Origin of the sequence: Cardinium endosymbiont cBtQ1 of Bemisia tabaci (assembly GCF_000689375.1) — a bacterium.
Classification (GTDB): domain Bacteria; phylum Bacteroidota; class Bacteroidia; order Cytophagales; family Amoebophilaceae; genus Cardinium.
The window spans coordinates 461,371-576,713 of sequence record NZ_CBQZ010000001.1 but is presented as its reverse complement, the minus strand read 5'-3'; the positions used below and the strand labels follow the sequence as shown (position 1 = coordinate 576,713).

At 37.5% G+C, this 115,343-nt stretch carries 101 protein-coding genes, 4 tRNA genes, 1 other RNA gene and 9 pseudogenes (2 of these 115 only partly in view); 62 read left to right on the top strand and 53 right to left on the bottom strand.

The window, feature by feature from the left end:
- Window positions 1-49 (top strand): annotated as a pseudogene (locus CHV_RS05265) (IS5-like element ISCca5 family transposase) (its annotated part extends 952 nt beyond the left edge of the window); the annotation flags it as partial.
- Between the two features lie 117 nt (window positions 50-166).
- Window positions 167-1,579 (top strand): annotated as a pseudogene (locus CHV_RS05260) (IS5 family transposase).
- 30 nt (window positions 1,580-1,609) lie between these two features.
- Here the strand turns inward: CHV_RS05260 and CHV_RS02620 are convergent.
- The 11 genes from CHV_RS02620 to rpmB all read right to left on the bottom strand — a co-directional run bounded on the left by CHV_RS02620 (window position 1,610) and on the right by rpmB (window position 10,352).
- A complete protein-coding gene (locus tag CHV_RS02620; protein ID WP_223245670.1) occupies window positions 1,610-2,950 on the bottom strand; it encodes a sodium:solute symporter family protein in 1,341 nt (446 codons plus the stop codon).
- Window positions 2,951-3,091: 141 nt separating this feature from the next.
- Window positions 3,092-4,219, bottom strand: a complete 1,128-nt coding sequence (locus tag CHV_RS02615) for a hypothetical protein (protein ID WP_191321623.1) — start codon at window positions 4,217-4,219, stop codon at window positions 3,092-3,094.
- Window positions 4,220-4,345: 126 nt separating this feature from the next.
- Complete coding sequence (gene accC, locus CHV_RS02610; protein WP_034576947.1) at window positions 4,346-5,701, bottom strand: acetyl-CoA carboxylase biotin carboxylase subunit; 1,356 nt, start codon at window positions 5,699-5,701, stop codon at window positions 4,346-4,348.
- Window positions 5,702-5,740: 39 nt separating this feature from the next.
- The gene (gene accB, locus CHV_RS02605) at window positions 5,741-6,190 is read right to left on the bottom strand and encodes an acetyl-CoA carboxylase biotin carboxyl carrier protein (protein ID WP_034576945.1); all 450 of its coding nucleotides are present in this window, start codon (window positions 6,188-6,190) and stop codon (window positions 5,741-5,743) included.
- Window positions 6,191-6,192: 2 nt separating this feature from the next.
- Window positions 6,193-6,768 (bottom strand): elongation factor P, encoded by a 576-nt coding sequence (efp, locus tag CHV_RS02600; protein ID WP_034576943.1) that lies wholly within the window; start codon window positions 6,766-6,768, stop codon window positions 6,193-6,195.
- Between the two features lie 84 nt (window positions 6,769-6,852).
- On the bottom strand, window positions 6,853-7,860 hold the full coding sequence (locus tag CHV_RS02595; RefSeq protein WP_034576942.1) for a beta-ketoacyl-ACP synthase III: 1,008 nt from the start codon (window positions 7,858-7,860) through the stop codon (window positions 6,853-6,855).
- Window positions 7,861-7,955: 95 nt separating this feature from the next.
- The gene (rpmF, locus tag CHV_RS02590; protein WP_034576940.1) at window positions 7,956-8,144 is read right to left on the bottom strand and encodes a 50S ribosomal protein L32; all 189 of its coding nucleotides are present in this window, start codon (window positions 8,142-8,144) and stop codon (window positions 7,956-7,958) included.
- A 344-nt stretch (window positions 8,145-8,488) separates the two neighbouring features.
- Entirely contained in the window at window positions 8,489-9,451 is a 963-nt protein-coding gene (gene ftsY, locus CHV_RS02585) for a signal recognition particle-docking protein FtsY (protein WP_034576939.1), read from the bottom strand.
- A 243-nt stretch (window positions 9,452-9,694) separates the two neighbouring features.
- Window positions 9,695-9,853, bottom strand: coding sequence for a DUF4295 family protein (locus CHV_RS05255; protein WP_084303090.1), 159 nt, complete (start codon window positions 9,851-9,853; stop codon window positions 9,695-9,697).
- 13 nt (window positions 9,854-9,866) lie between these two features.
- Window positions 9,867-10,052 (bottom strand): 50S ribosomal protein L33, encoded by a 186-nt coding sequence (gene rpmG, locus CHV_RS02580; RefSeq protein WP_034576938.1) that lies wholly within the window; start codon window positions 10,050-10,052, stop codon window positions 9,867-9,869.
- A 42-nt stretch (window positions 10,053-10,094) separates the two neighbouring features.
- A complete protein-coding gene (gene rpmB, locus CHV_RS02575) occupies window positions 10,095-10,352 on the bottom strand; it encodes a 50S ribosomal protein L28 (RefSeq protein ID WP_034576936.1) in 258 nt (85 codons plus the stop codon).
- A 293-nt stretch (window positions 10,353-10,645) separates the two neighbouring features.
- On the opposite strand from rpmB, the gene CHV_RS02570 reads away from it, so the two are divergent.
- From CHV_RS02570 to CHV_RS02550, 5 genes are all read left to right on the top strand, one after another.
- Window positions 10,646-11,134 (top strand): deoxycytidylate deaminase, encoded by a 489-nt coding sequence (locus tag CHV_RS02570; protein WP_034576933.1) that lies wholly within the window; start codon window positions 10,646-10,648, stop codon window positions 11,132-11,134.
- A 5-nt stretch (window positions 11,135-11,139) separates the two neighbouring features.
- A complete protein-coding gene (locus CHV_RS02565; protein WP_034576932.1) occupies window positions 11,140-11,595 on the top strand; it encodes a nucleoside deaminase in 456 nt (151 codons plus the stop codon).
- Between the two features lie 33 nt (window positions 11,596-11,628).
- The gene (locus CHV_RS02560) at window positions 11,629-12,267 is read left to right on the top strand and encodes a superoxide dismutase (protein WP_034577138.1); all 639 of its coding nucleotides are present in this window, start codon (window positions 11,629-11,631) and stop codon (window positions 12,265-12,267) included.
- Window positions 12,268-12,432: 165 nt separating this feature from the next.
- Window positions 12,433-14,436 carry an ATP-dependent zinc metalloprotease FtsH gene (gene ftsH, locus CHV_RS02555; protein WP_034576930.1) on the top strand — a complete coding sequence of 668 codons (2,004 nt, stop codon included), beginning with the start codon at window positions 12,433-12,435 and terminating at the stop codon, window positions 14,434-14,436.
- Between the two features lie 131 nt (window positions 14,437-14,567).
- Window positions 14,568-15,275, top strand: a complete 708-nt coding sequence (locus CHV_RS02550) for an IS6-like element ISCca2 family transposase (RefSeq protein ID WP_034576929.1) — start codon at window positions 14,568-14,570, stop codon at window positions 15,273-15,275.
- A gap of 65 nt (window positions 15,276-15,340) precedes the next feature.
- Here the strand turns inward: CHV_RS02550 and CHV_RS05580 are convergent.
- Window positions 15,341-15,475 (bottom strand): annotated as a pseudogene (locus CHV_RS05580) (transposase); the annotation flags it as partial.
- A 260-nt stretch (window positions 15,476-15,735) separates the two neighbouring features.
- Between CHV_RS05580 and CHV_RS02545 the strand changes: the two are divergent.
- Both CHV_RS02545 and CHV_RS05245 read left to right on the top strand, forming a co-directional pair.
- Window positions 15,736-16,554 (top strand): hypothetical protein, encoded by an 819-nt coding sequence (locus tag CHV_RS02545; RefSeq protein WP_034576928.1) that lies wholly within the window; start codon window positions 15,736-15,738, stop codon window positions 16,552-16,554.
- A gap of 29 nt (window positions 16,555-16,583) precedes the next feature.
- A pseudogene (locus CHV_RS05245) lies at window positions 16,584-17,164 on the top strand (transposase family protein); the annotation flags it as partial.
- A 60-nt stretch (window positions 17,165-17,224) separates the two neighbouring features.
- Here the strand turns inward: CHV_RS05245 and CHV_RS05240 are convergent.
- A protein-coding gene (locus CHV_RS05240; RefSeq protein WP_420888356.1) for an IS6-like element ISCca2 family transposase occupies window positions 17,225-17,936 on the bottom strand; the annotation gives its coding sequence in 2 pieces (ribosomal slippage) (window positions 17,225-17,557 and window positions 17,559-17,936; 711 coding nt in all).
- Between the two features lie 65 nt (window positions 17,937-18,001).
- Here CHV_RS05240 and CHV_RS05575 point away from each other — a divergent pair.
- From CHV_RS05575 to CHV_RS02480, 11 genes and pseudogenes are all read left to right on the top strand, one after another.
- Window positions 18,002-18,487, top strand: a pseudogene (locus CHV_RS05575) (IS5 family transposase); the annotation flags it as partial.
- Window positions 18,488-19,084: 597 nt separating this feature from the next.
- On the top strand, window positions 19,085-20,875 hold the full coding sequence (gene vgrG / locus CHV_RS02525; RefSeq protein WP_034576924.1) for a type VI secretion system tip protein VgrG: 1,791 nt from the start codon (window positions 19,085-19,087) through the stop codon (window positions 20,873-20,875).
- A gap of 47 nt (window positions 20,876-20,922) precedes the next feature.
- On the top strand, window positions 20,923-21,231 hold the full coding sequence (locus CHV_RS02520) for a PAAR domain-containing protein (protein WP_034576922.1): 309 nt from the start codon (window positions 20,923-20,925) through the stop codon (window positions 21,229-21,231).
- 28 nt (window positions 21,232-21,259) lie between these two features.
- Window positions 21,260-21,664: a GPW/gp25 family protein gene (locus CHV_RS02515; protein WP_130721325.1), complete on the top strand. Its 405-nt coding sequence runs from the start codon at window positions 21,260-21,262 to the stop codon at window positions 21,662-21,664.
- A gap of 93 nt (window positions 21,665-21,757) precedes the next feature.
- Entirely contained in the window at window positions 21,758-24,235 is a 2,478-nt protein-coding gene (locus CHV_RS02510; RefSeq protein ID WP_034576920.1) for a hypothetical protein, read from the top strand.
- Window positions 24,236-24,355: 120 nt separating this feature from the next.
- Entirely contained in the window at window positions 24,356-24,715 is a 360-nt protein-coding gene (gene mscL / locus CHV_RS02505) for a large conductance mechanosensitive channel protein MscL (protein ID WP_034576918.1), read from the top strand.
- A 104-nt stretch (window positions 24,716-24,819) separates the two neighbouring features.
- Window positions 24,820-27,630, top strand: coding sequence for an excinuclease ABC subunit UvrA (uvrA, locus tag CHV_RS02500; protein WP_034576915.1), 2,811 nt, complete (start codon window positions 24,820-24,822; stop codon window positions 27,628-27,630).
- A 231-nt stretch (window positions 27,631-27,861) separates the two neighbouring features.
- On the top strand, window positions 27,862-29,874 hold the full coding sequence (locus CHV_RS02495) for a hypothetical protein (RefSeq protein WP_034576914.1): 2,013 nt from the start codon (window positions 27,862-27,864) through the stop codon (window positions 29,872-29,874).
- 544 nt (window positions 29,875-30,418) lie between these two features.
- On the top strand, window positions 30,419-33,049 hold the full coding sequence (alaS, locus tag CHV_RS02490) for an alanine--tRNA ligase (RefSeq protein WP_034576912.1): 2,631 nt from the start codon (window positions 30,419-30,421) through the stop codon (window positions 33,047-33,049).
- A gap of 60 nt (window positions 33,050-33,109) precedes the next feature.
- Entirely contained in the window at window positions 33,110-33,436 is a 327-nt protein-coding gene (gene trxA / locus CHV_RS02485; protein WP_034576911.1) for a thioredoxin, read from the top strand.
- Between the two features lie 285 nt (window positions 33,437-33,721).
- Window positions 33,722-35,407: an ABC transporter ATP-binding protein gene (locus CHV_RS02480; RefSeq protein ID WP_165393819.1), complete on the top strand. Its 1,686-nt coding sequence runs from the start codon at window positions 33,722-33,724 to the stop codon at window positions 35,405-35,407.
- Window positions 35,408-35,446: 39 nt separating this feature from the next.
- On the opposite strand, the gene murC is transcribed toward CHV_RS02480, so the two are convergent.
- The 6 genes from murC to CHV_RS02450 form a co-directional block, all read right to left on the bottom strand.
- A complete protein-coding gene (gene murC, locus CHV_RS02475) occupies window positions 35,447-36,868 on the bottom strand; it encodes a UDP-N-acetylmuramate--L-alanine ligase (protein WP_034576909.1) in 1,422 nt (473 codons plus the stop codon).
- A 134-nt stretch (window positions 36,869-37,002) separates the two neighbouring features.
- Window positions 37,003-38,040 (bottom strand): glycosyltransferase family 2 protein, encoded by a 1,038-nt coding sequence (locus tag CHV_RS02470; RefSeq protein ID WP_051602167.1) that lies wholly within the window; start codon window positions 38,038-38,040, stop codon window positions 37,003-37,005.
- Window positions 38,024-38,314: a YbaB/EbfC family nucleoid-associated protein gene (locus tag CHV_RS02465; RefSeq protein ID WP_034576907.1), complete on the bottom strand. Its 291-nt coding sequence runs from the start codon at window positions 38,312-38,314 to the stop codon at window positions 38,024-38,026. The genes CHV_RS02470 and CHV_RS02465 overlap by 17 nt, the downstream gene beginning before the upstream one ends.
- Before the next feature lie 39 nt (window positions 38,315-38,353).
- The gene (locus CHV_RS02460; protein ID WP_084303088.1) at window positions 38,354-39,523 is read right to left on the bottom strand and encodes an anaerobic C4-dicarboxylate transporter family protein; all 1,170 of its coding nucleotides are present in this window, start codon (window positions 39,521-39,523) and stop codon (window positions 38,354-38,356) included.
- Window positions 39,524-39,545: 22 nt separating this feature from the next.
- Window positions 39,546-40,856 carry an anaerobic C4-dicarboxylate transporter family protein gene (locus CHV_RS02455; protein ID WP_034577124.1) on the bottom strand — a complete coding sequence of 437 codons (1,311 nt, stop codon included), beginning with the start codon at window positions 40,854-40,856 and terminating at the stop codon, window positions 39,546-39,548.
- Between the two features lie 361 nt (window positions 40,857-41,217).
- Complete coding sequence (locus CHV_RS02450; RefSeq protein ID WP_223245669.1) at window positions 41,218-42,126, bottom strand: deoxyribonuclease IV; 909 nt, start codon at window positions 42,124-42,126, stop codon at window positions 41,218-41,220.
- Window positions 42,127-42,319: 193 nt separating this feature from the next.
- On the opposite strand from CHV_RS02450, the gene CHV_RS02445 reads away from it, so the two are divergent.
- The 7 genes from CHV_RS02445 to tsaD all read left to right on the top strand — a co-directional run bounded on the left by CHV_RS02445 (window position 42,320) and on the right by tsaD (window position 49,418).
- Window positions 42,320-42,401, top strand: a tRNA-Leu gene (locus tag CHV_RS02445).
- A gap of 68 nt (window positions 42,402-42,469) precedes the next feature.
- Window positions 42,470-43,807 (top strand): trigger factor, encoded by a 1,338-nt coding sequence (locus CHV_RS02440; protein ID WP_034576903.1) that lies wholly within the window; start codon window positions 42,470-42,472, stop codon window positions 43,805-43,807.
- 72 nt (window positions 43,808-43,879) lie between these two features.
- Window positions 43,880-44,986: a signal peptidase I gene (lepB, locus tag CHV_RS02435; RefSeq protein WP_034576901.1), complete on the top strand. Its 1,107-nt coding sequence runs from the start codon at window positions 43,880-43,882 to the stop codon at window positions 44,984-44,986.
- A gap of 10 nt (window positions 44,987-44,996) precedes the next feature.
- Window positions 44,997-45,391, top strand: an RNA gene (rnpB, locus tag CHV_RS04835) — RNase P RNA component class A.
- 72 nt (window positions 45,392-45,463) lie between these two features.
- Entirely contained in the window at window positions 45,464-46,936 is a 1,473-nt protein-coding gene (proS, locus tag CHV_RS02430) for a proline--tRNA ligase (protein ID WP_034576899.1), read from the top strand.
- An 8-nt stretch (window positions 46,937-46,944) separates the two neighbouring features.
- On the top strand, window positions 46,945-48,174 hold the full coding sequence (locus tag CHV_RS02425; RefSeq protein WP_034576898.1) for an ABC transporter permease: 1,230 nt from the start codon (window positions 46,945-46,947) through the stop codon (window positions 48,172-48,174).
- A 242-nt stretch (window positions 48,175-48,416) separates the two neighbouring features.
- Entirely contained in the window at window positions 48,417-49,418 is a 1,002-nt protein-coding gene (gene tsaD / locus CHV_RS02420; RefSeq protein WP_034576897.1) for a tRNA (adenosine(37)-N6)-threonylcarbamoyltransferase complex transferase subunit TsaD, read from the top strand.
- Window positions 49,419-49,593: 175 nt separating this feature from the next.
- Here the strand turns inward: tsaD and rplI are convergent, their stop codons facing one another.
- The 3 genes from rplI to rpsF are packed head-to-tail and all read right to left on the bottom strand — an operon-like array spanning window position 49,594 to window position 50,651.
- The gene (rplI, locus tag CHV_RS02415) at window positions 49,594-50,037 is read right to left on the bottom strand and encodes a 50S ribosomal protein L9 (RefSeq protein ID WP_034576895.1); all 444 of its coding nucleotides are present in this window, start codon (window positions 50,035-50,037) and stop codon (window positions 49,594-49,596) included.
- Between the two features lie 7 nt (window positions 50,038-50,044).
- Entirely contained in the window at window positions 50,045-50,296 is a 252-nt protein-coding gene (gene rpsR / locus CHV_RS02410) for a 30S ribosomal protein S18 (RefSeq protein WP_014934802.1), read from the bottom strand.
- Between the two features lie 4 nt (window positions 50,297-50,300).
- Complete coding sequence (gene rpsF / locus CHV_RS02405; protein WP_034576893.1) at window positions 50,301-50,651, bottom strand: 30S ribosomal protein S6; 351 nt, start codon at window positions 50,649-50,651, stop codon at window positions 50,301-50,303.
- 167 nt (window positions 50,652-50,818) lie between these two features.
- Here rpsF and CHV_RS02400 point away from each other — a divergent pair, with 167 nt between their 5' ends.
- Window positions 50,819-51,481 carry a uracil-DNA glycosylase gene (locus CHV_RS02400; RefSeq protein WP_034576891.1) on the top strand — a complete coding sequence of 221 codons (663 nt, stop codon included), beginning with the start codon at window positions 50,819-50,821 and terminating at the stop codon, window positions 51,479-51,481.
- 25 nt (window positions 51,482-51,506) lie between these two features.
- On the opposite strand, the gene dnaA is transcribed toward CHV_RS02400, so the two are convergent.
- A complete protein-coding gene (dnaA, locus tag CHV_RS02395; RefSeq protein WP_034576890.1) occupies window positions 51,507-52,898 on the bottom strand; it encodes a chromosomal replication initiator protein DnaA in 1,392 nt (463 codons plus the stop codon).
- A gap of 370 nt (window positions 52,899-53,268) precedes the next feature.
- A complete protein-coding gene (locus CHV_RS02390) occupies window positions 53,269-54,015 on the bottom strand; it encodes a Bax inhibitor-1/YccA family protein (RefSeq protein WP_034576888.1) in 747 nt (248 codons plus the stop codon).
- A gap of 282 nt (window positions 54,016-54,297) precedes the next feature.
- Between CHV_RS02390 and CHV_RS02385 the strand changes: the two genes are divergently transcribed.
- Both CHV_RS02385 and CHV_RS04760 read left to right on the top strand, forming a co-directional pair.
- Window positions 54,298-55,680: an RP439 family protein gene (locus CHV_RS02385; RefSeq protein ID WP_223245668.1), complete on the top strand. Its 1,383-nt coding sequence runs from the start codon at window positions 54,298-54,300 to the stop codon at window positions 55,678-55,680.
- Window positions 55,677-56,018, top strand: a complete 342-nt coding sequence (locus tag CHV_RS04760; RefSeq protein ID WP_051602164.1) for a DUF167 domain-containing protein — start codon at window positions 55,677-55,679, stop codon at window positions 56,016-56,018. Before CHV_RS02385 ends, CHV_RS04760 begins: the two co-directional genes overlap by 4 nt.
- 61 nt (window positions 56,019-56,079) lie before the next feature.
- Here the strand turns inward: CHV_RS04760 and CHV_RS02375 are convergent, their stop codons facing one another.
- Window positions 56,080-56,829 carry a cell division protein FtsQ/DivIB gene (locus CHV_RS02375; RefSeq protein ID WP_034576885.1) on the bottom strand — a complete coding sequence of 250 codons (750 nt, stop codon included), beginning with the start codon at window positions 56,827-56,829 and terminating at the stop codon, window positions 56,080-56,082.
- A 42-nt stretch (window positions 56,830-56,871) separates the two neighbouring features.
- Window positions 56,872-58,275 (bottom strand): sodium:proton antiporter, encoded by a 1,404-nt coding sequence (locus tag CHV_RS02370; protein ID WP_034576884.1) that lies wholly within the window; start codon window positions 58,273-58,275, stop codon window positions 56,872-56,874.
- Window positions 58,276-58,427: 152 nt separating this feature from the next.
- Here CHV_RS02370 and CHV_RS02365 point away from each other — a divergent pair, with 152 nt between their 5' ends.
- The 7 genes from CHV_RS02365 to CHV_RS02330 all read left to right on the top strand — a co-directional run bounded on the left by CHV_RS02365 (window position 58,428) and on the right by CHV_RS02330 (window position 65,256).
- A complete protein-coding gene (locus CHV_RS02365) occupies window positions 58,428-58,901 on the top strand; it encodes a YcxB family protein (RefSeq protein ID WP_034576881.1) in 474 nt (157 codons plus the stop codon).
- Between the two features lie 127 nt (window positions 58,902-59,028).
- Window positions 59,029-60,810, top strand: a complete 1,782-nt coding sequence (locus CHV_RS02355) for a SurA N-terminal domain-containing protein (RefSeq protein ID WP_051602163.1) — start codon at window positions 59,029-59,031, stop codon at window positions 60,808-60,810.
- A 186-nt stretch (window positions 60,811-60,996) separates the two neighbouring features.
- Complete coding sequence (locus CHV_RS02350; protein ID WP_034576877.1) at window positions 60,997-61,995, top strand: DHH family phosphoesterase; 999 nt, start codon at window positions 60,997-60,999, stop codon at window positions 61,993-61,995.
- Window positions 61,996-62,011: 16 nt separating this feature from the next.
- A complete protein-coding gene (locus CHV_RS04755) occupies window positions 62,012-62,962 on the top strand; it encodes an FKBP-type peptidyl-prolyl cis-trans isomerase (protein ID WP_051602162.1) in 951 nt (316 codons plus the stop codon).
- Between the two features lie 125 nt (window positions 62,963-63,087).
- Complete coding sequence (locus tag CHV_RS02340) at window positions 63,088-63,729, top strand: ankyrin repeat domain-containing protein (RefSeq protein WP_165393817.1); 642 nt, start codon at window positions 63,088-63,090, stop codon at window positions 63,727-63,729.
- A 147-nt stretch (window positions 63,730-63,876) separates the two neighbouring features.
- Window positions 63,877-64,203 carry an Asp-tRNA(Asn)/Glu-tRNA(Gln) amidotransferase subunit GatC gene (gatC, locus tag CHV_RS02335; protein WP_051602161.1) on the top strand — a complete coding sequence of 109 codons (327 nt, stop codon included), beginning with the start codon at window positions 63,877-63,879 and terminating at the stop codon, window positions 64,201-64,203.
- Window positions 64,204-65,256 carry a lysylphosphatidylglycerol synthase transmembrane domain-containing protein gene (locus CHV_RS02330; RefSeq protein WP_034576873.1) on the top strand — a complete coding sequence of 351 codons (1,053 nt, stop codon included), beginning with the start codon at window positions 64,204-64,206 and terminating at the stop codon, window positions 65,254-65,256. It abuts the gene before it with no gap.
- A 339-nt stretch (window positions 65,257-65,595) separates the two neighbouring features.
- Here CHV_RS02330 and priA read toward each other — a convergent pair whose 3' ends face one another.
- Together priA and CHV_RS05570 are read right to left on the bottom strand one after the other, a co-directional pair.
- A complete protein-coding gene (gene priA, locus CHV_RS02325) occupies window positions 65,596-68,010 on the bottom strand; it encodes a replication restart helicase PriA (RefSeq protein ID WP_051602160.1) in 2,415 nt (804 codons plus the stop codon).
- Window positions 68,011-68,237: 227 nt separating this feature from the next.
- Window positions 68,238-68,378: pseudogene (locus CHV_RS05570) on the bottom strand (IS982 family transposase); the annotation flags it as partial.
- A gap of 85 nt (window positions 68,379-68,463) precedes the next feature.
- On the opposite strand from CHV_RS05570, the gene CHV_RS02320 reads away from it, so the two are divergent.
- The 5 genes and pseudogenes from CHV_RS02320 to CHV_RS02290 all read left to right on the top strand — a co-directional run bounded on the left by CHV_RS02320 (window position 68,464) and on the right by CHV_RS02290 (window position 72,027).
- Entirely contained in the window at window positions 68,464-68,901 is a 438-nt protein-coding gene (locus CHV_RS02320) for an SLC5/6 family protein (protein ID WP_130721324.1), read from the top strand.
- 165 nt (window positions 68,902-69,066) lie between these two features.
- Window positions 69,067-69,947: pseudogene (locus CHV_RS05230) on the top strand (IS982-like element ISCca1 family transposase).
- Between the two features lie 45 nt (window positions 69,948-69,992).
- Window positions 69,993-70,755 (top strand): annotated as a pseudogene (locus CHV_RS05225) (IS5 family transposase).
- Window positions 70,752-71,318 (top strand): sodium:solute symporter family transporter, encoded by a 567-nt coding sequence (locus CHV_RS02295; protein WP_034576868.1) that lies wholly within the window; start codon window positions 70,752-70,754, stop codon window positions 71,316-71,318. The pseudogene CHV_RS05225 and the gene CHV_RS02295 overlap by 4 nt, the downstream one beginning before the upstream one ends.
- Window positions 71,299-72,027 carry a sodium:solute symporter family transporter gene (locus tag CHV_RS02290; protein ID WP_084303086.1) on the top strand — a complete coding sequence of 243 codons (729 nt, stop codon included), beginning with the start codon at window positions 71,299-71,301 and terminating at the stop codon, window positions 72,025-72,027. Before CHV_RS02295 ends, CHV_RS02290 begins: the two co-directional genes overlap by 20 nt.
- Window positions 72,028-72,225: 198 nt before the next feature.
- Here CHV_RS02290 and CHV_RS05220 read toward each other — a convergent pair.
- Window positions 72,226-73,632 (bottom strand): annotated as a pseudogene (locus CHV_RS05220) (IS5 family transposase).
- Between the two features lie 118 nt (window positions 73,633-73,750).
- Complete coding sequence (locus CHV_RS02280; protein WP_034577106.1) at window positions 73,751-74,551, bottom strand: 3'-5' exonuclease; 801 nt, start codon at window positions 74,549-74,551, stop codon at window positions 73,751-73,753.
- 196 nt (window positions 74,552-74,747) lie between these two features.
- Between CHV_RS02280 and mutY the strand changes: the two genes are divergently transcribed.
- From mutY to CHV_RS02250, 6 genes are all read left to right on the top strand, one after another.
- On the top strand, window positions 74,748-75,851 hold the full coding sequence (gene mutY / locus CHV_RS02275) for an A/G-specific adenine glycosylase (protein ID WP_223245667.1): 1,104 nt from the start codon (window positions 74,748-74,750) through the stop codon (window positions 75,849-75,851).
- A 237-nt stretch (window positions 75,852-76,088) separates the two neighbouring features.
- Window positions 76,089-76,298 (top strand): cold-shock protein, encoded by a 210-nt coding sequence (locus tag CHV_RS02270; protein WP_014934820.1) that lies wholly within the window; start codon window positions 76,089-76,091, stop codon window positions 76,296-76,298.
- Window positions 76,299-76,390: 92 nt separating this feature from the next.
- Window positions 76,391-77,500 carry a DEAD/DEAH box helicase gene (locus tag CHV_RS02265; RefSeq protein WP_223245666.1) on the top strand — a complete coding sequence of 370 codons (1,110 nt, stop codon included), beginning with the start codon at window positions 76,391-76,393 and terminating at the stop codon, window positions 77,498-77,500.
- A 337-nt stretch (window positions 77,501-77,837) separates the two neighbouring features.
- Window positions 77,838-78,290 carry a hypothetical protein gene (locus tag CHV_RS02260; protein WP_034576857.1) on the top strand — a complete coding sequence of 151 codons (453 nt, stop codon included), beginning with the start codon at window positions 77,838-77,840 and terminating at the stop codon, window positions 78,288-78,290.
- A gap of 405 nt (window positions 78,291-78,695) precedes the next feature.
- Complete coding sequence (locus tag CHV_RS02255; protein ID WP_034576856.1) at window positions 78,696-79,310, top strand: hypothetical protein; 615 nt, start codon at window positions 78,696-78,698, stop codon at window positions 79,308-79,310.
- Window positions 79,311-79,371: 61 nt separating this feature from the next.
- Window positions 79,372-82,359 (top strand): ankyrin repeat domain-containing protein, encoded by a 2,988-nt coding sequence (locus CHV_RS02250; RefSeq protein ID WP_034576855.1) that lies wholly within the window; start codon window positions 79,372-79,374, stop codon window positions 82,357-82,359.
- Window positions 82,360-82,487: 128 nt separating this feature from the next.
- Here the strand turns inward: CHV_RS02250 and CHV_RS02245 are convergent.
- The 5 genes from CHV_RS02245 to CHV_RS02225 all read right to left on the bottom strand — a co-directional run bounded on the left by CHV_RS02245 (window position 82,488) and on the right by CHV_RS02225 (window position 85,589).
- Window positions 82,488-82,560, bottom strand: a tRNA-Arg gene (locus CHV_RS02245).
- 110 nt (window positions 82,561-82,670) lie between these two features.
- A tRNA-Pro gene (locus tag CHV_RS02240) sits at window positions 82,671-82,745 on the bottom strand.
- Between the two features lie 22 nt (window positions 82,746-82,767).
- Window positions 82,768-82,856 (bottom strand) — tRNA-Ser (locus CHV_RS02235).
- A 110-nt stretch (window positions 82,857-82,966) separates the two neighbouring features.
- Window positions 82,967-84,277: a UDP-N-acetylmuramoyl-tripeptide--D-alanyl-D-alanine ligase gene (locus tag CHV_RS02230; protein ID WP_034576854.1), complete on the bottom strand. Its 1,311-nt coding sequence runs from the start codon at window positions 84,275-84,277 to the stop codon at window positions 82,967-82,969.
- Window positions 84,278-84,365: 88 nt separating this feature from the next.
- The gene (locus CHV_RS02225; protein ID WP_034576851.1) at window positions 84,366-85,589 is read right to left on the bottom strand and encodes an ABC transporter permease; all 1,224 of its coding nucleotides are present in this window, start codon (window positions 85,587-85,589) and stop codon (window positions 84,366-84,368) included.
- 204 nt (window positions 85,590-85,793) lie between these two features.
- Between CHV_RS02225 and CHV_RS02220 the strand changes: the two genes are divergently transcribed.
- Window positions 85,794-86,015 carry a DUF2795 domain-containing protein gene (locus CHV_RS02220; protein WP_034576849.1) on the top strand — a complete coding sequence of 74 codons (222 nt, stop codon included), beginning with the start codon at window positions 85,794-85,796 and terminating at the stop codon, window positions 86,013-86,015.
- 254 nt (window positions 86,016-86,269) lie between these two features.
- Entirely contained in the window at window positions 86,270-87,802 is a 1,533-nt protein-coding gene (locus CHV_RS02215) for a hypothetical protein (RefSeq protein ID WP_034576846.1), read from the top strand.
- Here CHV_RS02215 and CHV_RS02210 read toward each other — a convergent pair.
- The 3 genes from CHV_RS02210 to CHV_RS02200 all read right to left on the bottom strand — a co-directional run bounded on the left by CHV_RS02210 (window position 87,799) and on the right by CHV_RS02200 (window position 90,015).
- Window positions 87,799-88,329, bottom strand: coding sequence for a hypothetical protein (locus tag CHV_RS02210; RefSeq protein ID WP_034576844.1), 531 nt, complete (start codon window positions 88,327-88,329; stop codon window positions 87,799-87,801). The genes CHV_RS02215 and CHV_RS02210 overlap by 4 nt on opposite strands.
- Before the next feature lie 167 nt (window positions 88,330-88,496).
- Window positions 88,497-88,892 carry a hypothetical protein gene (locus CHV_RS02205; RefSeq protein WP_130721322.1) on the bottom strand — a complete coding sequence of 132 codons (396 nt, stop codon included), beginning with the start codon at window positions 88,890-88,892 and terminating at the stop codon, window positions 88,497-88,499.
- 736 nt (window positions 88,893-89,628) lie between these two features.
- The gene (locus tag CHV_RS02200; RefSeq protein WP_034576839.1) at window positions 89,629-90,015 is read right to left on the bottom strand and encodes a hypothetical protein; all 387 of its coding nucleotides are present in this window, start codon (window positions 90,013-90,015) and stop codon (window positions 89,629-89,631) included.
- 4 nt (window positions 90,016-90,019) lie between these two features.
- On the opposite strand from CHV_RS02200, the gene CHV_RS05565 reads away from it, so the two are divergent.
- Window positions 90,020-90,463 carry a hypothetical protein gene (locus CHV_RS05565; protein ID WP_034576837.1) on the top strand — a complete coding sequence of 148 codons (444 nt, stop codon included), beginning with the start codon at window positions 90,020-90,022 and terminating at the stop codon, window positions 90,461-90,463.
- A 208-nt stretch (window positions 90,464-90,671) separates the two neighbouring features.
- On the opposite strand, the gene CHV_RS05740 is transcribed toward CHV_RS05565, so the two are convergent.
- The 9 genes from CHV_RS05740 to lpxK all read right to left on the bottom strand — a co-directional run bounded on the left by CHV_RS05740 (window position 90,672) and on the right by lpxK (window position 99,340).
- The gene (locus tag CHV_RS05740) at window positions 90,672-90,851 is read right to left on the bottom strand and encodes a hypothetical protein (protein WP_156933591.1); all 180 of its coding nucleotides are present in this window, start codon (window positions 90,849-90,851) and stop codon (window positions 90,672-90,674) included.
- A gap of 51 nt (window positions 90,852-90,902) precedes the next feature.
- Window positions 90,903-91,793 carry an ATP synthase F1 subunit gamma gene (atpG, locus tag CHV_RS02185; RefSeq protein WP_034576833.1) on the bottom strand — a complete coding sequence of 297 codons (891 nt, stop codon included), beginning with the start codon at window positions 91,791-91,793 and terminating at the stop codon, window positions 90,903-90,905.
- A gap of 68 nt (window positions 91,794-91,861) precedes the next feature.
- Entirely contained in the window at window positions 91,862-93,442 is a 1,581-nt protein-coding gene (atpA, locus tag CHV_RS02180) for a F0F1 ATP synthase subunit alpha (RefSeq protein WP_034576831.1), read from the bottom strand.
- A gap of 75 nt (window positions 93,443-93,517) precedes the next feature.
- A complete protein-coding gene (atpH, locus tag CHV_RS02175; protein ID WP_034576828.1) occupies window positions 93,518-94,057 on the bottom strand; it encodes an ATP synthase F1 subunit delta in 540 nt (179 codons plus the stop codon).
- A gap of 3 nt (window positions 94,058-94,060) precedes the next feature.
- Complete coding sequence (atpF, locus tag CHV_RS02170; RefSeq protein WP_034576827.1) at window positions 94,061-94,567, bottom strand: F0F1 ATP synthase subunit B; 507 nt, start codon at window positions 94,565-94,567, stop codon at window positions 94,061-94,063.
- A 50-nt stretch (window positions 94,568-94,617) separates the two neighbouring features.
- Window positions 94,618-94,842: an ATP synthase F0 subunit C gene (atpE, locus tag CHV_RS02165; RefSeq protein ID WP_034576826.1), complete on the bottom strand. Its 225-nt coding sequence runs from the start codon at window positions 94,840-94,842 to the stop codon at window positions 94,618-94,620.
- Between the two features lie 66 nt (window positions 94,843-94,908).
- The gene (gene atpB / locus CHV_RS02160; protein ID WP_034577101.1) at window positions 94,909-95,967 is read right to left on the bottom strand and encodes a F0F1 ATP synthase subunit A; all 1,059 of its coding nucleotides are present in this window, start codon (window positions 95,965-95,967) and stop codon (window positions 94,909-94,911) included.
- Between the two features lie 131 nt (window positions 95,968-96,098).
- Window positions 96,099-98,051, bottom strand: a complete 1,953-nt coding sequence (locus tag CHV_RS02155; RefSeq protein WP_191321621.1) for a putative porin — start codon at window positions 98,049-98,051, stop codon at window positions 96,099-96,101.
- Window positions 98,052-98,272: 221 nt separating this feature from the next.
- A complete protein-coding gene (gene lpxK / locus CHV_RS02150; RefSeq protein WP_034576822.1) occupies window positions 98,273-99,340 on the bottom strand; it encodes a tetraacyldisaccharide 4'-kinase in 1,068 nt (355 codons plus the stop codon).
- A 144-nt stretch (window positions 99,341-99,484) separates the two neighbouring features.
- Here lpxK and CHV_RS02145 point away from each other — a divergent pair, with 144 nt between their 5' ends.
- The 6 genes from CHV_RS02145 (at window position 99,485) to hflX (ending at window position 105,666) form a co-directional block, all read left to right on the top strand.
- Window positions 99,485-100,612 carry a Nif3-like dinuclear metal center hexameric protein gene (locus CHV_RS02145; protein WP_034576821.1) on the top strand — a complete coding sequence of 376 codons (1,128 nt, stop codon included), beginning with the start codon at window positions 99,485-99,487 and terminating at the stop codon, window positions 100,610-100,612.
- Between the two features lie 3 nt (window positions 100,613-100,615).
- Window positions 100,616-101,365, top strand: coding sequence for a zinc ribbon domain-containing protein (locus CHV_RS02140; protein ID WP_034576819.1), 750 nt, complete (start codon window positions 100,616-100,618; stop codon window positions 101,363-101,365).
- A 98-nt stretch (window positions 101,366-101,463) separates the two neighbouring features.
- On the top strand, window positions 101,464-101,829 hold the full coding sequence (locus tag CHV_RS02135) for a TraR/DksA family transcriptional regulator (protein ID WP_034576815.1): 366 nt from the start codon (window positions 101,464-101,466) through the stop codon (window positions 101,827-101,829).
- 60 nt (window positions 101,830-101,889) lie between these two features.
- Window positions 101,890-102,603, top strand: coding sequence for a pseudouridine synthase (locus CHV_RS02130; RefSeq protein ID WP_034576813.1), 714 nt, complete (start codon window positions 101,890-101,892; stop codon window positions 102,601-102,603).
- A 229-nt stretch (window positions 102,604-102,832) separates the two neighbouring features.
- Complete coding sequence (gene gpmI, locus CHV_RS02125) at window positions 102,833-104,386, top strand: 2,3-bisphosphoglycerate-independent phosphoglycerate mutase (protein WP_034576811.1); 1,554 nt, start codon at window positions 102,833-102,835, stop codon at window positions 104,384-104,386.
- Entirely contained in the window at window positions 104,383-105,666 is a 1,284-nt protein-coding gene (hflX, locus tag CHV_RS02120) for a GTPase HflX (protein ID WP_420888355.1), read from the top strand. Before gpmI ends, hflX begins: the two co-directional genes overlap by 4 nt.
- A gap of 109 nt (window positions 105,667-105,775) precedes the next feature.
- Here hflX and prfA read toward each other — a convergent pair whose 3' ends face one another.
- The 6 genes from prfA to CHV_RS02090 all read right to left on the bottom strand — a co-directional run bounded on the left by prfA (window position 105,776) and on the right by CHV_RS02090 (window position 111,490).
- Complete coding sequence (prfA, locus tag CHV_RS02115; RefSeq protein ID WP_034576810.1) at window positions 105,776-106,867, bottom strand: peptide chain release factor 1; 1,092 nt, start codon at window positions 106,865-106,867, stop codon at window positions 105,776-105,778.
- A 256-nt stretch (window positions 106,868-107,123) separates the two neighbouring features.
- Complete coding sequence (rplT, locus tag CHV_RS02110) at window positions 107,124-107,468, bottom strand: 50S ribosomal protein L20 (RefSeq protein ID WP_034576808.1); 345 nt, start codon at window positions 107,466-107,468, stop codon at window positions 107,124-107,126.
- Between the two features lie 86 nt (window positions 107,469-107,554).
- Window positions 107,555-107,755 (bottom strand): 50S ribosomal protein L35, encoded by a 201-nt coding sequence (rpmI, locus tag CHV_RS02105; protein ID WP_034576807.1) that lies wholly within the window; start codon window positions 107,753-107,755, stop codon window positions 107,555-107,557.
- Between the two features lie 217 nt (window positions 107,756-107,972).
- The gene (infC, locus tag CHV_RS02100; protein WP_034576805.1) at window positions 107,973-108,500 is read right to left on the bottom strand and encodes a translation initiation factor IF-3; all 528 of its coding nucleotides are present in this window, start codon (window positions 108,498-108,500) and stop codon (window positions 107,973-107,975) included.
- Between the two features lie 162 nt (window positions 108,501-108,662).
- A complete protein-coding gene (locus CHV_RS02095) occupies window positions 108,663-109,841 on the bottom strand; it encodes a prolipoprotein diacylglyceryl transferase (protein ID WP_034576804.1) in 1,179 nt (392 codons plus the stop codon).
- 155 nt (window positions 109,842-109,996) lie between these two features.
- Window positions 109,997-111,490, bottom strand: a complete 1,494-nt coding sequence (locus CHV_RS02090; protein WP_084303096.1) for a leucyl aminopeptidase — start codon at window positions 111,488-111,490, stop codon at window positions 109,997-109,999.
- Between the two features lie 705 nt (window positions 111,491-112,195).
- Between CHV_RS02090 and greA the strand changes: the two genes are divergently transcribed.
- The 5 genes from greA to CHV_RS02065 all read left to right on the top strand — a co-directional run.
- Window positions 112,196-112,666: a transcription elongation factor GreA gene (gene greA, locus CHV_RS02085; RefSeq protein WP_034576803.1), complete on the top strand. Its 471-nt coding sequence runs from the start codon at window positions 112,196-112,198 to the stop codon at window positions 112,664-112,666.
- 87 nt (window positions 112,667-112,753) lie between these two features.
- The gene (locus CHV_RS02080; protein ID WP_034576801.1) at window positions 112,754-113,098 is read left to right on the top strand and encodes a 4Fe-4S binding protein; all 345 of its coding nucleotides are present in this window, start codon (window positions 112,754-112,756) and stop codon (window positions 113,096-113,098) included.
- A gap of 49 nt (window positions 113,099-113,147) precedes the next feature.
- A complete protein-coding gene (locus CHV_RS02075) occupies window positions 113,148-113,453 on the top strand; it encodes a DUF3276 family protein (RefSeq protein ID WP_034576799.1) in 306 nt (101 codons plus the stop codon).
- A gap of 78 nt (window positions 113,454-113,531) precedes the next feature.
- Window positions 113,532-114,629 (top strand): redox-regulated ATPase YchF, encoded by a 1,098-nt coding sequence (gene ychF / locus CHV_RS02070; protein ID WP_034576798.1) that lies wholly within the window; start codon window positions 113,532-113,534, stop codon window positions 114,627-114,629.
- A gap of 245 nt (window positions 114,630-114,874) precedes the next feature.
- A protein-coding gene (locus CHV_RS02065) for a CPBP family intramembrane glutamic endopeptidase (protein WP_223245665.1) crosses the window boundary here: on the top strand, window positions 114,875-115,343 show its 5' portion. The gene runs 173 nt beyond the window's last position; 469 of the gene's 642 nt are visible here — the first part of the coding sequence; its start codon is at window positions 114,875-114,877; its stop codon lies beyond the right edge, outside the window.

The window sequence follows — 115,343 nt, the reverse complement described above, 5'->3', positions numbered from 1 at the left end:
GCAGAAGAGTTTATTACAAGCCGAGCAATTATCTGGTACCAAAGTAAAGTAGTCGGCCCTGAAATACCATATAATTATTTGTTAATCAGCAAATAAATGGTTAAATTTATATATGGTTAATAACCAGTTTTTAGGTTGTTTTGTATAAAAAGCTTGCAAAATAAGGATGAAATCTAAGAAAATAAATAATAGCCTTGAGCGTTTGTTTGAGCAACGCTTATCTAGTTTTCTCAACCCGAAACATCCATTATTCCAGTTATCTGATTCGATTCCTTTTCACTCCTTATCATCAGATTTAGACCGCGGTTTTAGCTATGGACCTGGTCAACCTCCTTTGCCTATTCGTTTAATTATAGGTCTTCTCATTATCAGTCATATGTATAATATTTCTGATGAACAAGTAGTGGTTAGATGGGTAGAAAACCCTTATTGGCAATACTTTTGTGGATATGATTATTTTCAGTTTAAGATGCCTTGTAACCCCAGTTCATTGACCCGTTGGCGCCATAGATTAGGTCAAGAAGGTCTCAATAAGATTTTATCTATGACTATAGACTTAGCGCTAAAAAAAAAGTACTGACCCGAAAAGAACTTGAAAAAGTTATAGCTGATACTACTGTAATGGAGAAAAATATCCGTTACCCAACTGACTCTTCTTTGCTTAATAAATCCAGAGAAAAATTGGTCAGTATAGCCAAGAAAACAGGTATTAAACTGCGTCAAACTTATCAGCGTTTAGGTCTATCTATCAAACGTAAAGTTGATTGCTATGCTCATGCTAAACAGTATAAACGTTTATCTAAAGGCATTAAAACATTAAAAACCTATCTTGGTAGAGTAGTCAGAGATGTAGAACGTTCTATACAATCCTCTGATGATCTAATACGGAATCAATTTACCAATCTACTATCTATAAGTAAAAAACTTATAAACCAATACAAAAAAAGTAAAGATAAAATTTATAGCATCCATGAACCATCCGTCTACTGTGTAAGTAAAGGTAAGTCTAAACATCCTTATGAGTTTGGTTGCAAGGTACAATTTACAGTAACGCATAAAAAAGGTTTAATTGTTTCAACAGAAGCAATACATCCTAATGCTTACGATGGCCATACTTTGCAGAAGTAGTTTATTACAAGCCGAGCAATTATCTGGTAACCAAAGTAAAGTATGTCTTTTGTAGATAAAGCCGTACCGGGGTAATAATATACCTGTTAGTGAATGTAATATATTTATAAGTGGTTACGTAAAAGGGGAATAACGCCTGCTACTAAAAAAAGCTAATAAAAAGAAGATCTTCTATTGAACCGCATATTGGTCATATGAAATCCGATGGTAAATTATCTGTTAACTATTTGAAAGGTATTCTAGGAGATAAACTTAACGTTATTTTATGTGCTATTGCTCATAACCTACGACTGATTACAAGAAAGTTATTCTTAACACACTCACAATCACATAAATTAAAACCTATATAATTAAAATTCTTAATCCAAAACCAGTTATACCTATATCTTGGGTAGGAAAAATAGAGCGCCTGCTAAACCATAAATATTGTAAAAAAAGATCCATTCAATAAATTTATTCAAAAATAATATTTCAGGGCCGACTATTTATTTGTTTTGTGCTGGGTAGTAACATAGTGTGCAATCGCCATAGCTAAGCCATTCATCAACATACAAGGAACGTGACCAGTACTTGTACCTACTATAGAGACCATCCATTTCTGCCAAGCCAGCATAGCTAACAGACCGGTAACTATGCCTACTAAACCAGTAAAGGACGAAGTACGCAATCCTAAAACAGCTAAAATAAATGGAGCCATTATTACTGGAACATAGAAACGCAGATACCACATAAGGATTCGGCGTAACGTGGATATAGGAAAATTAAAAGCCAATACCATAGTAAGTAGCGCCACAGCCAATAGTGCTACACGGGCCACTTTAAGTTGGTGCAAGTAGATAAATTTTCTGAAACAACCTATACTTTTCGGTATATCATAAGCCAGCATGGTACTAGCGACATGTAATCTAGAGTCAACTGTAGACATACCGAAAGATAAAATAATCATACAAACTATTCCTTTTAAAGAAGACGAAGCATTGGCAAGAAAATCATCCCAAATAACTGTAGAAGGTATATACGGGAAGCAGACAAAAACCAATAGACCAACTACCGTGGTAGATGTGATAACAACAGTAGAAAAAATACCTGCGTATAAGCATGCCTTTCTTGCTTGAGCAGGACTCTTACCCATATATATATGTTGCACGAGATAGGGCCCTATAGGAGCAACCGAATTAGCAAGATAGTCAAGTATACTTCGTACTTTTCTATCAGAGGGTATAAGATTAGATAGCTCGAATTGTTTTTGCGCTTTAACAAAATCAATGATTTCAACCATTGTTTTACCAGAATTTTTAAAGACGCACCAAGCTAGTACAAGTATAAGCGTGGAAAAAACAATACATTGCCATACATCTGTAAAGGCAATAGCACGTGCACCACCAAACATAGCATAAACTACCATAAAGACAGTAATGAGTATGGTAATCATTAATGAATTAGCTGAAGGTATCAATAGGCCAACAGTGTCACATATAATACGAATTTGTAAAGAAACTATAATAACGGCACTCCATAATTCAAACAAAGCAGTAATGAATCTTGCATAAGGACCATATACACTAGCCATAGACTCTGCCATCGATAGGTGAGACACAAACTTCTGCATACGACCTGCTAACCAGCTTAAGAGTAATAAGGGAAAAAGTCCAATCGTCATTCTATAAACTATATAGGAGATGCCTTTATAAGCATGGGTGATACCCTGACTTAGTAAGCCCGCTGGACAATAACAGGCTACGATAGTAGCTACTATCGTAGCTGTAGAAAATTGTCTATGACCAAGGGTATGCTCCCGAAAGTTGGTAGCCTTTTTAGTCAAGGAACAAAGATATATTACCAAAGTAGATGGTAAAAAGATTACCAGTAGCAGTAATGAGAGATCAAGTGGCATAATGGGAACAACCTAGTTAGATTGGCTTAACTTAATTTTATGCGTTTTGTATTACCGTTCTGGTATGTACTATGCAGGGCCCGAACCTGAAGAAGAATGCGAACCTGAAGGAGCATCAGAAGCACTAAATTGTATATAGGATTCTGGTTTTAACGATTTTTTGTATGTAATATGCAGACCCGAATTTGAAGAAGGATGTGCACTTAAAGGAGCATCAGAACCAGTACCTAAACCACTATCTAAAGGAGCATCAAAAGCACTACCTGAAGGAGCATCAGAACCAGTACCTAAACCACTATCTAAAGGAGCATCAGAACCACTATCAAGCAAAGCAAGATGATAAGAAAGAGAATCAACCAATGACTCGCGGTCTAGGAACCATGAGGAGTTATTATCGTGGTTACCTTTTGCAGGTGGAGGATTATTTATAAGTGTCATGAGTAATAGGGTATGTTTATCTATTAATGACTGATTTTCATTATTGTCTTCATTGTCTTCGCGGTTCGTGAGGCCTTGCTCATCTCTCTGGGCATTACGATGCATTTCTATGAACTTGTTTGTACAAATTAGCAATGTGTTCATCACCTCTGAAGAACCCTTTTTTATGGCTACGCATATAGGCGTCTCGTCTTTGTGATTTTTGCGTATCAACTCACTATCACTATTACAACGTTGCAGGGCTATATTTTTTAGGGTATTATCAATTTCTAGTATTTTAGATAATATTTTATTGTTATCGTTATTAGAGGTTGACGGGCTTTCTAGACACCATAACTTCATTGGACCAATTCTATCAAAAGCTTGTTTTAAAACTTTCTTAGTTGCCAGCAAAGGGAGCATTTTACCTAATAAAAGCTTTATAATCTCCTCTGCTTCTCTACTTTTAGACGAGTCGTTTTGACCTGCTGCTACATGTAAACAGGTATTTCCGTGTTTATTTGTTTCACATAAATCCATAAACGCCTCACCGTTAAAATGATTGTTTAACAATGATCCTACTTCTGCTAGATTACTATCTCTTATTGCTTTAAAAAGTTTTTTTACCGAATCACTTAGCGGTGCGTCCGGGTTTTCTATATTTTCGTTCAGGTTTTCTATATTATTCCTATGCTCCTGATCGATATTTTCGATTATACCATATCTACTACCTAGCTTACTACAAGCCCCAAGCAAGGAACAAGCGATATATATTGACAATGTGAAACTAAAAGGCTTATGCATAAAATTTTGTTTTAATAAAAATGGGTAAAAAAGAATAGAAGAATGTATTATACAATTTATTATAAAAATAAGCAAATACCTCCATCCAAGATTAGGTACGATTTATTCCAATTGTTGCAACCGTGAAAAGTCAAAAGTATCTAAATATTGCGTCGTAAAGTGGCCTTGCTGAAAGGCTTCATCTTCTACCAAAGCACGGTGAAAAGGTATATTGGTCTGAATGCCCTCTATAACCAACTCTTCCAAGCCACGCTTCATTTTGGCGATGGCATCCACTCTAGTATCGGCATGGACAATAAGCTTTGCAATCATGGAATCATAGTAAGGGGGCACTACATAACCGGCATAAATATGGCTTGCAATGGTTATGCCCAGCCCGCCAGGAAAATGCATATGGGTAATTTTTCCAGGAGATGGACGAAAGCCATTAAAGGGATCTTCTGCATTAATACGGAGCTCTATGGCATGACCTTTCGGATAAAGGTTGGATCTATCCAGTGGTTGACCAGCAGCTACTTCGATTTGTGTTTTGAGTAGATTGAAACCGGTAACCGCTTCTGTAACGAGGTATTCTACCTGAATACGGGTATTCATCTCCATAAAGTAAAAATTTTCGTACTTGTCTACTAAAAACTCCATGGTACCAACACCTTCATACCCTATAGCGGATACGCCTTTTATAGCTGCATCGGTTATTTTTGCCCGTAATGGTTCGGTCACAAAGGGAGAGGGAGATTCTTCAACCAGTTTTTGATGTCTACGCTGAATGGAACAATCCCGTTCAGATAGATGGATAACTTTACCATATTGATCCGCAACAATTTGTATTTCAATATGGCGTGGTTCTTCTATATATTTTTCCAAATAAAGTCCCTCTTTACCAAAAGAGGCGATGGCCTCTTGCCTGGCCTCTACCCATTTTTGTTGAAATTGTTCTGGCGCATCAACCAACTTAATACCTTTCCCTCCCCCTCCTGCAGTTGCTTTTAGCAATACAGGAAAGCCTATTTCATGGGCCAGACGAATGCCTTCTTCAACTGATGTGAGCAACCCATTGGAACCAGGAATAGTAGGCACACCAGCAGCCTGCATGGTTGCTTTTGCAGTAGATTTATCACCCATTTTACCAATTGCACTATCGGAAGGACCTATAAATTTAATACCATATTCTGCACAAATAGCTGCAAAAGTAGCATGTTCAGATAAAAAACCATAGCCTGGATGAATGGCATGGGCATTGGTTACTTCGGCAGCAGCAATAATGGATGGAATAGAGAGATAAGATAGGTGGCTTGCAGGTGGCCCAATACAGACTGATTCATCTGCAAAACGGACATGCAAACTATCTTTATCTGCAGTAGAATGTACCGCAACGGTTTTAATGCCCATTTCTTTACAAACCCGAATGATGCTTAAGGCAATTTCGCCACGATTGGCAATCAATATTTTTTGAAACATGGCATATCAAACTGGTTAAGTAAAAAAGGAATTAGCTATTTATCCGGTTACCGGTTCTACTAAAAAAAGAGGTTGATCGTATTCTACAGGAGAGATATCATCAACTAAGATTTGAATGATTTTGCCAGTAACTTCTGACTCTATTTCATTATAAAGCTTCATAGCTTCTATAATGCAGAGCTTGGTCCCCTTTGCAACCGCATCTCCTTCTTTTACAAAGGGAGTTTCTTCGGGACTGGGTGATCGATAAAAAGTACCAATCATCGGGGATTTAATGGTTATATAATTGGTCGCAAGCCTATTTTCTTGTAGGATTGGGGCCACTTGCGTAGGGGAAGAAAGGCCATTAGGAGAAAGGGATGCAACCTGTTGGGGCATAGCATTACTCCTTTTAACATGGATTTTAATGGCTTCTGTTTCAATATGGACCTCTTCCAACCCTGATTGGGTAATAAAGTCAATCAGTTCTTGAATTTCTTTAGTTTTCATACTTACTTTTTCTGCTCGTTTACACGCTCCATATAAAGGCCTGTACGGGTATCTATTTTTACAAGGTCTTCATTGCTAATAAATAGAGGCACCCTAATCTCTGCACCTGTTTCTAGGGTAGCTGGCTTTAATGTTTTCGTAGCCGTATCCCCCCTAAGACCCGGCTCTGTATAGGTAATCCGTAATACCACAGATGGAGGCAATGCACACTTTAATACCTGATGTGCATCATCATGGTAAACAATTTCCACATGCTGCCCTTCTTTTAAGAATTGGGGGGTCTGAATGAATGATGGAGCAATGGTGAGTTGCTCAAAAGTATCGGTATGCATAAAGGTATAACCGGAACCATCCTTATAAAGAAACTGGTAGGGTCTACGCTCAATCCGTGCTATATGAATTTTTACACCTGCATTAAACGTATGATCAATTTGCCTTTCTTTTGTTAAGCTTTTTAGTTTGGTTCTAACAAAAGCAGCACCTTTCCCTGGCTTGACGTGTTGAAATTCCACAACGCTATAAATATCATTGTTTAATACAATACAAAGACCATTTTTAATATCACTTGTGTTTGCCATAATGTTTTGTTTTAAACCTATTGCTTATCCTTACAGGATATAAAGTTTTACTTTACTATATACCAACAAACTTGCTTCAATAGGTTACAAACCGTCGTACCCCCAAACTATATACATAGCGCCCCAAGTAAAGCCCCCTCCAAAAACGGTTAGAATCAACTTATCACCTTTTTTGAGTTTTTGTTCGTAATCCCATAAACAAAGGGGAATGGTTGCAGCGGTTGTATTGCCATACTTGTGTATATTCAACATAACTTTTTCCATAGGAATGGCTACGCGATCCGCTACAAGTCTCAAGATACGCTGATTGGCTTGATGTGGAACGAGATAAGCAATATCTGCTGGGGTAAGCTTATGACGGGCCATCATTTCTGTAACTACTTCTGACATAGCCGTAACAGCGGCCTTAAATACCTTTTGGCCATCTTGGTAAATATAATGTGCGTTGGCTGCTACGGTTTCATGTGAAGCAGGTAATTTACTACCGCCTGCTTTTTGATAAAGAAAATCTTGACCGATGCCATCTGTTTTACAGATCGTATCTATAATCCCACAACCACTCTCTGGCCCATGGGCAGTTACGAGTACAGCACCCGCACCATCTCCAAAAAGAATACAAGTAGCTCTATCTCTATAATTGGTAATCGAAGACATTTTATCTGCTCCTACGACAATCACTTTTTTAGCTCTACCTGAAGCAATAAACTGAGCGGCTGTATCTAGTCCATAAAGAAAACCAGAACAAGCGGCTTGTAGGTCATAACTAAAAGCGCGGGTAGCGCCCACTGCATGGGCAATAATATTAGCCGTAGCAGGCGTGATCATATCTGGGGTAATGGTAGCACATATAAGGAGGTCTACTGTTTTAGGATCGGTCGCTGTTTTTTCTAGTAAATCTTTTACGGCTTGTATGGCCATTACTGAGGTACCCAGCCCTTCTCCCTTTAAGATCCTCCTTTCTTGAATACCCGTTCTAGTGGTGATCCACTGGTCATTCGTATTTACCATCTGCTGTAACGCACTATTGGTCAATACATCATCTGGGACATAGCCAGATACGCCTGCAATGGCAGCACGATTTATTGTTTTCATTTATTGAACAGATTGGGGTAATTGTTTTATAGACTTTGCCCAAATCAGTAATTGTATAGGGGACAATTGAACCATCTATTAAAGCAAAGAGATTGTTAAGGCGCTGCACGATGCATTACCACCCTTCCCTTATAATACATTTTATCTTCATGCCAAAAGGCACGATGGGGTGTGTGTACTATACCAGTAACGGGACAAACCACTAGGGCAGGCATAGCAAGTTTAACATGTGTCCTTCTTTTATCTCTTCTGGAAGCCGATGATCTTTTTTTTGGATGTGCCATGTTTTTGAAATTTTTTATTTAAAAGTTTGTACAAGGACATAAAGCTACTTATGCAGGTTATCCTTGCTGGGACGTAACAGAATGGTAAATTTACGAATAATTTTATCAGTTATAAAATTATTATGGGAATGGCATACGGCACAATTGTATGCAGCTGATGTTTTTTAAATAAACATACAGCAAGCATAGCGGCTATACTATAAAAAAAGAATCGGCAACGCTAGGATGATAAAGCAAAAAATCACAGCAAAATTAATAAAAGCTTGTCTGTATACCTACCTATACACTTTAGTGTAGCCACTAAATGGTTGTTTCCTAGAAAGGTGACTGTTGGTTGGTTTTAGTTACCATTTTTGAAATAAAGAAACAACAAATGCATGGGGATCAAAAATCCTTAAGTCGTCCACTTTTTCCCCTACACCAATATATTTAATTGGAATGGAAAACTGATCTGCTATACCCAGCACCATTCCTCCTTTAGATGTGCCATCTAATTTGGTAACCACGATACCGGTCACTGATACAGCCGCTGTAAAAGCTTCTGCTTGTAGAAAGGCATTTTGTCCATTTGTACCATCTAACACCAACCACACCTCTTGTGGAGCACCCGGAAGACATTTTTGAATGGTTCGCTTAATTTTAGCTAGCTCATTGATAAGATGTACTTTAGTATGTAACCGGCCAGCCGTATCTATAATGACTACATCTATATCACTACGTATACCCTGCTGTACCGTCTCATGTGCCACTGAGGAAGGGTCTGATTGCATGGGACGTGCTACTACTGCTGCACCTACACGATTGCCCCAAATCATCAGTTGTTCCATAGCGGCTGCACGAAAAGTATCTGCAGCACCTAGTATAACTTTTTTGCCTTGGCCAATAAACTGTGCAGCTAGTTTGCCAATAGTAGTAGTTTTGCCTACACCATTTACCCCGACTACTAGTATGACATGGGGACGAATAGGTCGCGTAATGACCAAAGCATCTTTCTTCGAGCTAGGCAAGCGATGTAAAAGTTGCTCTGTCTCAGATTGTAAAATCTGGTCTAGTTCACTTGTAGTAAGATACTTATCCCGTGCTACACGCTGCTCTATAGCATTTATAATTTTAACGGTAGTGGCTACGCCAACATCTGAACCAATCAACAATTCTTCCAATCTATCCAATACATCACTGTCAATTGTAGACCTTCCAGCGACAATTTTAGACAATTTCCCCCAAAAAGAATGGCGTGTTTTAGTCAGTTTTTCTGCTAAGTGTGTTTTAGGGATGGTTGGCTTGGAAAAAAAATTGAAAATACCCATAGCAAGTAACTTACTTTTTTATCCATATAAAACTATTTATATGGATCTACTATTGAATTCTAAAATATACAGATAAAGGGGATTTAATCTTAACAACTGCTTTAACTTTTATGCTATGGCTTTTTTATTGACAAAATTAGGTTAAAAATTTAAAAATGGCTTTAGGCAATCTACGTTGATCGCTGTTGTATTGCGGCACTAGAAACAGACCACTACTCAAACCATAAAGACAATAGGCAATGGCTACATTTTGCTAGATACCATCTCTTTTACTAATTCAGAAGGCACAATCCTGCTGCGAAAAGTATAAGCACCTGTTTTTGTTGATTTTTTTACTTGAATCAATTTAGTTAACTTAAGCGCATCTCCTTTAGAGAGGGTGGCCACTACTTTCTTTGCCATAATATTGTAATACTTATTTGATTTCTTTATGAAGTGTATGACGCTTCAATATAGGATTATATTTTTTTAACTCCATTCGTGCAGTAGTCGTCGTTCTGTTTTTTTCCGTACAGTAGCGGGATATGCCAGGAACACCACTGCTTTTGTGCGCTGTACACTCTAAAATTACCTGGACCCTACCGCCTTTTTTCTTTGCCATTTTTCTTTGCTACTTTTTTATCAAGTTTCACGTGGTTTCTATTTATACCAGCCAATGGTATTGCTTGGATAAAGTTCCTTTCTGTTTGGCTTCTTTTAATACTGCATGAATGCCTTTCTTATTGATGGTACGGATCACAGAAGTGCAAACCTTCAATGGAATCCAAATATTTTCTTCTGGAATATAAAAACGCTTATTTTGCAAATTTGGATAAAACCACCTCTTGGTTTTGTTATTTGCATGGGATACGTTATTCCCTACAATCGGTTTTTTACCTGTTATATCACAAATTCTTGCCATTTTCTATATGATTTAATATAGCTACAAATATAGTATAACTTGGCACATTATTCAAACCCTTTAGCAATTAAAGCTAGATTAGGAATAAAAAGTCTATTGCATAAACGTAGATCTACAAGATTAAATGTCTTGCTTATAATAAATTTACCACTTTTTGTACTATTCCACGCCTAAACGGCTACATAAAATCGGACTATACAACATAATATGTTTATTATTTCATAAATTAGTGAAGGTATATCATCTTTGATAATTTGGTTTATTAACTTAAAGGGTAAATAAAATCACTATAAATGACGGAAGCCCCCACATTTGATCATCTTTTTATGTCATTGGCCATTCAATTGGCAAAACGTTCACACTGTGTTAAAAAAAAAGTAGGCGTTGTCTTAACAAAAGAGACCCGTATTATTTCTACAGGATACAATGGCCCTCCATCGGGTACTTATAATTGCGATGAAATATGGCCCAAAACGGGTTGCACTAGAAGTATAAAAGGAGGATGTGCCTTATCTATCCATGCAGAACAAAATGCTATTCTTTATGCATTAACCAATCATATAAATATAAAAAATGGTGTGCTGTATACGACGCTTTCGCCTTGTCTACCTTGTGCCCGTATAATATTTAGTGTAGGTATTAAAAGGGTGGTATACAAAGATGCTTATGCAGCCTATAAAAACTTAGATTATGAAGAGGGATTACATTTTTTAACTGAGTTCGGTATCATAGTAGAACCATATCACCCATATAAAGCAATAGATCCTTTACCCATTACATAAGTCCAATGCCTTTAATTCAGGAAGATGCTTTCTATATGCAAACAGCTCTAAAAGAGGCTACACATGCGGCTACAATTGGAGAAGTGCCCATTGGTGCGGTAATCGTAGCCGAACACCGAATTATTGCACGTGCCCATAACCAAGTAGAACAACTTAAAGACCCAACTGCCCATGCAGAACTATTAGCGATTACAGCTGCTGCCCATTACTTCAATAGCAAATATCTTCCGAATTGTACACTATATGTTACGCTAGAACCCTGTATTATGTGTGGTGGCGCACTGTATTGGTCTCAAATAAAGCGACTTGTTTTTGGCGCCAGTGACCCTAAAAGAGGCTACCAAAGCTGCTCTAACACTACCCTACACCCCAGAACCGAAATAGACCAAAATATTTTAGCGCAAGAAAGCAATGAATTACTGATTTGTTTTTTTAAAAAGCTAAGAAACACTATATTGTAGCGGATAGAACTAATTGTTATAATTTAGATGCTTATGATTTTTACACTTCCTTCTTTGCCTTACGCCTACAATGGATTAGAACCTTATATAGATGTCCAAACCATGACGATCCACCATACCAAACATCATGGAGCTTATGTGGATACACTCAATCAAGCAGTAGCTGGTACCGCAATAGCTACCGCAGAAGGAACTGAAATATCAGTATTAACCCATCTCTTAAAAGATATAAGCGCCTACCATACTGCTGTACGAAATAACGCTGGTGGCCATTTTAACCATTTGCTTTTCTGGAATAGCCTCACACCGCATGCTTCCCCAAAACCTGGAACAAACTTACTAGACAGGTTAAAAAAATCATTTGGCAGCTTCGAAAAATTCCAAGAAACCTTTTCAACAGTATCTGCTACCCACTTTGGTGCTGGATGGACCTGGTTAACGGTAGCCAAGAAAGATGGCAGTTTATTTATTTCTACAACTGATAAGCAAGATAATCCACTTATGAATACCCTTCCTATTCAAGAACAAGGTGTCCCTATTTTAGGACTAGATCTATGGGAACATGCCTACTACCTAAGTTATCAAAACAGACGTTCAACCTATATAAAGGCTTTTTGGAAAATGGTTCACTGGAAAGTGGTTGAGGATAGGTATATAGAAGCCACAAAATAAAAAGTTGTATCATTTTCGTTGTAGATCGACTTATTGTTTTAAGCTCGTGCGCAATTTATTCCTTTTAACTATAACGATTATTACAAACTGTTTTGCTGTATTTCAATGCTTTTTTAAATTTTTATTTTCATTCAGAAAAAATAGTGGTTCAATTTAAATCAGATTATGAAACAAAGAGAAAAAAAATTTGTACAACACAACGTCCCACAGTCCATTTTTATATTGGCCATATTGGCAATACTGGCGTTGCTTTTCTATTATAATAAAGAAAAAAGTGTAATGTCCATTTCTGAGAAACGTTTTGAAGAAATGATGCTGAATCAAGAAGTTAAATCTGTTACTTTAATCACCAATCAGTATCTAGTGGAAGTGGTACTCAAAGAAGACGCATTGCGTAAGCCGCGTTATCAACAAGAATTAGCAGGGCGTCCTGCTTGGAAAAACAGCAAGCGATTGATCTACACTTTTCGAATACCAAATTTTGATATTTTTGATAAAAAATTTGGAGCGATAGAAGCAAAAATAGATCCTGAAGCTAGAATAGGTTACAGTTGCCAAGAACGTTCAGAGCCTACTAGTTTTATCAACTGGTCCTTTTTATTGACCCTATTTGTTATTTACTGGTTTTTTATTCGTAAGCCAGGCAGTGGTATGACAGGTCCTGGTACACAGCTTTTTAATATGAATACATTAAAAGCTACAATCTTTGATAAAAACAATCAGTTAAAAGTTACTTTCCAAGATGTAGCTGGCATGAAAGAGGCGAAAGAAGAGGTAAAAGAAGTAGTAGACTTTTTAAAAACGCCTGATAAATTTACGCTGCTTGGTGGAAAAATCCCCAAAGGTGTATTGCTGGTAGGTCCTCCAGGAACGGGTAAAACCTTACTGGCCAAAGCGGTAGCTGGTGAAGCTGGTGTGCCTGTTATTTGTCTTTCTGGATCAGATTTTGTCGAAATGTTTGTGGGTATAGGTGCAGCACGTGTCCGTGATCTATTTAAAAAAGCAAAAGAAAAAGCACCATGTATTATTTTTATCGATGAAATTGATGCAGTAGGTAGGACACGGGGCAAAGCAAATATGCCAGGAGTGAATGATGAACGTGAAAATACTTTGAACTCGCTCTTAGTAGAAATGGATGGGGTATCAACCAATTCTGGGGTAATTGTAATAGCTGCTACGAATAGACCAGAAGTATTAGATCCTGCACTGCTGCGCCCAGGAAGATTTGATCGGCAGGTCAGTATAGAAAACCCAGATATACTAGATAGGGAGGCGATTATACGATGCCATAGCAAAAGACTAAAGCTGGAAAGGCATATACGGATTAAACAGCTTGCCGAACAAACGCCTGGATTCTCCGGAGCGGATCTCTCTAACATGTGTAATGAGGCAGCTTTAATAGCGGCTAGAAAAAGTAGGAAATTTGTAACAATAACCGACTTTCATGCAGCTATAGATCGAATTATTGGTGGGTTAGAGAAAAAAAACAAGCTCATTTCTCCAGAAGAAAAAAAAATAGTAGCCTACCACGAAGCCGGTCATGCCATTGCTGGATGGTTTTTAGAACATGCACATCCACTGGTCAAAGTAAGTATTGTACCACGTGGTATAGCGGCATTGGGCTATGCGCAGTATTTGCCGAAAGAGCAATTTATCTATCAAGAGGATCAATTATTAGATGAATTGGCTATGGCGCTGGGAGGAAGAGCAGCTGAGGAGCTTATTTTTGGAAAAATTTCAACAGGTGCGGTAAATGATTTGGAACGTACTAGTAAATTGGCCTATAGCATGGTTACAGTTTATGGAATGAACCCTAAAGTAGGTCACCTCTCTTTTCAAAACTCCAAGCAATTAGATTATACTTTTACAAAGCCTTACTCAGAAAAAACAGCTTATACCATAGATGAGGAGGTAAAAGTGATTGTAGATAGTGCATATGAACGGGTGAAAACGTTGCTCAAAGAAAAGATGGATCAATTGACGCTTTTGGCTGAGGCTTTATTGGTAAGAGAAACTATATTTAAGTCAGATTTAGAGCGTTTAATAGGCAAACGCTTTGTCAAGGAAGTAAAAAATATACCTACCGAAGATACGCCAACACCTCAAGTATCACGCCCAGAATCAGATGATGACCAAGCAATGTTCCCTAATGAGCTAGAGCAGGTATAAGTTAGGCTTTGTTTTGTAGCCTCTTATCAAACTATAAACCTGAACTCTGGATTGGACAGTAAAAACGGTTCTGTCGCATGTGTGTAAAGAAAGCCTTAAATTTAGATTTTTAGTTTAAAACTTTAGTTTAGATGTTTAGTATTACGCCTCGATTATTGCCATATTTTAAAGGATTTTGTTCATCCCCGGAGTTAATTCTTTTATTTGTGTACATGAAATGTCGTTTTTCGTTAAGCTATAGAGATCTGGAAGAGATGATGCATATCAGAGGCGCAAAGATTGATCATTCCACTTTACAAAGATGGGTTATTAAGTTTGTTCCCCTCATAGATCAAGAAGTAAGAAGACGAAAACGCCCAGTTAGTAGTAGTTGGAGAATGGATGAAACTTACGTAAAGATGAATGGTAAGTGGATCTATTTATATAGAGCAGTAGATCGTTATGGAGATACAGTTGACTTTTTTCTAAGTGAAAGTAGAGACAAGTCTGCAGCTCTTTATTTTTTTCGTAAGGCTATCAGCTGTAATAATATTCCTTCTAAAGTGGTAGTTGATAAAAGCGGTAGTAATAAGGCTGCGCTTGATGCTTTAAATACAGAACTAGATCAAGATCATAAAATTCCAATATTTCAAAACAAATACCTGAATAATAGAGTCGAGCAAGACCACAGGTTTATCAAAAAACGGATAAAGACTATGCTAGGGTTTAAGAATTTCCATGCTGCTGCCATTACTATAAAAGGGATAGAAAATATTAGAATCATTCAAAAAGGACAATTAATCGGAACTAAAAAACAGAATTCTACTTTTGAAAACTTTTCCAAGATTATGGCCGCATAATATCCAATTTTTAAGACAAACCGGAGAACTAGGAAAAATTCAATGTAGATGCGACAGATCCCAACATGACTCGATAACTGATTATTAATTATTGTTAATAACCTATCTAAAGCCTTCTTTTCCGTAAGAGCAGTCCTAAATCTGCTTAATACACTATGATCTGGAACTGAATTATCCATCGATATACCACAAAACCTGGTTCTGTCGCGTTTGTAAAATATGTCAAAAGATTTTCAAAATATATTTTTTATATTAATTTTTAATGGAAATCTATATAATTGATTTTCAGTATAAAAAGTAATATTTTTCAGAAAATAATTTAGGGTGAAAAATAAAGTTTTTAACCTAAATCTTAACAGATGCGACAAATGCGACAGAACCGTTTTTTGCAGCACCTACGAAACTAAAATACGAGCTGAGTAAAGATAAAAATTCTATAATAGATCAAATTTTTTATTGGTTGGAAATTTATATTCCCTATTTAATTTGTAAAGAGGATAAATATAAAAACATTCCCATAGAGTTTTCGTTACATTCACCACGTAAATTTAAATTATTATTAGATAACCGTCATAAATTTGAACGTACATCTGAAACACAATTTCTAAAGGATAATTTGAATCATAAAAATGGATTAGGTAATACAATTACACATCATATGGCTTATGATTTTCAACGTTTTAATGTAAAGTATCTTCAGAATAGAAAAGCTATAGTAGAATCATTAATACCATATTTTGATATAATCAAAAATAATTTTGAGGAACAAAACATATATGGAAAACGTCCTATTGATATTATTGAATCACGTATTCGTATGAAGTTTGGAACGTTTATACATCATATAGTTAGTATTGACTTATTACAACAATCTGGATCTAAAATGAAAGTATATTCTAATTATAAATCATCTTCTTCATATGTTCCAAATACTAAAAGTGAGATATCATTTGAAGTAAAATATGCAAACAAAAAAGAATATATGTATTCGTATGATAATAGAAAGATATTTTTTTCTCCTGAAGTATTAAAAGAAGTTAATAATATTGAAAGATTAGGAGGATATACAAAAAATATAATACACGGACTATTACCTGAAATTATATATTGTGATCTAGATGATTATGGGAAGGTTCTGTCGCATTTGTCGCATCTGTTAAGATTTAGGTTAAAAACTTTATTTTTCACCCTAAATTATTTTCTGAAAAATATTACTTTTTATACTGAAAATCAATTATATAGATTTCCATTAAAAATTAATATAAAAAATATATTTTGAAAATCTTTTGACATATTTTACAAACGCGACAGATGCCTTGTAACCCCAGTTCATTGACCCGTTGGCGCCATAGATTAGGTCAAGAAGGTCTCAATAAGATTTTATCTATGACTATAGACTTAGCGCTAAAAAAAAAGTAGTGACCCGAAAAGAACTTGAAAAAGTTATAGCTGATACTACTGTAATGGAGAAAAATATCCGTTACCCAACTGACTCTTCTTTGCTTAATAAATCCAGAGAAAAATTGGTCAGTATAGCCAAGAAAACAGGTATTAAACTGCGTCAAACTTATCAGCGTTTAGGTCTATCTATCAAACGTAAAGTTGATTGCTATGCTCATGCTAAACAGTATAAACGTTTATCTAAAGGCATTAAAACATTAAAAACCTATCTTGGTAGAGTAGTCAGAGATGTAGAATGTTCTATACAATCCTCTGATGATCTAATACGGAATCAATTTACCAATCTACTATCTATAAGTAAAAAACCTATAAACCAATCAAAAAAAAGTAAAGATAAAATTTATAGCATCCATGAACCATCCGTCTACTGTGTAAGTAAAGGTAAGTCTAAACATCCTTATGAGTTTGGTTGCAAGGTACAATTTACGGATCTGTCGCATCTACATTGAATTTTTCCTAGTTCTCCGGTTTGTCTTAAAAATTGGATATTATGCGGCCATAATCTTGGAAAAGTTTTCAAAAGTAGAATTCTGTTTTTTAGTTCCGATTAATTGTCCTTTTTGAATGATTCTAATATTTTCTATCCCTTTTATAGTAATGGCAGCAGCATGGAAATTCTTAAACCCTAGCATAGTCTTTATCCGTTTTTTGATAAACCTGTGGTCTTGCTCGACTCTATTATTCAGGTATTTGTTTTGTAATATTGGAATTTTATGATCTTGATCTAGTTCTGTATTTAAAGTACATCTAAGCGCAGCCTTATTACTACCGCTTTTATCAACTACCACTTTAGAAGGAATATTATTACAGCTGATAGCCTTAACGAAAAAAATAAAGAGCTGCAGACTTGTCTCTACTTTCACTTAGAAAAAAGTCAACTGTATCTCCATAACGATCTACTGCTCTATATAAATAGATCCACTTACCATTCATCTTTACGTAAGTTTCATCCATTCTCCAACTACTACTAACTGGGCGTTTTCGTCTTCTTACTTCTTGATCTATGAGGGGAACAAACTTAATAACCCATCTTTGTAAAGTGGAATGATCAATCTTTGCGCCTCTGATATGCATCATCTCTTCCAGATCTCTATAGCTTAACGAAAAACGACATTTCATGTACACAAATAAAAGAATTAACTCCGGGGATGAACAAAATCCTTTAAAATATGGCAATAATCGAGGCGTAATACTAAACATCTAAACTAAAGTTTTAAACTAAAAATCTAAATTTAAGGCTTTCTTTACACACATGCGACAGAACCGATCAAGAAGCTAGTTGGACCAAAAAAGGTCATGATCTTTACTATGGCTATAAACGCCATGTCCTTGTAGAAAGTAAAGAAGGTTTAGTGCTGGCAGTCAGTACCACAAAGGCATCTAATCATGATGGTGCCCATTTACCCATATTATTGGATAAAGTATCCTTAAAAGCAGGCAGCAGGCTCTATGGAGATAAAGGCTATATCGGGTTACCTAACGAAACTTTATTAAAGAAAAAAAGCTTAAAATCAGCTATTCAAAAGAAAGCTACTAAAAACCATCCCTTATCACCTACTGCTAAACGTTTCAATAAATTGGTATCCAAGACGCGCTATAAAGTAGAGCGGGTATTTGGTAGTATTAAGCGTTGGTTCCGTAGTGCAGGAGCTCGTTATATAGGCCTTGATAAAACCCATAAGCAACATGTTATGGAATCTATAGCCTATAATTTATATAGAGCTCCAAATATCATTTTAAAGGGTTTTTAGGGGGATGGTATATCTAAAATATACAAATATTAACTTGAAAATCAATAAATAATGATTTTTATGCATCCTTAACCATAAAAACCACAAAAAATAACACTAGAAACTTATCAAAAATTACAATAACTATCTATTGCAACGGTCTCATTATACAAATAATTGATTCCTTTATCGATTGTTTTCTTTATCTCAACAAACGCTGTTTTTTCAGACAAGTAGACGCATCTAGTTTCAAAATATGGAAACTTATTCAGCCCTAGATAATAAATCCGTGGCTTAAGTCGAAACCGTAATTTTCTGTTCATTCGCTCCTGCTGGTCCTTAATGTCAAAATCATCTTTATAGTCTATTTTTTTGGAAATGCTCCCGTTATTTACTTTATTACTTATGCATGATTAAAAGGTTCATATTAAATGGATGCATCCAATAGCGGCTATTTGTTCTACTATTTGAGCTTACTCCTCTGATTGGTAAGCAAATTAACCTATAAAAGGTTAGGGGAGTAGTTGGTACCTAATAACTTACTGTGCTAAGCATATATTTTTACCTACATAGGCCGCTTGCACAACCATCTTTTTTTTGCTTTATTTTTTTATCTCTATGGCTTCTATATCAGGTGATTTTATTAAGTACGCTATAAAAATAGGCAGTAAAACCCTAGATACAAGCTACCCTATACAATCCATAATAGTGGATAAAAGGATCAATAAAATTCCTTATGCAAAAATAGTTTTGCATGATGGTAGCATTCAATCGCAAACTTTTTCTATAGCCAATGATAAAACTTTTACCATTGGTGCCACTGTTGTTATACAAGCTGGTTATGACGATGGGTTAGCCCAACTATTTGAAGGTGTAGTAGCTAAATTGGCCATCCAATCTAGGTCAACCGGATTATCTACATTGACCGTAACCTGTAGAGATGTTGCCTATAAGGCTACCCTTGCACCCAAGACAATGCATTTTGTAAAAATAAAAGATAGCGACCTTTTTAAAAAGATCTTGAATGGATATAGCGGCTTAAGCCATAAGATCGAAGCCACTCCTATTGTACATGAAAATATTTCACAACACGAAATATCCGATTGGGACTTTTTAAATATTCGCGCCGAAGCCAATGGACAAGTTGTTGTGGTAAATGATGGCGTAGTTTCCATCAAAAAACCAAAAGCAACTGGTAAAGGTGCCTTTACCTATACCTATGGCGTTGATTTTATTGATTTTGATGCAGAAATAGACGCAAAAGATCCATGGTCAGCTGCTACGGCCCACGCTTGGGACAGTACCAAGCACAGTAAAGTTTCTGAAAAAGCAACTGATCCAGGCGAACAGTCTATGGGTAGTATCTCCTATAAAAAATTAACCGCTGCTACCCAAACAGGTAGCGTTGCGATATCCCATAGTGGTATATTAGATCCTTTAGAGATCAAAACGTTGGCAACGGGTTTGCTCAGCCGAAGTAGAATAGCTAAAATAAAAGGCAACCTTACCGTTTCAGGTAATGGTGCATTGCGTCATGATCGAATGATCACCATTGAAAAAGGGGCAACCCACTTTGCAGGAGATGGCTATATATCCGGTATCCAGCATATTATATCCAATGGAAATTGGCAAACCACATTGACCTTAGGGCTAGATGCACAGCGCTACATGCACAAATACCATGACATTGGTCCACTGCCAGCAGCGGGCATGATGCCCCCTATGCATGGTCTACAATTGGGTGTAGTCAAACAAATTACACAAGATCCTCAAAAACATGATCGGATTTTAGTACATCTACCGTTGGTACAAGACAAACCCAAAGAGGGCATTTGGTGTCGTTTGGCCTCGTTTTATGCCACCCAAGCATCAGGTGCTTTTTTTATTCCAGAATTGGAGGATGAGGTAGTAGTAGGTTTCGTAAATGACGATATTCGATTCCCTATTATTTTAGGTTCCCTTCATAGCAACAAACACCCATCACCTAAAACCGTTGATCCTAAAAATACTTTTAAATCTTTTGTTTCTAGAGAAAAATTAGAATTTACTTTTCATGATGATAAAGAAGGTCCTGAAATCATCATTAAAACAGCTAAAAAAGGGCTTATTCAGCTATCAGATAAGCAAAAAAGTATTGAAATAGTAGACCAAAATGGCAATAAAGTTGTTTTAAGCAATACGGGGATCAACCTAACCAGCAGTAAAGATATTCATTTAAATGGAAGGGGCAGTATCACCATACAAGCCGGAAAAGACATCGTTCTAAGCGGCATGCAAAATGTAAACCTGAAGAGCATGAACATCAATGCACAAGCTTCCATGAAAGCTACCCTAAGTGGCAATGCCAGTACCGAAGTAAAATCTGGTATGGCCACCATTATAAAAGGTACAACTGTACTGATCAATTGATAAAATTATTTTGTAGATTTTTTACATATTACACTAATTAGCACACTATGCCACCTGCAGCTGTATTATTAAATAAGCATATATGTCCTATGGTCACACCAGGCGTTCCCCCTGTTCCCCATGTCACTGGAGGAATGGTTGTATTGGGTTGTCCAACGGTTTTAATAGGCAAACTCCCTGCAGCAAGAATGGGAGATACCCTGCTTTGTAATGGTCCACCGCCCCATCCCGATACCATTGTGAGGGGCTCTTTAACGGTTTTAATAGGTAGTAAACCTGCTGCACGCTTAGGCGATACAACAGGTATGGGTGGAACCATATTAAAAGGATGCCCTACTGTAATAATTGGTGGATAAAATATACCAATCGATAAAAAAGGAATGTATGGAAAATGAGCATAATTTTTTGGGGATAGGGTGGAAGTTCCCACCTTGTTTTAACCATCATAGCAGTACCGTAGAAATGGTAAACGGGCTACATGATATCAAAGAGAGTTTAATCATCTTAATGCGGACTAGGGTAGGTGAGCGCATAGTGGAACATAAATATGGTTGTGACCTGACCCCACTTGCTTTTCAACAATTGAACCTCAACTTGGAAACCTTTATGGTAAACAATATCAAGCAAACCATTACAGAACATGAACCCAGGGTAGAGGTCCTTGATATTAAATTGACCAGCTCCAATGAAGAGGAAGGAACAATTGATATTCAGGTAAACTATAAAGTTAAGCACTTAAATATAGAAGCAACCATCCAATATGGCTATCATCCTGTATTTAATAGATAATATCTTGCCCAACAAGCAGCCTTTATATAGTTGTTCTGCTAGCGCTACTTTATTCACTACAATTTTAAAATCAGCATTATTTATAGACGTACTATGGAAAATAGTCCAGAAGACATTGATTATCCTTTTTTAAAGGAGCAAGGCATTGCCTATATACAACAGTTAGCAGGGAAGAAATGGACAGACTATGGAGACCATGACCCTGGGATCACCATTTTAGAAGTATTGTCCTTTGCCATTATGGATCTACAATATAGGACCAACTTCTATATAGAAGACATATGGGCCAAAGATCCTGATACAGTAGCCCATACCCATGAACAACCATTTTACAAAGCTGAAGAAATACTTCCTTGTAATCCACTTACCCAGTGGGACTTTTTAAAAATTGTGCTAGATGTGCCAGGCGTAAAAAATGCAGACATCTTTTTAAGTGATGGACCAAAAGAAATCAAAGGGGGGTATAAGATTTTTGTAAATGTTGAAGAACGCATTCGTCACACCCCACAAGAACAAGAAGTGTTGCAGGTCATTCAGCAAAGATTATATCCCCAAAGAAATCTATGTGAAGATTTCTTTCTTATTCAGGCGATGGAAACACTGCCTATTAGCGTTAAAGCAACCTTTGAAGTAGCCCATTGCTTGGGGTATGAAGAGGGCGAAACAATGATTGCCCAAATATTATTTGCTTTTCAAGAATTTTTGTCCCCCTGTGTTCCTTTTTACAGCATCAGCCAATTGCTAGATAAAGGCAGAACCATAGATCAAATCTTTACAGGGCCATTGCTCAACCAAGGTTTTATAGATCAAGAAGAGTTAATTTACCTGAAAAGTAGGTCTATAATTTATGCAGTTGAACTCTTAGAACAAGCCACTAAAATAGTTAATATTAAAAACGTATTAAACTTTGAGCTTTTTATTCATGAAAAAGATGGAAGAACAGGCAGCATTACCATACCCATCTTACTAGATCGATCTTTAGTACTTGACCTTCCACACAGTGAAATTATCCTCCATTATAATGGCCTACCCTTGACAACGAATTGGGGAAAAGTCATTGATATACTTGAGAATATGAAAGGAAGAGGTACTTTAACGAAAGTCTATGTACAAGAAGAGGACGTTTTTGTGCTAGAAGGAAACTATAGGTATTTAGAAGACCATGTTTCCATACAGCAAGATTTTCCCTTACTCTATAATGTAGGCCACGAAGGGTGTAGTCCATCTGAAACAATTGAAAACCAAGCTAAAGCAAAACAATTAAAAGGTTTTTTGATGTTTTTTGACCAACTTTTTGCCAATTATTTGGTTCAGTTGTCCAATGTCAAGCACACTATGGCCATCTATAGCGAGCATTATAATAAGCCCAATAGCAGATTACCCTTGGAGGTGCCTCGTATGCACACCATTATCAAACAGCCTACTAAAGCAACTGATCCAGGTAATGACCTTGATTTTGTAGTACAAAGAAAGTATCTAGATATAAAAGATACAGTAGCATCTCCCTCTGTTGAAGATCAAATAGAAGCTGATGAAAGAGCCTATTGTGCCTACATAAATAGTACATTAGAAAGCGATATTCGAAGCGTAGACAAGCGATCAAGGATGTTAGACCATTTATTGGCTTATTTTGCAGAACGCTTTACCCTCTACTCACTTTCCCACTATCCTAAAAATGAAGCAAAACAATTGGATGCGTTGAATGCCCATAAAGCACTTTTTCTAAAAGATTACATTGCCATCAGTAGAGACAGAAACCGAGCTGCCCATATAACAGCCAATGCCGTCAACAGCTGGGTTGATTATATACCATCTGGTTTTAAGCGACGCATCTACCGCAATTTAGGCATTAAAAGTTTAGAAAAACGTCTTTTTCATCAAGTGGTTAAGCAGCATATGTACTTAGAAAAAAGGGCTATGCAGCATACTTTAGATCTTTTCTTGGGCAACCATTCGCAGAAAGAAAACGATGAGATGTTGATGTTTAGAGGGAAATATGAAAACATACAATCCTTAGTCATGTCCTATGCCATTGATGAAAAATATTACAACATGGTTAGAAAAGCCAATGGGGTCTATACCATTCTACTTTATGTAGACAAAGCAAAAACGCAAACCATTGAGCTCATCACCGGTGCCAAGCCCATTATGGAGGTTGAGCAAGCAGAAGCGATGGTACAACAAAGCTTAGCATTGTTTAGATCCTTGAATGAAGCATGTGAAGGATTTCACTTAATAGAACATATTTTGCTTAGGAATGCAGATACATTAACTACGGAAGAAGACCCTTATTCATTTACCATGACCATGGTTTTTCCTGCCTGGCCAGCTAGGTTTCAGCAATCTGTATTTAGACATGCCATAGAAGAAATGGTTATCATAGAAGGACCTGCCCATATACTTACCAATATTTTGTGGTTGGATTTTGAGGATATGGAAAAGTTCGAGCAGGCCTATAAGCCATGGATAGAATTAAAAATTGATCCCACTGCTGATAAAATAGCAGTAGATGAAGCAGCCAACGTACTCATGGAGCTTATAACGTTTTATAACAATAAAGCAACGCCATAGCCATAAAACAGAATAGCCCCTATCCATTGACTAGCAAGACCATACTATTGTATCTATCCGGCCATACCATTATATTTAAAGTAGCTTTTGGTATCATCCAATGATCTATCCAATCTAATTATGTCTTTTATAGAAGAATTTAAAAAATTTGCCTTCAAAGGCAATGTAATAGACCTCTCGGTAGGAGTTATTATGGGCGGTGCATTTGGTAAGATGGTTACTGCAGTAGTAGAAGATCTTTTTATGCCTATGGTCCACCCACTATTGGCCAAATCCGATCAACATTGGTCCTCCATAGTCATTGGTCCCGGTATTAAGATTGGCCATTTTGCCGCAGCGGTGCTTAACTTTTTCGTCATTAGTTTGGTCGTTTTTATCTTAGCAAAACTGCTTTATGGCCTTAAAGAGTCGGAGGAAACTGCTAATGTAGACACTACCGAAAAGCTTTTGAGGGAAATAAGAGATGCGCTAAAAAAGTAGCTTTACAGCTATTTCCCCAATAAAGATATAATGGGACCTATCCATAGCCATCACCCCATCGTTTCCCTCTATGATTAGAGGCTATTCCATACCATATACCATTTATGCACTGCCATTCATTAGACTTAGATCAGCTTAGTCCCAAAGATTTTATTATTATAAAGGGCGCTAGCATACATAACCTCAAAAAAGTAAATGTAGCCATTCCACGCAACCAGCTCGTAGTCGTTACAGGATTATCTGGTTCTGGTAAATCCTCTTTGGTCTTAGATACCCTTTTTGTAGAAGCCCAGCGTATGTACATAGAGAGCGTCAGCGCCTATGCCCGCCAGTTTCTAGGTAAAATGGAAAAGCCTCCAGTGGATGCCATTCAAGGCCTTTCTCCAGCTATTGCCATTCGTCAAAATGTGGCCAATAAAAATCCCCGTTCTACCGTAGGTACCCTTACAGAGCTTTGTGATTACCTTAGCTTACTCTATGGCCGTATCGGCACAACCTATTCTCCCATCAGTGGAGAACCAGTCAAAAAAGATAACGTTTCCAATGTAGTAGACTACATTCAACAACAGCCAGATGGTACCAAAGTATGGATCCTCTATCCCATAGTAGTAGCCGACCAAGTTACCTTAGTCCAAAAGTTAAAAGTCGAACAAGGGAAAGGATTTACCAGAGTCGTGCAAGGGAATGCCCTTTTTTGGATAGAAGAGCTATTGGCAGGCAATACTTTTCTCTCCTTAGACCAACCCATTTATGGCCTGGTAGACCGTCTGATCGTCACCAAAACCGATCAGACCTATTCCTATAGAATAGCAGATTCTGTTCAAACCGCCTTTTTTGAAGGCATGGGCCATCTGGTAGTAGCGCTCATGGGAGGGGCGCAAAAATCTTTTTCAGATCGATTTGAATTAGACGGCATCACTTTTACCCTACCTACCCTTTCCTTTTTTAGTTTTAACACCCCCCATGGCGCTTGTAAAAGCTGTTCAGGCCTCGGGCAGTTGATCGGCATAGACCCCTCTAAAGTGGTACCCAACCCAGCTCTTTCCGTAGTAGAAGGAGCCATTTCCCCCTGGAGTGGCCCCATTATGCGTAAGTGGTTGGCCCCCCTTTTGGCCACCCATGAAGCCCTTCATTTTCCCATTGACCTCCCTTATAGCCGCTTGACCCCAGACCAACAAAAACTGCTATGGCAAGGACAGGGCGATTTTATAGGTATTGATCGATTTTTTGACTTTTGCGCGACCCAAACCGATAAAATACAATACCGCGTTTTGCTATCCCGTTACCGCGGCAAAACCACCTGTTTAGCCTGCCGAGGCAGCCGTCTACGCCCAGATGCCCATTATGTTAAAATCGATAACCATTCCATGGTCGATCTATTATTGATGCCCATTCACGACTTAATCCCTTTTTTTGATCGATTATCCCTTACCCCACACCAAGCAGCCATTGCCGAAAGAATCGTAGTAGAAATCAAAAACAGGCTCCATTATATGGCCCAAGTTGGCTTAACCTATTTAACCCTCAGTAGACCCATTGCCACCCTATCTGGCGGAGAACATCAACGCATTAAATTGGCCACTGCATTAGGCAGTCCCCTTTTTGGCACCATTTACATTCTAGATGAACCCACCATTGGCCTCCATCCCCGCGATACCGATCAGTTGGTCGCATTGCTCTTAAATTTAAAAAATCAAGGCAACACCGTTGTAGTCGTAGAGCATGAAGAATTGGTCATGCGTGCCGCTGATACCCTTATTGAGATAGGCCCTCAAGCAGGTTCCGCTGGAGGCAGATTGGTTTTTCAAGGTTCCTTTCCAGCCTTGCAGCAAGCCACCACCCATACCGCACAATACCTCAATGGCACCGCTGCCATTCCATTGCCCAGTCGCAGACGCACCTGGCACCATGCGCTACATATCCAAAACGCCACCTTACATAACCTACAGCAGGTAAGTGTCACCATTCCCCTAGCAGTATTAACCGTCGTCACAGGCGTCAGTGGGTCAGGTAAATCCACCCTAATCAAAGAAGTCCTTTATCCTGCTTTGGTGCAACACCTCACCAAGCCCCCAGCCTTTTTGGTGCAGTCCGCCCTTCCATCCACCCTATTAGCAGGCGATCTAGCCGCCATTCACGGCGTAGAGTTGGTCCACCAAAATCCATTGGGCAAATCCTCCCGTTCCAACCCCGCCACCTATTTAGGCCTCTATGACCCCATTCGAGACCTTTTTGCCCAAACCACCACCGCCCGTTCCCGCCACTATCAATCCGGCCATTTTTCTTTTAACTCCGAAAAAGGGCAATGTCCCGACTGTCGAGGGGAAGGCCAGGAAAAGATAGACATGCAATTTATGGCAGACATTTACCTACCCTGTGGCCGTTGCAAAGGCAGTCGATTTAAAGCTGAAATAGCTGAAGTGACCTATTCTGGCCAAACCATTGTCCAAGTACTCACCATGACCGTAGACGAAGCATTGCTTTTTTTTGCCGATCAACCCCTAATTGCACATAAATTAAAAGCTTTACAAAAAGTAGGGTTGGGGTATATCCAATTGGGGCAATCTTCTAGTTCCCTAAGTGGAGGAGAAGCGCAGCGGCTTAAATTGGCCTATTATCTAGAAAAAGAATTAACCGATCAGCCCCTATTGTTTATATTTGACGAGCCCACCACTGGCCTCCATATGCACGACGTAGCCCAATTATTGGAAGCGATTCAAGCCTTAATCGCCCAAGGCCATACTGCAGTTGTCATTGAACACCATATCGATGTCATCAAAAGCGCCGATTGGCTTATTGACCTAGGCCCCGATGGAGGCCAGCAAGGCGGTAAAGTGGTATTTACCGGTAGCCCCGAAGCATTGATCCAGCAAAACGACAACCATACCGCCCATTATTTAAAACAAAAAATGTAACAAATAGTTGCATGGTATTATTTTTTATATTATAATTGCTATAGCAAATATTTTTTTGAACGGTTTTGGTGTAATGCTATATATGCTACAGATCAGCCTTAGTTCATCTACCCTGTTTGGATAATATATGATTATATATTATAATTGTACAGAGGCCTGTTGCAGTAACGTACTATTACGTGTTTAACATATTTAGTTAAATTAAATAATTAACAATCAAATTAAGTTAAAATGGTTTATAAAAAAATTGGAAATAAAATTCCGTCTTTGTCTAGTTTGTTATTAGCTGGTGTATTATTGGGCAGCAATTGTAACAAAGATAAAAATGAAAAAGCTGGAGAAGATACAACAAAGAATACGGAGCAAGGTGCTGAGGGAGAGGGCGCTAAAGGTAGTGGTATGAAAACAACGAGTAATCCGGGTTTCATAGCAGCAAATAAAGAAATTATAAAAATATTTTTTCGTGCTTTAGGCTTAGATTATTTGCCTCTTGCTAAGCAAAGTCAATCCCCTAATCAGCCACATGTTTTATCCTTATCTGATAATGACTATAGCAAAACAAATATTTTAGAGTTGGTTAAGAGATTAACTGGTAGTTTTGTTAAAAACGCTAGTGCCTATCCAATAGATTTGAGAGAAAATATAGCTGCTTTGGCCTCTGTTCCTGACAATTATATTAGGGAGCGACCTCGTGCCTTTGCATTGGCTATAAATGAGATTCCTCTTGTTCGTAACAACCTTGCCAATATTGCTAGCCAGATGTGGGAAAAAATTGATCAAGGTGAGGGGGATGCTGGACTTAAAGAATTAAAAGAAAAGGCTCTTGATCCTTTATCGCTAACTTTGCAACAAGGGTTAACTAAATTTAAGGCTAGCACTAAATTTAGTGACGCATCTAGTGCGAAATTATTAGATGGAAGTCAGTTAGCTAGATTTTTGACTGATCTTGATAAAAAAGGAAAACTAAGAGGAAGTAGTGCCGCAATTGGAAAATCTTATGGAATCCCAACGATTTTAAGTAAACAGTTTTCTGTCTGCATTAAAAATAAGAAACAGGACGAGGCTTGTAAGGTAAATACGTCATCCGATCCAAGCTCTATAGGTTCCCGGGGATCTGGCCTAGGTGAAGACCCAAACAGTTTATTGGTACTACAAGGCAATGAGGGTAAGCTTCCTTATGTTCCGCCACTTCTTAATGGTACTTTGGAGAATAGATACCAGCAGGATCATTTTGTAAAATATGTCAACGATGAAGAAGATTCTTCTATAGGCAAGGTGTTCGATAAGGGTGCTGGTCAATTTGGTCACAACGGTGTAAAAGACAGTGACATATCATTTGGTACCCTTTTATTTACTTTGTTTAGAGGAAATACTGCATACGACTTCTTGCAATTAACATGCGATAAAAACAATACTATAGTTTTGAAAGGTATTGATGTTAATTTCAAAAAGTGGGTAGATAAATCTGAGGCTGAGCTTGCAGATATGTTGTATCAACATATAGACGCTCAAGGTGATCTAAAAGATCTTTTTGTCATCCCTAACTTAAAAGACCTTTACTCTAAAGTCTTACCAGCTTCTAATGTGTTAGATGAGGCTCCTGCATTAAAAGATGTTTGCATTAATATTTTGAAGATGCTTGGCGTAAGTGCTGATCAATCTGATGACCTGTCCACCGTTCTTATCCCAAAAATTGAAAAAATTTCAGTTTTGGCTGATAAGAAGAACGAATTAGAATCTTCAGATGCAGATTTTAATCAACGATTTTGTATATCTTTTTCTAAAAAAATCATAGACAGATGCAATACCTATACCGACAAATTCCTAGATGTCACTAAAAGTACCCTTCAGGGTATGATTAAATCACATGCAGACAGTTTAGCAGATAAAGCAGTTGTTAAACTTGCAGAAGATGGTAAAGCTTGTCCTACGATGGTAACTGGGGTTATTAAATCGAGTCTGGACTATGTTCATGACAAATTAAAGAATAAGCATAGTAATGCAAATAGAACGTATGCTGATATTGCCAGCAAGGTTAAAAGTGGTACATTTGATATTGAAAATGTTCGTAAGGTCTATGAAATACAATCCAATAAACTTGGGTCAATTCTTCTAACAAGCATTGCTCCTCTTTTAGACAAAAAAGAAAATATAACTGAGGATGATTTAAAGCAAATAGATGGATTAAAAGCTGAAGAGATTGATCAAATCAATAAAATCAAGCAATCATATCAAATGAAATAGACTAAAAAATAATAAGTTAATATTATATAATCTTCCCAATCAGGGAACTAGCAAAAGCTAGTTCCCTGATTTTTTTATATTTAGCTTAAAAAAGTTAACTCACCCTGCATTGCAAATACAGGGCTTAAGATTACGGCATGAATGCCTTAGCCACAGCTAGTTTTCGACTTGAAAGTCTCCAAGTTGATCTTCTATTTATTCATGTCTATCAACATAATCCTTGATCAGTTGATCTGTAAAAGTACTAGAATTTTTTACAAACAGATTACTTTTTTATAAAATTGAACCTTTAATTGCCAAATATGTTGAAACGACGCACTGCAAGTGCGGGGTTTTTCTCCCAAAGTGAGACAATAAAATCTTATATTTGTTATATAACCCGTTCCCCCTATCTCCTTCCTCTTCACCCAAGTACATAAAAATAATTCATATATTCTCTTTATATTTGTTTTATCCAGCAGTTTTTTTACCCATTGTAGATCAAAAAAAGTCTTAAGCCCATACCAGTGACCCGTATGGCGCAGAAAGTGAAACCATTTAACCCATGCAATCTAAATCCATTAGAGAAAAATTCCTCCAATTTTTTATACAAAAAAGCCACCAACATCAATCTGGAGTTCCTATTGTCAACAAAGATGACCCCTCTTTGTTTTTTGTCAATGCCGGAATGAATCCCTTTAAGGATATCCTTTTGGGCAACCAACCTATTGATACCCCTCGTGTGGTTACGGTACAGCCCTGTTTACGCGTTTCCGGTAAACACAATGACCTTGAAGAAGTAGGCGTCGATACCTACCACCATACCCTCTTTGAAATGTTGGGCAATTGGTCCTTTGGAGATTATTTCAAAGAAGAGGCCATCGCCTGGGCATGGGAACTCCTAACAGCCGTCTATCACCTCCCTAAGGAACGCATCTATGCCACCATATTTGGAGGAGACTCCCAAGATGGCCTGCCCAAAGACCATGAAGCCGATTCCCTTTGGGGCCAATACCTTCCTGCTGACCATATTCTTTCCTTTGACAAAGCAGATAATTTTTGGGAAATGGGGGCACAAGGCCCCTGTGGACCCTGTTCTGAAATCCATTTGGATATCCGTTCTGATGGCGAACGTAAGGCGCTACCCGCTGCCGAATTGGTCAATACAGGCCATCCTCAAGTCATAGAGATTTGGAATTTGGTATTTATGCAATACAACCGGCAAGCTTCCGGAAAATTGGTTGACTTGCCCCATAAACACATTGATACCGGTATGGGGTTAGAGCGATTGGCTATGGTCTTACAAGGCAAAACATCCAACTACGATACCGATATTTTTACCCCATTGATCCAAAGAATAGCACAGATTGCTGGTAAAAGCTACCACCAAAGTACCACCATTGCAGTAGCCATGCGGGTCATTGCAGACCACCTCCGTGCAGTAGCCTTTGCCATTGCCGATGGCCAACCCCCTGCACATGCCAAAGCTGGTTATGTGATCCGCCGTATTTTGCGTAGGGCCATTCGCTATGGCTATAGCCACTTGGCTATAAAAGAACCTTTTATCCATCAATTGGTGGCTGTTTTAGCTGCACAAATGGAAGGCGTTTATCCCAACCTAACCCACCAACAAGGCTATATCGCACAACTTATTCAAGCAGAAGAAGCAGCCTTCTTAAAAACATTAGGAACGGGGTTGCACCGCTTCAACCACCTAGATCCAAGCAAGATCCACCAAGGGGTCATAGAGGGCCGCGTAGCTTTTGAACTCTACGATACCTATGGCTTCCCTTTAGATCTAACTTTACTGATGGCCAAAGAGAAAGGACTGATGGTAGATGAAGCCGGCTTCCAGCAAGCACTCCAAGCCCAAAAAGCACGTGCACAAAAAGATGCCGCGCTCTCCCAAGGCGATTGGCAAGTGGTCCATCCATCTGATGACCCCTCTTTTGTTGGCTATGATCAATTGGCAGTTACCACCGCTATTGTACAATGGCGTACCTTTACCAATAAAGCAGGTACCGCCTATCAATTGGTATTGGCCGTTACCCCTTTTTATCCAGCAGGGGGGGGGCAAGTAGCCGATACAGGGGTGATCCGATGTGGTTCAGAGTCTATTCCAGTGGTAGATGTACAAAAAGAACATGGCTTAATCCTCCATACCGTTGACCAGTTGCCTGCTCAGTTGGAGCTACCTGTAGTAGCAGAGGTAGATCCCATCCAACGTACCCTAGCCGCCAACAACCATACCGCCACCCATCTTTTACAGGCTGCCTTACAACAAATAGTAGGGGACCATGTTGTCCAAAAAGGCTCCTTGGTGACACCTAACCTATTGCGCTTTGATTTTGCCCATCCTACCAAGTTGTCTACCACACAAATAGAAGCCGTTGAAGCCATGGTAAACCAAAAAATCAGAGCCAATATACCCTGTATAGAACAACGTGGCCTTCCACTCGCTGCAGCCAAAGCCATGGGCGCACAAGCCCTATTTCGTGAAAAATATGGTCCAACCGTACGCGTCATTACCTTTGATCCCACTTTCTCCATAGAGCTCTGTGGCGGGACTCATGTAGCCCATACCGGACAAATTGGCTTTTTTAAGATCATCCATGAAACCGCTATAGGTACAGGCATACGCAGAATAGAAGCCCTAACCGCCCATAATGCCTACCATTTCGTAACCCAGCAATCCGCTACTTTAAACGGAATAGCAAATCTGCTCCACCACCCCAAAGACCTCCTACAAGCAGTAGCTAAGTTGCTCCATGAAAAAAAACAGCTCCAGAAGCAGTTGATGGGCCATCAAGCCCAAGCTGTTCAACAAATCATCCAACAACTCTCCCACCAGTTGGAACAAGTCGGTGACCGCTACCTACTCATTCAAACCATCCAACCACCCCATCCCCATGCTTTGCAACAGATTGCCTTGCACTATAAAGCCCAATATGGACAAATATTTGTCCTATTGGCCGCTAGATTTGAACAACAAGCCCATCTGGTCCTATCGGTATCCGATCCATTGCTGCCATACAACCATGCCCATCAGATGATGCAATCCATAGCCCCCCTTATTGACGGTAAAGGAGGAGGAACTCCCTTCTTTGCAACCGCTAAGGGCAATAATCCCGCAGGTATACCAGCTGCATTGCAAGCAGCAAGGAAAGCGTTTGTGTATGATAAGAGATTTTTTTAAATTTCCTTTAATGGCGTATAACTTCTGGGTAATGCCCTTTCATTAAGACTATTTTAATTTATGGACCATCATACAATAGATATTATAGATGAGCAATTTGATAAAGTAATCAGTCAGCATAAACTTGTTTTAGTTGACTTTTGGGCACCTTGGTGCGCACCTTGCCTACAACTTGCCCCTGTCATAGAAGAGATTGCTGCCATCTATAAAGGTAAAGCATTGGTTGCTAAGCTTAATATCAGTGAAAATAGTCAAATGCCTGCCAGGTATTTTATCAGTACCATACCTACTCTGTTGTTGTTTCATCAAGGCAAACAGGTAGATCGTCTGGTAGGGAATCTCCCTATTACCCAAATTCAGTCCTCTTTGGATAAATATCTGCCTTAGAAGGGAGTTTTTTATACAGCTGGTTTGAAAAAGTGCTTCTATAAGCACTTTTTTATCTATTCTCCAGCTAATTTATCTTTATAAAAGGTTGTATTGGTCCTTTTCTTTGCCCTTAGTCTTGTACATGCAGTGTTACAATAGTTTGCTATTCCGGCACATGGTTGCCCATCTCATTATACCCAATGCCATCCTCCATACCCTTTTTCATCCATGCATCCCATTACTAAAAATCTAAAAATCTTTATCCTACATTTTGTAGCGCCATTCAAATGGCATTTCATAGCCATGGCTTGTTTTCGAATCTGTTTTGTACTCGATAATTTGGTCGTTCCCTATGCCTTTAAAATACTTGTCACACGACTTACCGCATTAGACAAAAATAGAACAGATAGCTGGATAAAGTTGGCTGGTCCATTGATCCTTTTGTTAGGGATCATTGGACTAATAGAGCTTTTATTTCGTCTATTTGACTATATGAAAGTCAAAACTATTCCTGATTTTGAGGTAAAAATACGTACATGGATTGTACGCCATTTGCAAGGCCATTCCTACCAGTTTTTTACAGCCCATTTTTCTGGTGATTTGATAAAACGGATCAATGACTTAACCGATGGCATCAGTCAAGTCATGATGATTGTTATTTCTTCATTTTTGCCTACATTTTGCACTACCTTGGCGGGTGTCATCTCTTTTACCTATATACATCCGACCTTTGGTAGCGTATTAATGGTTTGGCTCATCCTCCATACCGCCACTTACTTATTTTTTTCAAAAAAGTGCAGCCATGGTGTAGCGTTACATGCAGAAAAGGTAAGCCGCTTGTCTGGTAGTATAGTAGATGGCTTTACCAATATATTAAGCATAAAACTTTTTGCACCTAAAAATCAAGAAACAATTCATTTATTGGCCCCACAGGCAGCAGAAAAGCAAGCACATGAAAACGCCTTAAGGCTGATCATGCGCCTACATTTTATCATTAGTGGCCTTTCTATAGGCTTTATGGGCATAGGAATGATCGCTTATGTGATCCATTATTGGCAACTCGGTAAGCTTTCTATTGCTGAAGTCACCTACATTTTTTATGCTGGTAATAATATTTGTAATTTGGTTTGGGTATCTGTAGCAGAATTCCCTGATTTTCTTGAAGAAATTGGCTATTGTCAACAAGCTTTAAAATTATTACAAAAAGAACATGCTGTACTAGATGCACCCAACGCCTCTGTACTTAAATGTCAGTCAGCTGCTATTGCATTTCAAAACGTTTCTTTTTCTTATGGGCCAGATAACCCTATGTTCCAGAATCAAACCATTGCTATAGCGTCTGGTGAAAAAGTAGGATTAGTAGGTTTATCCGGTAGTGGAAAAACTACTTTTATCCATTTATTACTCAGGTTTTTTGACCTTGATAAAGGTGTAATTACCATTGATGGGCAAGACATCTCCACCGTTACCCAAGCATCACTGCGTGCTGCTATTTCTGTTATACCCCAAGATACTACCCTTTTTCATCAAAGTATTTTAGAAAATATTCGTTATGGACGTAGCGAAGCAACAGATGATGAAGTGGTGGATGCCGCTAAAAAAGCAAAGTGTCATGCGTTTATTATCCATCTAGCAAAAGGGTACCATACTTTAGTTGGAGAAAGAGGATCAACCCTTTCAGGTGGGCAGCGTCAACGCATTGCTATTGCCCGTGCTATATTAAAAAATGCGCCTATTCTAGTCTTAGATGAGGCGACTTCCGCATTGGATGCCATTACTGAAAATGAAATACAACAAAACCTTTCTACCATTATGGTCGATAAAACCATTATTGCGATTGCCCATAGACTATCGGTTTTGGCGGCAATGGATCGACTATTGGTATTTAATAGCGGTAAAATAATTGCCAATGGCCCCCATAAGATGCTTTTAAAGACCAGTTCCTTCTATGCAAATATGTGTAGATTACAGTTTCATGGCGCATTATAGCAGCTATGAACAAGCATGGGTAAGCTTGACTTATACTATTTAACCGTTTTGTAAAGCAAAGCAGAGCGCACCTTCTAAGGCAGCAGCTATGGCTGAAACCGATGCGCCTATATCTCCAGCACCAATGGTAAGGATGATTTGATGTTCCCTAATAGGGGAAGCAGCTAGTTGAGTAAGTAAGCCATCCATCGTTACTAAAGCTTTTCTTGTACAGGTTAGTTCGTCAAATATAAGTTGTGCGGTTATCCCTGGCATAGGCGCCTCTCTGGCCGGGTAGATGGGTAATATAAAAACTTGATCTGCCAAACTTAAACTCGTAGCAAATGCTTTATAAAAAGCCTTGGTACGTGAGAATAGATGGGGTTGAAAAATAGCTGTTATGGTACTGTTGGGATAAATCTTTTTTACTGAATCAAGCAAAGCACTAATTTCTACAGGATGGTGGGCATAGTCATCTATAAGTAGATAGGATGGATGGTTGCAAACAACCGAAAATCGCCTTTTTATGCCAGGAAAAGAGCCAATAGCGCTATGGATTTGGGCGGCTGTTATACCAAGTTCTAAACAGATTGTAATGGCTGCTAATGCATTTTCAATGTTATACCATCCGGACATAGGCAAAACTACATTGGAAATATGGATACCATATCCTAAGTAATCGAAAACAGTTTGATGGGATCTCATAGTTACCTTACTAGCCACAATACCTCCGCTATTTAATCCATAGGTTAGAAAAGGTTTTGTATAATGTTCCCATATTTTTAACTGATCTGCAACTCTATTTTGTATAAGCAGCCTTTTCTGGTTGTGTTGAATAAATTTTATAAAATTAGCTTCCATAGCTGCCGGTGTAGCATAGGTTTCTGGGTGATCTGCGTCTGCGGCAGTAACAATAGTAAAAGTGGGTTTGAGATGGAGAAAAGATTGGTTAAACTCATCCGCTTCTATTACCATTAGCTTGACGCCATCTAATGAACTGTTATGTAATAAATTGGTATCATATTGCTCCATGATGCCTCCCACAAAGCCAATCATTGGTATACTGCTTTGGTAAAGTATATGGGCAATCATAGCTGAAGTAGTCGTTTTACCATGTGTACCAGCCACTGCTATCGTGGTAAATGGCCTAGAAATAAGTCCAAGGACTTCTGCACGTGATTGCAGTTTATAACCAGTGGCTTTAAAATAGTTTAAAATAGGACTATCCATCGGTATAGCCGGTGTATAAATAACTAAGGTTTGGTTGGGGTGGTGGCAAATAACTTCAGGAATAGCAGCCGGCCTATCCTCACAGTGAATCGTTATACCTTCCTTTCTAAGTTGTAATACCATTGCAGATGGCTGGCGATCATATCCAAAAACTTGATACCCTTGCTTGGCCAATAACCGTGCCAAGCCACTCATGCCTATGCCACCTATCCCTATAAAGTATATAAAAGTGTAGTCGTTCAATGGTATCATAATGGTAAGTTAGAAAGATAAATGGAAGTTAAAAATAGCTAAAAATGCCTTACAATCTTCTATATTTGATTAAAAACAGTCAATCGTATGGCACAGTTGGCAGGGTATATTGGCTAAAGGTTTGTCCAACCACTTTATGTAAACTGATCAGGGGTAATTTCAGAAAACCGTTTCTTTTTTTTGGTAAAAAAATCAATAACCATACTTCTTTTATATATGTTAGCCAAGTAGGGTGAAGAAAATTTTGGGTTGCTTTTCTTTTTAAGTTTGAAAAAATCCATTTGTGCTTGCACGATGGCCCAGCTATGTGTGAACTTTCCCAGATACCACATCCTAAAAATCGCCAATAGATTCAAAGCTATATTTCTTATGGTATCCATCAAACGACCTGGATGATACTTGTCCAAGATCAATAACCTATTTCTAAAATTGAAGTAGGTTTTGCGTGGACTCTGATAAGCTAATGTAGCCCCCCCTAAATGATAAACGGTACTGCTACCACAGCAATAGACCTTCCAACCAGCAATATGTGCACGCCAGCAAAGATCAATTTCCTCAAAGTGGGCAAAAAATAGCTCATCAAAGCCCCCTAATGTATGGAAAGCTTTGGCCCGTACCAATAGACATGCACCACTGGCCCAAAAAATGGCTCTGGTATCATCGTATTGTCCACTATCTTTTTCAATATGATTGAAAATCCTTCCTCGACAAAAAGGATAACCATACACATCTATAAAGCCACCTGCTCCACCGGCATAATCAAATTGATCTGGTCTTTGAAGCGACAATATTTTAGGTTGACAAAACCCAATGGCAGGGTCATGCTCCATAAGGGTCAACATCTCTGTTAACCAGTTTGCTGTAACCAAGAGGTCATTATTCAATAGTACATAGTAGGTGGCTTTAATCTGCTTTAGGGCCAGATTATACCCTTTTGCTACGCCATAATTTCCACCATGGACCATACATGTTACCGTTGGAAAATGGTTGCGTAGGTAATCTACTGAGCCATCTGTAGAGCCATTGTCTACTACTATGATCTTATGGCCATGGTTATACAGCAACAGCGTAGGCAAATATGCTTTTAGCAATGATAACCCATTGTAATTCAAAACTACAATCGCAACAGTTGGCAAATGGGGTATTTCGTTGCGCCTATAGCATGGCTGCATGTTCTTGTATGACTGCTTGGATTTTATGGTCTACTTCTTCCAACGCTAAGTTGACCGCACCTATTATAAGGTCTTGGACCATTTGCCGATCTGTTTTATTAAGTAGCTTTTCATCTATTGAAATAGCGCATACCTTTTTACTCCCATTCACCGTTACCTGAACCAGTCCAGCACCTGTTTCTTTGGTTACGGTAAGCTGGTCCAACTGTTTTTTAACCCCTTCCATTTTTGCCTGAACTTCGTTCATTGCACCAAATAAATTTTTTATATCCATAAGTTAAAGCCTAACGATAAGATGCTATCGGTTATTTGTTTACCTTTCTATCTGCTTATTTTTATACCCTTTTATCATATGGCTCATCCAAAACCTGATAGGCGCTAAGCTATGGACTGCCACAAGCCATAGGGCAAGTATTGCAATCGGATCATCCCGTTCTATCAATGGTGTACTAAAAAGCCAAATGATAATAGAAACATCTATCAAAAGCATATACAAGACTGCTGCTAGATAAAAACCATAGTGGATCCTACCATCCCACCACATTTTTATCCAATACATTTTGTCATGGCTTAGTAAGCTGTCTACCAACCAAGTTAATCCTAAAAAGATAAATAGTTGTTGAATGCCTAGTTTGAATCGATTGCTTTGTAAAATTTTAGCAGGCTTTATCTTAAACCCTAACATAGCTACAGCTGCCGTTGAAAGCATTACTAAAGCAAAAAATATAGGGAATTTAACTGGAAAAATCTTTTGAATGCTACTGAACTGGGTGGATCCATTGGGGTTAGGCGCTATACCTAAAAATAGTAGTTCAGCCACTACTAAAAGGAAAAGGAGCAGTTCTATTTTATTTTTTGATTGTGCTGCAACCTCGTCCTTAGCAAGGCCATTCAACCATCCATATAGCTTGCTAAGCCATTTATTGGGTATAAGGTAAGCAACCCAACTACTGGTTGCTGTTATGCCAATGCCTAGGGTGGCAATCATTCCTACTAAATTTAGTATGGGTAATCCATTGTTGCCTGCCACTATTATAAGGAGTATGCCTGATATCGATAAAGGACTAGCCAATAAGGCCATATGTCCAGCAACTACAATGGGAAAAAGTAGCTGGGCCTTGCCTTTATGTAGGGGATTTGGATCGCCTACCCATCTATATAACCATGCTTTATCGCCTGTTAAAAAAACCAATCCATAGCAAAATAGCGCTATTAAAGTCCCATAATGGTTGTTCATCTTCCCTACAAAAATCTTCCATTTGTTTGTCATTAGGTAAAAAAACCCAGTTGCTTCCAATGTAGCCATCAGAAGCAACCAAGTAGCCTGTAAGAGCATCAGGTTATTAGGAGGGGAAACAGGTTGTATCCAACAAGTTAAAAAACCCAAGACCAATCCACTCAGTAAGCCAAGGGAAACCCCACCTAAGTACAGACTTGCGATCAGCACCATAAGCAGCATACCCCATCCAATTGTAGACATCATACATCCAATAAATATCGTTAGATTACAAGCCAGCTACCCCAATATAGACCATTAAGAATCCAATGCCAATTGCACCAGCAAGCGAGACCAAACCTGGTAACATAAAACTGTGGTTAAAAAGGAATTTGCCCACCCGGGTGCTGCCTGTAGTATCTAAATGTATAGCGGCCAGCATTGTTGGGTAAATGGGAATGATAAAGACACCATTTACCGCTGCAGCAGAGGCCAATAATATCTTAGGAGGAATCCCTAATGCGATACCTAGTGGAAATACAGCCTTAATCGTGGCAGCAGAGCTACCCATGATAGCAGCCATAAAGACTAGAATAATAAAAAACTGCCAGGGTTTACCAAAATAACTCGAGATAAGATGAAGTAATATAGGTTTATTATTTTCTACAAATGTACTGCTTAACCAAGCAACCCCTAGAAGGGCTAACATCCCTTGTATGCCAGCAGAAAATGCTTTACCCTCCGTAATAGATTTAGGTGAAATCCCGCACAATAACATAATAAATGCAGCAGTAGATAACATCACCAAGGGCATAATATAAGCAGATGGCAACAGCACCTTTACACCATTTACCTCCCAAGAAGGGCGTAAGGATTGTATAGCATCTAGCAACACAATTGTTAAGCTGCCCAGTAAGAAACAGCCAATTGAAAGCTTTGCACGGTTGGCGCTTCGCGCCACAACAGTAGGAGGGAGGGAAGGAGCTGTTGCCTTTGTGCCAACCATTGAGGAAGCTGGCATTGCTTTACTGAGTAGACTGGTAACCCATGTGGCCATCAGTACCCCACCCATTGTGGAAGGTATGATAACCTTTAAGATGGTGACTAGGTTGATGGCAGACGCACTTAAAAATCCGCTTAAAATAACCATTATAGCAGAAATAGGGCTCGCCAGTGCACCATGCAGAGCCGCAATAACGGAAAGAGATAAAGGACGCTCCGGACGAATACCTATTTCTTTAGAAACTTCTGCAATAACAGGAAGAATAGAATAAGCGATGTGGTTGGTCCCTCCAAAAAAAGTAATCACATAAGTGACTATAGGGCTAATATATAGGATGCTACGTGGATGTTTTCTGATACAGGATTCAGCCAGTTGCACCAAGTAGCTCAACCCACCTGCAGCTTCTATCGTACCTACTGCAGCCACTACTGAAGCAATACAGAGTGTGATTTGAAAAGGAGGATCTGCTGGTGTCGCATTTGAAACCACCATAAACAACCCTACACCCAATCCGCCCAGCATACTCAAACTTAAACCTTGTAACCGAGCCCCTAGAAAAGAAGCGATCAGCAGTATACTTAAACCTATCAAAAGCATTTGCGCAAGTTTATTTAGATTATAGCGCCAACAGAAAAAACCTCGTACCAGGGCCTTCCTATTGTACTTCATCGTATAATAAAAAACCTGTTAATCAAATCTACATAAAAGTAGTCAAATCTACATAAAAAATTACAAACAGTAAAATATTTAATTGGATGTTATATATATACACTTGTTTTTTGTAAGTATTTCGTATTATTATTTCAGTAGAGGTTTAGCAAGAAAAAGTTTTATATTTAGAGTACTACAGGCATTCAATGCCAACAACCAAATAAATAAGAAATTATTGTTTTTCATGACTTTTAATTAATGTATCTGAATTATTGTTTGCGTTTAACTGAACATTGTAAAGAACAAATTATAAATAAAAAGCTACATAGCTACGGAGCAATTCTATTTCTTTTGTCCACATGGTTGCACCATTAGGGGTTTCCAAATATTTGGGAATGGTGTGAAGTTTTGGATGGCGCATCATGGCTTTGAAACCATCCATACCTATTGCCCCATTTCCTAAGTTAGCGTGGCGATCCTTTCTTGAACCAAGTGGCGCCATGGAGTCATTCACATGTAGCGCATAGAGGTGGTTTAGGCCAACGACTGATTCAAATTTGGCCAATGTATTTGCCCATCCATCTACTGTACGGATGTCATAGCCTGCTGCAAAAATATGGCAAGTATCTATGCAAACCCCAATCGGCACTACTGTTTTGACTCGATCGACTATATAGGCCAATGTTTCAAAAGAATCGCCCACTATGGAGCCTTGACCTGCAGTAGTTTCTATAAGCAAACGTAAAGTAGTTTCTGGTTGAAAAAGTGGCTCAAGGGTTAGTAAACTTTGCACAATTCGGTCTAAACATGCTAGTGTACTGTCTCCCGTTGCAGCACCTGGATGAAAATTTAAATAGCTGATTTTTAAAGCTAAGCAACGTTCTATTTCTTCCAAAAAAGCTGCACGACTTTTAGCCAATAAGTCTGTTTTGTTGGAGCCCAGGTTCATCAAATAACTAGCATGACTCATCACTTGTTTGATACCAGTAACCTCCAACGTATGGTGCCATTTATCCAGTTCTGCTGGGTCCAGTGTGGTACCTTTCCATTGACGTTGGTTACTGGTAAAAAGTTGTATGGTAGTGGCACCTATTGCTGCGCCATGCAATAATGCATTATGGAGTCCTCCTTGGGTAGAGGTATGGGCACCAATCAGTGGGAAAGCGGCTTCTATTTTTGGTGGTGTTTGTATCTGTACCATATCATACGCATCCATTACTAAAATTTAAAATCCAATCCGTAATTCTACAAAATTATATCCAATTATTTGTTGGTTTATATAATATGCCACAATGCGCTGGGACCAAACAGCTACCATAAAGCCATTGACCTAGTCTTTCCTATTTGCTTGGGAAGCCTGTTTTTTCTAATTTTGTGAGGGAGCTTTTTGGTACCTTCTTTTTACTCCTGCGGATGTGGCGGAATTGGTAGACGCGCTAGACTTAGGATCTAGTACTGAAAAGTGTGGGGGTTCGAGTCCCTCCATCCGCACTAGTACGGTATATGTTTTATGCATAACAAAAGTCTGTTTTTATCTTATCTTTTAAATCTGTTTTACTTTGGATATTCAGTTTAATAAGCTTAATCCCAACCATGGGGTTATCTCCATTACGTTACATGAATTGGACTATAAGTCAGCTGTTGCAAAGCAACTTAAGCATTATGCCCAAACCGTTCGTTTAAAGGGGTTTAGATTGGGATCTGTTCCTGAAGATCTTATTAAAAAGATGCATGGTTCTTCTATTCTTGCTGAAGAACTACATAAAATAGCGGTAGCCTCTTTAAAAAATTATATTCTAGAAGAGCGTATTCCTGTTTTTATGGATCCAATTTTGGTTACCCCCTTACAAGAGATAGATCTTAAAAATCAAGATACTTTTACCTTCTCTTATGAAGTTGGCTTAATCGAAGAACGGCCTGTTGCATTTGACCCAAATATTTCTATTACTGAATTTGAAATAGATCATGTTGAATCTAAATTAGTAGATGAATTTTTGCAAGGGCTCCAAATGGTCCATGGTCAAGTTTCAGATCTTCAAGAAAGTGCAATGGACAGTATCCTATATGGTACATTGGTAGATAGTACGGGTGCAGTTGGTCTAGACATTCGTATTTCTATCATGCACATTCCTGAACATTTAAGACAAGCATTGATAGGCTGTCGTGTTGGTCAAAAAGTAATCCTCACAGAAGAGAGTTTCAAAGACCATTTTCCTGCCCTTTTAGGGGTCAGTTTTAGTGCCTTTGTTGCTTTTAAAAAGTATGAATCTGCTTGGCCTGCTACTTTTACCATTGATAAAATTGTTCGAGTTGTACCGATGGCTATTGAACCTCCCCTTTTCGATCTTGTCTTAGGAAAAGGAGTAGCCCATTCTGAAAATGAATTCCGAGAGGCTATTGCCAAAATTATTTTATTTGACAAGCGTGCAGAAGCACGTCATGCATTTTATCAAGATTTGCAAGAAGCCCTTTTTAAACATAATACAGTTGATTTACCAGAAGCTTTTCTTAAACGATGGCTTATGGTTAATAATCCAGAGGCAACATTAGCGGCAGTAGAAGACTACTATGATGCATATAAAGAAAGTTTAAAATGGGAGATGTTATTGAGTAATATAGTCCGTCAAAATAACTTAGCAGTTACTGCTTCAGATGTAGTCGATGAAACCAAGCGTGCCTATATTGATTATGCTGGTCACAATGGTTTGCAGCTAGAAGAAAATGATGCCGCTATTCATACAGGTGCACTTTCTTTTCTACAGGGTAGTGAAGGAAGTAACTATTATACCAAATTGCATAATCAGTTAAGTAGGGATAGGGCAATAAATTTTATAAAAGAAAAAATAAGTGTAGTAACTGAAACAGTTTCAGCTGGAACCTTTGATGCAAGAAGGTAGTTGATTATTCTAAAATTTACTACCCTATTGCAACGGTCTCCTATTGTAGGTATTTTATAACGAAGCGCACGTATGAAGACTTCTTTTGCATCTCAAAAACAGGGAGCGCTTAGTTCCGCTCTAGGTGCTATTCGGGATTGGATAAGTTCTATTTTTTTTGCTGCTATGGCAGCTTCTTTTATCCGTTGGATGGTTATTGGCCTTTATGTTATACCTTCCGCTTCTATGGAGCCCACACTTTTAACCGGCGATTTTGTTTTGGTTAGTAAGCTCCACTATGGAGCCCGTACACCTGCTACTCCCTTGCAGATTCCTATTACCCATCAAACCATTCCATTTACAAAAATTCCTTCCTATCTTGACTGGCTTCAATTGCCACAATATCGATTGCCTGGACTGAGTAAAATAAAGCGCAATGATATTATTGTTTTTAATACGCCAATAGGCCATGCTCCGCCAGATTTAACAGACTATTGGATAAAGCGTTGCATCGCACTCCCTGGTGATTTGTTGCACATAAGACACAAGCAACTTTATGTAAATGGTGCATTAGCGGATCCAGCAGATAGAGCTCAGTATCGTTATTTTATGAAAACCAAGCGCCACTTAACAGCTGCTTTTTTTGAAAAAAATGGTATTAAAAACCCTCTTCCATCTACTCTGCCCGGTTGTGAAGGCTATATTATTTATACGACCCCAGCAAAAGTACAGCAGTTGAATACCATGCTACCTGCCTATATACAGTCAGTAGCTCCACTAGAAGATGACGTAGACAACCTTTCCTCTAGTATCTACCCTTGTCATCCTGCTTTGACGTGGACCAAAGATAATTTTGGTCCCCTTCAGGTGCCTAAAAAGGGAATGGTTATTCCAATCAACCCAGAAAATATTCTATTGTATCGTCCTGTCATCGAAAAATTTGAAGGAAAAAAAAATATTCGATTTACCCAAACTGAATGTTGGATAGATGGCCAGCAAGTAGCCGCTTATACTTTTTGTAAGGATTATTATTTTGCGATGGGAGACAATCGAGATCAATCTCATGACTCTAGATTCATTGGTTTTATTCCAGAAGACTATATTCTGGGTAAAGCGGTTATGGTCTTGTTGTCTTCAAATAGGAGCCACTCTTTTTTTAGTGGCATCCGTTGGAATAGGTTATGCCACTTTGTAAATTAGTAGTACTAGGAAAACAAGCTGGCTTGTCGCTTTGGTAATTAAATACCAAAGAGGAAAGTCCGGGCAATATAGAGCACCCTACTTCCTAACAGGAAGGCATATAGAAGCAAATCTATGTGACAGAAAGTGCCACAGAAAATAGACCGCTGGCTTTAATAGAGCCAGTAAGGGTGAAAAGGTGAGGTAAGGGCTCACCGCTCTATTGGTGACAATAGGGGCAGGGTAAACCTTAGGGATTGCAAGGCCAAATAAACATGTACACGCTATAAGCGTGGCGGGCTGCTCGTTCGTTTCTAAGCCATGCGGGTAGGCTGCTAGAAGCCATAAGTGATTATGGCTCCAGATAAATGACAAGCAGTGCCCTCTAGGGCATTACAGAACCCGGCTTATAGGCTTGTTTTTCTTTCTGCCCAAATTAAGTTAGGGGTACGTCCTATTTACTAGCTATATATTAGATACTTTCCTGATCCATTGCCTATGACCCCTTTACCGACGAGAGCATCCAATTTTTCCGCTTGGTATAATGCATTAGTCGTCCGTGCAGGACTGGCAGAAAATGCTTCTGTACGAGGCTGTATGATTATTAAACCCTACGGTTATGCCATTTGGGAAAGATTACAAAGTGTTTTTGATGGCGCTTTTAAAGCAACTGGCCATGTCAATGGCTACTTTCCTTTACTTATTCCAAAGTCTTATTTCAGCAAAGAAGCAGGACATATAGAAGGCTTTGCCAAAGAATGTGCCGTTGTAACCCATTATCGTTTAAAGGTGGCTGAAGACGGTTGTAGTGTAGAGGTTGATCCTGCTGCTAAGTTAGAAGAAGAACTTATTGTCCGTCCTACCTCAGAAACAATTATATGGAGTACCTATAAAAATTGGATTCAATCCTATAGAGATCTTCCTATTTTACTCAATCAGTGGTCTAATGTAGTCCGTTGGGAAATGCGCACCAGACTCTTTTTACGTACTACAGAATTTTTATGGCAAGAAGGCCATACCGCTCATGCTACGCAAGAAGAAGCCCAAGCAGAAGCTTTGCAAATGTTGCATTTGTATGAACGCATTATTAGAGATTATATGGCCATACCTTTAATAAAGGGTGTTAAAACCGTACATGAGCGTTTTGCTGGTGCAGAAACCACCTATACCATTGAGGCTCTCCTTCAGGATGGCAAAGCCTTACAAGCTGGTACCGCTCATTACCTAGGCCAACGATTTGCCAAAGCTTTTGACGTAACTTTTACCAATCAAGCGGGTCTACGAGACTACGTGTGGGGTACTTCTTGGGGTATAACAACCCGTTTGATGGGCGCACTGATTATGATCCATTCGGATGACGATGGCTTGATATTGCCACCTAAAATTGCGCCCATACAGGTCGTAATGATACCTATTTACAAAACAAAAGTCCAACGTGCTGCAATAGTGGCCCAATTGGCTGGTTTGCAAGCTACATTGGTTGCCCAAGGTATTCGGGTAAAGTTAGATGATAGTGACCTCCGCAAGCCAGGTTATAAATTTGCTGCATATGAACAAAAAGGTGTCCCTATTCGTCTAGCAGTAGGGCCTAATGATTTGGAAAATAAAACAGTTGAATTGTCCCGTAGGGATACAAAAGAGAAAATAACCATTCCTATCGACCATTGTTTCCAACAAGTTACCGATTGGTTGGAAACGATCCAGACCCATATCTACCAACGGGCGCTTAGGATACACCAACAACGTACCGTATTAGTGGATGATTATGCAACCTTTAAAAAGCTTATCGCTTCCAAGGGAGGCTTTTTGTTGGCACATTGGGATGGAACAACTGAAACAGAAGAAAAAATTAAAGCTGAAACAAAAGCAACCATTCGGTGTATACCATTGGATGGGCAAGAAGAGCTGGGTTCTTGTATCTATTCCGGAAAACCCTCTATAAGACGGGTGGTTTTTGCCCAGGCTTATTAAGCTTCTTCATGTTGTCTTTTCAGACTATTTCCTGGATTGTCTTTGTGGCAAACCGAGTCAGAAAATGCAGCAGTGGTGTTTTTTCTGCTACCATATCTAAAATCGCTACCTTAAGCATTGCCATAGGTACAGCAGCTATATTAATCGCTTCAATGGTACTTCTTGGATTCCAAAAAGAAATTACAAAAAAAATAACCACTTTTGGAGGAGATTTTGAAATTACCAAATATAGTGGCTTGGCAGCCCCTGCCACATCTGTTCAAGTTTCGCAAGTCAGCCGATTGATGGCTGATTTACCAAGTCCCATTGAAAAAGTAACCCCATTTATCCAAATGCTTATGCTCATCCATACAAAGGTAGGCGTAGAGGGCATATGGTGTAAAGGAATAGATCCTATGGTGGCCCATACTGCATTGGAGGAGTATTTAATCGTAGGTAGACTACCCCATCTAACCAAAGCTACCTATCAAAATGAATTATGTATTAGCCATCATCTTGCGCAAAGACTATCTATCACGCTAGGGGATAGTGTAGTGGTCCATACGGTGCATCCTACAGTACGCTACCGAAAATTAAAAATTGTAGGTATCTATTGTACGTATTTAAGTGATATAGATGAAAATTTAGCTTTTTGTGATATGCGTCTTATGCAACGTTTACATAACTGGTCTGCAGAAACAGTAAATGGATATACCATTTTTTTAAAAGACCATGTAACCCCGACCAAACCATTACGCAATACCATTTTGCGCCTTATAGATGATGATTTACGTCTTATATCCACGCAACGTAAGTACATTAATTTTTATGATTGGCTGGCTATTATTCAAAAGAATACAACTATTTTTATGCTCTTTATACTATTGGTAGCAGGATGTACCATGGTAGCTACTCTTATCGTCCAACTTATGGAGCGTAGTTATATGGTAGCCATATTGAAAGTTTTGGGGGCTTATGAAGTATATGCCATCTTGCTGTATAATAGTCTGCGTACCCTATGTATGGGCATGTTGTATGGGAATATTTTAGGTTTAGGTTTGTCTTTTTTGCAAGCGCACTATAGATGTATTACACTTGAACCAGCCCTTTACTATATGCGTTACGTACCCATTTATACCCATTGGAAAGCCATTTTATTTCCTAATCTATTGATATTTGTGACGCTTTCTGTTGCGTTATATTTTTCGATTAAATGGTTAACGCAAAAAAAGATTGTAGAAGCACTACAGGAAGGGTAAAGTCATTTACTTACTTTTTGCTAGATCAAAGGTGCAACCCCTTCTATTATTAGACATATGTTTAACTAGTTTTACTTAAAAAGTAGTTATCATCTTTGGTATTACGCCCAATTTTTTGCTATATTTTTGAGCAATAGGGGGTATACGGGCAAATCATTTGGGCTAAAAAGGTTTCTACGTTTGATTATTTTGCTAAGCCAATGGCAGTATAATATCCAAAATTTCAGCTAAAAGAACAGGCTATGCAAAAACAATTAACCATTTTAGGCATTGAATCATCTTGCGATGAAACAGCTGCTTCTGTAAGCCATAATGGAAAAATAGTCAGTAATGTGGTCATGAGTCAATTGATCCATCAAAAATATGGTGGTGTTGTTCCAGAACTTGCTGCGCGTGCACATGAAATCAATATTATTCCTGTTGTAACCGCTGCACTTGAACAAGCCAACCTTCACAAATCTGTATTACATGCTATTGGATTTACACAAGGTCCAGGGTTACTAGGCCCCCTTTTGGTTGGAAGTTGTTTTGCCAAATCATTGGCTTTTTCTCTTGGCATTCCTTTAATAGGTGTCCACCATATTCAAGCCCATGTATTGGCTAATTTTATCGATGATCCTAAGCCTACTTTCCCTTTTCTCTGTTTGGCTGTTAGTGGAGGGCATACGCAGATTATATTGGTAAAAGATTATTGTGCTATGGAGGTCTTAGGCAGAACCCAAGATGATGCGGTAGGAGAAGCCTTTGATAAAATAGCCCATTTAATGGGATTACCTTACCCAGGTGGCGCTTTAATAGACCACTATAGCCAAGAAGGTGACCCGAATGCTTTTGCCTTTCCATCTACCCATATGCCCAATTTTGATTTTTCATTTAGTGGTATAAAAACAGCTTTTGCATTTTTTATTCGAAGCAAAACCCCTGAATTTGTATTAGCCAATCGGGCTAATATCTGTGCCAGTATTCAAGCGGTGTTGGTGCGTATGTTATTGGCTAAATTGACTCAAGTTGCTCAAAAAACCGGTATTGCCACCATTGCATTGGCAGGAGGTGTGGCTGCCAATAGCCATTTGCGTCAGCAGCTCAAGCAGTTGGCTATACAACATCATTGGACCGTTTTTATACCCGCTATGGCCTATTGTACAGATAATGCAGCTATGGTAGCCATTACAGCCTGCTATAAGTATCAGGTAAAAGACTTTGCCAGTTTAAAGGCACAATCTTTACCAAGATATCCAATATAATATTATTAGAAAGAAAAATATTACAGCTATAATATTTTTAAGTATAAATGGGGAAGGGGCTTCTATAGCTTTTATCAAAAAAAACAAAAAACAAAAAAATGATACTGTAAAAGAGTTTTTAGCAACAATTGCCCTTTCACACGCTATTAAGAAGCCCCCAGGAGCAGGATAGTCCCTAAGCAGGAACTACATCAAAAGTTAATGTATAAGAAACCGTTTCGTGCAAGGTTAAAACGGCTTGATAATTTCCTATTTGTTTAATAGGGTCTTCAATGGTTATCTTAGTATGATCTACGCCAATATCTTTTGCTTTAAGTGCCTTAGCAATTTGCAAAGGGGTAATAGAGCCAAATATTTTACCACCTTCACCTACCTTTGCAGCTATTACCACCTTAGCCGATCTGAGCAGTGGTAAAAGTGCCTCCGCATCAGCTTTTAGCTTTAGCTTTTTCTGTGCTACTTGTTTTGCATTTTCAAATGCAATTTTTTTATTTGTAACATTTGCCACAACAGCAAGCCCTTCAGGGATAAGATAGTTTCTAGCATAACCAGCTTTAACCGAAACAATATCCCCTTTGTTTCCTAATGTTTTATATGCAGTTTTTAATATTACTTCCATTTTTGGTTTACTTTAAATTGTCCGCTACATAAGGAAGCAAAGCAAGTTGCCTGGCACGCTTTACTGCACGTGCTACTTTTTTTTGATATTTTAAACTATTTCCACTAATGCGTCTAGGTAATATTTTCCCTTGTTCATTGAGAAACTTCATTAAAAACTCAACGCATTTATAATCTACATACTTAATACCATACCGCTTGAAACGACAAAATTTCTTAGTAATTGTTTTTTTTTGTATTGATTCGTTTACTAAAGTCATAGGGCTATAGTTCTTTTTTAGATTCTTTTTTTCCATTTGATCTTCTTTCCATGTTATGCGCTAATGCATGCTTGTCTAAAGCAAATGTTAAAAAACGCAATATTGCCTCATCTCGTGCATAAGTAACTTCTAACTCCTTAATTAAACTGGGTTCGCTTACAAATTCTATCAAATGATATACCCCATTTTTTTTATGCTTGATCTGGTAAGCCAATGGTTTTAAACCTATCTCTTCTTCATGTGCTATTGTTGCATTACGCTCCACTAAAAAAGATCTATATCTAGCTATAGATGCCTTTATTTCATCGCTAGAAAGTACTGGTGATAGTATAAATACTGTTTCGTAATGTCTCATGTTATATTAAATAATTCCCAACCCTGAAATAGTGGACAACACAAACAAATCTCTAAAAATAAATTGATAAAATCAAGTTTATTTTTGGAATAAATTGTATTTTGTAGTCTATGCTATGCATGTTAAAGTTTTTACAAACTTATCTTTTTCACTTAAGACTTGCAAGTATGAATATACGAATAGAATCATCCTGGAAAAATGAACTTTCTACAGAGTTTGAAAAACCCTATTTTAAGAAATTAACCGATTACGTCAGGGAGGCTTACCAAAATGGTATTATCTATCCAGCAGCTAAAAACCTATTTAGGGCTTTTGAGCTCTCCCCTTTTACCCATACCAAAGTCGTCCTTTTAGGACAAGATCCTTATCATGGTCCAGGGCAAGCAGATGGGTTGTCTTTTTCCGTTCCTTCAACCATGTCTTTTCCTCCTTCATTACAGAATATTTTTGCAGAACTGCAAGCAGATATGGACACGCCAAAGCGAACATCTGGCTCGTTGGATGATTGGGCCAAGCAAGGCGTATTGTTATTGAATGCAATTTTAACCGTGGAAGCACATAAGGCAGGCTCTCACCAGAAAAAAGGGTGGGAGCTTTTTACCGATGCAGTGATAAAAGCTATTGCGGATCGCAAGCAACATGTAGTCTTCATACTATGGGGAAGCTATGCCCAACAAAAGGGACACTTTATTGATGGGGAGCAACACCTAGTACTAAAATCGGCACACCCTTCTCCATTATCTGCCCATAGAGGATTTTTTCAAAATAGACATTTTAGTAAGACAAATGGTTATCTACTGGCCACAGGCCAAACGCCTATTGTCTGGTAATACACTGGCCTTAATAGATACTTTTTTATTTTAATGTTGCTTTGATCTTATTTTCAAGTGATGCATAGAACTTGGCATATTGCGGATCTTTATCCAATAGGTCATCTATAACCCCTATAGCATGTATCACCGTTGTATGATCCCTTCCACCAAAGTAAGCGCCTATAGTTTTTAAAGAGTGCGTCGTATATTTTTTGATCAGATGCATGGCAGTTTGTCGAGCGATTACAAGTTCTTTTTTACGGGATTTACCCTTGAGTGCATCCAAAGATATGGTATAGTGGGTTACTATTTGTTGTTGTATCGCTTCAATAGTCGTTTCGCAAGTGGGCTGTTGTGCTACAATGTCTTTTAAAACCTGTTGTGCCAAGGCTAAGTTGATATCCCGTTTGGTCAATGAAGCATGTGCAATAAGCGAAATAAGTACTCCTTCTAATTCTCGTACATTGGTATCCACATGCTTGGCAATGTAATCGATTAAATCTGAGGAAAAGGTAATGCCATCAGCTGCCATCTTACTATGTATAATGGCCACGCGGGTTTCAAAATCAGGACACTGTAAATCTGCGGTTAAACCCCATTTGAATCGGGAAAGCAGCCGTTCTTGTAATCCTTTTAAATCACGCGGTGGGCAGTCACTTGTAATAATAATTTGTTTTTTTAGTTGATGTAGATGATTAAAAATATGAAAAAAGATTTCTTGTGTTTTTTCTTTACCAGCTAAAAACTGTATATCATCTAAAATAAGTAAATCTACTGTTAGATATTGCCCTGTAAAAGCTTGAACGTAGTTGTTACGCAGCGCTTCTATAAACTGCGTGGTAAATTTTTCCGAGGAAACATAGGCTACTTTTTTGTCTGGAAAAAATGTTTTAACCTCATTTCCAATTGCTTGAGAAATATGCGTTTTCCCTAATCCTATACCTCCGTAAAGTGTCAGTGGATTAAAAGCCGTTTCTCCTGGTTGCTTTGCGACTGCTTGTGCAGCAGATTTAGCTAGCTGGTTGCAACTTCCTTCTATAAGGTTATTAAAAATATAATTGGGATTTAATCGAAAAATTTCATTTTCTGAAATAGTAGGTAGTTGTGGAATGGCTCCTTTTGGTGTGGGCCCTGGATAGGTAGGCAAGTGGACCATCAACGACTTCTGTTTTTTATTACCCTTGTCTATCACAACTGCATAGGCTAGTTTACCATGGGGGCCTATTTCTTGCCGTACTGCTTGCTTGAGTAATGGTAAATGGTGTTCTTCTAACCATTCATAAAAAAATTGACTAGGGACTTGAATGGTCAAGATACCATCTTTGAAATCTTTGGCTATAATAGGAGTAAACCAAGTTTTATAGGCTTGTGCACTGATTTGACCTTGAATATATAGAAGGCATTTATCCCAAATAATCTTGCTATCGATATGCATGAATGACTTCAGCTATTTAAAAAACCTGTTGCTATATTATAGTCCTATTGCTTTGAAAACCATAAATAGGTACCAGCTTTGTAGTGCACCTTGTAGTTGAAGAATATTTTGGCTTATAGTTAATCGAGCTGGTCTTTAAAATCAAGTCTACCAGTTAGATATGTGATTAATTTACATTGTTTTTACTTCAAAAAAGCAGCGATTGGCTTATAAAAATGGCCGTAGAAGGACTCTTGAGTAGACAACCATTATGCATATCCAATATGCCATACCAATGTTATAGAAAAACTTAGCTTATAAGCCTGAATGTTAGCATTTGAGGGGGTACACTGAGATAATGTACCTTACCCCGATTGCCCCTTCAGATATGTTAATTTTTTCTTTTTTGTTGCCCTAAAAAGCGCAACAAACATAAAAAAAGATTTATAAAATCAATATAGAGTTGGAATGCACCCATCACTGCAACTTTTTCTGCTAAGGCTGTATCTTGTACCTCATAGTATAGTGTTCTTAATTTTTGGGTGTGGTATGCTACAAAACCAGTAAAAACCACTACACCTATAAAACTGCTTACAAAGTCAACTGCATCACTATGGAAAAAGAAATTTACTATTCCACTTATAATAAGGCCCCAAAGCGCCATCATACAAAAAGAGCCCAAAGCAGTTAAATCACGTTTCGTCGTATAGCCATAGATACTCATTGCACTAAAGGTGAAAGCCGTTACTAAAAAGACCTTATGTAGAGAATCGATCGTATAAATAAATGCTAGCGTAGACAATGAGATCCCAATAAGTGCGGCATAGCATCCTAAAAGAAATCTAGAATGAGCAAATGTTGTTTTGGTAAAGTTGGACGATAGATATATTGAAATGCACAATGGCGCAAATAGCACCACATAACCCCAAAAAGTACGATTTATGGTTATGGTATTGCCCCACTGATCAAATTCAAAAAATAAGCGCATAAAAGATGGAAAAGTATACGTTGCAGCTGCTGCAATGGCAGTAATCAACAGCCCAAAAGCCATATGCCCATATACTTTAACCATATAGCGCTGTAATCCATTATCTATGGCACGCCTGCTGGTTGTATAATCGTTGATATAATTATTCATTTTGCTTAAAATTTTAATAGTTAGACACTAAACCACTACTGTAAATTTAGAAAATAATAGCATATGATCCAATGCTGCTTTTTATGGTCCACTATACTTTTATTTTTAATATATATTTTGTATTATTAGTTTCTAATGTTTTTAAATTAAATTTATTAATAATATTATTAATAATAAGCTTACCCAAATTATGTTTGGTTACGTTTAAGCCAGATCTAAAAAGCTGCATAAGCCAGTATTTAATTTGATAGACAATATCGTTAGAAAATGATGAAATATATTATGGTTAATCAGAAAAAACAGCCATTCATAAGGCAATTTATCTATGTTATATTGATCCCTTTCAAGGCTTTAGTAAAATGCAATAGATCCTGCTGTCTATTGCTATTGGTCTTTGCTATTGCTTGTAATACATTGGATAAATATAGTATGAATGATGCGCATACAGATCGAAGAGTAGTATTAGAGGATATTAATACATTGCCGGTTGCACATATGGTTTCACAGGTCAGATCTAAGCAATTATCTATAAGAGATATTCAGAATAAATTATTAGCCCTTATTAAAAAGAAACTTGAAGAAAAAACGAAAGATCATAATGGAGAAACGGTAGTACAATTAATCATTAATGGCTTAAAAGACCATTGTCATACCAGTCAAGCAATAAATAATTATCTAAAGACTGTTCATGTAGAACAAATTGGATTTCCCGTAAAGTCTAACAAAACTTATCTGCAGCTCTCAATGGCTCTAGACTGGGTGCAAAGCCAAAAAGAAGTCTTTATAGCTAACTTACAACAAGACAAATTATATCATAACCTGTCTAATTTTGTCCCTGTTGATGGTTTGCCTATTTTACAATCACCCAGCGATAGTGTATTTTGGGGTAATGAAAATCCTTCGGTCACCACTGCAATGCTTATAAGCATTGCAGCTACTTTAGGTATAAAGCCAGATCCAATAAATATTCCTGCAGCGGCTACAGTGTATCATTTTTTTGATCGTGGTTTTCAATTCCCACATAATTTAGTACCTGATTCTTATCCTTTTGCTTCTCAACGAACTATGATCCTTATAGGTGATTACCAATATGGTGGTCAGCGCAGGTGGTATGCGTCAGATTCTTCTAGTTATTCTAGCCCTGATTTGGAAGATCAGTTATTATTGGGTCCAGAAGATTGCTCTAGTGCTGTAGGGAAAGCAACATATTGTACTACTGGTCAAGTTAACGATTTGAATACTAACCAAATAATTAAATCCTATGATGATAAAAATAATGTATACCATTATGGTCCAGTTACCCATTTGATAAAAGGAAACATCAGTGATCAACAATTAAGGTTAATCCAGCCAGGCGATATATATGTAGTAAAAGGTCATACAGCTATTATTGGCACTAAACCTGATCATGAGGGAAATGTTGTTACGTTGCAGTTTAATAGGGCTATAGATACGAACCAAGGAAAGTTGTCAGGAGGTGGTTTGTTTCCTTATAATTTATGTGAACCAAAAGCACAAGATACTTATTTCTTACGTAAAGCATTGCCTTGGAAAGAAAGCGTCAGCTTATCAGCCTTTCTTACGAAAACCCAGGAAAAATATGAAAAAATATTTCCAAATGGCCCTACAGATAAATTGGGTGATTGTAGAATATTTTATAAATGATGTCTAATACAGAAACCCAAATGGCCTTATCAAATCCATCTTTATATTTTTTATATATTTATGCAAGGCCTAAAAGTCATCAGGATAAAATTGAAGGTTGGGTAGGTGAAGGCGAAAAATATATATTATACCTTCGGATTATGGCTCCTCCTCAAGGGGGTAAAGCCAATAAAGCCATTATTGCACTATTGGCCCAAATGTTTGGTATCGCTAAAAGCCATATTACCTTAGTACGTGGCGCTACTGGACGCCGTAAGATTTTTAAGATTGCACCATGGTCTGCGCTATTGGCTGGTAAGCTACCACCATTACCTCCTTCATGCGGTAAGTTGTTTTAATCGCATGCGTTCTTATTGGGGCTTGTAGCCACCTTATCAAAAAGGCGGAAAAAGCTTTAAATTATTGACAAATTAGTTGATGTTTAAATTCTAAATTTACACGATGGTATGCGTTCCACCCTTTATAAGGTATAACCTGGCTATAGAAAAGCCGTAGTTTTTGAAACTTCTCCTCTATGGTTTCTGCTTTCCCAAATTCTATTTGATGTCCACCTATTTGGCTGCCCAGTATGATTTTACCATTATCTTTTACCTGTAAGCTTGTTATCTGTCTTCGCCAAAAAGGATCCCTATGCATGTAGTGTAATAGTTCCAGTAATCCCTTATGGGCCAGCTTTCTTTTTTTTGTAATTATGTTTTTACCAGCTATAACAAGCAATCGAAGACACGGTAGACCTTTTGGTGCAATCAAGGCACCTTTTTCGTCTATATAGGCGTCTCTATCATTTGATTCCATTAGGCCAATGGTACGCGCAATAAAGTATTTGGTTTCTAAGGAAACTGTTAAAACGCCATTCCAAGTTTTATAGACCAATACATTTTTTATAAGCGGATGTCTCTTCAATTGATCTTGTATGGCGTAAGTGTCGATCTTTTTTAGGCGTGTCTTTTGTAAGGCGATAGGATGTGTTGTTTGTAAAAGATCAAGGACCTCTTGAACCGTTATAAGAGATTGGCCTGGATAAGCCTTAATGGATACTGCTATATCCTTGCATACCAAATTAGTATGCTTTTCTTGCACAAATAATAGGGATAAGCATAGGCTAATCATTAGAAACAAAGCAAATACCCTGTTTACTATTTGATTCATTTAGATAATATACAGCGATGCGTTTAGATTAATCCCTACCCTTTATGGTGCCAAGAAAATTAGCCAAACTATAAAAAGTACAGGCAGCAAAATAGGCATAGAAAATCGAAAGATATAGTGGCCAAAAGCAGGCATAGAGATACCTGCTTGTTCAGCAATAGACTTAACCATAAAATTGGGACCGTTTCCAATATAGGTCATGGCACCAAAAAAAACGGAAGCCAAGGAAATGGCTTTAAGTCCAATCACTGAATCGGGGTAGATGCCACCTGCCGCATATGCTTGTACATTAGCTATAAGTTCAATATTAGCACCTTGTGCGGCCATGCTAGCCGCTACAAAGTTTAAGTAAGTAGGTGCGTTATCCAATACAGAAGAAAAAAGCCCTGTTCCCCAATATAAAGTATTGGGTGTAATCAACGATTTGCCCATTTCAGATGCAGCAAATTTCCCAATTAATTCAAGTGCTGGAATCATAGTACCAAAAATACCTATAAAAATTAAACATACTTCATTTAAAGGGGTGAAACTAAATCCATTCGATTGCAATATTTGTCTATTTGTAGTATGGTATGCAAGTGCCGCTATGGTCAACATGATCAATTCACGTACAAATGAAATAGAATGGCCATGGTAGTCAATAGTAGGCAACCAAGCAAAAATAGTTGGATCTAAAAAAACCGCGCCAATAGCCATGGTCAACCAAATTAGATTTTTACTGCCTGTAATAGATAAAGTCCCAGGATATACCCTACAATCCAGTGCCACTTTATTGTTTCTATCAAAAAAGTAAAAGATAGACAATAGCATCAAAATAGCTGCTAACCAAGGCAAACTATGATGTATTACAGTCCATTTGAAAGGCACCCCTTTTAAAAAACCTAGAAATAAAGGAGGATCTCCAATAGGCGTTAATGCGCCCCCTATATTGCTAACTATAAAGATAAAAAAGATAATATGATAGGCCTTAATGCGTGTTTTATTTAATCCTAGATAAGGACGTATAAAAAGCATAGACGCGCCTGTTGTACCGATTAAATTGGCCAACAAAGCGCCCATAAAGAGTAGACCTATATTTGCCAGTGGGGTAGCACGTGCGTTTACTTGAATGGCAATACCGCCAGTTGCAACATATAAAGCAGTAATCAGTGCCATAAATTGTACATATTCCGCTGCTGCTTCTATAGGCTTAATTTTGTTTTCTAACACTATACAGTAGTAAGCCATAACGAACGTAGCCAACAATATCGCTGCTTTTGGGTAATGTTTATGCCAAAAATTGGCAAAAAAAACCGGTCCTGTAGCAATCATCAATAATAAAACGACAAAAGGTATCGCCAACCAAAATGGAGGCGTTGTTGGGTTACCCCCTGCACCACTACTCTGGTGGATCGCTAAAGTAGTGATGGAAATGTTATGATCTGATAATGATAATGTAGCAAACATATATTTTTGGTTTTATGGTCACTCTATTGTAGCAAGTAAGCTCAGGCAATATACTTAAGTTATAGCTAAAATCATTATATTCACCACATATTTTAAATCGTTTGGCTACATAGGTTATGCAACCTATTGGGTAGTAGTTTTATTTAAAAATTATGATTATCAAGACAAAAAAATATAAAATACCTAGTAACCTTTATATAAAATTAGGGATACAAAATATTTTACGCATGCAGTGGTGGATTTTTCCCTTGCTTGTTCTTTTTATGAGTAGTACCTTTTTTATAAAGACGATCTGGTTTGTGTTGGTTGGACTGCTATTTTTTATTGGATATTTAATTTTTTGGCTGATTCAATTTTATGGACTTACCCATCTAGATGGCAATCGTGCTATGTTTGAACGTATAGCTTATGAAATCAATAGCCAACATCTTATGATGCAGATCAATTCAAAACAAGCAATGTCTATAGCATGGATGGATATTACAAAGGCTTATAAAAAAAAAGGATATTTTCTATTGGTATTATCTAAGGTTCAGTTTTTTTATCTTCCATTTAAAATTTTTCATGGAGATAATGAGATTAAATTTTTGACCACTGTATTGCAACGCAAAGGGCTATTAAGGTAACTTACCCATGAATAACGAAACGTTCTATTCATGCTCTATTTTGATCCTATTTTATTAGGCAGTAAATTTGCATGATCCTTAGCTATATTTTGTGCAGAAAAGAATTTAAATTAAACCGCTTGTATAGATGGCAATTCTTAAAAAGATTAGAAAGACGGGCAATCGTTTTGTCGTTATAGTTGTCCTCTTTTTGTTGGTTCTATTTTTGGGTAGTGAGCTCGCCCGTATTGTGCCCCATTTTTTCAGTGGTAAAGATCAAATTGGTAGGCTATTGGGTAAAAAAATCAGCTATATGGATTACCGTAAGGTTTATGAAGAAATTTGTCATAATGTGGTCAGTCCAGGTAAGCAGCCAACTCAAGAAGCGCAAATGCGTTTAAAGAATGATGCATGGCATCAATTGGTTCAAGATATACTCTATACAAAGGAAATAAACCAAGTTGGGATTATGGTAGGTGATTGTGAACTAGTTGATTTGGTACAGGGAGACCATATTCATCCATCGCTTATAGCATATTTTAAAGATCCTCAAACTGCTGCATTCGATAAACAAAAATTATTGACCTTTCTTAACAGGTTATCTAAATCTAAAAGTGGACAAGAATGGTGGTCTGCCCATGAAAAAAAAATCATGCTGGAAAGAGCCAAACATAAGTTACACCAGCTTATGGTACACAGTTGTTTTGTTACTGAATTAGAAGAAGCGCAAGCTGCACAGCGTGCTGGCCTATTTTGTGATGTAGATTATTTGCACATTCCTTTTACTTTGGTCCAAGATGATTTGATTCCAATTACCAATCAGCAATTACGGGACTATATGGCTGCCCATAAAAACGATTATACTGCTTCATCAGAAAGCAGAACCATTCAGTATATTACTTTTCCTATTCAGCCAAGTGAAAAAGATAATTCTGATTTTCAGAATGAAATAAGTTCACTTATAATGCAATTTTCTACTACAACAGATCCTTATAGCTTTGCTAAACAGCAAACAGATGGCCATCTTACAGATACTAGTTTGAGCTGTACAGCTGATGGATTGCCGGATGCCTTTACCACCATAAGGCATACCCTAAAAGAGGGTATGGTAGTAGGACCTGTTGTCAATAATGCTTTCCATACCCTGTATAAGTTGGTAAAAGAAGAGCAAGGCCATTATGAAATAGCCGTTATTGAGAAAAAGCCAATAATCAGTGACCATACCCGTAATACCCATTTTAAGCAGGTAGCCCATCTTGCCGATCAAGTCAAAAGTTTGGCTGATTTGGAAACATTAGCTGCTAATGGCCACTTAACCGTTCAGAAAGAGAGGGTAGTGCCATCAGATTACACAATTGGTATCCATGCAGCTGCTCGAAAAGTAGTTTGTTGGTTGTACAATAAGGGAGCTGTAGGGAAGGTTTCTCCCCTTTTTGATTTGGGAGATGCTTATCTATTGGGCGTGATGGTAGACCAGGTTAAAGTAGGGGATTTGCTTCCTTTAGACTCGGTCCACCACAAAGTCTATCAAAAAGTGTTGCATCAAGAAAAATCCAAGTTAATTTTGAATAAACTAAAACAAGTGGATGGGCTTACCTTACAAGATATAGCAGAAGCATATGGTGAGGGTATAGCCGTACAATCGGTAGATCGATTGCGGTTATTAGACGATAATCCCCCTCATCTTAAGCAGAACCAAGCTTTTGTAGGAAAATGCTTTGGCTTAGGGTTAAATGTAATCAGTGATCCGATTGTAGATGAGACAGGGATCTTTATTGCCTCTGTAAAGCAGAGAGATAAGGAGGCAGTTACCCAAGAAAAGCATAATCAAAAAATGCACCAGATAGAGCAGTGGATGCAGCCTTATTACTTTCTTAAGACTATGGAAGAATTGGTACAAGTTAAGGATGAAAGATATAAAGTGGAGTAAGCCAATTATTATACATTATTGAACCATCTCTATCCTTTCTAACGTAGCGAGGTTAATCTTTTATCTATCGCTTTGATATAATAAAGAAAGCAGTGTGTAGTGCTCTATCTATTATGGTTTCAATAATTATTTTTACTATCAAATTGATTTTTCTATATCACTAATTTTTATTAGATTGCTTGTTATATGTACGATACATCTATTTTAAAGGAACAGTTGGCTAGTCCTAAGCAAGTTACCGTACTGATGCATGCTAGGCCTGATGCAGATGCACTAGGTACCTCCTTAGCTTTGGCTTTATTTTTAAGAGAACAAGGCCATGCTGTTCGTGTAATTGCCCCAACGGAATACCCTACTTTTTTATCTTGGCTTCCCGGTGTAGATACCGTAATAGTAGCAGCCCATTGTACGCAGGATGCCTTGTTGGCCCAAATGCAAGATATAGATCTACTATTTTGTGTAGATTTTTCTGCCATTAGTCGCTTGGATGAATGGGCCTATCTATTGAAGCAACCTGATGCATTTAAGATTATTATTGACCACCATATAGAACCAGAAAATTTTGCAGATCTTTTATTATGGGATTCCCAAGCAGCGGCCAGTTCAGAGGTACTGTTTCAAATTTTTGAAGCATTGGAACAGAAAGAAAAGATAACCCCTGCTATTGCCACTTGCTTATATGCTGGTCTGGTTACTGATACCAACTCCTTTAAAAATCCAAATACTAGGGCTGTTACCCATCGTATTGCAGCGGATTTGATAGAATATGGTGTAGATCCCTTTAACGTTCAACGGCTTATTTATGACAATAAATCTCTGAATAGGTTGCATTTTTTTAGTTTTGCAGTTAGTCAACGGTTGGTTGTGCTGCCGTCGTTACATGTAGCTTATTTTGTTATTCAAAAAGAGGATTATAAAAGGTACGAATTAAAGAGTGGTGATACGGAAGGATTAGTCGATTATGCGCTTTCCCTAAAAGACATATCTTTAGCTGCTGTTTTAAAAGAAAAGGATGACACGGTATATCTTTCTCTCCGTTCTGTTGGTGATTTGCCAGCCAACTTAATTGCTAAAAAATATTTTAATGGTGGAGGACATAAAAATGCTGCAGGAGGGGTTTCTCATTTGAGTTTAGTTGAAACGGTAGATCGGTTTGAAAAAATATTGCAAGAGTTTTGCCTTTAATTATTGATACAATCGTATGAAACGCAGAATAGTATGTACCGCATTGGTACTATCTTTGGGATTAGTCTGTTACAATCATCAATACCATTGCTATGGCTATCCTTTTGTAACCACGCCATCTGGTCTTTCTTATAAAACCATAGGCAAGAAAAGTAGTGGAAAAAAAATACAAGATGGCCAGTGGATTCAAGGCTTTATTACTATGAAAGTCATCCATAGAAAAGAAGCAAACGGGGGAAATCCTAAGGAAAGCATATGGATCAATCAACATGAATATATATGTCCATTTGACAATAATTTTCAGTTAAAAAATAAGAGAATAGCTGAGATGATAGGTATGATGCAAGAAAAGCAGCGAGTGATTTTTAAATGCACCCCCCAATACTATTTCGAAGAAGAAGATCCAGCCCGATTGGCACAACTTTTAAAGCATCATAACTTAAGCCAAGAGGATACATTGTTAATTGATATTAAATTAAATAAAATTATGACCGATCAAGAGTATAGTCAAATGGTAGCGCAATCTCGTAGTGCGCAATTAGCCAAAGACAAGCAGCTTATTACAGATTATTTAACTACCCATCATATTCAAGCTTCTTCGACCGATTCCGGTCTCTTTTATATAATTGACCAACCTTCTCAAGGTATTTCTGTAGCAAAGGGTCAGACCATTAAAGTCCATTATACGGGTAGGCTATTGGATGGTACTATTTTTGATACCAGCGTAGAAGAGGTTGCTAAGGCCAATAACCTTTATACTCCAAAAAGGGATTATAAACCCTTCGAATTTCAAGTAGGTGAAGGTCGTGTTATTCAAGGATGGGAAGAAGGTTTGTTATTGCTCAAAAAGCATGAAAAAGCACGTTTATTTATACCATCTATTTTAGCCTATGGCGCTAACAGTGTAGGGGTTATTCCTAAAAATTCAATTCTACTATTTGAAGTAGAGGTCGTCGATCTTTGCTAGTTCTTTTTATTTGCCTCTGTAGGCAATCTATCCAGTGGCTCTATAATTCGATCTGTTCGACTATCTTTGGTCTACTAATCCATCTGCTATTGGTCTACCATATGGAATATCTACCTTTATTTATTATGATTTGTAGCTTTTTGACAGCTAGCAACTGCCGCCAAAGGGCTGCTGCATCATCTGAGCTAATTCCTTTAATGGTAGCCGTTAAAAACAGTGAGTTTGAAAAAGTCTGTGGCTATTTGCATGGAGGTGCAGATCCTAATGTTCAAGATCGATATGGCAATACTGTTTTACATTGGGCTGGCTATTGCGATAAAGATGGTCTTATTACCAAACAGTTGCTTGAGAAAGGAGCAAAGGTAGATGCCTTAGATCGTAATCATTTTACCCCTTTAGATTGGGCATATAAGAAGGGGCATATACTTGCTATGAAAGCATTGATTCAAAAAGCAATGGATTTAAAACTAGAATCCATTCCATGCCAGCATCGTGAAACTTTGTTGCACTGGGCTGCTAAGAGTGGACCTGATAAAGGTAGTAATGAAATGGTTGCGTACTTATTGCAATTAGGATTAAATCCCAATCAAAAAGATAAAGATGGCCGTACCCCACTGCATTATGCAGTGGGGTACGGAAATATAGACGTAGTGCAAGTGCTTTTAGATGGAGGTGCACGTACCGATCTACAAGATAAAGATCGTAGGGTTCCATTGGACTGTGCTCAACGGAATGATATTGTAGTTCAATTGTTATTACACGGATAAATAGTATAGCATAGAAGCGATGTAACAGGCAGGTAGTATCCATCTATTGTTGCGGCATAGTTGCCCATATACCATGGTATGGCTATTTTTTTTAATTGTTTTATAAACGAACTTTAGTATTTGTTAAACTTTTTATGTAAAGTATATATGATCATTGATGACGATCTTTTAAATAAATTGGCCTATCTTTGTCGGCTTGAATTGCCGCCACATGAGCGAGAAAAAATGCTCCATGACTTGAATGCAATGGTAGGTTGGGTAGAACAATTAGATGAGCTAGATGTAGACGATAATGTTATGCTGGCAGAAAAACCTTCTAAACTAGAATCTAGTAGTCTCCGTTCAGATGTGGTATCGAATTCACTTTCCCATGCACAAGCCTTAGCACTTGCACCCAGTAGTGATTCAAATTATTTCAGGGTGCCCTCTGTAAAAGGCATAACGGCTTCTATAGAATTATCTGAATCAACTTAAATGAACAATCAGACCCAGATGGATGCGCAAGATCCACCTAAAACATTAAATGTTAAAAAAGTATGGTTTCCTGTATTGGCTGGACTAGCTTTTACCCTATTTCTATTTTATAGATCTGGTAAAATTTCAAGTGAAACAGTTACATTGCTGCGTAACCCTAATTGGAAATATCTCTATATGGCTTTCCTGGCTATTCTGTTACGAGAGGTTGGCCATATATATAGGTTACGCGTCTTAAGCAATGGTAGCTTGCGTTGGACAAGTTGTTTTTATGTAGCTATTCTTTGGGAGTTTGGAACTGCTGTAACCCCATCTGTAGTAGGAGGAGGGTTGGTAGCTATTTTTCTTCTATCTAAAGAAGGATTATCACTGGGTAGATCTATGGCCTATATTGTAGTGCTGGGGATGATGGATAATTTTTTCTTTCTTTTAGCAGGTTCATTTGGTTTGGGAGGAGTATATGATCCCATTTTTGCTATGGCAGGCTCATTCTGTAGTAGCATGAAGCGCTTTTTTCTTATTATTTATATTCTTTTCTTGCTGTATAATTGCGTAATGGCCATTGGTGTCTTCATAAACCCTAGGTTGTTAAAGTGGATTTTAATCTACGTGACCAGTATACCTTTCCTAAAGCGATGGCGTCGATCGGCCTATCAGCTTAGTAAAGATATTATGGTTACTTCAGATGAATTTAGAGGGAAAAGTCTTCTTTTTTGGTGTAAAATGTTGTTTTGTACCTTTTTAGTTTGGACGGTTCGATATAGCTTATTAAATTGTTTAATTGGTGCCTATTTTCCTATTTCTTTTGGTGAGCATTTGGCTATTTTCGGCAAACAGGTAGTCATGTGGACCTTGATGTTGGTGCCTGCTTTGCCAGGTGGAAGTGGCATTGCTGAACTTTTGTTTCAACAATTTTTTGAACCTATTTTAGGGGACTATGCCTTACCAATTATGTCATTATGGCGTATAACTGTTTTCTATCTTTACCTGATTTTAGGGGTTGTTTTTCTACCCAGATGGCTCCAAAAAAGGTTTAAATTGAACCAATCTTAGTGGTTTTAATTTATTGTCCCACTTTGGGAGAAAAACCCCGTACTTGCAGTGCGTCGTTTCAATATATTTCGCAATTAAAGGTTCAATTTTGTAAAAAAGTAATCTGTTTGTAAGAAATTCTAGTACTGTTACAGATCAAATGATCAAGGATTATGTTGATAGACATGGATAAATAGAAGATAAACTTGGAGACTTTCAAGTCGAAAACTAGCTGTGGCTAAGGCATTCATGCCGTAATCTTAAGCCCTGTATTTGCAATGCAGGGTGAATTAACTTCTTCTGTTCCGTTTATACGCAACAGAACTATATTTAGTGCGACGAGTTTCTACGAATTACCCATTAAATCGGATCTATATCCAATACTATTTTGATTTTGCTATAGGGTGTTTTACTTAGCATATATTTGCAACCATTTCTTACATCCTCTTTTATACGGTGCAATGTACTTAAATTTTTACTGGGTATTTTTAATAATAGATCTAATAAAAAATAATTCCTGATCTTACCCACTAACGGTTGTTGAGGGCCTAGTACCATACCTTCAAGTTTTTTTTCTAATATTGCTTTCAATTTGATGGCCCCTAATTGTAAGGTAGATGCATCTATACCACTTAAACGTAGTTTAATGAGTCTAACGTAAGGAGGATATAAAAACCGCTTTCTTTCTCTTAATTCACTATGATACATTCCTTCATAATCACCATTAGATAAATATTCAAATAAAGGATGATGACGCTGTCTGGTTTGAATAAATACACTGCCTTGTTTGTGACGTCTACCTGCTCTTCCCGCTAACTGCGTAATCAGTTGAAAACATTTTTCATTGGATCTAAAATCAGGAAAGTAAAGCAACCCATCTATATCGGGTATACCTATAAGGCGCATATTGGCAAAATCCAATCCTTTGGCCATCATCTGTGTACCCACTAAAATAGCTATTGATCCATCGTTTATCTCTTTCAATAAAGATTGGTAACTATTTTTTCCCTTCGTGCTATCTAAATCCATCCGACCAATCTTTTGTTTTGGGAATATAAGTTGCAAGCTCTCTTCTAATTTTTCTGTACCAAAGCCTATATTCTGTAGCTGTTTCGATCCACAATGGTCGCACGTTGAAAAAGGAGGCCTAGTATAGTCACAATAATGACAGTGGAGATGATTCGATGCTTGGTGGTAGGTAAGACTTACCGAGCAAGTGAGACAACGTGGGATCCATCCACAAGCTGCACATAAAAAGTATGGTGCATATCCTCTTCTGTTTTGAAAAATCATTGCTTGACCACCTTCCATATGGTTCTTTTCAAGCTTAGATAGTAACGTTAGAGAAAAATTTTCTCGCATAGCGTTACGTTTCTTTTCTATGTTTAGGTCAATAAAAAACAACTTGGGTTGTCCTGCTGTACCAAATCTATGGCTTAATCTTACCAACCCATATTTACCAGTTTGGCCGTTGTAGTAGCTTTCTATAGAAGGGGTCGCTGAACCCAGTAAAACTTTTGCTTGATGTTGTTGTGCCAATAGAATGCTACTCTCTCGTGCATGGTAGGTAGGCATTGTATCGGTCTGTTTGTAGGCTTGATCGTGTTCTTCATCTATAATAATCAGTTGTAACGCTTTAAAAGGCAGTAAAAGGGCAGACCGTGTGCCTATAACTAATAATGCAGCTGGGTTTAGCAAGCGTGCCCATGTCTTTAAACGTTCTTTATTCGATTGTTTTGAGTGGTGCACCACCAACCATTCTCCCCAAAAAGGTCTGATGCGTTCTACTATATGCGTTATTAGACCTATTTCTGGTACTAAAAACAATACTTGTTTTTGTTGGTAGAGTGCAGATGCAATCAGATGCATATACAACTCTGTTTTGCCACTTCCTATAGCACCATATAATAGTACCGTTTTTTTTTGAGCAAATTGCTTTTCAATTTCTATAAGTGCGTTTTTTTGATGGGCTGTTAAAGTAGATAATGGTCTACAGGGTGCCGTAAAAGTTGATGGAGCTAACTGAGGAGGATCTGTCTTTATCAAAATCCCTTTTTTGTATAATGCATGAAAAGCTGATTTAGAATAGCCTAACAATACTTCTTTAGAAATATATAGAGGCACATCTTCTTTATTGGGTAAAAAATGGGCTAAAAGCGCTTGTTGTTTCGGTGATCGTGGTGCTAGTTTGGTGATGGTAAATGGATCTAAGTGGATAGTGGGGGAAAGGGTAACGTAGTGGTTGTCCCTCTCTACTGGATCAATCCCAGTCTCGACGATTGCCGCTACCAATCTTTTAGACAGCAGTGTTATAAGTGCTTTATTCGTATCTTTTTGCCCTATTAATGAGACAATAGATCTATAAGATAAAGATTGGTGCTGTAGCGCAGTTAAAATAGTTTGTTCGGTTACAGATAGTGTATGGCCTCCCATAGCCTCCTTCTGTTGAAACCCTATGTTGTGAAGTACTTTAGGCCATGCCATTGATACCGTTTCACCAAGATTAGATAGGTAATAATCGGCCATCCATGCTAAGAATGCCAATTGCTGAGCTGTAAATAAAGGGGTTGTATATAAGATGGCTAATACATCTTTAGTAGGATAGGAGGGAGGGATAGTATGGCAGCGGATTACAATCCCAAGCAAGAGTTTGCTGCTACGCAATGGTACAAGTACACTACTACCTATCTCTAAACTATCTTGGTAATTAGAAGGAATAGCGTAAGTTAAAGCTTTAATAGGTAGCGGTAATATAATATCTACAAATTTTTTCAAGTGCCATACATTTTAAAAGCATCTGTAGAAATCAAGATTTAATCTTACAGACAGTAAAAAATTATAGTTTATAGTTGTCGTTTAAGTTTAGATTGTCAGACGTTCCTTTAATATATGCGATTTGATTATTTTTTTCAAACACTAATTTTTACTATCGTTCCAAGTTTGTATAGCTGTTTTACCACAACAATATTTCCCATAATGGAGTCTTCATCAGAATGAAATTATTGTAAATGAAGATGATTAGATTTAAAATTTCTAAAGCCAATTACATGAAAAGCAATTAGTATGGTCATTATTCTGCTCAAAGTCAGTGAACATCTTCTAGTAGGTTTTCTATCTGAAGTAGGTAACAAATGTGATTCCATATTTTGATTTTTAGAACAAAATATTTATACCATAAATTATACCATATGTATAGTAGGTTATATACCCTTTTTAATCATTTTATATATGATATTCTTGAATATGCCTATTGTGATAGTAGGGGCTTTTTTGTTGTTAACGCTTGTAGTAGGAATTTACTTTAGTAGAAAAAAAACTACTTTTCGAGAATATGCAGTAGGGAATAAAAATTTTTCTACGGCTACTTTGGTAGCTACGTTATTGGCTACTGCGTATAGTGGTGGAGGTCTGGTGCGTAATGTAGAATGTGTGTATGATCTTGGCTTATGGTGGATAATGTTTAATATTTTAAACGTTTTTGGGTATTGGTTATTTGGTAGGTTAGTATTGCGTATGGGGCCATTTATGCAACATTTCTCTATAGCAGATACGATAGGAAGTGTCTATGGTAGATATTCAAGAATTGTTATTGCTTTAGTTAGTATCTGTAGTTCCATTGTTACTATTACAGGGCAAGTAATCGTAATGTCCCAGGCTATTAGATAGTGTCGTCATGAAATATTTTGTATATTAGGTTTGTAGTTCGTATTATATTTTTAGATTAATAACCTGAACTCTGGATTAGATTTTCATATTTGCGTATAAAGAAGCTTCTTTGAGTTTTAAATTTAGGTGATTGAAAATTACCTCTAAAAACTAAAGGAGCCGCTTATGAATGTAGACAAATTAGTAGAAATATATTATATGGTAGATGAGTTTTTAATAAAATTTATGCCTTATATGGAGAAAAAGCTGTTAACAGAGCCCACAAGAAAACCCACTAGAACTTGTTCTCTTAACTTAAGCGAAATAATGACTATACTAATTGCTTTTCATCTAATAGGTTTTAGAAATTTTAAGATGTATTATATTCATTTAGAGCAATTTCACTCAAGTGAGTTTAGAACATTAGTGAGCTAATAATAGATTCATATCACTAGTAAAAAAGAACGTTAGTTCCTATGTATTTCTTTACGCATAGTCTTTCTAAGACAAGAACAGGTTGTTATTTTATGGATTCAACAGCCATTAAAGTTTGTAAGGTACAAAGGGACTTGTTCTAACAAAGTATTTAAATCAATAGCTACTAAAGGTAAAACAACGACTGGCTGGTTTTTTGGGTTCAAGTTACATTTGATTGTAAATGATTTAGGTGAAATTATGAATTTTACACTTACCCCAGGTAGGGTCAAGGATAGATTCCCTGCAAAAAGTTTATAGCAAAAATTTAATCGGTAAAGTATTCTCGGATAAAGGCTATATCAGCAAAGAATTATTTGAAAAACTTATGGAAAAAGGAATAGAGCTCATTACCCATATCAAGAAAAATATGAAAAATGCTTTTATGACATTATGGGATAAATTAATGCTTCGAAAGAGATCCATCATTGAAACCATTATCGATCAGCTTAAAAATATTAGCCAAATAGAACACTCTAGACACAGAAGCATACCTTAATTTTATTGTCAATTTAATAGCTGGTATTACTGCTTATGGGCTAAAAGAGAAAAAACCGGCTATAGCTAATATATATACAACTGGTTTACAATAATTCTAATCCAGAGTTCAGGTTAATAAGATCAATTATATTCCTAAGATGTCTAAATGGATTCACCGTCATGATATTTCAGACAAAGTATGGTCTATTTTATCACCTCTACTTCCAGGTCAACAAGGAGGTTGGGGAGCTGTTGCCAAAGATAATAGGCTGTTTATTAATGCAGTATTTTGGATTTTACGTACAGGATCTCCTTGGCGTGATCTTCCATCTAGCTATGGGGATTGGAAAAACACCCATCGTAGATTTTCTCGCTGGAGAGATAATGGTATATGGGAAAGGATCTTAGAGAGACTAATTAATAATCCTGATTTTAAATGGCTTATGATTGATTCTACTTATATAAAAGTACATATGCATGGAACGGGTGCGAAAGGAGGAAACCAATCTATGAGTCGAACAAAAGGGGGCTTAATACGAAGCTACATTTGGCCGTGGATGCGTCTGGTATGCCGGTCAGAGCTATTATCACAGAAGGTACCAGAGCTGATTGTAGCCAATCTACATATCTTATTGAAGGGATAACTCCAAAGCATTTGTTAGCAGACCGCGCCTATGATACTGATAAAATCATTAAATATGCTAGAGAAAAAGGTATTGTTCCTGTTATCCCTCCCAAAAAAACAGAAAAATAAAGCGTGATTTTGACAAAAATCTATATAAATTCCGACATCTTGTTGAAAATATGTTTCTCAAAATTAAGCAATGGAGAGGAATCTCCACTAGGTATGCAAAAAACACAGCATCATTCTTGGCAGCTGTCCAAATTAGATGTATCCATCTATGGGCTAACTTCTTATGACGACACTATATAGTATATGTTTGGAATCGATTGACCCAGATGTAATTACTGTTTGCGCCACTTTACTTCTTATTTTCTATTCTACCTTTGGAGGTGTTCGTGCGGTTACCTATACAGATGTATTTCAGTTTTTAACCTTTTCCATTATTATTCCTCTTCTAGCTTGGTTTGTTTTTACGAAAACAGGGAAGTCAGTTTCAGAAATTGGTACTATTCTACAAAGCCACGATAAGTTTCAGTTTAGTAACGTATTTCAGTTTAAGAAACAGTTAGGTCTATTTCTACTGCTTCTATCTAATTTTGCGTCCTATATAAATTCTGGAATTATACAACGGGTCTATATGTCTTCTGGTCCCAGTCAAGCCAAAGAAGTTTTTTCATACGCTACTCTTTTTTATTTTATTATAAAGTTCTTTATAATTTTAGTTGGTCTATTTGTTTTTTTAGGGGTCCCAGATTTACCAAAAGAAAAGATTTGGCCATATATAATCTCTCATATTTCACCTATTTTTCATAGGTTTTCTTTCCATTGGTTTACTTGCTATGTCCATGTCTACAGCTGATTCTTTCTTAAATGCTTCTGCTGTTATCGTTGGCCATGATATAGTGAGAACCATAAAAAAAGATAAAGAAATAACTAATTCCTGTCAACTTAAAATAGCTAGATGTACTACACTAGTCGTGGGCCTGTTGTCTATGCTACTAGCTTTTCGCTGTAAAGATCTCTTAAAATTAATGTATTGGTCCCTTTCTTTCCAGGTACCTATAGTATCAGCTCCTTTTATATTAGCTATTTTTGGGTTTCAAGGGACCTCTCGTACGGCTTTGATCGGTATGTCTACAGGTATATTATTTATTTTAACTTGGAACAAATGGATTAAATGCACAACTGGTATAGATGGTTCTTTTCTTGCTATGTTGGCCAATGGATTAGCCATGATGGCAGCCCATTATCTGTTGAAACAGCCGGAAGATACAGGTTGGGTTAAGCCAGATAACACCTTTAGACAAATACAACAAGAAAATTTCCGGAAACGATCGGAACGAAAAGAAGCTATTAAAAACGCTTGGGAAAATAGAAAAATTACTTTATCAAATCTAATACCTAGCCATATTACCATAGTATCTGTAGGCGTTTATACTACCATCTCTAATCTTATGGCCTATTTTCTAGGGTGTATTACCAATCATGGGTATTGGCTTATATTTCAACTATTTTTATCAGCTTCTTTGATAGGTTACCCATTTTTTATGATATTTCTAAAAAAGTAAAATCTATTCCAAGATGGTTTATTGGTCTATATTGGCTAATGTTCCTTGCAGTTTATATGCCTAGCAATCTGTTTTTGTACTGGTTTAATATAGAGAATCCGATTTTTAGCCTATCCTTTTTTTTAAGCCATTGTACTATAATTTTATGGATATTACCACTCTACTTAGTCGGCCCTGAAATATTATTTTTGAATAAATTTATTGAATGGATCTTTTTTTACAATATTTATGGTTTAGCAGGCGCTCTATTTTTCCTACCCAAGATATAGGTATAACTGGTTTTGGATTAAGAATTTTAATTATATAGGTTTTAATTTATGTGATTGTGAGTGTGTTAAGAATAACTTTCTTGTAATCAGTCGTAGGTTATGAGCAATAGCACATAAAATAACGTTAAGTTTATCTCCTAGAATACCTTTCAAATAGTTAACAGATAATTTACCATCGGATTTCATATGACCAATATGCGGTTCAATAGAAGATCTTCTTTTTATAGTCTTTTTTTAGAGCAGGCGTTATTCCCCTTTTAGAACCACTTATAAATATATTACATTCACTAACAGGTATATTATTACCCCGGTAGGCTTTATCTACAAAAGCATACTTTACTTTGGTACCAGATAATTGCTCGGCTTGTAATAAACTCTTCTGCAAAGTATGGCCATCGTAAGCATTAGGATGTATTGCTTCTGTTGAAACAATTAAACCTTTTTTATGCGTTACTGTAAATTGTACCTTGCAACCAAACTCATAAGGATGTTTAGACTTACCTTTACTTACACAGTAGACGGATGGTTCATGGATGCTATAAATTTTATCTTTACTTTTTTTGATTGGTTTATAAGTTTTTACTTTATAGATAGTAGATTGGTAAATTAGATTCCGTATTAGATCATCAGAGGATTGTATAGAACGTTCTACATCTCTGACTACTCTACCAAGATAGGTTTTTAATTGTTTAATTGCCTTTAGATAAACGTTTATACTGTTTAGCATGAGCATAGCAATCAACTTTACGTTTGATAGATAGACCTAAACGCTGATAAGTTTGACGCAGTTTAATACCTGTTTTCTTGGCTATACTGACCAATTTTTCTCTGGATTTATTAAGCAAAGAAGAGTCAGTTGGGTAACGGATATTTTTCTCCATTACAGTAGTATCAGCTATAACTTTTTCAAGTTCTTTTCGGGTCATTACTTTTTTTTTAGCGCTAAGTCTATAGTCATAGATAAAATCTTATTGAGACCTTCTTGACCTAATCTATGGCGCCAACGGGTCAATGAACTGGGGTTACAAGGCATCTTAAACTGAAAATAATCATATCCACAAAAGTATTGCCAATAAGGGTTTTCTACCCATCTAACCACTACTTGTTCATCAGAAATATTATACATATGACTGATAATGAGAAGACCTATAATTAAACGAATAGGCAAAGGAGGTTGACCAGGTCCATAGCTAAAACCGCGGTCTAAATCTGATGCTAAGGAGTGAAAAGGAATCGAATCAGATAACTGGAATAATGGATGTTTCGGGTTGAGAAAACTAGATAAGCGTTGCTCAAACAAACGCTCAAGGCTATTATTTATTTTCTTAGATTTCATCCTTATTTTGCAAGCTTTTTATACAAAACAACCTAAAAACTGGTTATTAACCATATATAAATTTAACCATTTATTTGCTGATTAACAAATAATTATATGGTATTTCAGGGCCGACTATTTAGGCTATTATACCCATTTTGATTTGGGTTAATTTTCGCTTGGTATCCAAAGGAAAATCACCTTGTATCATCCATTTATAATAGGAAGGCTCCAATTTTAGTACCTCTGATACACTTTTCCCTTTGTGTTTGCCAAAATTAAAAATGGGTATATGTTGCTCGTTGTAGACTATTCTACCTGCAAAATCCACCATGTTGGTATTGGTTAGATGATGTAGGGTAGCCACATCATTTTTTATGATACCCAATGGATTGCCTAATGAATCTACTACTGGCTGATTTTCATATCTTTTTATTTGTTCCATAAGTACCTCTAAAGTAGCCTCTATATCTACCATAGCGTTATGAGCCCCTTCTAGTTCCTTTTTACAATAAAATTGATAAGCTGCTTTTAAGGTTCTTTTTTCCATTAAGTGAAAAAGCTTTTGAACATCTACAATTTTACGGGTTTCTACTTTAAACGCTAATTCTGCCCGTAAAAAGCTTTCTACTAATATAGGTATATCAAAGCGGAGCAGATTAAAACCAGCTAAGTCAGCGCCTTTTAAAAAGGCAATTAATTCTTTTCCTATTTGTTTAAACGTTGGTTTGTCTTTTAGATCTTCCGTATAAATGCCATGGATTAAACTAGATTCAATAGGAACAGCTTGTTCTGGATTGATTCTTTTGTAAAAAGTCAAGCGGTTGCCGTTGGGCATAAGTTTAATCATTGCAATTTCTACGATGCGATCGTGTACCACATTGGTACCTGTAGTTTCTAAGTCTAAAAAAACAAGTGGATTGGTTAATTGTAAAGGCATAGTATGTTTTTCTTTGCTGAAGCTTGTCGTTGCAAGGATATTATTTATACACATAAAAAATGGCTTGTCCCCGCTTAAATTTGTCTATGCTTGCCTATATTGCGCAATGGCTATGAATTATTCAGTCTACAGTAGTAACTTTTTGCCAAATATAATAATTGTCAAATATAATAAAATATGCACTACACTTTCCATTATGGTATCGTCTATGTTAATCAATACCATTAGCCATCTTATTTTTCGTAGGTTATTGCTTGCTTGGTACAAGTTACATCAGCGTTGTTTGCCTTGGCGTACTACTAAAGATCCATATAAGATATGGTTATCAGAAATTATTTTGCAACAAACAAGAGTTGTGCAAGGGCTCCCCTATTATGAGCGTTTCATTGCCCAATATCCTTCTGTAGTCGCATTATCCCGTGCTACAGAACAGGATGTGCTCCGTTTGTGGCAGGGATTGGGTTACTATAGCAGAGCCCGTAACTTACATCATTGTGCCCAAACCATTGTTGAAAAATATAATGGCGTTTTTCCTACTAGTTACCGATCACTCCTTACATTGAAGGGAGTAGGCCCTTATACAGCCGCAGCGATTGCTGCCGTTTCTTTTAAAGAAGTAGTAGCTGCTGTAGATGGAAATGTCTACCGTGTATTGGCACGTATTTTTGGGTTAGCCTATGATATAGGTACATCCCAAGGTAGAAAACAAATGCATCAGTTTGCCACCCTATTAGTAGATCCTATACAACCCGACACCTACAGTCAAGCGATTATGGATTTTGGTGCACTCCAATGTACCCCAGTAGCTCCTTTTTGTACTACCTGTATTTTCAACAGCTATTGTCTGGCTTTCTATACCGACAGACAAAAAATATTGCCTGTTAAGACCAATAAACTACATAAGCGAATCCGTTATTTTGACTATGTTATTTTGCAGTATAAGGAAGTCATATATATGAAAAAACGTATAAAAAAAGATATTTGGCAAGGCATGTATGATTTTTATTTGTTAGAAAATAAACAGCGCTTGCTGGTAGATCAGATGGAAGACCCTTTGTTTAGGTTAGCTAAAAGCCATCACTTATCCATTACTACCTTTGAAAAAGAACACGCTCATTTGCTAACCCATCAGAAGTTATTGGTAAAATTTCATAAGATCGAGATTACCCCAGCTTTTTTGCAAGCAGCCAACGATCTATTTTATCAATTTTCTTTAGTAGCATTTAATCCTTCACAGATTCAAATTTTGCCTAAACCTATATTGATTCAAAATTTTTTAAAAAAACTAAATTTTGTTTAGTTGAAAAGTTTGAATAGCTTTTTTTATCCATAGCAATATAGCCTCTGCTTGCTTAATTGTATGCCATTTTGGTAAGAAAAGTTTTATTTTTTGAATAAAAATATTTAACTTGCACCACGCGTTTTTATATAACCTTAAGTTAAGGTGCCTATAGGTTGCTTATTTAACAATTTTATAAGTAAAAGATAGGTTAAAGCGCTTTGCGTTTAATTTTTAACAATAGTTTTTTTGTTTTCCATGATGGAAGGAGTAGTAAAATGGTTTGATCCAGCCAAAGGTTATGGATTTATAAAGCCAGTAAATGGAGGTAAAGATGTTTTTGTCCATATAAGTGCCCTTGTGGCGTCTAGAGTAAGCATGATAGACCAAGGTCAATCAGTAGGTTTTGAAATAACCAGCGATAGAGGCAAAGAAGTGGCTAGTAACATTAAGGTACTTGATGTGTAAGAAACAGAAGAAGAATGATTTAAGTTTTAATATTATACTTTAGATATACATTGAGTAATACTTTTCAAAAATATAATTTGCCATCAGCTCTTTTGGGAGCGTTGGCTAAGATGCAGTATGATTGTCCTACTGCTATTCAAGACCAAGTGATTCCAGTAGCTTTGACCGGCCAAGACATTTTAGGGTCTTCTAAAACAGGTAGTGGAAAAACAGCTGCTTTTTCTATACCTGTAGTTGCACAGCTTATGGATCGGCCTGAGGCGAGTGTACTTGTATTGGCCCCCACACGAGAGCTTGCTGAACAAGTAGCAGGTGTGATATCGAGTATGGTCCGTGGTTGTACCCATTTGCGTACGGTATTGTTAATAGGAGGTGAGCCCATTGGCAAGCAATTAATGCGTTTGCGTACGAACCCTAATATTATTGTAGGTACACCTGGTCGTGTAGAAGATCATCTATGTAGAGGTTCGCTCCATTTGCACCGTACCACTTTTTTGGTATTGGATGAAATCGACCGAATGTTGGATATGGGTTTTTCTATTCAAATAGATAAAATTATTAAGCGTTTGCCCATAGAGCGACAAACATTGATGTTTTCGGCTACCTTGGATAGAAATATTGAGCGATTGGCTGGCTCCTATTTAAGACAACCGGCACGGATTAATGTAGAAGTTTCTGATGGTGAACCTAAAAACATAGAGGAAGAATCTCTTTATGTGCCAGAAGCTGCAAAGTTCCAAGTTTTATTGGAGCAACTTAATCAACGGGAAGGATCTATTATTGTTTTCGTAAGAACACAAGTAAAGGCAGATAGCATTAGTTATCAATTGCAGCAAGCAAATTTTAAAGTTTGCGCCATTCATGGCGGATTAAAACAACACCAACGGAAGCGCGTCGTAAAGGACTTTAGAAATAAGCATTATACTATTATTGTAGCAACTGATGTGGCTGCAAGGGGATTAGATATTGATCATATCAAGCATGTAATCAACTATGATTTTCCCCAAGCTGCTGAAGATTATACCCATAGAATTGGTAGAACCGGTAGAGCCGGTGCTACAGGCTTTGCTTTGTCTATGATTTCTTCTCCCCAAGAAAGGAGGCTCTGGCGTATTATTCACAATGATCCAGTAGAAAAAGAAGTAAAAAAGCCATTTAGAAAAAACACAAATTTTAATCGGTTTAGATCTCGTTCTTTTTGACGTAGTGTTTCAGGTTAAATATGTTACTTTTTTCTTTGTTTCACTTAAGGGTTAGCTTTTATCTATTGTTAAAGGCTAACCCTTTTTCTATAAAGCTGGTCATAAGATTTAATCATTTCTTGCAGAGCAGCAATTATCCTATTATTTAATCTTTTGATACCACAGTTGTATGGCTGTTGCTTGGAGTTTTATATAAATAATCCTATTTTATTTCAGATGAACGTTGACTATTCATTGGATGAAAGACCATTCAGTAGGATAGAAAATTTTTGTAAGAAAAATTTGTTTTAATAGATTATCTATTTTGTTTTTAATAAAAAATATTATGCGCCTTTTTATGTGCCGTTTTAAACCATTCATCTCTGCTGTAATAATAAGTTTAACTTTTACGCATCAAGCATCATCTTTTATGATTAGACCAGGGTCTATCCATCAAGATTCAAAGCGTTTTTTTTATACAGGTATTAAGGCCCAATTAGGATACGTCCCTCTTGACGTCGAACATCCAAAAATATATTGCCATGCGCCTTGTACTTATTCCAGGGGTGCTGTTGGGTTGGGTGCATTAATAGGACGCCAGTGGGTAGAATATTTTAGTACTGAGTTGGCCTTTGAATCGTTGCTCAGCTATAAAGGAATCAAACAAGGTTTATTCACCAGTGAGTCTATAGAAACTGATCTCAGTTTCTATACGCTTGGTTTTGGTTTGGACTGTATACCTATGGTGCCCGTATCGGATGATATAAGTCTATTGACTGTATTGGGTATTGGGTATAAAAAGCTAATATAACAATAGACAAGCAAAAAATATTTGATTTAATGGGATGGAAAATTATTCCAAGAGTCAGACTGGGAGTAGTTTTCGATAGCACAGTCACAGATATTTCACTAAAACTTTTAACGGAGTTCAATAATTTGTTTAAAAGTGATAGTCATCGGGTATTTAAACCTTCTTTTCTGCTCGGTGCAAGTTGTTCTTTAAATTTTAAATAACCAATCTTATCTACTTTGTGACCAGGTTATACTTTAGGATATGGTATAAGGTTATTTCCAGCTATTCCTCTGGTGTAACTTTAATTTAATAATATAAATTATGTATATAGAACAACTATTGTTCAAGCGGGGTATATTCCGTTGGTTTAAAAGAATATTTTACTACTGTTTCTTGTCCTGGTGCAGTTTGGTCTCTATACCCATGCCATTTGTAGAAGCAAAGACAAAAAAAACAGCTGTTCAGGACGATCCAGCACAGGATAAAAAGCATAAAAAAGAAAGTAAAAAAGATAAGGGCAAATTCTGTGATATCATTGCATATACTTCTCTTTGTTTAGAAAATCCAAGAAAACTAGGAAAATACAACACTTTTTACCATCAAGGTGCACATTTTATAGGATTGAATATCAATAAGATAGATATTACTAGCCATGCAGACGTAATGTGCAGTATCTATGCTGGAAAACGCCTTAAAAGTTTTACTGAGGACAGCCAAAAAGCTACTTGGAGCCTCATGCAGCGCTATTGTACAGCTCAGTTGTTGGCAGAGCGTGATTATAATTGCTACCAAAACTATAAAAAAGATCAAGGGAATCATGCAAGTTATAATGATGGCATTCTGACTGGCGTGCTTATCAATGCTATTGTAAATTCTATTCAAGCGGCAAAATTTAAAGAAGACGATGCCATTTTTAGATGTATGCTGCCCTATATGGCTGGCCTATATGGTATAAAAAAGCAAGTGCAGCTTAGTAAAATCAATGTAGTCATGTTGGCTACTACAGCACCTGTTTTATGCGAGCCAGTCGTTTGGTAACTACTAGTAAAACTACAAAACCACGCTATAAACGCTATAATAATAAATAAATTATACTATAATGAAAATCATGCAACGGTTGTTAACCTGTTTAACCATAATTTTTCTTTTTGGCCATCAAGCATTTGGTAAAAGTTGGTTCGTAGCGGTTAGAGCAGTTGATCTTAAGACAGTACAATCATTGATTGATACAAAAAAAACTAAAATAGATCAATTAACTAAAAATGGTACTACTGCTTTAATGATAGCAGCCAAGCGTGGCCATGGTAAGTTGGTAGCAAAACTGCTTCATGCGGGAGCCAAATTAGATCTACAAGAAAACAAACAAGGTGCTACTGCCCTGATGCTAGCTGCTCAAAGAGGTTACGTAGAGGTGATGGAGCAACTGATTGAAGCAGGTGCTCAGGTAGCATTACAAGCCCCTAAAAAGAAAGGCGGCTATACTGCCTTAATGCTGGCCATACAACAGGGCCACACGGCTGCAGCCATCCGTTTGATCCAAGCCCATGTGCCATTAGATGTTGCTGCTACCAATGGGGATACGCCTCTTATTTTAGCCGCTAAGCAGGGCTATCGGACCATTCTTCAGAAATTATTAACAGCTGGTGCTGATATAGACGGTTACACAGAGCAGGGTTCCCCTCTTATGGCAGCCATAAAAACTGGCCATATGGATATAGCCATGCAGTTGTTGGCCGCCGGTGCTAGATCTGATCTAATCATAGTTAAAACTGGGGAAACAGCCCTTTCATTGGCAGTCCTATATGGCCATGAAACCATTGTGGATCAATTACTTGAGCAAGGTATCATCCTGAATTACCAGGCTACTCGCCGTCTTTCTCCATTAAGTGAAGCATTGAGACATAAAAATCTCTCCATTGCTAAAAAGTTAATTGGGGCTGGTGCACGTTTTCATTTGGATGAAGATATCCATAAATTATGTTTAGCTGTTTTTGAAGATCAATCTGATCTATTGGGTCAATTAGATAAAAAAACAGTGCATCAGCTAAGTGATGATGGTTGTCCTCTTTTGTACTACGCAGCCTTAAGGGGTCATATGAAATGGGTGGATGCTTTGTTAAAGCAAGGGGCTAAGGTAGATGCCTGTACCAAACGTTACAAAGAGTCTCCATTGATGGCAGCTGTTATCCATGGCCACGATGCAGTGGTAGCTAGGTTAGTAGAGGCAAAAGCCAAATTAGATTTGCAAGATAATGGAGGCTATACACCACTTATGTGGGCTATTGAACAAGGCAATGATCCGATTGCTTTAAGGCTACTACAGGCAGGTGCCAATCCAAATATACAAACTAGTTCAAAAGATACGCCATTAACCATGGCCGTAGCAAGAGGACAAAGCAAACTTGTGGATCAACTCTTGCGCCATACCAAACCAAAAGTTAGCCTTCGATCCCATCAAGCCACAACTGCTTTAATAACGGCTGTGGTCCAAGGTCATACTACCATTGCCTATCAGCTTATCAAAGCAGGGGCTAGTTTTGTAAATAATAAGCCAGTTGATGCACTATTTAAAGCAGTCTACCAAAACGATTTAGCGCTTTTAAATAAATTGATCCGTCCTAAAACCAATTTAAATATACAAACATCGAATGGTTATACCCTTTTAATGGTAGCTGCTGTTGCAGGCCATACTGCAGTGGTTTCTAGATTAATAGAAGCAGGGGCTCATTTAAATAGTCAAAATAATAGAGGTGCTACTCCTTTAATCATAGCTATTAAAGCCAATCAACAGGTAGTAGTAGATCAGCTCATTGCTGCGGGAGCCGATCTTAATAAGAAAACAGCATCAGGTGTTACGCCTTTACTTCAAGCAACCGCTATGGGGTATACCGATATGGCCAAGCAGCTTATCAAAGCAGGAGGATCCATTCATATGGCCAATCAAAAGGGGGTTACCCCACTAATAGTTGCTGCATTGAATGGAGATCAAGGTCTGGTTGCAGCATTGGTCGAGGCAGGTGCGGAACTGAATGCCACTACTCATCTGGGTTATACTGCCCTTACCTATGCTGTTGCCAAAGGACATAAAGCACTGGTCGACAAACTTATTGACTCAGGTGCCGACCCTAATGTACCAACTGCTGCAGGTGAGTCCCTCTTAGGTTATGCAGCTACGGATCTATCCCTACTCGATGCATTGCTTCAGGCAGGTGCAAAAGTAGACGCCCCTACAGCTGGCAATGAAACCCCGTTTATGCGGGCAGTTGTGGCAGGTAATGTGGCGGCTGTAGAGCGATTTATTGCAGCTGGTGTAGAAGTAGATCAAGCAAATGTGCATCAGGTAACGCCTCTTATGCAAGCGGCCTGGAAAGGGCACCTAAATATTGTTAAAGTACTTATTGCTGCAAAAGCCGATCTAGATATTCAAACCATAGAGGGTGATACAGCGCTATTATGTGCCATTCAAAATGGCCATTTTGAAATAGTTCAAGTTTTACTAGCTGCTGGTGCCAGTCTACGATTAGCCAATCATCAAGGATTTACTCCTATTATACAAGCAGCTAAAATGGGTCATCTTTCAATTGTTCAGCCACTAATAGCTGGAGGAGCATCCTTGAATCAATTGGGTAAAAGTAAACTAGCCGCTGTCGTTAATGTGCAAATGCAAGGGCAAAAAATTGTGCAAACCCTTTTTGGTGTAGATGCCATTGGGGAATTAACCCCATTGATGTATGCAGCACAGTACAACCATCATGCCATTGTTAATGCGTTGCTTCGTGCGGGCGCTGATCCAAACGTATCCAGTAATGTAGGTAATACTGCCCTGATTTTAGCAGTCAAAAACGGTTCAAAAGAAAGTATACAGCTATTGTTAGAAGCTGGTGCTTGCCTTGATATACAAACCCATGCAGGTTATACTGCGTTGATGTGGGCAGCTAAAAAAGGTCATGATGCGATCCTAAAGCAACTCCTTGCAGCCGGTGCCAATATTAATATCACCAATCAATGGCAAGAAACAGCCCTTACTTTGGCTACTCAAAAAGGACATCAATCTATTATAGAGGCACTTAATCAAGTTAAAATATAAAAATAATACTTTTATTTTTCTCTCCGAATTTTTCAGTCCACTATAACCTTAATTTGATACTTTTTTTAAGCAGACGCGGCAGAATCAAAATAAATCATAGAAGAGACTGTACCTGCTATAAAAACCAGTGGTCCCGGAAGGACTCGAACCTTCAACCTACTGCTTAGAAGGCAGTTGCTCTATCCATTGAGCTACGGAACCTAAAATGATTTTATTTGGTTTTGGCCACTTAGCAAGCTTGCGTTACTAAACAGATATAAGGTAAGTGCAAAAGAAGCTACATGAAATTAGTTGATATTTGGACTTTTCAGTCGGGGCGGCAGGATTCGAACCTGCGACCTTCTGCTCCCAAAGCAGACGCGATAACCAAGCTACGCTACGCCCCGAGTCTATAAGTAAAATAAAAAGCGGATAGGGGGGGATTCGAACCCCCGGTACAGAATAATCCATACCGCAGTTTAGCAAACTGCTGGTTTAAGCCACTCACCCACCTATCCCTATAGGGCTTTATCTATTAAACTAAGTAAATTTACTGAAATTATAGTAAAAACGTGCATATAATTTATAAAAAATAGACTGAATTAGGTATAAAATAATTTTAAGTGGTCTATGGCTCTTTTAACCGTTCTGCCAGTGTATGCATGGCTAGATGATGGGCTGCTTTTAATAAAATACCACTATGTTGAAAGGTATGTTTATCCAAATAGTTTGCCAATGTTTCTTTATCGGTAAAACAGTACATTTTTGGATGGGGACGTTGGTGGGCTGCAAGGGTTAAAAAAGGGCCACATAGTAGTACCCGATCATAATGGGGTTGGCAAAGCTGTTCAACTATTTTGGTATGCCAAGCAGTAGTCTGACTGCCTAGATCAGCCATATCACCTAATATAACGATACGGTATTGTACCTTTAATTGCAACAATGCATCAAGAGCGGCCTGAACAGAAGCAGGACTGGCATTGTAACTATCTATAATCAATTGGTTGCTTCCTTTAATCATTAATTGCATCCGTTGATTGGTAGGAACATAAGCTTGAATGGCTGCGTGGGCTGTTGCAGTAGGCACATTAAAGTATTTGGCTACACAGAGCGCTGCTGCTATATTGTGTAGATGGGCTTTCCCCAATAAATGGGTCGTAAAAATTTCCCTTTCTGAGGTTTTACAATGCAGGTAGGGCTCCTCACCAACCAACTCCAGTGGTGCGAAGTCACTGGGTTGGGGATAGGTAATTGGTTGATTGAATTGTTTGCTTATGGTAGACAATAGAGACATTAAGCTGTTCAAAAAAACAGTACCACCTGTAGTATATAGATAATCATATAATTCGGCTTTGCCTTGGATAATACCTGCTATACTCCCAAATCCTTCAAGATGAGTAGCTCCAATAGCCGTAATCATACCATGTGTAGGTCGTGCTAGGTTGCAACATAAAGTAATATCACCTAATTGGGTAGCACCCATTTCTATAACTGCTATTTGTGTATCCTGTTGTAGGGACAAAATGGTTAAAGCGACTCCAATAAGGGTATTTAAGTTACCTTTGGTGGCTACTGTTCTGTAAGTGGTGCGCAAGGTGTGATAAATAAGCTCTTTGGTAGTGGTTTTACCGTAAGAGCCAGTTATGGCTATAACTGGAAAAAGAGGACCATATTGGGCCCTATGGTAACCAGCCAATTGGATAAGCGTAGCAAGACTATCCTTCACTAAGATATAAGCAGATGATGGCCTCGCATAGGCAGGATCATCTATGATTACATAGGAGGCCCCTTTTGCTAGGGCTTCTGTAGCAAAAGCATTCCCATTAAAGTGAGGGCCCCGAATGGCAAAAAACAGTGCACCTGGTGCAAAATGGCGGCTGTCTGTAGTGACAGACCGTGCTGTTAGATATTTCTGATAAAGGGTTTTTATAGCAACCATAGATTATATTAAGTCAAGATTTGATCTTACAGACAGTAAAAAGTCATTCCACTATGCCTATCTACGATACACAACGCGACAGAACAATTTATTGGGCGGCAGGGATGCCATCTAGTGATTTTTTGGCGAATTGCATGGCTCGTTTGACTGGCCAAATCGTAGCCAATAGACTAAATAGAGTGGTTACCATAGCTGTATATATAAAATCGAACGGATGGATTGCTACAGGGTAAGCCATAAGATGGCTTACTTTAGTAAAAGTAACGATCCCAAACTTTTGCTGCAAAAAGGCTAATCCCCAACCAAGCATAAGGCCGTATAGGATACCCTTTAAGGCTACCAACATTCCATTATAGAAAAAAATTTTACCTATTTCTCCTGGCGTAGCCCCTAATGAAACAAGTATTGCCATGTCTTTTTGCTTTTGCAATATGGACATGCACAGCATAAAGAAAATATGCAGTGAAGCTAAAAGCAATACCAAAGCAAAAATAAAGCAAACAGAAAGCCGTTCAATGAAAATAGCCCTACGTCGTGTTGCATTTTGCTCAGTTTGATTGGTTACTTTATAGCCCTTTGGTAGTAGTTTTTCTATGTTTATTTGCATCTTTTGAACCTCAGCTGTAGCGTCTATTACCACTTCCCAATGCGTACGTTTGTTTAAGCCATTTGTCAATCCTTCCACAAAGCGAATAGGCGCAATGATATATTTGCAATCTATTGGAGGTGCTATAGAGAAAAGACCATCTATCTCTAAGGTGGTACGTTTATAGGGCTTATAGAGATGGTGGCCATCCTGCTTTGGATAAAAAACTTCTACCTTGTTGTTATGAGTAGTCCATTGTAAAAATTGGGCGACGCCTATACCTGCCATAGCTTTAGCCCTATTATCTCCTAAAAAAGCAACCCCGTCCATACGCTTGCAATTTTTATAAAAATCACTTGAGGTAAAATTATTCGAGACGCCTTTAATGGTTACAATGGCTTGGTGATCAAACAAACGCGTCAGTGCAGTCGCTTCTAGTACTTCTACTATATCGCTTACACCAGTAATATACATAATTTGTTTTTTTAAATCTTTATCAGATAAAAATGTTTTTTCTGTTTGGCGTTCTATTTTTAATACAGGTGTATAGGTATAAAATAAAGCAGATAATAGCTTTTGCATGCCGTTCATAGTAGCCAATACGAGTAATAAAATAGCGGTGCCCAATACCATGCTGTAACAAGCAAGCCTGGATAACCTATACATTAGTGTTATTTTGCCCTGTTTTTTAACATAACGTTTGGCAATAAAAAAAGAAATTTGCATTTAAAATCAATAATCTATATTATAGAACTTAATGTTAAACCATTAAAATTAAGATGACAAAAATTAAATAATAAATAGCAATTGCAACCATAAAGAAAGTTCCTTGTATAAATTTAGAAATTACTCTATTTTTGGCTGCTTAAGGGTTGGTTTAAACCCTACTAAGGCTTCTTAAATTTAATTTATTTTTTACTTTTTAATATTATGTATTGGACACTTGAACTCGTATCGCATTTAGAAGATGCGCCTTGGCCGGCCACTAAGGATGAATTAATAGACTATGCCAAACGGTCAGGCGCCCCTTTTGAAGTTATTAGAAATTTAGAAGAATTGGATGACGACGATTATCCATATACATCTATTGAAGAAATATGGCCCGATTATCCAACAGGTGATGATTTCATTTTTAATGAAGATGAATATTGATCGATGGTAAGTAAAAATTGAAAAATAACTTAAAAATCTAAGTTATGTATTTATTTAACTGATTTTCAGTGATATAAATAAGTTTTTTACTGGTTTTTGTAATAAAAACCAGTAATTTTATCTGCTTTATCTTATCGTTTTTATATGATTGTGGTCATCATTTTTAGGTAATAAGGTTTTATGCTGTATCATAACGCCTTAGCCTGGATTTGATTCATGTCGACTGCTGTACATACAGGACAATAATATTTTAAATGGGTTGTATCGCGATGGGCAAAAAATATAGAGGTCAATATATACGTTTAACGGCTAGATTGGTACTTGCTTTTTCTGTACTATATAAGGTAGAAGCCAGCGATTTTACCCCTCTTGCCTATACCCTTAGAACCATAACCATTACATCTACAGGTGCTATCGACCCAATAACTGCTAAGCCATATCCTTGCTTACGTTTGGTTAAATGGCTGACGCCTACCACTAATGCCGCATTAATTTATAGAGCGATTCACTTGGAAGCAGGAGCGATTTTTGATCGGAAAATGCTGTTATCTATTGAAAAACGGTTAATGGAACTGCCTTATTTTTCCACTGTATCTATTATCTGTAAAGTCGTTGATTCAAACGGAAACAGCCCTTTATCGGACCTAATGGTACAAACCAAGGATCGATTTCCTATAACTTTTGACTTAAACCTAGATGAGGGACCATTGCTGACCATAACACATCATAATGCATGGGGCTATGGACATGGCTTCACCCAAGAGTTTTTTCTAAAAAAAAGATGGGGATACGGATGCATATATGAACTACCTAATCTCTATGGAAATTATTTTTTGGGAGGTCAATCGTACAATCAAATAGAGGATACCGATAGATTTAATTGTAAAAATCTATGGATGGGCAAGTTATGGGCTATACCAGCAAAGACATCCGCTTTGTCTTACTATTGGATCACTGGACTAAGTGGTTATATAAAAGAATTTAGGGGATCTGTTTCGGGTGATCCTGTTAATCCTTACCATGATTATAAACTTATTTTGGGTAAAATAGGCTGGGTAGCAGATGATTACACCACTATAAGCGGGGTGTATAAACTGAGTGGATTGGAAAAGCTACCCAACGGTGGGTCTATAGAAGTGCTATATGGCTACCAAAATAGCGCATATAAAAACAGGCACTATGTAGCCATTAATGGTATTAAAAATATTGCCAAGCCTACCTTTAAATATTTGCATGTAAGCTTTGAATCAGGCGCTTTTGTATATAAAAAAACAGTAGAAGAAGCCATACTTAAACTTAGATTGGCCTATTCAGGTCCAGCGATACGAACCTGTAATGGGATGCGCCAATCTATAGCCATAAACTATATAATAGGTTATCGTATGCCTCAGGAACGCGCACTGGGCATTCGGCCCCGTGATCCTGAATCATTGGCCCCCCTTGACCAAGATAACCGTTTGCAGCAACCTATTTATGGACGGCTTAATGTGCAGTTACAGAGCACCTTGCATCAACCAATTGTCATACAAGCCATCCGTTTGGTTGCGCTTGGCTTTACCCATTTTATTGGGTTATACAATCAAAGCAACCAGCTATTGAACCAGACTTGGATAGACAGCTATGGGGTAGGTGTACAATTGGAACATGTCCGTATGTCATGGCCGACACTAGCATGTACAATAGGATACAGCTCTTTATTAGCGAAGGTACTTCCGTCGGTTCAGCTTTCTATTGGTCCCTTTAAGAATAAAACAAGGCCGAAACCTATGTTGATTGCCTATAGTTAATGGCTATATTTTTTTGTTCTGTCGTATTTGTTGTAATGCAAATTACTTACTGCTTTGTTATATTTCATTATATCTTGTATATAAAGACGATTGATTGCTTTGTAGAGCAATTGTAATCCTTGTAATCTATTTTTTGTGTAATTTAATTCTTCTTGCAACTTTTTTATTACTTCTTCTTCTTCTTCTTCTTCTTTATTTATTCCTGTTATGATTGGTCTTTTTTTTAATTTACTTATTTCTTTTTCTAAATTTAATTTTTTTTCTTTTTGTTCATTTATATTTTTTCTTATTTGTATTCCTTCTTGTAATGTTTTTTCTTTTTGTTTAAAAGTATAATCAATTTGTTTAAAAGTATAGTCAAGTGTAATAGTTTGTTGAACTGTTTTTTCTCTGTTGTTTATTGGTTGATCAGATTGTTTTGAATGATTATCTAGATTTATATCTATAGAAGTAGTAGGAATAGAGGTATTATTTTCTTTTAGTGGCGCTCCTATTGCTAGCATCCCTGGGTTTTCTTGGTAGTGCAAGGGTTTTCTGGTTGCTTGTTTTAGTACTAGTATGTCTTGTCGCGTTAGGACTATTCGTTTTGTTCCTTTTACTCGTAGTTTGTTTAGTAGTTGTTGTGGAATTTTTATGTAACGGTTATCTGTTATTACTAATCCTCGTATCTTTTTTTGCTTTGCCGAGTTTGCTATTACTTGGATTTTTGTAGTTCTTCTGGTATTAGTCTTTGGTTTGCTGTTTCTTTTTCTGATGCTGTTTCTTGTTCTGTTTCTGCTTGTGTTTCGATTTTTGCTGTTGGTGATGTCGTTGTTATTCCATCCACCGTTGGTTCTTCTACTGGTGTTCTAGTTTCTTGTTTTGTTTCTGCTTGTGTTCCGATTTTTGCTGTTGGTGATGTCGTTGTTATTCCATCCGCCGTTGGTTCTTCTACTGGTGTTCCAGTTTTTATTGAAGCATCTAGATTTTTTGATGCACTTTTTTTCAGTTTTGCATTATTTGGATCTTTAGGTTTATCTGAGAGAGGCGGTTTGTCAAAACAGCTATATGCAGTTAGAGCTACTATAGCGCCGCATAGGAAAGTTTTCATTTGTTTTAATCTATGTTTAGTGGTTTGTTCCTTAACGTAACGTACAAGTCGATGCACCAACATTAAAATTTAGATAAAAAATTTTTGTGCTTACTTTTGAGCTAAACGCATCTTACTTAAAAGCAAAGGAGTAATGTTAAGTATTTTTTTGATAAAATCCAAATATATACTTTATATTTTATAGGAAAAGTTGTGTATTTGCTAGGTGTAGCTAGAAGGAGTAGGTTTAGTAGTCAAATTTAATTTGACTGCTGTGTTACATATATTTCCTACTATAATTTTAGCGCTTTGTGGGCGGAAACTTTTGTCTTTATTGGATTTGTTTTAGAAGGCCAAAATAAGCGCTTTAAAGGTATTTTTACCCCCTTGCTTTTTGCTCTAATAAAGGATAAAAATACCTTATAGTTTCTTAACCATATCAAAGCATGGCTTCAAAAAACAGCGGTTTTGGAAGAGGTTATGATAGCTATTTATTTTGTTGCGATTTGGCCTTAAGGAAGGAATGAGGCAAAATAGTTTCGGGGTTAGTTTTTTTAATATTCAATGCGTTTTTTAAGGTATACGTATATAATCTGCACTATTTTATAACCAAACAATATATCTATATTTTGCTTGTTAATTAAAAAGTCATCGGAAATAAAATTTCCGATGACTTTTAAGGGTATTTTTATATGAATTTTAATATCTATGATATAAAAAAATAATTTTTGTACATCACATTTACCATTAAGAATTGTTACTTCTTATTTTTCTTATTCTTCTTATTTTCTGTTGGCTGTTGGCTGTTGGCTGTTGCTGCTTTTGCTTTTGCTTTTGCTTTTGCTTTTGCTTTTGCTTTTGCTTTTGCTTTTGCTTTTGCTGCTTCTGCTGCTTCTGTTAGTGCTTCGTTTTCTTTATCTTCTGCTCCTGTTGCTTCTGCTTCTTTTGCTGCTTTTATTGCTAGAAGTGGCACCTTGCTTTGTGTTTTTGATAGTTTTTCTACTATTTTACATTGTTTTGGTATTGTTACTACGTTTTTCTCTTTTAGAAGTACTCCTATTGATTTATCTAATGTTAGTGTTGAGTGTTCTGGTACTACTATTGGTACTGTTTTTATTTCTAGCAATTTTTTTGTTTTTAGCAATGGGATGTTGCTTTGTTTTCGTTGGTTTGATATTTGTGCTAGGTATGTTGGTATTTTTTCCTGTGGTATTCCTATTCCTTTGAATATTTTTGTTATTACTGCTAGTGTTATTTTTTGTTTTTTTTCTACTTTTTCTACTTCTTCTGTTAACTTCGTTGCTTCTATTATGCTTTTTACTAGTTCTTCTGGTGTTATTCCTCCGTTTTCTGCTGTTTGCGTTTTGTTTTCTGCTGTTTGCGTTTTGTTTTCTGCTGTTTGCGTTTTGTTTTCTGCTGTTTGTGTTCCGTTTTCTGCTGTTTGCGTTTTGTTTTCTGCTGTTTGCGTTTTGTTTTCTGCTGTTTGCGTTTTGTTTTCTGCTATTTGTGTTCCGTTTTCTGCTATTTGTGTTTTGTTTTATGCTATTTGTGTTCCGTTTTTTGTTTCCGCATCTTTTTTGGATTTTGTATGATCTAAATGTTTAAAATTATTTTGGAGTGTTGGTTTATCGAAACAGTTAAATGCGTTTAGCGCTACTATGGACCCGTATACGAAGTTTTTTATGTTTTTTTTCATAGCTGTTATGTATGATTAGGTGATTATACTTTAACATCAAAATATAGCTGCGTAATACAGATAATTAAATATATATATAAAGTTTTAAGTTGTATACCTTGCAGCTAATATTCATCAGAGGAGGTAATATTAGATATATTTCTAATATATTCCAAATATTTACCTGCATTTAATTTTAAATGGCGGAAGTGATTCATCTGGTTGGTGTAGGCAGAATTTGCAGCTTTATCCATCTGATACAGCAATAAATTAAAAATTTTTACCTGTTTTTTTGATGCAATCAAAAATAAAGAAGCGATCATTTTTTTGTTACAAGTAGTCTATGACTTCTTTTTTTAAGCTTCTCTTAATGCCTCCGCGCCACTAGTGATTTCTGCTAGTGCGTTGGTGATCAATGCTTGCCTGGTTCTGTTGTAGCTGATGCGCAGTGCTTTTAAAAGGTCGTCTGCATTGTCGGTGGCTTGGCTCATTGTAACCATTCTTGCTGCATGTTCACTGGCACTGGATTCAATCAGCATATGCATGATTTTGTGTTTAAGCAGTTCGGGGATAAGCTGTGCGATAAATAGCGCTTGGGAAGGTTCGTAGATGTATTGGCGTGGCTCAAGGACAGGTTCTTTATGTGTTGCTTCTATATCAGGTAAAAAAGGTAAAAAAGGCAACACCGTGACTTCTTGTTTGCCAGAATTTTTAAAAGCAGTATAGACCAATACGACTTCACTATAGCTGTTTTGCGAAAAGGCTTCTATACAATAGGCAGTCAGCTCACCACTGGCTTGATCATTCGGTTTTGCTAAAAGATCAACATAGTCTTCTATAATAGGTAAATTGGACTTTTTAAAAAATTGATGGGCTTTTTTACCAATTGGCAACACTGCTACAGGGATAGATGACTCTTGTTGGCATTTTGTAATATGTGCATATGCGGCTTTAAGTACATTTTTGTTGAATGCACCACACAATCCTCGATTGGAGGCAACCACTACCAATAATAGCCCTTTCCCTATCTTTTTTTGGGTCAAAGGGTGGAGTGGATGGGTTTCATCTCTATTTTGTAGTGCAGCATGCAACAGTGTATTGTGGTGGCTGGTATAGGCTTTTAAAGGCAATAGCACCTGCTGGATCTTATGCAATTTCGAAGCAGATACCATTTTCATCGCCTTGGTGATTTGTTGGGTAAAGGCGATCAGATGGATGCGGTCTACTACTTCTTTAAGATGTGCCATAGTGATCGGATTGTGTGTTAGCGCTTATTTAATCTGGAAACGTACTGCCATCAGCCGTTTTTTTAATTTTAACTACTATATTTTGTTACAAGAGGGACTGCTACTGCTACCAGTACTTCGGTCATTTCCGTTTCCCATTTTCCTGCTGCAATACGGGTAAGCAGCGTAGGGTGTTGGCTGCGCAATAGGGCTAAAAACGCTTTTTCAAATGGTTTGACCTGATCTAGTGGAACGCTATCCAAATACCCATTCATAGCTATATATAGAATGGCCACTTGCGCTTCTATCGGCATAGGGGTGTGCAAATTTTGCTTAAGCAGTTCTTGGTTTTTACGACCTCTGTCAATAGCTTTTTTGGTAGTGGCATCTAGATCGGCACTAAATTTTGAAAAAGCTTCTAATTCAGCAAATTGTGCTTGGTCCAGTTTTAAGGTGGCGGCCACTTTTTTGATGGCCTTGATTTGTGCCGCACCGCCAATACGGGATACAGAAATGCCCACGTTAATGGCAGGTTTGATGCCTGCATTGAATAAGTTCATTTCTAGAAATATTTGCCCGTCTGTAATGGAAATTACGTTGGTGGGAATATAAGCCGATACGTCACCCATTTGGGTTTCTATAATGGGCAATGCGGTAAGCGATCCGCCCCCTTTGATTTTTCCGACTAAACCAGCAGGAATCCCTTCCATAGAAGCAGCCATTGCATCGTTGGCAATAATCCGTGCCGACCTTTCTAGTAAACGGGCATGTAGGTAAAAGATATCACCAGGAAAGGCTTCCCGGCCAGGTGGCCTTCTTAATAGTAGGGATAATTCTCTATAGGCAACAGCTTGTTTGGAAAGGTCGTCATAGATAATCAGTGCATCTCTGCCTGTGTCTCTAAAAAATTCACCAATGGCTGCGCCTGCAAAGGGGGCAAAAGATTGCATAGGGGCAGAAGCAGAAGAAGGGGCTGCTACGATCGTGGTATAGGCCATGGCACCATGGCGGGTTAAGGTGTCTACTACGTTGGCTATAGCCGATGCTTTTTGACCAATGGCTACATAAATGCAATAGATGGGCTTCCCTTGTTCAAATAAGCTGCGTTGATGGATAATGGTGTCTAGGGCAATGGAGGTCTTACCAGATTGCCTATCTCCAATAATAAGCTCTCTTTGTCCTTTGCCAATTGGAATCATTGCATCAATGGCTTTTAGCCCTGTTTGGAGGGGTGCATCTACCGGTTGACGGTAGATTACACCAGGACTGTTCCGTTCTAGCGCCATTTCGAAAGTTTCCCCGACGATAGGACCTTTGCCATCTATCGGTAGGCCAAGGGTATCGACCACACGACCTAACAATCCTTCGCCTACTTGAATGGAGGCGACCTGTTTGGTCCGGGTTACTACATCTCCCTCTTTGATGGAATTGGCCTCTCCTAAAATAACGGCACCTACCATATGCTCTTCTAAGTTTAAGGCCAATCCTTTGGATCCATTGGAAAAAGCCAGCAACTCTCCTGCTTGTGCATGTAAAAGACCGTAGATGCGCACTATGCCATCACCACATTGAACCACTATACCTGTTTCTGCTAGTTCAGCTTCTGTTTTAAAATTGGCTAGTTGTGCTTTGAGTATTGCAGTAACCGCATCTGTATTTATTTGTGCCATTGGTTCAATTGTATAATTTTGTCTGCTCTATAGCGTAAAGTTGCATGTAACTAGACCTTTGTATCTATATATTCGCTATCCCAAATGGTTTTGTAGGGTATGTAGTGCGTGCTGTATGCTTCTGTCTAATTTTAATGTGCCCATTTGAAGAATGTAGCCTCCAATAATAGAGGGATCAATTTGTTGTTTCATTACTACTTCTTTACAAGGTACCCATTTTTTTACCTCTTCTGTCAATGGTTTGATTAAAGCTTCTGGTAAAGGCGTAGCAGTGGTTAAAAGGGCAGATTGAATGCCCATATGGCCACGGTAGGCTACCCAAAAAGCAGTTAAAATTTCTTCTAGTAAACCAATTTGATTTTGATCAATGATGATTTCAAGAAACCTCCATAGCATAGGGCTAAGGGGCTGCGTACAAATTTTTTTAAGTAGTTTTCGTTTCCCAGAACGGGGTATAGTAGGATTGTTGAGTAGTTCATCTAATAGAGGATGGTCCCTAAACTGATTTTGCAAAAAAGAAAGGTCATGATGTATACTTGTCAGTATCTTATTTTGAATGGCTTGCGCTAAAAACAGGCTAGCATATCGTGCTGCTATCTTCTTTTTTTTTAACATAGATCAGGGTTTGCATGCATTAGGCAGTTGGTTTGCCATCAGCCGTTCTATTAGCGCCCATTGAGATGGATCTTGACTTAACTCTTTGACCAATAATTTTTCAGCAATTTGAACGACTAGTAATCCAACATTGGCTTTAACGGTTTCAAGTGCACGTTCTTCTTCTCTAGTTATGGCTACTTTAGCTTCGGCCAGTAAACGTTCTTTTACCACTAAAGCTTCTCGATGTGCTTGGTCAATAATGGCCCGTTGGGTAACCAGCGCTTCACTAATAATACGTTCCCGTTCTAGATGGGCTTCTTCCATAAGCTTGGTTCGGTCGTCCTCTAGTTGCTTGGTTAATACTTTTGCTTCAGTGATTTTATATACTGCATGGGCCACTGCATCTTCTCGTGCTTTTAGGATTGCTAAAATAGGCCTCCAGGCAAATTTAGATAATACCAACAGGACGACTAAGAAAGTTATGGTTTGCCAAAATATAATACCAAAATCTGGCGTTATTAAAGTCATAAAAGCTATAGTTATAAGAAAATAGACTAGCCAAATTGACTAAAACCATACTATTTGGTAGCGATCAAAAGACAAATTAGTACGCCAAATAGCGCAACCCCTTCAATAAGGGCACAAGCAATAATCATGGCAGTTTGAATCTTTCCGCTCATCTCTGGCTGTCTGCCTATAGCTTCCATTGCAGCGGCTCCAATTTTACCAATTCCAATGCCTGCGCCTAAGGCAATAATACCTGCACCAATACCCGCACTAAATAGATCTAATAGAACCAACATAAAAAATTTTGTTTAATTGTTAAAGAGGATAGGTAAATATATAAAATATTAACCAATACAACCCTATTAATGGTTGCCTTCATGAACGGCTTGTCCTAGGTAAATGGCAGAAAGCAGTGTAAAAACATAGGCTTGTAAAAATGCAACGAGCAATTTGAGCAAAAACATAAAGGTCCCAAAAGGTACACTGACCATAAAGCCGATAGATAGACTTTTCATGCTAAAAACAAGTCCTATAATACTTAATAAAATAATGTGACCAGCTGTAATGTTGGCGAATAACCGGACCATAAGGGAAAAAAACTTTGTTAAAATTCCCAAAATTTCTACTGGAATCATAATAGGCAACAACCAATTTGGTACCCCTTCTGGCTTAAATATATGGCGCCAATAGGATTTGTTGCCGTTGAAAATAGTGATAAGCATGGTAAAAGCAGCCAGCACCAAGGTGACTGAAATGCTTCCTGTTACATTGGCACCACCTGGCAATAGTCCCAAAAGATTATTAAGCCATATAAAGCAAAAAATGGTTAGTAGATAAGGTAAAAATCTTCTACAGTGTTGCGGGCCTATATTGGGCATGGCTATTTCATTTTTTATAAAAGATATGATCAGATCTATACAAGCCAAACATCCTTTGGGTGGAGCAAGCGGGGCCCGTCGATAGCTGTTTGCCATCCACAACAGTCCACTTATTAGGAGTAGCATACTTAAAAACATAGCAGCTATGTTTTTTGTAATGGACAGATCCAAGACAGATCGGCTTGGGTCCAGACAATGAATTTTTTGATTCGAAAGAAAGTAGCCACGAAATGGAGTAGGCTGGTGGTTTTGGTCATAAAAATGGGCAGAGGAAAAACACTCTATGCCTCTATCTGAAGAATAGAGTATAACCGGTAGGGATAGTTCAATATGCTTTCCAGCAATGGTGGCAAAGTGCCAACTATGGCTATCTGCAACATGTTCCATAACTGGATTTTTAGCTTGTGGCGGTCGGGCATGGCCACTAAAAGATGGCCAAGATAGGATAAAAGCCAATAGGTATTTTAGCCAAGCAACTTTTTTTGATGGCATCTGCTCCTTTAGCATGGCATGGAATAGGCTAAATAATCTATAGGGTAACATAAGCGGTTGGGGCTTAAAAAATAAATATTTATCGATGCTAAGGTACGCAGTTGCAAGGAATTTTTCAAAAAATGTTGCGTGATGATCTCTATTTAGCTTTAGCATACTGCTGTAAATATAGATTGGTTCTATTAATCAAAGAAAGACCAATGGATGCCAATGTCTGCTGCTTTCTTGGGTCCAGGATAAAATGGGGTGACAAAATAGGCAGATGGCTTATTCATAAAATCGTTGATAAAACTGTATTTCAAAGAAATCTTTAAGTTATTAATACGCACATTGTAAAATAGGTCTACAATTGGGCGCCCTTGTGTAGGAAATTGGTTTTGGCGGTAAAATTGTTGTGCGATTACATCGTAGCCGTCTCCATAGTAGAGCTCTTTAAAATGCACATTGACACCTGTTTCTATATCCATCTTTTTATCGTAAGGCTGGTTTGCATAATAATAACGACCTGTGTACATATAAGGGGGTATATAACCTTTAAAGAACTTTTTTTCCTTGCTGATGTCCCATTGCATGGTAATATTGTGATCAAAATGGAAATATGAAAAGAAGCAAAAATTTAAGTTCCCCTCTAAAGACAAAAGATAAATAGGGGTAGTGGCCTGTATAGGCTCGGATATACAATGGTCGGCTCTATCTAGTAGTACGGCTTTCTGGTAACAAATATAGTTGTTTAGCTTTTTAAGCGATACAATGGGATGGATGGTTGTATGGGGCCAGTTATACCATACTGCGGCATCTATTGCTTCTGCAGATGGGGCCAGAAAATCTTTATTCCATAACCTGTCTCTGCTATAACCACAAGATAGGATGTAAGGCAATTTATGTTTAATGGTATAACAGGAAACTTTAAAGAATCTATCTTGGTAAGCTATATTTAATCTATGATAGCCTCCTTTTTGCAATAGATAAGCGCCATCTACATAAAGGGTACGATGGTTGGTAAAGTGCAACCGTGTGTTAGCCCCTAGATAGTGTTCTTTTTCTGCTTTCTTATCTTTTAAAAGACCATCATATGTTGTTCTATCAGTCCCAGAGAAGTTATATGCTAGATCAATGGATTCGATTTTATAATGTACTGCATAGAATAGATTGGGGGACGCTATATCTCCCTTAATGCCTATTTCATGGCCAACGGATTTTATGGCCACACCGTTTTCCTCTTTACCATCTTTATGTGCTTCTTCAGAGATAAAGTCCAGTAGTGTTTTGTCTAAATTTTTAATGGTACATAGGTTTCTACGGTTATAGTTCAATTCATGGTATAATTGTAGTGGTTTATTGAACTCGTAATGATGGTAGAGGTAAAAATTACGTCTAAGATCTTTATGCATTACTTTTTTGTCTATTTTGTTTTGCATATATGCCTCGTCTAACAAAGAAAAAGAAGATGCATACCGTTTACTTGGACTTTTTTCATTAAACTTAAATTGGTTTTTTTCTTTCGTTGAACGTACGCCACCGGTTTCTTTGGTCAGATACTGCTTATTCGATCCACTCATAAATAGATGATAGCGCTCATCTGAACTTTTAATATGGGTAAAAATATCAAAATGGGGGAAGCTGTTGATGATTTTATCATCTTTGCTATGGGGCCATTCTTTTTCTGTCATAGCACCATGCAAATTGATCCCTATGTGCCAGTTTTCAAGCAGCCGTTGGGTATAGCAGCCATCAAAGAAGAAGCTACCTAAATTGGCCAGTACAATATTAAAATAGGCATATGCTTTGGCAGTGGAGTAGTAACGTATGTCTTGAGGTAGTTGAAAGTAAAAGTCATAGGCCGAAAGGCCATAGGTGGCACCTATATGTTGGGGTAACCTGTAAAATACATGTTGGGCGGCTGTCCAGTGGTTACCAAGATCTTGAAAATTGTAGTGATGATGTTCTGCAACTGTAAAATGGTCCATCTTTGTCACCGATCGGTCGATGGGATGATACCTTCTGTAATTTTGTTTTATGGCACGTGGTGTTATAAAAAAAGTAGTACTTGGTCCTACCTTTTCTTCTTCCGTTTTTTCAAAAACTTCTTCTGCTTTTTCACTTCCATATGCATTAAATGATAGGATAAGAACCAAAAGAAATAGATTATACCGCCACCCAATCGAAAGATTTGCCATATTAATATTTTTAATACTGAAGTTACAAATATAATGAGTTGTATGGAGCTACCATGGTAAAATAAACCAGAAAATTACAGGTGATGCCCATCCATTTAAATCGGATAGTCCATCTATCTGGACTATTAAATAATGGTACCATATTAATGCCAATAAATAAGGTGGGCAATAAAGGCTATCTAAAAAGTCGCCACACCGGAAAATACAGTTTTTATAATAATTTTTTTAAAGACCTGTTCTGTTTCTTGTATAAATCTTATCTCCATAGGAATATAAAATATAGGTAATTGGGCTAATGGTTTGATCCAATCATGCCCTATGAATCTTACATAATCTTTTTCTGTTGTAACCATTGCTTTATCTGTATGGCTTAATCCATTAAATACACTGATAATTTTTGATATATCAGCATAAGTGAACCAGTGATGATCTGGAAAAATCAGGTGTGTAATCTTATGTCCATTGGTTTCTAAATAATTCCGTAAGGGCAGGGGGGTTGCAATACCAGTAACCAGCAGTAGCACAATGGGTAACCTATCTGTTTTTCGGTTACCTATGATGATGGGATTGTGGTAGATGATATCTGTAAAAAAGATTGGTATGGATTTGGTACAATATGGTTGTATAGAGGCTTTTACGGCTTCCATTTTTAATGGGCTAAGATTTGTTGGGCTTTTGGTTACCAGTATTATATCAGCACGTGATGCGCCTTTACGTGGCTCACGCAATCGACCCAATGGTAGTAGATGGTCCCTAAAAAAAGGTTGATGAAAAGTAGTCAATAAAATATTTAGGTGGGGCATTAGGCAAAGCTGTTGAAAAGCATCATCTAAAAGAATTACTTCTATATCTGGCTTATATTCCATAATTTTGTCTATTCCTTTGGCCCTGTTTTCGCAAACAGCAATAACCACATTAGGGTTATCTACAAAATAGGTATATAGAAGATAAGGCTCATCACCTGCTGTTAAAGCAGAGTCTAGTCCATTGATTACTTTAAAGCCTACCGATTTGCGCTTATAGCCTCTACTAAGCACCGCTACGATTTGGTACTTAGCAAGCAACTTGACCAAATAGATTGTTAAAGGTGTTTTACCGGTACCACCTACTGATAGATTGCCTATACTGATCACTTTGGGCTTTTTATGAAAAAAAGTTTTTTTAATTTTTTTGTTGTATAAAAAATGACGTAATGCAACCATTCCTCCATACCCCCAACGCACTATCTGCAACCATAGTGAAAACATAAAATTTATATATTACTAATAGAAATGATCGACTGCAATACCCTACAACGGATGTTGTTACACAAGTAAAGGTATTTTTCTTATATTAAAGTCCTTCTTCAACTAAATTTTAATTGATTTGCATTATAATATTTCAACACCCTAATGACCACAAAAGTACCGAGATGTAGTCCTACTGCTGTTACCATATCTGATGTGATAAACTACCTAGAGCAAAATGTGCAGTTCCAAGGCCAACATGGTATGGCCAAGTCTGGTGTTGTAGTTGGTGATACAGCTAATATGGTAACGGGTATATTGATTGCCCTGGATATAACGGAAGCATTATTGGATGAGGCTGTTGAAAATAGGTGTAATTTTATAATCGTAAATCAGTCTTTTTTTACCCAACCATTGGCTAAAATTACCCCAGAAAGTTATGCTGGGGGATGTATCATTAAAGCCATAAGTTATAAACTTACCATTTATATTTTTAGTACTAATTTAGACCATCTTGGTCAGGGAGTTAGCCATCGAATCGCTCATTTAATTGAGTTACAAGAAACCTACCCCATCATTCCTCAGAAAGCAAGTATGTATAGGCTTACTACCTTTCTGCTTCCCCATGCAGCGAAACATTTGATTCAATCTTTATGCCAAGTAGGAGCTGTGTTGGCTACTGAACATCTAACCACTGTTGCGGTTAATGATCACCCTAGACTAGGAGTAGAAGCTTTATCTTATTTTCCTACTCAGTCAGGATTGGAATTTTTACAAGAAAGTCAGCTTACTTTTATGGTACCTATGTTTTGTAAAGAAAGAATCATGCAAACTTTACTTCATGTACATCCTTATGAAAAGGTAACCTACTATTTAGAGCAGGTAGAAGTAATTGTAAACAATAGAGGAAGTGGCGTATTGGGTATTTTGCCTATAGAGTTACCAGATAAATATTTTTTAAAGTATATTAAAACAAAGTTGAATTTATCCTATCTTCAACATACAAATTATTTCGACCGGCCTATTAAAACAGTGGCCGTTTATGCGGGCAGTGGTAGTGGGTTATTACAGGAAGTACTTAACAAAAAAATAGATGCGTTTATCACAACCGGCCTACAATATGAACAATTTTTAGAAGCCAATGGTAAAACATTACTGATTGATATAGGCCATCATGCAGCTCGATTGGGTCTTAAAAAATTAATCCTTGCATTATTATCAAAAGAATTTAATAATATTGCAATACTACGCTCTAAGACTATTACCAACCCTATTCACCACATTAATGATTAGCTAATGGATAAAAATATTGCAATTAAATTAAGAAAATTGTCTGAGATTCAGGATGTTGATACAAATCTTAATGATATTTTGAAGCTTAGAGGTACCCTTCCAGAAGAGGTATCTGAATTAGAAGCACAGATAGAAGCATTGTCTGCAACTATAGAAGAGCGTGCATCACTTTTAAGTAAGCTAAAAGAGGAGGTAGTAGATAAAAAAGCATTTATCAAGCAAGGTGAAAAAAAGCTCCAGCAGTATGAAGCGCAGCAAATGGAAGTGCGAAATAATAGAGAATATGATGCCATTACCAAAGAACTTGACTTGCATAGATTGGATATGCAACTTGCAGAAAAATTTCTACGTAATGCTTATGGAAACATAGAGCAAGACGAAGCTAATTTAGAAGCTTTTTCGAAACTTTTAGAATCAAAAAAATCTGATTTATTTTTAAAAAAAGAAGAACTTGAAATAATTTTAAAAGCAAGTGAAAGGGAAGAGCAAGCATTGCTTCAGACAAGAAAAGAGATTATAGTTGTTCTAGGTGACCCTTTGTATCTTACCTATGAAAGGATTAGAAAAAATGTACCTAATAATTTGGCAGTGGTCCCTATTAAAAAAGGGGCCTGTGGGGGATGTTGTATAGTGATTCCTCCTCAACAAAAAATAAGTGTGTATGACCGCAATAAAATAGTGCTTTGTGAGCATTGTGGTAGAATGTTAATTGCTTTGGAACAGCCTATTGATGCATTATTATTCGCTGGCTAAACCATACGTGAGGATGATAGATTATTCAGGTGCTGTAATGTAACAAAAACAATTAAATTTGTTATTTTAGGTTGGGGTACCATTAAGATCAAAAAGTTATGGCAGAACAAGTATATTCACCTGAGGAGCTAAGGTTTTTTGAAAAGATTCTTTTAGAAAAATTAGAAAAAGCCAATCATGAGCTCCAAGTATTGGAGAAAGTTTTGAGTCGACAAGAATCAGGTCTAGAGGTTGCTGGTAAACCATTTGAAGAAAATGCAGAGGTGATAGAGACAGAAAATGTAGGCCAATTGGCTGAGCGTCAGCAAAAGTTTATAAAACAAATTGAACTTGCTATTCAACGCATTAAAAATGGTACCTATGGTATTTGTGTTTTAACAGGTAAAGTTATAGACAAAGAACGTTTAAAGGTAGTCCCTCATACCATGTATGCAGTGGACGCAAAGTTAAATGCAAAAAAATAATCCTTAGGTCGTAAATCTTATCATGCTCTATCGACAGTTTCTCTATATAGCTCTTCTGCAGTGTCTTTAATACGGTTAAACAAATTTATTAGTAATGCTGGTCTTTGTGCAAGAAGGGAGGCAGATCAACGCATTAGCTCAGGTGATATAACGGTCAATGGTGCAGTTGTACAAACATTAGGTATAAAAATACCAATTGATGCAACAGTTGCTTACAAAGGTATTCCTTTGCGTCCAGAAAAACTAAAGTATATACTTTTGAATAAACCAAGGGAATATGTGACTACACTACAAGATCCTGAAGGTCGAAAGACAGTTTTAGATCTGATTAGTAAACGGTATTGTACCGAACGCATTTATCCCGTTGGTCGGCTAGATTATGATACTACAGGGCTACTACTCCTAACCAATGACGGAGATTTGGCCTGTAAGTTGTCACATCCTGCCAGTAAAGTTAAGAAGCTCTATCATGTAGTATTGAATAGGGCGATACAAATTGAAGATTTACGTGCGGTTCAACAAGGCCTTGTACTAGAAGATGGCTTAGTAAAAGTAGATCAAGTCTCTATAGTAGAAGCAGATCCAACTCAAATAGGTATAGCCATTCATATGGGTAAAAATCGCATTATTAGAAGAATTTTTAGCCATTTGGGTTATGTAGTCGACCAATTGGATAGGGTAGGTTATGCCCATCTTACGAAACAACATATACCTCGTGGCAAGTGGATCTTTTTGCAGGATAAAGAGGTGTTTAAACTTAAAAGTTTGGTATAGATAGTCACTTGTTGTAAAGTCTAGCGCTATAAATGGACTATGTTCATGTTATTTTTAGTCTTTCTATATAGGTGCGTTAGAATAGTTGCATGTTGCCACCTTAGTTGTATGCTATTGTTTTGTCATAATCTACAGTGGCATGCTATCCAATCCTGTACGGTTCAATAGAAATATTTTCACCTAGACGAAAGCCTCTCTTCATAAAACGGTTTCGTTTTTTTCTAGCTCTATGCGCACATTTAAACCACCCAAACCCATTATATTATTGATACTTGATGGTTGGGGCTATTCAACAGAAGTTCGTTACAATGCTATTGCAGGTGCGAAAACGCCCTGTTGGGATTATTTAATGGAGAACTATCCCCATACATTATTGGATGCGTCTGGTGCTTCTGTAGGCCTACCAGAAGGTCAGGTAGGCAATTCCGAAGTGGGTCATTTGACCATTGGCACAGGTCGTGTCCTAGACCAAGATTTGACACGTTTGAATAAAGCGATTGAAACAGGAGATTTTTTTACCAACAAAGTATTTTTGTCTGCCTTAACTAAGGCAAATAATAGTGGCGCATCTGTTCATATAGTAGGACTTTTATCACCTGGTGGGGTCCACAGCCATGAAAAACATATATACGCTTTGTTAGCGTTGTGTGGGAAAATAGCTGTGCAAAACTGCTATATTCATGTTATGCTAGATGGACGCGATACACCACCTATTAGTGGCGTAACTTCCATTCAACATTTGGAAATGCAATGTAAACAAATAGGAATAGGCCAAATTGTTTCCCTTATGGGCCGATATTATGGAATGGATCGAGACCATCGTTGGGAACGTACAGAAGCTGCTTATAATTGTATCGTAACAGGTCAAGCTCCCTATCATGCTGTAACCCCTTTACAGGGTTTAGAAGCAGCTTATGCCCGGGGTGAAACAGATGAATTTATACAGCCTACTTGTATTGGTCCATCAGATAGGCCACCTACAACGATTGATTCGGGAGATATTGTTTTTTTTATGAATTTTCGATCAGACCGTGTAAGGCAACTGAGTCGTGCTTTAATCGATCCTAATTTTTCAAACTTTACCCGTACGATTTATCCTGATTTAGGTGATTTCGTTTCATTAACCAGATACGCAGCTGGTATTCCCAGTCGTATAGCTTTTCCCCCTTTATCTATACAAAATGGCTTAGGGGCTTGTCTGGCGCAAGCCGGTTTAACGCAGTTGCGTATAGCAGAAACAGAAAAATATGCCCATGTGACTTTCTTTTTTAATGGAGGCGTTGAACAGCCTTTTCCCAATGAAAGCCGTCTACTTATTCCTTCTAAAAAGGTAGCTACTTATGATCTAGTGCCTGAGATGCGTATGGTAGAAATTACCGATCAAATGGTTCGAGCCATTGAACAAAAGGCTTATGATGTGATTATTTGTAACTTTGCAAGTCCTGATATGTTGGGTCATACAGGTAATCAATTGGCTACAGAAGCGGGTATTACGATTGTTGATGAATCTCTTGCTAAAATTATTGCTGCATTAAAGCAGCAAGGGGGTGAAGCGCTTATTACAGCTGATCATGGTAATGCAGAATGTATGTATGATCTCAAAATACAACAGCCCCATACTGCCCACACCATCGCACCGGTTCCATTGATTTACGTTGGTCAGCCAGCTAAACTAGCTAGCGCTGGCACATTAGCCGATGTAGCGCCAACCTTGTTGTCCTTATTAGGCTTATCGCCATCTAAAGAAATGAGTGGAAAAAATTTACTTCAACCGGTTGTGTGAAGCAGACACAGCAGTACCATTGCTATAATGGTATATTGTTTTTTTATAAATCATCTAGTCATTATATGTACACAGATAGGTCTAATCCATCTAACCTAGTAGTCAATGAGAGCGCCCAAACAGCCATTTTAATAGCGCTCGTTACATTCCATCAGCCTCTAGCCAAAACAGAATCATACCTTACAGAATTGGCTTTTTTGGCAGGTACTTCGGGATTAAAAATTGTTAAAAATTTTATGCAAAGGTTAGACCGTCCAAATGGTGCTACTTTTGTAGGTAAAGGTAAAGTAAAAGAAATAGCAGCTTTTATAAAAATAGAAAAGGTTAAGTGCGCTATTTTTGATGATGAGCTTACGCCGTCACAAGTGCGCAATCTAGAAAAATTACTAGCTTGTCAGATATTAGATAGAAGTTTGTTGATCTTCAATATATTTTCCATGCGTGCCCAAACCAAACAAGCTAGAACACAAGTTGCATTGGCATACCATCAATATTTATTACCAAGGCTTACCAGAATGTGGACCCACCTTACCAATCAGAAAGGGGGTAGTGCAGGTATGCGTGGCCCTGGCGAAAAAGAATTAGAGACGGATAAAAGAATGATTCAATATAAAATCACCCAGCTGCGTAAAGAATTAGCCACTATTGCACAACAATGTACTACCAGACGCAAGGCACGTATTGATTTGGTTCGGGTGGCATTGGTAGGGTATACAAATGTAGGAAAATCTACTTTAATGAAACTATTGTCTAAGTCAGATGTTTTGACCGACGATAAATTATTTGCTACAGTGGATGCTACTGTACGTAAAGTAGTATTAAATCAGAACTTTTTTTTACTAACTGATACAGTCGGATTTATTCGTAAACTGCCCCATACCCTAGTGGAGTGTTTTAAGTCTACATTAGAAGAAATTAAAGAGGCCGATTTGCTGTTGCATATAGTAGATGGATCACATGATGGTTTTCAAGAGCAAATACATATAGTTGATCAAACCTTAACAGAAATAGGTGCAGCACATCTACCAAGAATTTTAGTATTCAATAAGATTGATATGATGGACCAAAGTAAGAAAGTTATACCAAGGGTTACACAAGCAATGAATAAACCAGCTGCTTTCAGAACAGGACTATATAGTGATACTGTTAGTGGTTATCCTGCCGTTTTTATATCTGCCACCAAACAGCTACATATAGATCTTTTAAAAGCAACGATCACAAAAGAAATAACCCAAATTCAAGCAAAAAAATATATAAAAGCTAGTAAAATAGGGCAATAAGCTTGGCGTAATAGCAAACATCCGTACTAAATTTGACACAAAAACCCCAATTTAAGCCTTTTTTGAAACAAAGGCGACAGATCCAATCAACTACAGATGCAAGAGAGCATTACGAAGTAGATGAAAGGCTTGTCTCTGTTCCTGCTTGTAATTTTTCTGCATGATCTGCCACACGCAAGGCTTTGATCATATCCAGTATAGCGCCATCTAATATAGCCGTTAAGTTATGTTCAGTATAGCCAATCCGGTGGTCTGTTGCACGGGCTTGAGGGAAGTTATAGGTTCTGATTTTATCTCCTCTTTCTCCATGTTTGACCATAGACCTTCGTTCTATACCAATAGCTTCCTGTTGCTTTTTAACTTCCATATCATAGAGGCGAGAACGCAATACCTTTAAGGCTTTTTCATAATTTTTAATTTGGGATTTACCATCTTGACAGGATACCACAAGTCCAGTAGGTATATGGGTGAGGCGAACGGCTGAATAGGTAGTGTTTACTGATTGACCACCTGGACCAGAAGAACAAAAAGTATCCTTCCGTATGTCATTTAAATCTAAATGAATTTCGACTTCTCCTGCTTCTGGCAATACCACTACACTAGCTGCTGAAGTATGTATACGGCCTTGTGTTTCCGTAGCAGGCACCCGTTGCACACGATGTACGCCAGATTCATATTTCATAAGGCCATATACATCTTCACCAGCTATGGTACAGACAATCTCTTTCCAGCCACCAGCGGTACATTCTATGGTATATACAGTGGAAAAATTCCATTTCATTTTTTCAGCAAAACGTTTGTACATTCGAAAAAGATCGCCTGTAAAAATGGCCGCTTCATCTCCACCAATACCGGCTCGAATTTCTAAAACAATGTTTCTACTGTCATTTGGATCACTTGGCGTAAGTGCCTCACACAATTGGCTTTCTAAATGGACTTTTTTGTCTAGAGCAGCGGTTAATTCTTGTTTGGCAATTTCACGAAATTCTTCTTCTTTTTCAATATTTAATACTTCTTTTGCTTCTTTTAGATTTTCCAATACCTGTTCATAGTGGTTGTATAAATCGACAATTTTGGATAGCTTACTATATTCTTTATTTAGTGCTGCATAGGCTTTTATATCATTTAAGGCCTCTGGTTGATAAATGGCCGTTTCTACTTGAAGAAACCGCTTTTTGATGGATTTTAATTTTTCAATCATATGATCCTGATAGATGGCAAATCCAAATATAGCTTATAGTACTCGGTTAAAATATTTTATGCGCTATCCGTTTAGCTGCGTGGGTATGTTACAAAAAAACAAAAAAATGTATTAAATAAGCTCCCTTGGAGAGGGATACTTGATAGAAGCTTTCTCTGACCTAATCAGCGATAAATGGTATTAAATAAAAATCTGTAGATCATTTAACAAGTTTGCTTTACCAATGGCTTGGCAATAAACTTTGTTGTACTAAGCTTTAACCTACTTTTTGCACAATAGCCTCAAATGCACTTGGATGGTTCATAGCTAAGTCAGCCAATATTTTTCTATTTATATCCATATTACTTTGCTTAAGCTTACCCATAAACTGGCCATAAGCCATGCCATGTAAACGAACTGCTGCGTTGATGCGCTGTATCCATAAACTTCTTATGGTTCTTTTTTTTGTTTTTCGATCTCTGTAAGCATATAAGAGTCCTTTTTCAACCGCGTTTTTGGCTACGGTCCAAACATTTTTTCTTTTGCCCCAATAACCCTTTGCTAATTTTAATACCCGCTTTTTACGTGCTTTTGAGGCTACCGAGTTAACTGATCTTGGCATGTGTACACTCTAATTTAGAAGTTGATAGTATCTATAAAACTACAGGACCGTAGATACTGTAGTGGCGGTATAAAGGTAGAAACAGATTAAATGACTAGCAGTTTGCGAATGGTTGGTGTATTCGCTTCATGCACGAGCGCACTATGGGTAAGCTGCCTTTTTTGCTTGGTGCTTTTAATTTTTTTTGCCAAGCAATGGTTCTTAAAAGCATGCTTCCGCTTGATCTTACCTGTACCGGTTACTTGAAACCTTTTTTTTGAACCAGAATGTGTTTTAACTTTTGGCATATCTTTCGTTATAACAGAGGTTTAATGGCTTAGTGATGGTAAATCATCTATCCGCTTGTGATTTTCTACTAATGGCTTAGCTATCTGGCTGAGGCGCTTATAGCACTGGTCGCATACTTATAGCATAAACAGGTTAGCTTCTCTAAGCTTATTTCTATACAATCCTCAAATATAGTAAAAAAGATGTAAATAGAAGGAAGATTTTATAAAAATAAGCTTATTTTTTATGTACTAGGGGCGTTATGGTTAGACTCATTTTTTTCCCTTCTAGTTTAGGAAGTTGTTCTACCTTTCCATAAGCTTCTAACCCTTGTGAAAACCTAAGTAAGATTAATTCACCTCTTTCTTTAAACATAATTTCCCTTCCTACAAATTTAACACAAACTTTTACTTTAGCACCAGCTTTTAAGAAGTTAATGGCATGCCTTAACTTAAAATCAAAGTCATGATCGCTGGTATTAGGACCAAAACGGATCTCTTTTATGACAACTTTTTGGGCATTATTTTTTATTTCTTTGTGCTTTCTTTTTTGCAAGTACTTAAACTTAGCATAATCCATTACTTTACAAACAGGGCAATCACTTCCTTTTGCAATTTCTACTAAGTCAAGCGCTTGGGCTGCTGCAATGGCTAAAGCTTCGCGGATGCTATAGACACCAGCAGTGACGTTATCCCCAACCAAACGAACTTCTGATGCAGTGATGCGTTCGTTTACGTTGAGCGTTTCTTTTATTGTATTTTTCAAATGGCCAAGTATTGATTATAGTCTGTTCTACACAATTTGTTTAATTGCAGTAGCATTTTTTACTCAGTAGCATTTTTTACTATGGGATACTACATAATATACAAATATCTAAACAAGTTTTCAATAAATCAAATCAAATCCATGGATACTTTTGTGGTTATTTTAGCTTACATTTTTTGGGATCCTCTTGGGACGGAATATCAAAAATAATCCTACAATAATCCACGGTACGCTAAGCCATTGTCCCATGTTAAGCCACATATTGTTTTCAAATGCAACTTGATTTTCTTTATAAAATTCGTTCAAAAAACGGAGTGAAAAAGCGACTACTGCAAAAGATCCAAAAAGACGACCAGGTACTAATGTTTGACCCTTTTTATACCACCATAAGAATAGTATCATAAATACCAAAAAGTAGGAACATGCTTCATAAAGCTGTGCGGGGTGTCTTGGAATGGCCCAGGTGTATACACTGGCTTGATAGCTTCCATTTTGTTTTTGTAGCGTGTAAGATAGGGGACTGCCATAGGGTTCATATATATGCGATGGTGGATTAAAATAAGCCATTTGGATCAACTCATTTTTTAAAGCCTTTTGCAGGAAATTTTTAATCAGGATTTCATCTGTGATGGTCTGTTTAAATGTAATGGCTAATTCAATAGGTGGGTAGTTGCCTTTTATAGGTAGTCTGTTTGCAGTGGTTGCTTTACGTATCACTAAATTTTGAATGGTAGAGCCATACTTCTTGCATAGATGGTCATGCAAATCTCTGACAAATATTACGCCATAGTTGGATCCAGTGGGTTGGCCAATAATTTCAGAATTCATAAAATTACCTATTCGTATAATGGAACATCCCAAAGCACCTAAAATCACCAAATGATCTGCTAGCCATAAAAAAGTTACAGTGGACCGACGGTTTTTTAAATGGATGCGAAGAGGAAAAAGCGAAATGGTAATCCGTTTTACATATAGAAAAACAGCAAATATAATGCCAATAGCAGCCCCGTGACTTGCCAAACCTCTAAAACCTGTTATTGCAAATTTTGGGGAAAAGGTAACAGGCAAAAATATTTCTAATAGGTGGTGTTGATAGTAGTCCCATTCATAAAAAATAACATGGCCTAAACGGGCCCCAAATAGTACGGCTAAAGCAATATAATTGGGAAGTGCTTCAGCTTCTGCGCTGTCTTTTCCAGCTTTGGCAAACATATAATGTAAAATAGGTATGCCTGCCAAGACAGCGGTACCAAAAAGTAGATTATACCAACGAAGGGTTAAAAATCCTTTTGTAAACAGTACTGGAGATAGATCCCATATAATGGCGTTGGAAATAAGCATGATAGGTTAAATAAAGTTAATAAGATTGGGTAAAAATAGGCTTGCTAATATAGTATAGGGCCCAAATGCCTTGAATAGGTAACAAACAAAGCGTAATACGCATACAATCCATTTTGGCCATTCAGGGCTAAAAATATGGACCCTATCGACAAAACCTAACTATTTAAAATCCAATCTACTAGTAGACGTACCCCAAAGCCTGTAGCACCTGCATGATGGTAGGCCCATGCTTTTTCAGTCCAGACTGTACCGGCGATATCTAGGTGTGCCCAAGCTGTTTTTTTAACAAATTGTTTTAAAAATAGAGCTGCTGTAATAGATCCTCCCCCTGGTTTTTTGCCTGCATTGCACATATCTGCAATAATAGAATGCATATATTCAAAATAACCGTCTTCTAGTGGCATTTGCCAAATTTTTTCACCTGTTCTTGGAGCAGCAGCCATCAGGCTGTTGACCAATGGTTGATCGCTGCCAAATATACCTGCCATACGTGTACCGAGTGCAACGACCATAGCGCCTGTTAAAGTAGCTAAGTCTACAATCGCATCTACTCCAAGCCTTTCTGCATAAACCAATGCATCTGCTAGGGTAAGTCTTCCTTCTGCATCTGTATTATCTATTTCAATGGTTTTACCATTAGAAGCAGTTACGATATCTCCAGGCTTGGTGGCATTCCCATTAATCATATTTTCTGTAGCAGCAACAATAAAGTGGATCTCTTTATTGGGTTGGATTGCACCAATAACATCTGCTGTGCCAAGCACTGCTGCAGCACCGGCCATATCATATTTCATTAATTCAATCTGCGAATTCCCTATCTTTAAGTTGAGCCCACCGGCATCAAAGGTGACACCTTTGCCTATAAGGGCAATTTTTTGGAAACGAGATCGGGTATCAAATGATTTAGGTTTATAAGAGAGATGAATAAATTTGGGTGGTGCGCTAGAGCCTTGTGTAACGGAAAGATAAGCCCCCATACCTAAGCGTTGGCAATCCTCTTTTTCTAGTATATTGATATCGAAGTGATGCCTTTGAGCTAATCCAATGGCCGTTTCAGCCAAAGTGGAAGGAGTAACATGATTGGCAGGAGCGTTTACCAAGTCTTTTGCTAGATTAACGCCTCTTACAATTTTTTTTGCTAATTCAATGGTTGAGTCATCTGATATGCTATTTAGAAAGTAGACCTTTTTCAGATAGGTAGTTTTGGTATCCTGCTGGGATTTAAAACGTTCGTCTACATAAGCGGCCAATAAGATGCCTTCAGAAAAAGCTTTTAAATGCATCTTATCAGTGCGTAGTGTGGTAAAATCGACGATTACAGATGGACTATGCAGCTTGATACATGCACTATAGACCATGGCTGCGGCTTGTCGAATGGATTCATCATTAATGGCTTCCTGTTTTCCTAACCCAATCAATATTACTTTACCTACGGTATGAAAACAGTTCGCTGTAGCCATTTCCCCTTGTTTGGCTGTAAATTTAGATTCTTTTATCAAGGGTGCGATCATATCATGGTAAAAAGGCTCATGGACCAGATGAGCCGTATCAGCCGAAGTGCCATTGTTTTCAAAAATACCAAACGCATAACAGTTTTGTGCTACTTGTGATGGTTGGCTACTCAAAAATTCAAATTCAGGATAGTGCATAGTAGTTACTTTAAGTAGTTGCTTGCACATAAATGGGTTGTGCTTTGTGACCTATGGGGGTAGGAGATTAAATTTTCCTACGACCTTTTAAATATACACAATATAATTAAACAACAGACGCGCGCTCGGTCTGTTGTTGATTTTGTATAGTTCTTTCTCTTGTCTTAAATTTTGGATATAATGCAGCCATCATAGATGCGACACAACCATTAATTTTATTCTTTTATTTTTTATATTAGCGCTTTGGCCATGCCAACGGCAAACATCTATATTGTACGGCTTGCCAACCAAATTAATTTTACAATATTACTAATTGCTACCAAGTAGGCAAAAATACTCTTAATTGCTTGTGCTAATGTTTATATGGATAACAATAAAAAATTTGATAAAACCTGACTGCATAATTTTTGTAACTACTCATTAAGATGAAAGGTAATATCAAAGCAATTGGAAAATTTTTGGCAGTGCTCCTTGCCTTACTCGCTGTAGGTATGCATTGGGGCGTTGTAGTCATACCCATCCTTGCTGGGTATAAATTTAACATGTTATGCATTGCCTTTCTATTCTTATTTTTATCCATAGTTCTTTGATAAATAAGCAGTACTAGCATGCATTTATTAAACATACTAGAAATAGTGATTTTTTAAAGCAATCGAACGATTTGCATTGTAAAAAATAAGTAGAACCATAAAATATAGAACCTCCATGACCTATTACACAGAAGAAGGACTAGAGCGCATGAAGAAAGAGCTGATTTGGTTAAAAAGCGAAGGGCGCATTCAAGTAGCCAATGACTTGGCAGAAGCTCATAAAAAAGGAGATCTAAGTGAAAATGCGGAATATGATGCTGCTAGAGATGCACAAGGATTATTAGAAGCAAAGATTGCTGCTTTAGAAACTTTGGTGGCTAATGCTAGAGTACTACAAGCAGACGAAATTGACTTATCTCGGGTTTCTATTCTCTCTAAAACACGGGTTAGGAATAAAAAAACAGGTACAGAATCTGTTTTTATGCTCGTCTCTCAAGGAGAAGCTGACCTAAAGCAGGGTAAGATTTCTGTTGAATCCCCTATGGGAAAAGGACTATTAGGTAAAAAGGTATCTCAGACTGCTCAAATCGATACGCCCTCTGGTATCATTGAATTAGAAATTTTAAAAATCGGCTTAGACCTTTAAAATTATTTACCCAAATCTTACATTAAGAATTTGCTGCAATCTTTTATTTCTATTAATTTAGCAACCATATAAAATAGTTTTAGAAATATGGCTTTACGGATAACAGAAGCATGTATTAATTGTGGTGCATGTGCAGTTGAGTGCCCTAATACCGCAATATATGAGGGTGGAGCAGATTGGCAATGGGCTGAGGGTACGCAGTTGAAAACAGTGGAGGTAGGCGGAGCATTATTGGATGCAACTACGCCACAACCACCCTACACAGATGATGTGTTTTATATTGTTACAGATAAATGTACAGAGTGCGTTGGTTTTCATGAAACACCGCAATGTGCAGCAGTTTGCCCAGTAGACTGTTGCGTATTAGATCTAGATCATCCAGAAACGAAAGAAAGATTGCTAGAAAAAAAGAAATTTCTACATGGGTGTTAAAAAGTGTCGCCAGAGCCAAGCTATATAATATATATAAATTAACTATACAGTGGAATTACACAGAGGATTAGATGAGGTTTATTCCAAAAGGGTAAATGCAGGAAAAAGAGTTTATTTTTTTGATATAAAGTCAACCAGAAGCAAAGACTATTATCTTACCATCACAGAAAGTAAGAAAAGAACAGAAAGCGATGGCATGGCTTACGAAAGGCATAAAATTTTTTTATATAAAGAAGATATAAATAAATTTATTCGTGCGCTTAATGAAGTAGTTGATCACCTTAAAACTACGCTAATGGCGGACTATGCATTCGATCAATTTGATCGAAATACAGAGCAAAACCCAAACAAATAAGCTACTTAGATCAAATTAAAACATATTTAGGATGGTTGCAGCTGTCCTATTAAAGTTTTTGATTTTATACATTTACTTATGGCTTTAAAATGTGGACTTGTTGGGTTGCCGAATGTAGGCAAATCTATGTTATTTAATGGTTTATCAAATGGGAATGCAGCTTCTGCCAATTTCCCTTTTTGCACCATAGAACCTAATCTAGGTATGGTAATTGTGCCAGATCCACGTATAGCACTCCTTGCTACATTAGCAAACGCTAAAAATAGTATACCTGCTGTTATAGAGTTTGTAGACATAGCTGGATTAGTAAAGGATGCCCATCAAGGCGAAGGTTTGGGTAATAAATTCCTTAGCCATATTCGTGAAGTAGATGCAATTGTACATGTAATCAGGTGTTTTGAAGATAAAGATGTATTACATATAGCTGGTGGTGTAGATCCTGTTTTTGACAAACAAATTATAGACCATGAACTGCGCTGTAAGGATATCGATAGCTTAACCAAAAGGTTAAATAAAATGGAGCAATGTGCTAAACATATACCAAAGGCTTCACAAGATGGTTATAAGCTATTGAACCTATTTTTAACAGCACTTAAACAAGGCCGTAATGCACGAGACATTATCGTAACAGCAGCAGACCAGTCATTGATTGATGATTGGCAACTACTTACGTCAAAACCTGTTATTTACTTTGCCAATGTAGATGAGGCTACCATACTTGGGAAGAAGAACCCTCACTTGTCTGCCCTACAAGAGGTTATTAATGAGGAAAGTAGTAAGATGATTGTGGGCTCAACTGCATTAGAAATACAACTTAACGCATTAAGTGGTGAGGAAAAAGATTTTGTATTACAAACATACAACCTTAAAACATCTGCATTAGATACGCTGATTCAATCGACCTATTCGTTGCTTGAGCTTATCACTTATTTTACAGTAGGTCCACAAGAAGTACGGGCATGGACCATTCAAAATGGTACGAAAGCACCTCAAGCAGCAGGGGTGATTCATACAGATTTTCAACGTGGATTTATTAAAGCAGAGGTTATTGCTTTTGAGGATTATCAAATCTATAAAAATGTACATGGCTCTCGTGAAGCGGGAAAGCTACGCATAGAAGGTAAAGATTATATAGTACAGGATGGTGATGTAATGCTTTTTCGTTTTAATGTGTAGGTGGGCTAAATGGCATATATCAAATGAACGCTACCTACCGTCTTCTAATCTGTACCATATTGGTAGCTTTGTTTTCTAAGCAAAAAAAATTTACTTACTTATGGATAACCGCTACAAATTTAGTAGCCTGGTACCAAGGTGTAATAAATAGCATCGCTATCTTTTTTTTAGCGCTATTTATCTCTATTGGCTACATATATTTGAACTTTCCACTAAATAAGTGGACAAGTATTTTATTACGTACTATGTTATGTATATTTATATTGGCTATTGCATTCCATGGTGTTCCAGGCTTTGTTAATATACCCGCGATCCATCCAACAAACTTATCTGCATTATCCGCTCCTTTTTCAATGGATCTAAACTTTGATCAGCCTATGGTTATGCTAATGGTGTATTGTATGAGTGATCTATCTACTTTAGAGACAGGTAATCACCTAAGCTGTTGGCAGCTGATAAAGCATACCGTTGTTCCCTATATATGGTCTATTCCGTTTATTTTTATACCTGGTTATCTAAGTGGCTTTATATTATTTGATCCTTACCTGACCAATATACTCTGGATATGGATCATCCATAATTTTTTTTTAGTTTGTATGGCAGAAGAGGTATTTTTTCGTGGTTGCTTACAAAGAGCTATCCAGAATGGGTTAACCTGTTACGGAGTCCACAATGGACTATGGGCTGTTATACTCACTTCGTTCCTATTTGGCA

Excerpts from the sequence above, each read along its gene's own strand:
- accC (WP_034576947.1), bottom strand. The coding sequence starts at position 5,701 with ATGTTTCAAAAAATATTGATTGCCAATCGTGGCGAAATTGCCTTAAGC.
- accB (WP_034576945.1), bottom strand. The coding sequence starts at position 6,190 with ATGAAAACTAAAGAAATTCAAGAACTGATTGACTTTATTACCCAATCA.
- efp (WP_034576943.1), bottom strand. The coding sequence starts at position 6,768 with ATGGCAAACACAAGTGATATTAAAAATGGTCTTTGTATTGTATTAAAC.
- CHV_RS02595 (WP_034576942.1), bottom strand. The coding sequence starts at position 7,860 with ATGAAAACAATAAATCGTGCTGCCATTGCAGGCGTATCTGGCTATGTC.
- rpmF (WP_034576940.1), bottom strand. The coding sequence starts at position 8,144 with ATGGCACATCCAAAAAAAAGATCATCGGCTTCCAGAAGAGATAAAAGA.
- ftsY (WP_034576939.1), bottom strand. The coding sequence starts at position 9,451 with ATGGGTATTTTCAATTTTTTTTCCAAGCCAACCATCCCTAAAACACAC.
- CHV_RS05255 (WP_084303090.1), bottom strand. The coding sequence starts at position 9,853 with ATGGCAAAGAAAGTAGTGGCCACCCTCTCTAAAGGAGATGCGCTTAAG.
- rpmG (WP_034576938.1), bottom strand. The coding sequence starts at position 10,052 with ATGGCAAAGAAAAAAGGCGGTAGGGTCCAGGTAATTTTAGAGTGTACA.
- rpmB (WP_034576936.1), bottom strand. The coding sequence starts at position 10,352 with ATGGCAAGAATTTGTGATATAACAGGTAAAAAACCGATTGTAGGGAAT.
- CHV_RS02570 (WP_034576933.1), top strand. The coding sequence starts at position 10,646 with ATGACGGAAGCCCCCACATTTGATCATCTTTTTATGTCATTGGCCATT.
- CHV_RS02565 (WP_034576932.1), top strand. The coding sequence starts at position 11,140 with ATGCCTTTAATTCAGGAAGATGCTTTCTATATGCAAACAGCTCTAAAA.
- CHV_RS02560 (WP_034577138.1), top strand. The coding sequence starts at position 11,629 with ATGATTTTTACACTTCCTTCTTTGCCTTACGCCTACAATGGATTAGAA.
- ftsH (WP_034576930.1), top strand. The coding sequence starts at position 12,433 with ATGAAACAAAGAGAAAAAAAATTTGTACAACACAACGTCCCACAGTCC.
- CHV_RS02550 (WP_034576929.1), top strand. The coding sequence starts at position 14,568 with ATGTTTAGTATTACGCCTCGATTATTGCCATATTTTAAAGGATTTTGT.
- vgrG (WP_034576924.1), top strand. The coding sequence starts at position 19,085 with ATGGCTTCTATATCAGGTGATTTTATTAAGTACGCTATAAAAATAGGC.
- CHV_RS02520 (WP_034576922.1), top strand. The coding sequence starts at position 20,923 with ATGCCACCTGCAGCTGTATTATTAAATAAGCATATATGTCCTATGGTC.
- CHV_RS02515 (WP_130721325.1), top strand. The coding sequence starts at position 21,260 with ATGGAAAATGAGCATAATTTTTTGGGGATAGGGTGGAAGTTCCCACCT.
- CHV_RS02510 (WP_034576920.1), top strand. The coding sequence starts at position 21,758 with ATGGAAAATAGTCCAGAAGACATTGATTATCCTTTTTTAAAGGAGCAA.
- mscL (WP_034576918.1), top strand. The coding sequence starts at position 24,356 with ATGTCTTTTATAGAAGAATTTAAAAAATTTGCCTTCAAAGGCAATGTA.
- uvrA (WP_034576915.1), top strand. The coding sequence starts at position 24,820 with ATGCACTGCCATTCATTAGACTTAGATCAGCTTAGTCCCAAAGATTTT.
- CHV_RS02495 (WP_034576914.1), top strand. The coding sequence starts at position 27,862 with ATGGTTTATAAAAAAATTGGAAATAAAATTCCGTCTTTGTCTAGTTTG.
- alaS (WP_034576912.1), top strand. The coding sequence starts at position 30,419 with ATGCAATCTAAATCCATTAGAGAAAAATTCCTCCAATTTTTTATACAA.
- trxA (WP_034576911.1), top strand. The coding sequence starts at position 33,110 with ATGGACCATCATACAATAGATATTATAGATGAGCAATTTGATAAAGTA.
- CHV_RS02480 (WP_165393819.1), top strand. The coding sequence starts at position 33,722 with ATGGCTTGTTTTCGAATCTGTTTTGTACTCGATAATTTGGTCGTTCCC.
- murC (WP_034576909.1), bottom strand. The coding sequence starts at position 36,868 with ATGATACCATTGAACGACTACACTTTTATATACTTTATAGGGATAGGT.
- CHV_RS02470 (WP_051602167.1), bottom strand. The coding sequence starts at position 38,040 with ATGCAGCCATGCTATAGGCGCAACGAAATACCCCATTTGCCAACTGTT.
- CHV_RS02465 (WP_034576907.1), bottom strand. The coding sequence starts at position 38,314 with ATGGATATAAAAAATTTATTTGGTGCAATGAACGAAGTTCAGGCAAAA.
- CHV_RS02460 (WP_084303088.1), bottom strand. The coding sequence starts at position 39,523 with ATGATGTCTACAATTGGATGGGGTATGCTGCTTATGGTGCTGATCGCA.
- CHV_RS02455 (WP_034577124.1), bottom strand. The coding sequence starts at position 40,856 with ATGCTTTTGATAGGTTTAAGTATACTGCTGATCGCTTCTTTTCTAGGG.
- CHV_RS02450 (WP_223245669.1), bottom strand. The coding sequence starts at position 42,126 with ATGGATGCGTATGATATGGTACAGATACAAACACCACCAAAAATAGAA.
- lepB (WP_034576901.1), top strand. The coding sequence starts at position 43,880 with ATGAAGACTTCTTTTGCATCTCAAAAACAGGGAGCGCTTAGTTCCGCT.
- proS (WP_034576899.1), top strand. The coding sequence starts at position 45,464 with ATGACCCCTTTACCGACGAGAGCATCCAATTTTTCCGCTTGGTATAAT.
- CHV_RS02425 (WP_034576898.1), top strand. The coding sequence starts at position 46,945 with ATGTTGTCTTTTCAGACTATTTCCTGGATTGTCTTTGTGGCAAACCGA.
- tsaD (WP_034576897.1), top strand. The coding sequence starts at position 48,417 with ATGCAAAAACAATTAACCATTTTAGGCATTGAATCATCTTGCGATGAA.
- rplI (WP_034576895.1), bottom strand. The coding sequence starts at position 50,037 with ATGGAAGTAATATTAAAAACTGCATATAAAACATTAGGAAACAAAGGG.
- rpsR (WP_014934802.1), bottom strand. The coding sequence starts at position 50,296 with ATGACTTTAGTAAACGAATCAATACAAAAAAAAACAATTACTAAGAAA.
- rpsF (WP_034576893.1), bottom strand. The coding sequence starts at position 50,651 with ATGAGACATTACGAAACAGTATTTATACTATCACCAGTACTTTCTAGC.
- CHV_RS02400 (WP_034576891.1), top strand. The coding sequence starts at position 50,819 with ATGAATATACGAATAGAATCATCCTGGAAAAATGAACTTTCTACAGAG.
- dnaA (WP_034576890.1), bottom strand. The coding sequence starts at position 52,898 with ATGCATATCGATAGCAAGATTATTTGGGATAAATGCCTTCTATATATT.
- CHV_RS02390 (WP_034576888.1), bottom strand. The coding sequence starts at position 54,015 with ATGAATAATTATATCAACGATTATACAACCAGCAGGCGTGCCATAGAT.
- CHV_RS02385 (WP_223245668.1), top strand. The coding sequence starts at position 54,298 with ATGGTTAATCAGAAAAAACAGCCATTCATAAGGCAATTTATCTATGTT.
- CHV_RS04760 (WP_051602164.1), top strand. The coding sequence starts at position 55,677 with ATGATGTCTAATACAGAAACCCAAATGGCCTTATCAAATCCATCTTTA.
- CHV_RS02375 (WP_034576885.1), bottom strand. The coding sequence starts at position 56,829 with ATGAATCAAATAGTAAACAGGGTATTTGCTTTGTTTCTAATGATTAGC.
- CHV_RS02370 (WP_034576884.1), bottom strand. The coding sequence starts at position 58,275 with ATGTTTGCTACATTATCATTATCAGATCATAACATTTCCATCACTACT.
- CHV_RS02365 (WP_034576881.1), top strand. The coding sequence starts at position 58,428 with ATGATTATCAAGACAAAAAAATATAAAATACCTAGTAACCTTTATATA.
- CHV_RS02355 (WP_051602163.1), top strand. The coding sequence starts at position 59,029 with ATGGCAATTCTTAAAAAGATTAGAAAGACGGGCAATCGTTTTGTCGTT.
- CHV_RS02350 (WP_034576877.1), top strand. The coding sequence starts at position 60,997 with ATGTACGATACATCTATTTTAAAGGAACAGTTGGCTAGTCCTAAGCAA.
- CHV_RS04755 (WP_051602162.1), top strand. The coding sequence starts at position 62,012 with ATGAAACGCAGAATAGTATGTACCGCATTGGTACTATCTTTGGGATTA.
- CHV_RS02340 (WP_165393817.1), top strand. The coding sequence starts at position 63,088 with ATGATTTGTAGCTTTTTGACAGCTAGCAACTGCCGCCAAAGGGCTGCT.
- gatC (WP_051602161.1), top strand. The coding sequence starts at position 63,877 with ATGATCATTGATGACGATCTTTTAAATAAATTGGCCTATCTTTGTCGG.
- CHV_RS02330 (WP_034576873.1), top strand. The coding sequence starts at position 64,204 with ATGAACAATCAGACCCAGATGGATGCGCAAGATCCACCTAAAACATTA.
- CHV_RS02320 (WP_130721324.1), top strand. The coding sequence starts at position 68,464 with ATGATATTCTTGAATATGCCTATTGTGATAGTAGGGGCTTTTTTGTTG.
- CHV_RS02295 (WP_034576868.1), top strand. The coding sequence starts at position 70,752 with ATGACGACACTATATAGTATATGTTTGGAATCGATTGACCCAGATGTA.
- CHV_RS02290 (WP_084303086.1), top strand. The coding sequence starts at position 71,299 with ATGTCCATGTCTACAGCTGATTCTTTCTTAAATGCTTCTGCTGTTATC.
- CHV_RS02280 (WP_034577106.1), bottom strand. The coding sequence starts at position 74,551 with ATGCCTTTACAATTAACCAATCCACTTGTTTTTTTAGACTTAGAAACT.
- mutY (WP_223245667.1), top strand. The coding sequence starts at position 74,748 with ATGGTATCGTCTATGTTAATCAATACCATTAGCCATCTTATTTTTCGT.
- CHV_RS02270 (WP_014934820.1), top strand. The coding sequence starts at position 76,089 with ATGATGGAAGGAGTAGTAAAATGGTTTGATCCAGCCAAAGGTTATGGA.
- CHV_RS02260 (WP_034576857.1), top strand. The coding sequence starts at position 77,838 with ATGTGCCGTTTTAAACCATTCATCTCTGCTGTAATAATAAGTTTAACT.
- CHV_RS02255 (WP_034576856.1), top strand. The coding sequence starts at position 78,696 with ATGCCATTTGTAGAAGCAAAGACAAAAAAAACAGCTGTTCAGGACGAT.
- CHV_RS02250 (WP_034576855.1), top strand. The coding sequence starts at position 79,372 with ATGAAAATCATGCAACGGTTGTTAACCTGTTTAACCATAATTTTTCTT.
- CHV_RS02230 (WP_034576854.1), bottom strand. The coding sequence starts at position 84,277 with ATGGTTGCTATAAAAACCCTTTATCAGAAATATCTAACAGCACGGTCT.
- CHV_RS02225 (WP_034576851.1), bottom strand. The coding sequence starts at position 85,589 with ATGCAAATTTCTTTTTTTATTGCCAAACGTTATGTTAAAAAACAGGGC.
- CHV_RS02220 (WP_034576849.1), top strand. The coding sequence starts at position 85,794 with ATGTATTGGACACTTGAACTCGTATCGCATTTAGAAGATGCGCCTTGG.
- CHV_RS02215 (WP_034576846.1), top strand. The coding sequence starts at position 86,270 with ATGGGTTGTATCGCGATGGGCAAAAAATATAGAGGTCAATATATACGT.
- CHV_RS02205 (WP_130721322.1), bottom strand. The coding sequence starts at position 88,892 with ATGAAAACTTTCCTATGCGGCGCTATAGTAGCTCTAACTGCATATAGC.
- CHV_RS05565 (WP_034576837.1), top strand. The coding sequence starts at position 90,020 with ATGTTGCTTTGTTTTCGTTGGTTTGATATTTGTGCTAGGTATGTTGGT.
- atpG (WP_034576833.1), bottom strand. The coding sequence starts at position 91,793 with ATGGCACATCTTAAAGAAGTAGTAGACCGCATCCATCTGATCGCCTTT.
- atpA (WP_034576831.1), bottom strand. The coding sequence starts at position 93,442 with ATGGCACAAATAAATACAGATGCGGTTACTGCAATACTCAAAGCACAA.
- atpH (WP_034576828.1), bottom strand. The coding sequence starts at position 94,057 with ATGTTAAAAAAAAAGAAGATAGCAGCACGATATGCTAGCCTGTTTTTA.
- atpF (WP_034576827.1), bottom strand. The coding sequence starts at position 94,567 with ATGACTTTAATAACGCCAGATTTTGGTATTATATTTTGGCAAACCATA.
- atpE (WP_034576826.1), bottom strand. The coding sequence starts at position 94,842 with ATGTTGGTTCTATTAGATCTATTTAGTGCGGGTATTGGTGCAGGTATT.
- atpB (WP_034577101.1), bottom strand. The coding sequence starts at position 95,967 with ATGTTACCCTATAGATTATTTAGCCTATTCCATGCCATGCTAAAGGAG.
- lpxK (WP_034576822.1), bottom strand. The coding sequence starts at position 99,340 with ATGTTTTCACTATGGTTGCAGATAGTGCGTTGGGGGTATGGAGGAATG.
- CHV_RS02145 (WP_034576821.1), top strand. The coding sequence starts at position 99,485 with ATGACCACAAAAGTACCGAGATGTAGTCCTACTGCTGTTACCATATCT.
- CHV_RS02140 (WP_034576819.1), top strand. The coding sequence starts at position 100,616 with ATGGATAAAAATATTGCAATTAAATTAAGAAAATTGTCTGAGATTCAG.
- CHV_RS02135 (WP_034576815.1), top strand. The coding sequence starts at position 101,464 with ATGGCAGAACAAGTATATTCACCTGAGGAGCTAAGGTTTTTTGAAAAG.
- gpmI (WP_034576811.1), top strand. The coding sequence starts at position 102,833 with ATGCGCACATTTAAACCACCCAAACCCATTATATTATTGATACTTGAT.
- prfA (WP_034576810.1), bottom strand. The coding sequence starts at position 106,867 with ATGATTGAAAAATTAAAATCCATCAAAAAGCGGTTTCTTCAAGTAGAA.
- rplT (WP_034576808.1), bottom strand. The coding sequence starts at position 107,468 with ATGCCAAGATCAGTTAACTCGGTAGCCTCAAAAGCACGTAAAAAGCGG.
- rpmI (WP_034576807.1), bottom strand. The coding sequence starts at position 107,755 with ATGCCAAAAGTTAAAACACATTCTGGTTCAAAAAAAAGGTTTCAAGTA.
- CHV_RS02095 (WP_034576804.1), bottom strand. The coding sequence starts at position 109,841 with ATGCTTATTTCCAACGCCATTATATGGGATCTATCTCCAGTACTGTTT.
- CHV_RS02090 (WP_084303096.1), bottom strand. The coding sequence starts at position 111,490 with ATGCACTATCCTGAATTTGAATTTTTGAGTAGCCAACCATCACAAGTA.
- greA (WP_034576803.1), top strand. The coding sequence starts at position 112,196 with ATGACCTATTACACAGAAGAAGGACTAGAGCGCATGAAGAAAGAGCTG.
- CHV_RS02080 (WP_034576801.1), top strand. The coding sequence starts at position 112,754 with ATGGCTTTACGGATAACAGAAGCATGTATTAATTGTGGTGCATGTGCA.
- ychF (WP_034576798.1), top strand. The coding sequence starts at position 113,532 with ATGGCTTTAAAATGTGGACTTGTTGGGTTGCCGAATGTAGGCAAATCT.